This window comes from Pseudoalteromonas sp. CF6-2 (assembly GCF_021729425.1).
In the GTDB taxonomy this organism is placed as follows: Bacteria; Pseudomonadota; Gammaproteobacteria; order Enterobacterales; family Alteromonadaceae; genus Pseudoalteromonas; species Pseudoalteromonas arabiensis.
Window position 1 is genome coordinate 230,686 of sequence record NZ_CP091443.1, and the last position, 115,343, is coordinate 346,028.

111 protein-coding genes and 1 pseudogene (1 of these 112 running past the window's edge) are annotated in these 115,343 nt (G+C 40.2%); 35 read left to right on the forward strand and 77 right to left on the reverse strand.

The annotated features are described in order from the left end of the window. Positions 1–400, reverse strand: partial view of a phosphoenolpyruvate carboxylase gene (gene ppc / locus L3Q70_RS17735; RefSeq protein WP_237115600.1) — the 5' portion only. 2,246 nt of this gene lie to the left of the window's left edge; only the first 400 of its 2,646 coding nucleotides appear in the window; it begins with the start codon at positions 398–400; the stop codon falls past the left edge of the window. 423 nt (positions 401–823) lie between these two features. On the opposite strand from ppc, the gene L3Q70_RS17740 reads away from it, so the two are divergent. Both L3Q70_RS17740 and L3Q70_RS17745 read left to right on the forward strand, forming a co-directional pair. Next, positions 824–1,570 carry an SDR family NAD(P)-dependent oxidoreductase gene (locus tag L3Q70_RS17740; RefSeq protein WP_237115601.1) on the forward strand — a complete coding sequence of 249 codons (747 nt, stop codon included), beginning with the start codon at positions 824–826 and terminating at the stop codon, positions 1,568–1,570. Positions 1,571–1,581: 11 nt separating this feature from the next. Further along, a complete protein-coding gene (locus tag L3Q70_RS17745) occupies positions 1,582–2,190 on the forward strand; it encodes a flavin reductase (RefSeq protein WP_237115602.1) in 609 nt (202 codons plus the stop codon). Between the two features lie 3 nt (positions 2,191–2,193). Here the strand turns inward: L3Q70_RS17745 and L3Q70_RS17750 are convergent, their stop codons facing one another. Continuing rightward, positions 2,194–3,273, reverse strand: a complete 1,080-nt coding sequence (locus L3Q70_RS17750) for a Xaa-Pro peptidase family protein (RefSeq protein ID WP_237115603.1) — start codon at positions 3,271–3,273, stop codon at positions 2,194–2,196. Positions 3,274–3,402: 129 nt separating this feature from the next. Here L3Q70_RS17750 and L3Q70_RS17755 point away from each other — a divergent pair, with 129 nt between their 5' ends. Continuing rightward, positions 3,403–4,623 (forward strand): Xaa-Pro peptidase family protein, encoded by a 1,221-nt coding sequence (locus L3Q70_RS17755; protein WP_237115604.1) that lies wholly within the window; start codon positions 3,403–3,405, stop codon positions 4,621–4,623. A gap of 161 nt (positions 4,624–4,784) precedes the next feature. Further along, positions 4,785–6,191, forward strand: a complete 1,407-nt coding sequence (locus L3Q70_RS17760) for a TIGR00366 family protein (RefSeq protein WP_237115605.1) — start codon at positions 4,785–4,787, stop codon at positions 6,189–6,191. 210 nt (positions 6,192–6,401) lie between these two features. Here L3Q70_RS17760 and L3Q70_RS17765 read toward each other — a convergent pair whose 3' ends face one another. Both L3Q70_RS17765 and L3Q70_RS17770 read right to left on the reverse strand, forming a co-directional pair. Further along, positions 6,402–6,623: a hypothetical protein gene (locus L3Q70_RS17765; RefSeq protein WP_237115606.1), complete on the reverse strand. Its 222-nt coding sequence runs from the start codon at positions 6,621–6,623 to the stop codon at positions 6,402–6,404. Positions 6,624–6,651: 28 nt separating this feature from the next. Next, positions 6,652–7,119: a hypothetical protein gene (locus L3Q70_RS17770; RefSeq protein WP_237115607.1), complete on the reverse strand. Its 468-nt coding sequence runs from the start codon at positions 7,117–7,119 to the stop codon at positions 6,652–6,654. 485 nt (positions 7,120–7,604) lie between these two features. Here L3Q70_RS17770 and L3Q70_RS17775 point away from each other — a divergent pair, with 485 nt between their 5' ends. Further along, a complete protein-coding gene (locus L3Q70_RS17775) occupies positions 7,605–8,198 on the forward strand; it encodes a hypothetical protein (RefSeq protein WP_237115608.1) in 594 nt (197 codons plus the stop codon). Between the two features lie 64 nt (positions 8,199–8,262). Here the strand turns inward: L3Q70_RS17775 and ppiC are convergent, their stop codons facing one another. The 7 genes from ppiC to L3Q70_RS17810 all read right to left on the reverse strand — a co-directional run bounded on the left by ppiC (position 8,263) and on the right by L3Q70_RS17810 (position 16,451). Further along, a complete protein-coding gene (ppiC, locus tag L3Q70_RS17780) occupies positions 8,263–8,541 on the reverse strand; it encodes a peptidylprolyl isomerase PpiC (RefSeq protein WP_055021968.1) in 279 nt (92 codons plus the stop codon). Positions 8,542–8,604: 63 nt separating this feature from the next. Then, a complete protein-coding gene (locus L3Q70_RS17785; RefSeq protein ID WP_237115609.1) occupies positions 8,605–9,237 on the reverse strand; it encodes a lysoplasmalogenase in 633 nt (210 codons plus the stop codon). Between the two features lie 58 nt (positions 9,238–9,295). Continuing rightward, entirely contained in the window at positions 9,296–9,694 is a 399-nt protein-coding gene (locus L3Q70_RS17790) for a DCC1-like thiol-disulfide oxidoreductase family protein (protein ID WP_346657791.1), read from the reverse strand. Between the two features lie 2 nt (positions 9,695–9,696). After that, positions 9,697–10,719, reverse strand: a complete 1,023-nt coding sequence (locus L3Q70_RS17795) for a zinc-binding dehydrogenase (RefSeq protein ID WP_237115610.1) — start codon at positions 10,717–10,719, stop codon at positions 9,697–9,699. A 13-nt stretch (positions 10,720–10,732) separates the two neighbouring features. Beyond that, the gene (locus tag L3Q70_RS17800; RefSeq protein ID WP_237115701.1) at positions 10,733–12,139 is read right to left on the reverse strand and encodes a TolC family protein; all 1,407 of its coding nucleotides are present in this window, start codon (positions 12,137–12,139) and stop codon (positions 10,733–10,735) included. After that, positions 12,132–15,278, reverse strand: a complete 3,147-nt coding sequence (locus tag L3Q70_RS17805) for a multidrug efflux RND transporter permease subunit (RefSeq protein WP_237115611.1) — start codon at positions 15,276–15,278, stop codon at positions 12,132–12,134. Before L3Q70_RS17805 ends, L3Q70_RS17800 begins: the two co-directional genes overlap by 8 nt. Positions 15,279–15,284: 6 nt before the next feature. After that, positions 15,285–16,451, reverse strand: coding sequence for an efflux RND transporter periplasmic adaptor subunit (locus L3Q70_RS17810; RefSeq protein ID WP_237115612.1), 1,167 nt, complete (start codon positions 16,449–16,451; stop codon positions 15,285–15,287). 118 nt (positions 16,452–16,569) lie between these two features. Between L3Q70_RS17810 and L3Q70_RS17815 the strand changes: the two genes are divergently transcribed. Next, complete coding sequence (locus L3Q70_RS17815; RefSeq protein WP_237115613.1) at positions 16,570–17,520, forward strand: LysR family transcriptional regulator; 951 nt, start codon at positions 16,570–16,572, stop codon at positions 17,518–17,520. Between the two features lie 4 nt (positions 17,521–17,524). On the opposite strand, the gene L3Q70_RS17820 is transcribed toward L3Q70_RS17815, so the two are convergent. Continuing rightward, positions 17,525–18,580, reverse strand: coding sequence for a GGDEF domain-containing protein (locus L3Q70_RS17820; protein ID WP_237115614.1), 1,056 nt, complete (start codon positions 18,578–18,580; stop codon positions 17,525–17,527). 220 nt (positions 18,581–18,800) lie between these two features. Continuing rightward, positions 18,801–19,646: a DUF6279 family lipoprotein gene (locus L3Q70_RS17825; protein WP_062567960.1), complete on the reverse strand. Its 846-nt coding sequence runs from the start codon at positions 19,644–19,646 to the stop codon at positions 18,801–18,803. Positions 19,647–20,182: 536 nt separating this feature from the next. Here L3Q70_RS17825 and L3Q70_RS17830 point away from each other — a divergent pair. Beyond that, a complete protein-coding gene (locus tag L3Q70_RS17830; protein ID WP_062567961.1) occupies positions 20,183–20,908 on the forward strand; it encodes a tetratricopeptide repeat protein in 726 nt (241 codons plus the stop codon). A gap of 16 nt (positions 20,909–20,924) precedes the next feature. On the opposite strand, the gene L3Q70_RS17835 is transcribed toward L3Q70_RS17830, so the two are convergent. The 13 genes from L3Q70_RS17835 to L3Q70_RS17895 form a co-directional block, all read right to left on the reverse strand. Continuing rightward, positions 20,925–22,322 (reverse strand): coniferyl aldehyde dehydrogenase, encoded by a 1,398-nt coding sequence (locus L3Q70_RS17835; RefSeq protein WP_237115702.1) that lies wholly within the window; start codon positions 22,320–22,322, stop codon positions 20,925–20,927. A 146-nt stretch (positions 22,323–22,468) separates the two neighbouring features. Then, positions 22,469–23,899: an SLC13 family permease gene (locus L3Q70_RS17840; protein ID WP_267145292.1), complete on the reverse strand. Its 1,431-nt coding sequence runs from the start codon at positions 23,897–23,899 to the stop codon at positions 22,469–22,471. A gap of 56 nt (positions 23,900–23,955) precedes the next feature. Next, positions 23,956–24,915 carry a porin gene (locus L3Q70_RS17845; RefSeq protein WP_237115615.1) on the reverse strand — a complete coding sequence of 320 codons (960 nt, stop codon included), beginning with the start codon at positions 24,913–24,915 and terminating at the stop codon, positions 23,956–23,958. Between the two features lie 185 nt (positions 24,916–25,100). Continuing rightward, positions 25,101–26,471 (reverse strand): sigma-54 dependent transcriptional regulator, encoded by a 1,371-nt coding sequence (locus L3Q70_RS17850; RefSeq protein ID WP_062567964.1) that lies wholly within the window; start codon positions 26,469–26,471, stop codon positions 25,101–25,103. Then, the gene (locus L3Q70_RS17855) at positions 26,468–28,207 is read right to left on the reverse strand and encodes an ATP-binding protein (RefSeq protein ID WP_237115616.1); all 1,740 of its coding nucleotides are present in this window, start codon (positions 28,205–28,207) and stop codon (positions 26,468–26,470) included. Before L3Q70_RS17855 ends, L3Q70_RS17850 begins: the two co-directional genes overlap by 4 nt. A gap of 23 nt (positions 28,208–28,230) precedes the next feature. After that, complete coding sequence (locus L3Q70_RS17860; protein WP_237115617.1) at positions 28,231–30,249, reverse strand: TonB-dependent receptor; 2,019 nt, start codon at positions 30,247–30,249, stop codon at positions 28,231–28,233. Positions 30,250–30,397: 148 nt separating this feature from the next. Continuing rightward, entirely contained in the window at positions 30,398–30,670 is a 273-nt protein-coding gene (locus L3Q70_RS17865; RefSeq protein ID WP_062567966.1) for a hypothetical protein, read from the reverse strand. Between the two features lie 148 nt (positions 30,671–30,818). Continuing rightward, positions 30,819–31,070: a hypothetical protein gene (locus L3Q70_RS17870; RefSeq protein WP_062567967.1), complete on the reverse strand. Its 252-nt coding sequence runs from the start codon at positions 31,068–31,070 to the stop codon at positions 30,819–30,821. Between the two features lie 42 nt (positions 31,071–31,112). Next, positions 31,113–31,517 (reverse strand): DUF1761 domain-containing protein, encoded by a 405-nt coding sequence (locus L3Q70_RS17875; RefSeq protein ID WP_062567968.1) that lies wholly within the window; start codon positions 31,515–31,517, stop codon positions 31,113–31,115. Between the two features lie 99 nt (positions 31,518–31,616). Beyond that, the gene (locus L3Q70_RS17880; protein ID WP_237115618.1) at positions 31,617–32,150 is read right to left on the reverse strand and encodes a response regulator; all 534 of its coding nucleotides are present in this window, start codon (positions 32,148–32,150) and stop codon (positions 31,617–31,619) included. Beyond that, entirely contained in the window at positions 32,147–33,358 is a 1,212-nt protein-coding gene (locus L3Q70_RS17885) for an ATP-binding protein (protein WP_237115619.1), read from the reverse strand. Before L3Q70_RS17885 ends, L3Q70_RS17880 begins: the two co-directional genes overlap by 4 nt. A gap of 16 nt (positions 33,359–33,374) precedes the next feature. After that, complete coding sequence (locus L3Q70_RS17890; protein WP_062567970.1) at positions 33,375–33,779, reverse strand: DUF4440 domain-containing protein; 405 nt, start codon at positions 33,777–33,779, stop codon at positions 33,375–33,377. An 8-nt stretch (positions 33,780–33,787) separates the two neighbouring features. Continuing rightward, complete coding sequence (locus tag L3Q70_RS17895) at positions 33,788–35,086, reverse strand: amidohydrolase family protein (protein WP_237115704.1); 1,299 nt, start codon at positions 35,084–35,086, stop codon at positions 33,788–33,790. Positions 35,087–35,246: 160 nt separating this feature from the next. Here L3Q70_RS17895 and L3Q70_RS17900 point away from each other — a divergent pair, with 160 nt between their 5' ends. Both L3Q70_RS17900 and L3Q70_RS17905 read left to right on the forward strand, forming a co-directional pair. Next, complete coding sequence (locus tag L3Q70_RS17900) at positions 35,247–36,320, forward strand: ketoacyl-ACP synthase III (protein WP_237115620.1); 1,074 nt, start codon at positions 35,247–35,249, stop codon at positions 36,318–36,320. Between the two features lie 58 nt (positions 36,321–36,378). Next, on the forward strand, positions 36,379–36,765 hold the full coding sequence (locus L3Q70_RS17905) for a VOC family protein (RefSeq protein ID WP_062567973.1): 387 nt from the start codon (positions 36,379–36,381) through the stop codon (positions 36,763–36,765). A gap of 2 nt (positions 36,766–36,767) precedes the next feature. On the opposite strand, the gene L3Q70_RS17910 is transcribed toward L3Q70_RS17905, so the two are convergent. Both L3Q70_RS17910 and L3Q70_RS17915 read right to left on the reverse strand, forming a co-directional pair. Next, positions 36,768–38,129 carry a leucyl aminopeptidase family protein gene (locus L3Q70_RS17910; protein WP_062567974.1) on the reverse strand — a complete coding sequence of 454 codons (1,362 nt, stop codon included), beginning with the start codon at positions 38,127–38,129 and terminating at the stop codon, positions 36,768–36,770. Between the two features lie 99 nt (positions 38,130–38,228). Then, positions 38,229–38,639 carry a hypothetical protein gene (locus tag L3Q70_RS17915; protein ID WP_062567975.1) on the reverse strand — a complete coding sequence of 137 codons (411 nt, stop codon included), beginning with the start codon at positions 38,637–38,639 and terminating at the stop codon, positions 38,229–38,231. A gap of 102 nt (positions 38,640–38,741) precedes the next feature. Between L3Q70_RS17915 and L3Q70_RS17920 the strand changes: the two genes are divergently transcribed. The 3 genes from L3Q70_RS17920 (at position 38,742) to L3Q70_RS17930 (ending at position 43,357) form a co-directional block, all read left to right on the forward strand. Then, positions 38,742–38,897, forward strand: a complete 156-nt coding sequence (locus L3Q70_RS17920) for an oxidoreductase-like domain-containing protein (RefSeq protein ID WP_083515256.1) — start codon at positions 38,742–38,744, stop codon at positions 38,895–38,897. 292 nt (positions 38,898–39,189) lie between these two features. Further along, entirely contained in the window at positions 39,190–41,775 is a 2,586-nt protein-coding gene (locus L3Q70_RS17925; protein WP_062567976.1) for a TonB-dependent receptor, read from the forward strand. 97 nt (positions 41,776–41,872) lie between these two features. Beyond that, positions 41,873–43,357: a sulfotransferase gene (locus L3Q70_RS17930; protein WP_237115621.1), complete on the forward strand. Its 1,485-nt coding sequence runs from the start codon at positions 41,873–41,875 to the stop codon at positions 43,355–43,357. Here L3Q70_RS17930 and L3Q70_RS17935 read toward each other — a convergent pair. From L3Q70_RS17935 to L3Q70_RS17960, 6 genes are all read right to left on the reverse strand, one after another. After that, entirely contained in the window at positions 43,290–44,192 is a 903-nt protein-coding gene (locus tag L3Q70_RS17935; protein ID WP_237115622.1) for an alpha/beta fold hydrolase, read from the reverse strand. The two genes, L3Q70_RS17930 and L3Q70_RS17935, sit on opposite strands and share 68 nt — an antisense overlap. Positions 44,193–44,456: 264 nt before the next feature. Further along, positions 44,457–44,783, reverse strand: a complete 327-nt coding sequence (locus tag L3Q70_RS17940; RefSeq protein WP_237115705.1) for a GFA family protein — start codon at positions 44,781–44,783, stop codon at positions 44,457–44,459. 259 nt (positions 44,784–45,042) lie between these two features. Next, positions 45,043–45,594: a cytochrome b gene (locus L3Q70_RS17945; protein ID WP_062568176.1), complete on the reverse strand. Its 552-nt coding sequence runs from the start codon at positions 45,592–45,594 to the stop codon at positions 45,043–45,045. Between the two features lie 264 nt (positions 45,595–45,858). Then, the gene (locus L3Q70_RS17950; protein WP_237115623.1) at positions 45,859–46,296 is read right to left on the reverse strand and encodes a GNAT family N-acetyltransferase; all 438 of its coding nucleotides are present in this window, start codon (positions 46,294–46,296) and stop codon (positions 45,859–45,861) included. Between the two features lie 202 nt (positions 46,297–46,498). Next, complete coding sequence (locus tag L3Q70_RS17955; protein WP_062567981.1) at positions 46,499–46,717, reverse strand: DUF6500 family protein; 219 nt, start codon at positions 46,715–46,717, stop codon at positions 46,499–46,501. A 67-nt stretch (positions 46,718–46,784) separates the two neighbouring features. Continuing rightward, a complete protein-coding gene (locus L3Q70_RS17960) occupies positions 46,785–47,390 on the reverse strand; it encodes a DUF998 domain-containing protein (protein WP_237115624.1) in 606 nt (201 codons plus the stop codon). Between the two features lie 392 nt (positions 47,391–47,782). On the opposite strand from L3Q70_RS17960, the gene rlmF reads away from it, so the two are divergent. Continuing rightward, positions 47,783–48,688, forward strand: coding sequence for a 23S rRNA (adenine(1618)-N(6))-methyltransferase RlmF (gene rlmF, locus L3Q70_RS17965; RefSeq protein WP_062567983.1), 906 nt, complete (start codon positions 47,783–47,785; stop codon positions 48,686–48,688). 10 nt (positions 48,689–48,698) lie between these two features. Further along, positions 48,699–49,706 (forward strand): low-specificity L-threonine aldolase, encoded by a 1,008-nt coding sequence (gene ltaE, locus L3Q70_RS17970; protein ID WP_237115625.1) that lies wholly within the window; start codon positions 48,699–48,701, stop codon positions 49,704–49,706. Here ltaE and L3Q70_RS17975 read toward each other — a convergent pair. The 10 genes from L3Q70_RS17975 to L3Q70_RS18020 form a co-directional block, all read right to left on the reverse strand. Continuing rightward, on the reverse strand, positions 49,689–50,273 hold the full coding sequence (locus tag L3Q70_RS17975; protein ID WP_062568177.1) for a thymidine kinase: 585 nt from the start codon (positions 50,271–50,273) through the stop codon (positions 49,689–49,691). The genes ltaE and L3Q70_RS17975 overlap by 18 nt on opposite strands. 87 nt (positions 50,274–50,360) lie before the next feature. After that, positions 50,361–51,125, reverse strand: a complete 765-nt coding sequence (locus tag L3Q70_RS17980) for a hypothetical protein (RefSeq protein ID WP_237115626.1) — start codon at positions 51,123–51,125, stop codon at positions 50,361–50,363. Positions 51,126–51,223: 98 nt separating this feature from the next. After that, the gene (locus L3Q70_RS17985; protein WP_237115627.1) at positions 51,224–51,697 is read right to left on the reverse strand and encodes a methylated-DNA--[protein]-cysteine S-methyltransferase; all 474 of its coding nucleotides are present in this window, start codon (positions 51,695–51,697) and stop codon (positions 51,224–51,226) included. Continuing rightward, a complete protein-coding gene (locus L3Q70_RS17990; protein WP_062567987.1) occupies positions 51,694–53,043 on the reverse strand; it encodes an AlkA N-terminal domain-containing protein in 1,350 nt (449 codons plus the stop codon). Before L3Q70_RS17990 ends, L3Q70_RS17985 begins: the two co-directional genes overlap by 4 nt. A 91-nt stretch (positions 53,044–53,134) precedes the next feature. Beyond that, positions 53,135–53,746 (reverse strand): superoxide dismutase, encoded by a 612-nt coding sequence (locus L3Q70_RS17995; protein ID WP_062567988.1) that lies wholly within the window; start codon positions 53,744–53,746, stop codon positions 53,135–53,137. A 15-nt stretch (positions 53,747–53,761) separates the two neighbouring features. Further along, positions 53,762–54,268, reverse strand: coding sequence for a hypothetical protein (locus L3Q70_RS18000; RefSeq protein WP_062567989.1), 507 nt, complete (start codon positions 54,266–54,268; stop codon positions 53,762–53,764). Between the two features lie 112 nt (positions 54,269–54,380). Then, on the reverse strand, positions 54,381–54,866 hold the full coding sequence (locus L3Q70_RS18005) for a GNAT family N-acetyltransferase (protein WP_062567990.1): 486 nt from the start codon (positions 54,864–54,866) through the stop codon (positions 54,381–54,383). Between the two features lie 132 nt (positions 54,867–54,998). Continuing rightward, positions 54,999–58,109 (reverse strand): CusA/CzcA family heavy metal efflux RND transporter, encoded by a 3,111-nt coding sequence (locus tag L3Q70_RS18010; RefSeq protein ID WP_062567991.1) that lies wholly within the window; start codon positions 58,107–58,109, stop codon positions 54,999–55,001. 9 nt (positions 58,110–58,118) lie between these two features. Next, positions 58,119–59,246 carry an efflux RND transporter periplasmic adaptor subunit gene (locus L3Q70_RS18015; RefSeq protein WP_083515258.1) on the reverse strand — a complete coding sequence of 376 codons (1,128 nt, stop codon included), beginning with the start codon at positions 59,244–59,246 and terminating at the stop codon, positions 58,119–58,121. Between the two features lie 58 nt (positions 59,247–59,304). Continuing rightward, positions 59,305–59,682 (reverse strand): hypothetical protein, encoded by a 378-nt coding sequence (locus tag L3Q70_RS18020; protein ID WP_237115628.1) that lies wholly within the window; start codon positions 59,680–59,682, stop codon positions 59,305–59,307. A 169-nt stretch (positions 59,683–59,851) separates the two neighbouring features. Between L3Q70_RS18020 and L3Q70_RS18025 the strand changes: the two genes are divergently transcribed. The 7 genes and pseudogenes from L3Q70_RS18025 (at position 59,852) to L3Q70_RS18055 (ending at position 66,415) form a co-directional block, all read left to right on the forward strand. Next, entirely contained in the window at positions 59,852–60,712 is an 861-nt protein-coding gene (locus tag L3Q70_RS18025; protein ID WP_237115629.1) for a cation diffusion facilitator family transporter, read from the forward strand. Positions 60,713–60,776: 64 nt separating this feature from the next. Beyond that, positions 60,777–61,846, forward strand: a pseudogene (locus L3Q70_RS18030) (PepSY-associated TM helix domain-containing protein). Between the two features lie 42 nt (positions 61,847–61,888). Further along, positions 61,889–62,224: a DUF3703 domain-containing protein gene (locus L3Q70_RS18035; protein ID WP_237115630.1), complete on the forward strand. Its 336-nt coding sequence runs from the start codon at positions 61,889–61,891 to the stop codon at positions 62,222–62,224. A gap of 151 nt (positions 62,225–62,375) precedes the next feature. Then, positions 62,376–64,511, forward strand: coding sequence for a TonB-dependent receptor (locus L3Q70_RS18040; protein WP_237115631.1), 2,136 nt, complete (start codon positions 62,376–62,378; stop codon positions 64,509–64,511). 211 nt (positions 64,512–64,722) lie between these two features. Continuing rightward, the gene (bfr, locus tag L3Q70_RS18045) at positions 64,723–65,196 is read left to right on the forward strand and encodes a bacterioferritin (RefSeq protein ID WP_237115632.1); all 474 of its coding nucleotides are present in this window, start codon (positions 64,723–64,725) and stop codon (positions 65,194–65,196) included. Positions 65,197–65,207: 11 nt separating this feature from the next. Further along, on the forward strand, positions 65,208–65,672 hold the full coding sequence (gene bfr / locus L3Q70_RS18050; protein ID WP_054552095.1) for a bacterioferritin: 465 nt from the start codon (positions 65,208–65,210) through the stop codon (positions 65,670–65,672). Between the two features lie 311 nt (positions 65,673–65,983). Further along, positions 65,984–66,415, forward strand: coding sequence for a helix-turn-helix transcriptional regulator (locus L3Q70_RS18055; protein ID WP_237115633.1), 432 nt, complete (start codon positions 65,984–65,986; stop codon positions 66,413–66,415). 34 nt (positions 66,416–66,449) lie between these two features. Here the strand turns inward: L3Q70_RS18055 and L3Q70_RS18060 are convergent, their stop codons facing one another. From L3Q70_RS18060 to hutH, 5 genes are all read right to left on the reverse strand, one after another. Then, on the reverse strand, positions 66,450–66,905 hold the full coding sequence (locus L3Q70_RS18060) for a hypothetical protein (RefSeq protein ID WP_237115634.1): 456 nt from the start codon (positions 66,903–66,905) through the stop codon (positions 66,450–66,452). 109 nt (positions 66,906–67,014) lie between these two features. Further along, positions 67,015–67,482: an HIT family protein gene (locus L3Q70_RS18065; RefSeq protein ID WP_237115635.1), complete on the reverse strand. Its 468-nt coding sequence runs from the start codon at positions 67,480–67,482 to the stop codon at positions 67,015–67,017. A 188-nt stretch (positions 67,483–67,670) separates the two neighbouring features. Continuing rightward, positions 67,671–68,078: a GFA family protein gene (locus tag L3Q70_RS18070; RefSeq protein WP_237115636.1), complete on the reverse strand. Its 408-nt coding sequence runs from the start codon at positions 68,076–68,078 to the stop codon at positions 67,671–67,673. A gap of 120 nt (positions 68,079–68,198) precedes the next feature. Beyond that, positions 68,199–70,199, reverse strand: coding sequence for a urocanate hydratase (locus L3Q70_RS18075; RefSeq protein ID WP_237115637.1), 2,001 nt, complete (start codon positions 70,197–70,199; stop codon positions 68,199–68,201). Positions 70,200–70,210: 11 nt separating this feature from the next. After that, positions 70,211–71,704 carry a histidine ammonia-lyase gene (gene hutH, locus L3Q70_RS18080; protein ID WP_237115638.1) on the reverse strand — a complete coding sequence of 498 codons (1,494 nt, stop codon included), beginning with the start codon at positions 71,702–71,704 and terminating at the stop codon, positions 70,211–70,213. Positions 71,705–71,823: 119 nt separating this feature from the next. Here hutH and L3Q70_RS18085 point away from each other — a divergent pair, with 119 nt between their 5' ends. Beyond that, positions 71,824–72,720: a LysR family transcriptional regulator gene (locus L3Q70_RS18085; protein ID WP_237115639.1), complete on the forward strand. Its 897-nt coding sequence runs from the start codon at positions 71,824–71,826 to the stop codon at positions 72,718–72,720. Here L3Q70_RS18085 and L3Q70_RS18090 read toward each other — a convergent pair. The 7 genes from L3Q70_RS18090 to L3Q70_RS18120 form a co-directional block, all read right to left on the reverse strand. Further along, positions 72,698–73,198 carry a hypothetical protein gene (locus L3Q70_RS18090; protein ID WP_237115640.1) on the reverse strand — a complete coding sequence of 167 codons (501 nt, stop codon included), beginning with the start codon at positions 73,196–73,198 and terminating at the stop codon, positions 72,698–72,700. The genes L3Q70_RS18085 and L3Q70_RS18090 overlap by 23 nt on opposite strands. Beyond that, positions 73,191–73,580: a DoxX-like family protein gene (locus L3Q70_RS18095; RefSeq protein ID WP_237115641.1), complete on the reverse strand. Its 390-nt coding sequence runs from the start codon at positions 73,578–73,580 to the stop codon at positions 73,191–73,193. Before L3Q70_RS18095 ends, L3Q70_RS18090 begins: the two co-directional genes overlap by 8 nt. Positions 73,581–73,636: 56 nt before the next feature. Next, a complete protein-coding gene (locus tag L3Q70_RS18100; protein ID WP_209438167.1) occupies positions 73,637–74,053 on the reverse strand; it encodes a DUF805 domain-containing protein in 417 nt (138 codons plus the stop codon). Positions 74,054–74,319: 266 nt separating this feature from the next. Next, positions 74,320–74,838, reverse strand: a complete 519-nt coding sequence (locus tag L3Q70_RS18105; RefSeq protein ID WP_237115642.1) for a DUF4240 domain-containing protein — start codon at positions 74,836–74,838, stop codon at positions 74,320–74,322. Further along, positions 74,835–75,029, reverse strand: coding sequence for a YwbE family protein (locus L3Q70_RS18110; RefSeq protein ID WP_062568181.1), 195 nt, complete (start codon positions 75,027–75,029; stop codon positions 74,835–74,837). Before L3Q70_RS18110 ends, L3Q70_RS18105 begins: the two co-directional genes overlap by 4 nt. A gap of 148 nt (positions 75,030–75,177) precedes the next feature. Then, positions 75,178–75,456: a hypothetical protein gene (locus L3Q70_RS18115; protein WP_062568010.1), complete on the reverse strand. Its 279-nt coding sequence runs from the start codon at positions 75,454–75,456 to the stop codon at positions 75,178–75,180. After that, on the reverse strand, positions 75,453–75,656 hold the full coding sequence (locus L3Q70_RS18120) for a hypothetical protein (RefSeq protein ID WP_062568011.1): 204 nt from the start codon (positions 75,654–75,656) through the stop codon (positions 75,453–75,455). The genes L3Q70_RS18115 and L3Q70_RS18120 overlap by 4 nt, the downstream gene beginning before the upstream one ends. Before the next feature lie 88 nt (positions 75,657–75,744). On the opposite strand from L3Q70_RS18120, the gene L3Q70_RS18125 reads away from it, so the two are divergent. After that, positions 75,745–76,551: an ion transporter gene (locus L3Q70_RS18125; protein WP_237115706.1), complete on the forward strand. Its 807-nt coding sequence runs from the start codon at positions 75,745–75,747 to the stop codon at positions 76,549–76,551. Between the two features lie 59 nt (positions 76,552–76,610). Here the strand turns inward: L3Q70_RS18125 and L3Q70_RS18130 are convergent, their stop codons facing one another. From L3Q70_RS18130 to L3Q70_RS18140, 3 genes are all read right to left on the reverse strand, one after another. Next, positions 76,611–76,991 (reverse strand): VOC family protein, encoded by a 381-nt coding sequence (locus tag L3Q70_RS18130; RefSeq protein ID WP_062568013.1) that lies wholly within the window; start codon positions 76,989–76,991, stop codon positions 76,611–76,613. Positions 76,992–77,321: 330 nt separating this feature from the next. Further along, positions 77,322–77,756 (reverse strand): GNAT family N-acetyltransferase, encoded by a 435-nt coding sequence (locus L3Q70_RS18135; protein WP_062568014.1) that lies wholly within the window; start codon positions 77,754–77,756, stop codon positions 77,322–77,324. A 126-nt stretch (positions 77,757–77,882) separates the two neighbouring features. After that, the gene (locus L3Q70_RS18140) at positions 77,883–79,841 is read right to left on the reverse strand and encodes a methyl-accepting chemotaxis protein (protein ID WP_237115643.1); all 1,959 of its coding nucleotides are present in this window, start codon (positions 79,839–79,841) and stop codon (positions 77,883–77,885) included. Between the two features lie 401 nt (positions 79,842–80,242). Between L3Q70_RS18140 and L3Q70_RS18145 the strand changes: the two genes are divergently transcribed. Continuing rightward, on the forward strand, positions 80,243–80,710 hold the full coding sequence (locus tag L3Q70_RS18145) for a YHS domain-containing (seleno)protein (RefSeq protein WP_062568016.1): 468 nt from the start codon (positions 80,243–80,245) through the stop codon (positions 80,708–80,710). A gap of 7 nt (positions 80,711–80,717) precedes the next feature. On the opposite strand, the gene L3Q70_RS18150 is transcribed toward L3Q70_RS18145, so the two are convergent. Continuing rightward, positions 80,718–81,635, reverse strand: coding sequence for an AraC family transcriptional regulator (locus L3Q70_RS18150; RefSeq protein ID WP_237115644.1), 918 nt, complete (start codon positions 81,633–81,635; stop codon positions 80,718–80,720). An 81-nt stretch (positions 81,636–81,716) separates the two neighbouring features. Between L3Q70_RS18150 and grxC the strand changes: the two genes are divergently transcribed. Beyond that, entirely contained in the window at positions 81,717–81,956 is a 240-nt protein-coding gene (gene grxC / locus L3Q70_RS18155) for a glutaredoxin 3 (protein WP_062568018.1), read from the forward strand. 46 nt (positions 81,957–82,002) lie between these two features. Here grxC and L3Q70_RS18160 read toward each other — a convergent pair whose 3' ends face one another. Then, positions 82,003–82,626 (reverse strand): FMN-binding negative transcriptional regulator, encoded by a 624-nt coding sequence (locus tag L3Q70_RS18160; RefSeq protein ID WP_062568019.1) that lies wholly within the window; start codon positions 82,624–82,626, stop codon positions 82,003–82,005. A 313-nt stretch (positions 82,627–82,939) separates the two neighbouring features. Between L3Q70_RS18160 and L3Q70_RS18165 the strand changes: the two genes are divergently transcribed. From L3Q70_RS18165 to fhuF, 6 genes are all read left to right on the forward strand, one after another. After that, positions 82,940–84,499: an aspartate aminotransferase family protein gene (locus L3Q70_RS18165; protein ID WP_237115645.1), complete on the forward strand. Its 1,560-nt coding sequence runs from the start codon at positions 82,940–82,942 to the stop codon at positions 84,497–84,499. Between the two features lie 10 nt (positions 84,500–84,509). Next, positions 84,510–85,847: a SidA/IucD/PvdA family monooxygenase gene (locus L3Q70_RS18170; protein WP_062568021.1), complete on the forward strand. Its 1,338-nt coding sequence runs from the start codon at positions 84,510–84,512 to the stop codon at positions 85,845–85,847. Continuing rightward, complete coding sequence (locus L3Q70_RS18175) at positions 85,844–86,449, forward strand: GNAT family N-acetyltransferase (protein WP_237115646.1); 606 nt, start codon at positions 85,844–85,846, stop codon at positions 86,447–86,449. Before L3Q70_RS18170 ends, L3Q70_RS18175 begins: the two co-directional genes overlap by 4 nt. Positions 86,450–86,451: 2 nt before the next feature. After that, positions 86,452–88,314, forward strand: coding sequence for an IucA/IucC family siderophore biosynthesis protein (locus tag L3Q70_RS18180; protein ID WP_237115647.1), 1,863 nt, complete (start codon positions 86,452–86,454; stop codon positions 88,312–88,314). Positions 88,315–88,359: 45 nt separating this feature from the next. Continuing rightward, complete coding sequence (locus tag L3Q70_RS18185) at positions 88,360–90,507, forward strand: TonB-dependent siderophore receptor (RefSeq protein WP_237115648.1); 2,148 nt, start codon at positions 88,360–88,362, stop codon at positions 90,505–90,507. 281 nt (positions 90,508–90,788) lie between these two features. Next, positions 90,789–91,415, forward strand: a complete 627-nt coding sequence (gene fhuF / locus L3Q70_RS18190) for a siderophore-iron reductase FhuF (protein ID WP_237115649.1) — start codon at positions 90,789–90,791, stop codon at positions 91,413–91,415. Positions 91,416–91,485: 70 nt separating this feature from the next. Here fhuF and asd read toward each other — a convergent pair whose 3' ends face one another. Further along, on the reverse strand, positions 91,486–92,622 hold the full coding sequence (gene asd, locus L3Q70_RS18195) for an aspartate-semialdehyde dehydrogenase (RefSeq protein WP_062568026.1): 1,137 nt from the start codon (positions 92,620–92,622) through the stop codon (positions 91,486–91,488). Between the two features lie 328 nt (positions 92,623–92,950). On the opposite strand from asd, the gene L3Q70_RS18200 reads away from it, so the two are divergent. Beyond that, positions 92,951–93,358 carry a hypothetical protein gene (locus L3Q70_RS18200; protein WP_237115650.1) on the forward strand — a complete coding sequence of 136 codons (408 nt, stop codon included), beginning with the start codon at positions 92,951–92,953 and terminating at the stop codon, positions 93,356–93,358. A 282-nt stretch (positions 93,359–93,640) separates the two neighbouring features. Here L3Q70_RS18200 and L3Q70_RS18205 read toward each other — a convergent pair whose 3' ends face one another. The 10 genes from L3Q70_RS18205 to L3Q70_RS18250 form a co-directional block, all read right to left on the reverse strand. Then, a complete protein-coding gene (locus tag L3Q70_RS18205) occupies positions 93,641–96,274 on the reverse strand; it encodes a TonB-dependent receptor (RefSeq protein ID WP_237115651.1) in 2,634 nt (877 codons plus the stop codon). Positions 96,275–96,354: 80 nt separating this feature from the next. Further along, positions 96,355–99,156 carry a hypothetical protein gene (locus tag L3Q70_RS18210; protein WP_237115652.1) on the reverse strand — a complete coding sequence of 934 codons (2,802 nt, stop codon included), beginning with the start codon at positions 99,154–99,156 and terminating at the stop codon, positions 96,355–96,357. A gap of 289 nt (positions 99,157–99,445) precedes the next feature. Then, positions 99,446–100,753, reverse strand: coding sequence for a tetratricopeptide repeat protein (locus tag L3Q70_RS18215; protein WP_237115653.1), 1,308 nt, complete (start codon positions 100,751–100,753; stop codon positions 99,446–99,448). 18 nt (positions 100,754–100,771) lie between these two features. Then, positions 100,772–101,377, reverse strand: a complete 606-nt coding sequence (locus L3Q70_RS18220; RefSeq protein ID WP_237115654.1) for an energy transducer TonB — start codon at positions 101,375–101,377, stop codon at positions 100,772–100,774. A 12-nt stretch (positions 101,378–101,389) separates the two neighbouring features. Next, complete coding sequence (locus L3Q70_RS18225) at positions 101,390–101,803, reverse strand: biopolymer transporter ExbD (protein WP_036971869.1); 414 nt, start codon at positions 101,801–101,803, stop codon at positions 101,390–101,392. Positions 101,804–101,848: 45 nt separating this feature from the next. Then, positions 101,849–102,376, reverse strand: a complete 528-nt coding sequence (locus tag L3Q70_RS18230; protein WP_054552070.1) for a MotA/TolQ/ExbB proton channel family protein — start codon at positions 102,374–102,376, stop codon at positions 101,849–101,851. 3 nt (positions 102,377–102,379) lie between these two features. Next, positions 102,380–103,747, reverse strand: coding sequence for a MotA/TolQ/ExbB proton channel family protein (locus L3Q70_RS18235; protein ID WP_237115655.1), 1,368 nt, complete (start codon positions 103,745–103,747; stop codon positions 102,380–102,382). A 10-nt stretch (positions 103,748–103,757) separates the two neighbouring features. After that, complete coding sequence (locus tag L3Q70_RS18240) at positions 103,758–104,510, reverse strand: DUF3450 domain-containing protein (protein ID WP_062568033.1); 753 nt, start codon at positions 104,508–104,510, stop codon at positions 103,758–103,760. 367 nt (positions 104,511–104,877) lie between these two features. Then, complete coding sequence (locus tag L3Q70_RS18245; RefSeq protein WP_062568034.1) at positions 104,878–105,552, reverse strand: hypothetical protein; 675 nt, start codon at positions 105,550–105,552, stop codon at positions 104,878–104,880. Positions 105,553–105,685: 133 nt separating this feature from the next. After that, positions 105,686–106,228: a DUF6795 domain-containing protein gene (locus L3Q70_RS18250; protein ID WP_062568035.1), complete on the reverse strand. Its 543-nt coding sequence runs from the start codon at positions 106,226–106,228 to the stop codon at positions 105,686–105,688. A 370-nt stretch (positions 106,229–106,598) separates the two neighbouring features. Here L3Q70_RS18250 and L3Q70_RS18255 point away from each other — a divergent pair, with 370 nt between their 5' ends. Beyond that, positions 106,599–106,889 (forward strand): hypothetical protein, encoded by a 291-nt coding sequence (locus tag L3Q70_RS18255; RefSeq protein ID WP_062568036.1) that lies wholly within the window; start codon positions 106,599–106,601, stop codon positions 106,887–106,889. A gap of 68 nt (positions 106,890–106,957) precedes the next feature. Here L3Q70_RS18255 and L3Q70_RS18260 read toward each other — a convergent pair whose 3' ends face one another. From L3Q70_RS18260 to L3Q70_RS18275, 4 genes are all read right to left on the reverse strand, one after another. Beyond that, positions 106,958–107,578 carry a DsbA family protein gene (locus L3Q70_RS18260; RefSeq protein ID WP_237115656.1) on the reverse strand — a complete coding sequence of 207 codons (621 nt, stop codon included), beginning with the start codon at positions 107,576–107,578 and terminating at the stop codon, positions 106,958–106,960. Then, complete coding sequence (locus tag L3Q70_RS18265; RefSeq protein WP_237115657.1) at positions 107,579–108,658, reverse strand: GGDEF domain-containing protein; 1,080 nt, start codon at positions 108,656–108,658, stop codon at positions 107,579–107,581. A gap of 22 nt (positions 108,659–108,680) precedes the next feature. Continuing rightward, positions 108,681–110,570, reverse strand: a complete 1,890-nt coding sequence (locus L3Q70_RS18270) for a methyl-accepting chemotaxis protein (protein ID WP_062568039.1) — start codon at positions 110,568–110,570, stop codon at positions 108,681–108,683. 345 nt (positions 110,571–110,915) lie between these two features. Then, positions 110,916–112,187 (reverse strand): sugar MFS transporter, encoded by a 1,272-nt coding sequence (locus L3Q70_RS18275; RefSeq protein ID WP_237115658.1) that lies wholly within the window; start codon positions 112,185–112,187, stop codon positions 110,916–110,918. A 147-nt stretch (positions 112,188–112,334) separates the two neighbouring features. Here L3Q70_RS18275 and L3Q70_RS18280 point away from each other — a divergent pair, with 147 nt between their 5' ends. Then, entirely contained in the window at positions 112,335–113,546 is a 1,212-nt protein-coding gene (locus tag L3Q70_RS18280) for an AGE family epimerase/isomerase (protein WP_237115707.1), read from the forward strand. Then, the gene (locus L3Q70_RS18285; RefSeq protein ID WP_062568041.1) at positions 113,543–114,496 is read left to right on the forward strand and encodes a carbohydrate kinase; all 954 of its coding nucleotides are present in this window, start codon (positions 113,543–113,545) and stop codon (positions 114,494–114,496) included. The genes L3Q70_RS18280 and L3Q70_RS18285 overlap by 4 nt, the downstream gene beginning before the upstream one ends. A 61-nt stretch (positions 114,497–114,557) precedes the next feature. Here the strand turns inward: L3Q70_RS18285 and L3Q70_RS18290 are convergent, their stop codons facing one another. Continuing rightward, positions 114,558–115,157 (reverse strand): hypothetical protein, encoded by a 600-nt coding sequence (locus L3Q70_RS18290; protein ID WP_237115659.1) that lies wholly within the window; start codon positions 115,155–115,157, stop codon positions 114,558–114,560. Positions 115,158–115,343 lie beyond the last annotated feature (186 nt).

The following is a 115,343-nucleotide window of genomic DNA, read 5'->3' on the forward strand; positions in this document are numbered from 1 at the left end:
GGAGTTTTGAGAGAGTTTGCGCAAGGTTATTGGGGTCAACCTGCCCTTGTTTTGCCGCTGATGCTAACGCTTTTAATGTTTGAGTGAGAGGGTTTAATTGGCAAAAACCAACATCATTAAAGCGCGATACTGTATGAAATTGTTCAGCAACATTAGCAAGATTCAAAAAATGATTAAATGAGCGTGCAACCGGTAATAGTTGTTCATCTGTGAGAGCGTGTAGTACATCGATAAGTGCTTGCCTATCAGCTTCGTTACCACTACGTGACGATTTAGATAAAGCGCGAATCTCTTCTACCTTATCTAAAATGGCTTGACCCTGAGCATCTTTAATAGTTTGACCCAGCATTTGTCCAAGCATACTAACATTACCGCGAAGTGCAGCGTATTGTTCACTCATTCTCATACTCCTTTCTTTAACTAAGTTGAAAGTACTTACTGCACAGTATTTAAGCTTGCAAAAATGCCGCTAAATACTGATCCTTTTTATTAATATCATTGTCAGCGTTAATTTAATAGATCGAATTTTCTAACAAACTCGTAAAAAAGAATAACCAATATCTCAACATAAAAGTGTAATAAATACGCAGTTTGGTTAAGTGTTGTATTTTGCGATACAGCTAATTGGTAAAATGGACTTACCAATTAAAGTGGTAAAATCCCCATGTGTTAAGGCATCCTTGATGTGCGCGTGGTCAACTTTTTACCCTTCACTTATTCTGCGCTTTAGCTTTGCTTTATAAGAAAAGGAGCTGCTGTCACTTTATTAGTGGGTGATAGTTTGGACGAAATTTTTTTCAAAAATTTTTAAAACAGGTCAAAAATGCAACTATATATTCTTTGTGGAGCAAGTAGTGAGATTGCAAAAGCCTATTTCACAACACTCAATGAGCATTTATCGTCATGTCTAATAGTGACAATTAGTCGACAACCTCAGTTCGCTGCTGACAACCCACCTATAAAGCACAGCAATAAACACCTTCATTTTGAAACAGATTACAGCGAAGCAAGTTTATCGGCGATAGCAAAAACACTCACAGAACGACAGCTCCCTTTGAGTGAGTTAGTTATTTTTAATGGGATTTTGCATGATCTAAACAATCAACCAGAACGTAAACTTGAACAAATTTCTGACACGCATTTTATTAATAGTATGCAAACAAACGCGCTACTGCCAATTCGTTGCGTAACGGCCTTTTCTAGACTATTGAATACCAAAACTAAAAGCGTTATCTGTGCACTGAGTGCCCGTGTAGGCAGTATTAATGATAATAATTTAGGGGGTTGGTATAGTTACAGAGCATCAAAGGCCGCATTAAATATGTTATTTAAATCAGCAGCAATTGAGCTTAGCCGTCGTTACAAACAAAATCGTTGTGTGCTTTTCCATCCAGGCACAACGGATACACCATTATCAAAGCCTTTTCAGGGAAATGTGCCTGATGGAAAGCTCTTTACCCCTTCGTTTGTATCAGAACAGCTATTTAAATTTCTTTCAGACGCTCGCTTTTTAGCTAATTTTGACAACCCTGCTTATTTTGATTGGCAGGGACAACCCATAGATTGGTAATAAGGAACTTCATGCATTTAACAAAACAAGCAATTGCAAACCTTGATAACCGTTATCGCGCTCATTTAATTAATAGTTTATCAGGGTTCAAAAGCGCTAATTTAATAGGTACTCAAGATTGCCATAATCAAACAAACCTCGCTATCGTCAGCTCAGTATTTCATCTAGGCGCGCATCCTCCGCTAGTGGGTATGATAATTCGCCCTCACTCTGTACCGAGACACACCCTTGAAAATATTCTTTCAACAGGTTGTTACACCATTAATCAGGTTAATAAAGATATTTATCATCAAGCACACCAAACATCTGCACGTTATGATAAAGAAGAATCTGAGTTTGATGCTACAGGGCTAGAAACACAGTATTTGAATGATTTTTTAGCGCCTTTTGTTGCAAACAGTCGGTTAAAATATGCTGTTACCTTAAAAGAACATCACCACCTAGCTATTAACGGTACTGAATTGATTATAGGTGAAATAACGGATGTACACTTAGATGAAAATTGCCTAGCTGAAGACGGCTTTATTGATATTGAAGCTATCGATACTGTCGCTGTAAGCGGGCTCGATAGTTACCATGTAACTGAACGTTTAGCCCGCTTAGCTTATGCTAAAAAGTAAGCACTAGATTATAAATGGCTTAGGCGCATGCGTTAGCACATCAAAGCCCGTTTCAGTAACAACGATGTCATCTTCTAAGCGCACACCGCCGTAGCCTGGTATATAAATGCCAGGCTCAATGGTGATCACATTGCCAACCTCAAGCTTGTAGTCTGTCAGTGTGTTGATAAATGGCACTTCATGTAAAAATAGCCCTAAACCATGACCAAGGCCTTTACCCGCATATTCGCCAAAGCCCGCATCAGCAATCACCTTGTTTGATATAGCATTTAAATCTAAACAATTAATGCCTGGTTTAACCATTTCAAGTGCCGCATTTTGTGCATCAAGCACCGTGTTATAAATACGGGTTTGTTTTTCTGACGCTTCGCCAATAATGTAACTGCGTGTCATATCCGAGCGATAGCCATTCACAACCGCGCCAAAATCAAGCGTTACAAAGTCTCCTTGCTTTAAAACCTGATCTGATGGATTACCGTGGGGCAAGGCTGAGCGCTCAGCAAACAGCATAATGGTTGCAAACGACATTCCTTCTGAACCTAGCTTTTGCATTCTAAATTCAAGCTCTAAGGCCAAGTCTCGCTCAGTCACACCTGGTTTAAAATAAGGTAACGTTTGTGCTAACGCTTCATCAGCGATGGCTGCGGCCGCTTTGATTTGCGCAACTTCCCAGTTGTCTTTAACGCGCCTTAGTTTTTCTATTAAACCGTTTACAGCTGTTAGAGTGTGGCTGTTAAGCCCATCTGCGACACCTTGCCAAATCGCTACTGTGACATAACTTGCATCAAATGCGACATGACTGTTTGGTTTAAGGTGCCTATTAATACAATGACCAAGGGTTTCGTTGTCTCTGTCTCGACAAACAACTTCAAAACCCGTTGTTTCTGCGATTGCACGTTGATGGTAACGATAATCTGTGATCAGCACACAATCATTTTGAGTGATTAATGCATAAGCAGCATTACCACTAAAGCCACTTAAGTAACGAATATTTTCATGACCTAGAACTAACATGGCGCTGTAATCGTGTTGTGCTAGCAAGGCTTTAAATTCAGCTTGTCTTTTTAAGTAATTAACTTGCATTGTCGCTCCTTATTTTTTGCGCATGCTAACAGTAATAACCATAAATACGAATATTATGCGATTAGTCGCAGTGAGTTTGCATCAAGTGTTTACTCAAGCCACAATGCACAAAAAACCAAGGAGTACACGATGACAACATACGGTATTGGCACACAAACGCCAGAGCAGGCGCTTGACTCTTTGTCAGATATGACAACAGATTTAACCCCTATTCAAAATGACGAATTTCATGCGCGTATCGCAAAAGCACAAGCGTATATGCAAGCAAATAATATTGATGCAATTTATTTAAATGCAGGTACTAACCTAGCCTACTTTACGGGTATGCGTTGGTACGCAAGTGAGCGCTTAGTGGGTGCTATTTTACCGGCTAAAGGTGATGTGCAATACATAGCGCCGTTTTTTGAAATCGGCAGCTTAAACGATTTCATGGTGATTGATGGCCCAATTCGTGGCTGGCAAGAGCACGAAAACCCATACCAGTTGTGTGTTGATGTACTTTCAGAAATGGGTATTAGCAAAGACGGCACCCTTGGTATTGATGAAAGCGCACAGTTTTTCATCTACGATGGCATTAATAAAGCGAACAGCGATTACAACATTGTTAACGCACAGTGCGTAACAGCTCACTGCCGCATGCATAAATCGGCTAATGAACTTGCCTTAATGCAACGTGCTATGGATATGACTTTAGAAGTACACAAAGCAACGGCAAGTATGCTTTATGAAGGCATTACCACCACAGAAGTCGAAGCCTTTATTAAAAAAGCCCACCAAAAGGTCGGTGCACCAGGTAACTATTTTTGTATTGTGCTGTTTGGTGTTGCGTCATCTTTCCCGCATGGCGTTAAAAATCCGCAAACCCTCAAAAAAGGTGATGTGGTACTGATTGATACTGGCTGTAAAATACATGATTACCTCTCTGACATTACCCGTACGTATGTATTTGGTGAAGCCAACGAACGTCAACGTATGTTTTGGCAACACGAGAAAAATGCCCAACTTGCCGCTTTTGCTGCCGCAAAAATTGGTGAACCATGTAGCAAAGTAGATGATGCAGCAAGACAGTACCTAGCCGAAAATGGCATGGGGCCAGAGTATCAAACACCTGGCTGTCCACATAGAACCGGCCATGGCATTGGTTTAGACATTCATGAATGGCCATACCTGGTCGGTGGTAACCCTACCCCACTCGCTGCAGGCATGTGTTTTAGTAATGAGCCTATGCTTGTAATACCGGATGAGTTTGGTATTCGCCTAGAAGATCACTTTTATATGACAGACGAAGGCCCGCGTTGGTTTACCGAGCCCGCTCATAGTATTGACGATCCGTTTGGTTTGACTAAATAAAATTAAAATAACTTTTAAAAGGCCAGTGTTCTGGCCTTTTTTTGTATCTGAATTATTACATTCTTTAACAGTGTGAACATTTTAGAGACAACCTAACCGCTTTTATTATGTTATGATTTTAAGAATTTAACCTAAATACCACATATAATTACGGAGAATAAATGGGTTTACGTTTTAAAGTCCCGCATACGCTTATCTTACTGCTAAGTATGATGGTCATTGCACTTATTGCTACTTGGCTAGTACCACAAGGTTTTTTCACCACAACACTCAGTGAATCTGGTCGCGAAATGGTCGTTGCTGGCACTTATCAAACGGTTGCTGAGCGCCATTACTTAACCCCCTGGGATTTATTACAAGCCATCCCCCGCGCGTTTGCTGCTGCTCAAGATGTTATTTTCTTTGTGTTAATTGTTGGCGGCGTATTAGCTGTTGCACGTGCCACAGGTACAGTCGATGCACTTATTGGTAGGCTTTTAGAGCGCCACGGTAAAAAGCCGCAACGATTAATCTTTATGGTGGTATTTTGCTTTGCTTTAGCATCAAGCAGTATTGGTACCGCCGGTGAATACATTCCCTTTGTTATTATTCTCGTCGCGCTTTGTAAAGCAATGCGCTTAGATGCTATGACCGCTGTAGGTATGATAGTCGCAGGTTATGGTATTGGTTACGGTGTATCGGCATTTAACCCATTTACGGTATTAATCGCACAGCAAATTGCAGGTATTCCAGTTTATTCTGGGTTGTGGTTACGTTTAGCTATATTTATTCCATTTGTGCTAATAGGTTTTCATCATGTTTGGCAATACACCAAAAAGGTAGCGAATGATCCCTCTAAATCAATGATGATTGGCGTACCTTGCCCACTTGAAAATCAAACAGCCACCAGTTACCCAGCACTTGCCCTGCGCCATAAACTTATTTTAGGCAGCTTTATTATTACCCTTGCAATTGCAGTATGGGGCATCGCAACTAAGGGCTGGTACTTATACGAACTAGGCGGTGTTTTTATTGCTTGGGGTGTGGTTGTCGCCATTTTAGGCAAACTCTCTGCTGATGAAGCAGCAAACAAATTTATAGAGGGCGTGTCTGATCTTGTTACAACCGCAGTCTTAATCGGTGTAGCACGCGGTATCGCACTTATTTTAGAAGACGGTCAAATCCTCCATAGCTTGGTACATGGCATGTCGTTACCGCTATCTTATGTATCAGCAGAAATATCTGCAATTGGCATGTTGGTTATTCAAACCCTGCTTAATACCTTTATTCCTTCTGGTTCAGGGCAAGCTTATGTCACCATGCCACTCATGGCCCCGCTGGGTGATTTAGTGGGTGTACCAAGACAAGTTGCCGTGCTTGCTTATCAATTTGGTGATGGCTTTTCCAATATGATCATTCCGACCAACGCCGTACTTATGGGTATTTTAGGTATGGCAGGTGTGCCTTACGGACATTGGTTCAGATTCTGTTTACCACTGCTGATTAAACTGATGGTCGCAGCGTCAGTTGTATTAGTATTAGCTGTAATGTTTGGCTATGGCTTAGATGTGCAGCCCACACTAAATTAACTTAGTTGATTTTAAAAAAGCGCCCTAGGCGCTTTTTTGTTGTGTATTGACTAGAGGAAATGCTGCGAGCAGGTGTATAGATTCTTTGGAGAGCCCATAACTGTAAGCTAAATTTTTCAATATAAACAACCACCATCAAAAATTTTAACCCAATTTATATCCATACACTCCATTGAGTAACTATCACCTTGTCAACAGCAACCAACTATTTTAGTCCTTACTAACTTGCTGGTTAGGCACTTCTTCTGGGAGAATCTGCTCTAGTTTTAAACCGTATTGTTCTTCATTAAGTACATACTCTTCTTTTAAATATTCGAAGAACTGAGTTAGATGAACATAATGCTCTTCATAATCATCACGGTCACGTAGAGTTTCACTTTTTAATAATTGCTCGTTATATAAAACAGAATCTCGTATCGCAGATAAAAGCATTGGAACATATGCTTTAGGTATTTTCATCTTATGCAACCTCTTTAACAACTGATTTTGCCAACTGATTAAGTAAAAGTTTAAATACAGTTAAAGGCATATTATATGCTGGGGCGATTGTATAATGATAGGCGCCTAACCTTGAGTTGTAGTTATCTTTTATAATAGCTAACCCCTTTGGTAAGGGTGTCCCAGCAGATATTCTATAGTGTTCCCAATTAGGGCCTTGAGGAATACCAGGCTTATCAAATGTACTTATGCCTCTAGGACTTTCTTTAACATTAATCTTAGCGTTTGCACCTTCACCGATTACACTAATATCCGCAGGTCTCGGACGACCGTTTGATAAAATAACGTCGTCTTCAATTAATTCGAATAACTCCATATTTTTTTTGACATTTAACCCTCTCCATAAATTTACAGGAACCATTCCCTCGTAATATTTATGGATTTGTCCCTTATCTAACAAAATATCCTTTAACAATGTAGTACTTTCCATGTTATCTCCTTTTTACATTTATCATGAGCATGATACTTAGCGCTGCAGCTAAAATTTTAGTATTTATTAGACACTAAATAATACTTATACCGTCCCTAGTAGAGCTAAACACTCGTTAAGCGGATAAAAAATGGTTAGCTTTAATCGCGAAGCGATGGCCAACTGTTTTCACTCTGTTCAAACTGATTACCATACAAACTAGGGCGGGTCAATAATATATTTAATAGATTGACTAAAGCATTGAAAATATAATTGCTTATTAATGAAAATTTAATACATAATAAGCGTTAAGTAATGCAGGGAAAGCATACATAACACTAGCTAAGCTACAAACCCTTTTTTACATAGTGAAATAACCCACAGTAAATATAATATTTATAGCTGGCAATAAATAACACTATTTGCTAATAATAGAAGCTCATGAAATAAGGACGTTTCCCGTAAAAATAGAGAAAATGTCCCCTGATAAAGCTGTTAGGTTTCTTATGACATTGTCCCATCACTTTAAAAAGCAATACGAATTTATTGAAAACTCATCTGCACTGTTTGATCTCGGAAAAACAAATGAGGCTGTTAGGATAGCTACTTGTTTAAGGGTATTAGTACACGATACGAAAAACTCTACTTCTCTGCTTAAATTAATGGAAAAAAAAGAAATCTTAAAAATTAGATCTACTTCTGCATTTTTTGACGGAGTGAAAAGCTTTGGGTTTTCTTTAACTGGAATTATGTCCACCGGAAATATAAATCGTCTCGTTCCAAACTTACATAGGATACATTATGACAAAGAAATTAGTGTTGACGAATGGTGGAACGAAGTTGTGTTTGCAATGCCTGAACTAGGAGCTTTTACTAGGAAAGATTTTGTTTTAATTGCAGCAAATAAAGATGGGGGAGCTCATGTAGATAAACTTCCTCAAAAGTATCAAAAACTACAAGAAGGTGAAGCTGGTATTAGCATTCAACTCGGGAGTGAAATCCAAAGTAACTTTAGTGAAATGTGGCCATGCCTTCTGAGGCAATTAGCTTGGGAGTTTATTAATAGCCCCGACATCCTTGTGCTAGCCCACAAAACCTAACAAAGCCACTTTAAACGTAACAAGAACAGCCTGCTTAAATGCATAAAACCTAAAGCTTTAAACTTTACGTTCTATACAGCACTTTAATTACGTGCCAACCAAAGCGCGTTTTCACTAGATGTGGCTCTAAGATTTCGCCGCTGAATGCTACTTTGTCAAACTGTGGCACCATTTGACCACGTCTAAATTCACCTAGGTCGCCGCCTTTTTTACCCGACGGACAGGTTGAATGTTTCTTAGCTAAAGTCTGAAATTTAGCACCCTTTTTAAGTTGCTTGATAATGTCTTCAGCTTGTTCTTTGTGTTTAACCAAAATGTGCAGTGCGTGCGCTGTATTTGCCATGGGAGATCTCAAAAATTTAAACGCGCGTATTTTATCACGGCTAAGCTAGTACAGCCACAAGGCTTACTTGCTTTTGTCTGTAGCTTGTAAAAAACCTTTCACTAAACAAAATTGTGCTAAATAATAACTACACATAATTGCGATATCAGCGTAAGAAAAGGGCATATAAAAACGATTCAAAGCCAATATTGAGTCAGATATAACAAAAACCGCCCCACCTAAAACTAAGAAGCCGTTCGATTTATCTGTCATCCAAGTAAGGCTTGCCATTATCATCAAAACAATCGTATAGAAAATCACAGGGATAAGCATTTCATTTAAAGTGGGATACAATAAGCAAAATACCCCTATCGCTAAAAATAAATAAAGTAGCAACACATCAGTGCGGTACTTTTTAACGGGTAGCATTGTGATGATGTAAAATAAGTGACTAACAAAGAATGCAGCTAAACCGCCTATAAACAGTTGCCCTGTATCAAGGGCTAGCAGTACATCCCCTAGCACTGAAAAACTAAGAGCTAATAATAAAGTAATAACAGTACGACTTTGAAATTGCCCTCGATATTTAACTACCATCACAATTAAAAAGAGTATTGGCATTGCTTTTAATAGCGCAGTAACAGCTTGTGGAAGCGCAGGTTGTAACATCAATAGAGCGATGTAAAACGCTGCTAAGAGTATATAGAGAATGTTCATTTTTTTGTTATTGTTGTTCGTTCCCAATAACGACAATAGCAAGCTTTAAATAAAAAGTTTATAGAAAATGCTGTTTTTGTTTTTCAGTCAGCAATCTGCACTGTGTTTGCTTTCCAAAAAATCGGTACCGGTTACGACCTACCCAATCATAAAAACGATCACGCAAGCCTTTTGGGATTAAATAAAGCACTTTAGCCATAGAGAATGGAAAGCCTAATTTAGTGGCAATAAATAACACAGCATCACTTTGTTTATATAGCTGATTTTTATCAATCACTAACATTGAGGAAAGTGGATCGTCAACTTGATGCGCCTTTAATAAACGTTCACCTTTATCACTTTGCATGGGGCATAACTTAAAGGTTATTTGCTTATCAAAGCGAAGAATAAAGCGCACACAAAAATGGCACAGGTTGCACTGACCATCAAACAAGATAATTGGGTTACTCGTTCGCAAACCTAACCACTGACTTGTACAACTTGTTTGCCAGTTAAGCCACCAGCAAGTTGTTTATTTAATGCAGCTGAAACAGCTTCAGCGGTAAAATCTACAGCATGAATTTGCGGCAATTTGATCTCGCCTCTGGCTGCATTATCAAGTAATAAATTACCCATAAAACTCAGCCTTTGCTGAGCACATAAGCTATTTGCAAGCCACGCACCGCCTAAAGACACAATGCCAATGTTCGGAGCACGCCTGAACATAAGTTCTTGTTCAAATTTAGGTAGTTCATTTAAACACGCAATGTGGCCACAAAAACGCATTAACTCAACGTTACGAATAGTGGTATCGCCACCAATACAGTCAAGCACGGCATCAAAACCTTGGGGGCCAAGCTCACGACGAATTTTATCTTCAAGTTTTGGGTCTTTGTAATCAAAAACCACATCAGCACCTAATTGCTTAAGTAACTTATGATTGTGTTTGCTGGCAGTGGTAAACACTGTTGCCCCACGTTGCTTAGCAAATTGAATAGCAAACTGACCTACCCCCCCTGCGCCTGCATCAATAAACAGTGAATCCCCTTCGCTTAGCTGCAATTTATCAAGGGCAATTAATGCCGTCATACCTGAACACGGTAAAGTTGCAGCATCACACGGTGAGACGTTATCTGGCACAACCGACACTGCATAGTTTGGCACTGTTGTGTATTCAGATAATACACCTTGGTCGCCAAGGCTAGCGTGCCACACAACACGTGCGCCTACGCCAGGAAACACACCTTTATTGGCATGAATCACAACACCCACAGCATCATGACCAAGTATATGGGGATAACTCCACTTGCAAAACCCCTGCTTTGCAAAGTTAGCATCCCCATGGTTTAAGCCCACATATTCAACTTTGATCAAAAGCTCGTTGCCTTCAGGGCAAGGGACTGGCACAGATAACTCCGATAACGCGATAGCGTCATTAGGCTCAAGCAGTGCTAGTGCGCGCATTGTTGAAGGAAGATCAGTGTTTTTTTGAATATGTGACATTTAATACTCTGAGTTAAAGGTTGTTTAGTTCAAAGCTCCAGCGACCATTAAACGCTTGATAAGCGCTCACTTTGGCCTGCAATGAAGCAATGGTTGAATCAACTGCATTTTCTTGCGCTATTAAAACATCCTGTCGAGCATCTAACAACTCTAAGTAAGGAATTTGCCCTTCTTCGTACATTGCTTGTGCTTGACCAAATGCTTTATTCGCATAATTAAAACGCTCGTCAGCGAAGTTTAACTGCTCACTTTGTTTGACTAACCTTTGCAGCGTAAGTTCACTGTCGCTTATCGCTTTTAACACTTTACTTTGGTAATCACTATAAGCCGCTTCACTTAAAAATTGCTGCGCATCACGTTGAGCTAATAATGCAGGATAACTCAGCAATGACCATTCAACTTTTGGCGTCACTTGCCATTGCTGTACGGTATCTTCTAAGCCATTGCTAGTTAAGCTCACTACGCCTGCAAACCCTGCCAGACTAATATCGGGCAAAAGTGCTTTTGAAGCTGCAACACTCAGTGAATAAGCCTGACTAAACTGATACAAGGCACTGGTGATATCGGGTCTCAGTGCCATTGCTTCACTGGCTTTATTAAACGACACACTAAATTCGTGGCTTAATAACTCAGGCTCTTCTATCAATGATATGTCACTTGCGAGTCGCCCTGTCAGTACCGCAAGGGTTGCCAAGTCGCGATATTGCAAATAACTAAGCTCAGGAATAAGGGCTTGTTGCTGCTTTAACTGAGCAAGAGTACGGTTAAGATCAAGCTCATTCGCAACCCCCTCTTCTACTCGGGCTTTGAGCACATCAATACTTTGCTCGAGTGCCTCGATTTGCATCTCAATAATAGCTTGCTTTTGCACATTACCTTGATAGCTTACATAGCCTTGCACTACGGCTGAAACCACTTCAACCTGTAATGCTCTGAGCTGCTCTGCTTGGTTAAGTGCCCCCGCATTGGCAGCATCGACTAACGCGGTAATTCGGCCAAACAAATCAAGCTGCCAGTTTACGTTAACCCCTGCGTTTGATTGGCGCGTAATTACGCCATCTAAACTGCTCCGCTCTGCGCCTACGCTTAGGCTGCCCTGCGGATAATAATCCGCACGGGCTGCACCTAAACGAGCAATGGCTGCATCCAGTTGAAGTTGACTGGTTTTTAAATCGTGATTCATTGCTAATGCATCAGTCACTAAATTGTTTAACTGCGCTGAATCTAAACGACGCCACCAGTTATTTTCGCTCGCACCTTGGTTTTGTTCACCAATTTGTGTATCGCTTACAAATTGTGTCAGGCTCACTTGCTGCGCTTGCATATCGACGCTTTGAGCGCACCCAGCTAATACGCCAGCTAACAGTATTGCACTTAAAACTTTGCCTTGTTTAAAGATTGCATGAAGAGGCTTATGCATCATCTTGCTCCTTCTGCGATTTTTTCGTTACTAACATATAAAACACTGGGGTGAATAATAAGCCAAACACAGTGACACCAATCATGCCTGAGAACACTGCGTTACCCATAGCATGACGCATCTCAGCACCTGCACCTGTTGCTAAAACAAGGGGTACAACACCTGCTGTAAAGGCAATTGATGTCATTAAAATTGGGCGAAGTCGTAAGCGACACGCTTTAATTATGGCTTCAAGGTGAGACATTCCCGTTTTATGCTGATCTCGTGCAAACTCAACCATCAAGATGGCGTTTTTACTTGCTAGCGCAACCAGTACAATTAATGCAATTTGCGTAAAAATATTGTTGTCATCACCGACAAACCACACACCTAACAAGGCAGAGAAAATCGTCATAGGCACTATCAGAATAATCGCAAGTGGTAATCTTAAGCTCTCGTATTGAGCAGCGAGCACCATAAACACAAGCAATACTACCAGTGGGAAAACATACACCATGGTATTACCTGCTAATATTTGCTGATAGGTTACTTCTGTCCACTCAAACTCAATACCATTAGGTAATGTTTCTGCAAGAATTGCTTCAATCGCATGCTGTGCTTGGTCAGAGCTATAACCTGGCGCTGGGCTACCATTTAGTTCAGCTGTAGGGTAACCGTTATAGTGCATTACACGATCTGGTCCTGTTGTTGGCGTGACCGTTAATACAGAACCAAGAGGCACCATCTCACCCATGCGGTTACGCACTTTAAGATTCAAAATTTGCTCTGGATCTTGGCGATAATCAGCATCAGCTTGTGCATTAACCTGATAAGTACGACCAAACAAGTTAAAGTCATTCACATACATCGAACCTAAGTATACTTGTAAGGCATTGAATACTTCATCAAGTGAAATACCTTGAATAAGCGCTTGCTCACGGTCGATATCGATATCCATTTGTGGCACTTGAATTCTAAAGCTTGAGTAAAGTCCCATTAATGCTGGGTCTTGCTGCGCTTTATTAATGGTTGCTTGTAAGCTGTTAAAGAGTGCTTCAAAGCCTTTGTTAGCACGGTCTTCAATTTGCAGTTTAAAGCCACCAGTAGTCCCTAAACCTTGAATTGGCGGTGGCGGAAATACCGCAACAAACGCTTCATCAATAGTCGCAAACTTTTGATTTAACTGCGCCGCAATCGCCATTGCCGACATACTCGGATCTTGACGCTCTTCAAAAGGGGCAAGCGGAGTAAATACAATGCCGCTATTAGGACTATTAGTGAAACCATTCACCGATAAACCAGGAAACGATACTGTGTTTGCAACACCCGGTACTTGTAATGCAATTTTTTCCATTTCTTGCACAACTTCTTGGGTTCTATCTAAGCTTGCCGCATCAGGTAACTGTGCAACAGCCACTAAATATTGTTTATCCTGTTGTGGAATAAAGCCACCCGGTACAGCATCAAATAATTTAACTGTGCCACCCACAAGGGCAACATAAGCAACTAATACAATCACACTCATACGAATCAGTTTTTGCACCAGCTTTTCGTAGCCATTTGCGCCTTTATCAAACAAGCGGTTAAACGGTTTAAATAGCCAGTTGCCAAATACACGGTTTAATAACTTAGTTAAGCGATCTGGTTTTGCATCATGGCCTTTTAATAATAACGCTGATAATGCAGGCGATAGTGTTAACGAGTTAAACGCTGAGATAACCGTTGAAATAGTAATAGTTAACGCAAATTGCTTATAAAATTGACCAGATAACCCCGTAATGAAAGCCGTCGGAATAAATACCGCACACAGCACTAAGGCAATAGCGATAATTGGCCCAGTTACTTCTGTCATGGCGACACGGGTTGCTTCAAGTGGTGATAAACCCTGCTCGATATTACGTTCAACGTTTTCAACTACAACAATGGCATCATCAACAACAATACCAATGGCAAGCACCAAGCCGAATAACGATAAAGTATTGATTGAAACGCCAAGCCATTGCATAACAGCAAACGTACCAATCAAAGATACGGGTACTGCAATAAGCGGGATAACCGATGCACGCCATGTTTGTAAAAACACCACCACAACGATAACTACTAACGCGATTGCTTCAAGTAGTGTTTTGATAACAGCATCGATAGAGCCGCGTACGAAAATGGTTGGATCATAAACTATGTCGTATTCAACGCCTGCCGGAAAGTCTTTTGATAGCTCTTTCATGGTTTCACGCACTTGATCCGAAAGCTCAATCGCATTAGAACCTGGGCGTTGAAATACAGGCATAGCCAAGGCTGGTTGACCATCTAGCATTGCTCTTAGTGCATACGTATCTTGGCCTAACTCAAGGCGTGCAACATCACTTAGGCGTGTAAGCTGACCTTGCTCACCCACTTTGATGATCACATTTTCAAATTCTTCTTGTGAGCTTAAGCGCCCTTTAACATTCATCAGAATTTGAAATTGATTACTTTTCGACGTAGGTTGTGCACCTAAGCTACCCGCAGCAACCTGTTGGTTTTGCGCGCGCAATGCATTTACCACATCCATTGCTGTTAAATCACGTGCCGATAGCGCATCTGGATTTAGCCATACCCGCATTGAGTATTGACCACCACCAAACATGCGTACATCCCCCACCCCAGGAAGACGCGCAATTTGGTCTTTGATATACAGGTCAGCATAATTGGCTAAGTAGGTCGTATCATGGGTCTTTTCAGGTGAGTACAAATGCACCACCATGGTTAAATCTGGTGATGATTTTTCTGCTACAACACCTAAACGCTGCACTTCTTGTGGTAAGCGTGGTAGCGCACTGTTAACACGGTTTTGCACTTGTACTTGCGCACGGTCTAAATCAGTGCCTAACGCAAAGGTTACCGTTAACGTCATACGGCCATCACTGGTTGCTTGCGAAAACATATACAACATGTTTTCTGTACCATTGATTTCTTGCTCAAGCGGCGTTGCCACCGTTTCAGCTATCACCGTCGGGTTTGCACCTGGGTAACTTGCCGTTACAACAACTGTTGGCGGCACCACCTCTGGATACTCACTCACCGGCAATTGAAATAACGAGATTGCCCCTGCGATAAGAAAAATAAGCGACAGCATCGCTGCAAAGATGGGTCGCTGGATAAAAAAGTGTGAAAATTTCATTTTGCCCTACTGTTTAGCAACCAAATCTGAATGATTATTTGAAAGAGTGAACGCAATACCATCGCTATTAATGGTTACTGTGTTTGGTGAAATTGGCATACCAGGACCAACACGCGCAGGGCCATTCACAGCAATCACATCGTTTTCGTTTAGACCCGATGTAATTGCTCGTAAGCTGCCGTAACGCTCACCTACCGTCACTAATTTATATTCAAGAACATTGCCCTCACCCACAGTGAGTACAAAGCGATTTTTTAAATCTGTGCCAATTGATCGCTCTGGCACGATAACTTTTTCACTCACCTTATTGGCTGCAAGCTTAATGCGAGCGAATGACCCCGCGCGAAGTTGATGCTCATCGTTTGCAAACACAGCTCGCACGCGAAGGGTCCCGGTAGTTTGGTTGATTTGGTTATCAATGAAGTTGATTTTGCCGTTAAAGTTAAAGCGAGACTCACCCACCTTTTGCATCACAACCGCTTGTTCACTTTGCGCTGTCACATCAGCAAATGACTGGTTCCAGGTGCGCTCATCAATATCGAAATAAGCATACATTTGCTGGTTTGATACAATGCTTGTTAACACGCTTTGACCTGCAAGCACGTTGTTACCTTTAGTTATATTGGCACGTGATACCACACCATCAATTGGCGAACGTACTTGGGTAAACTCTAAATCAAGTTCAGCGGCTGTAAGCTCGGCCTGTAGTGCTAGTAGCTGCGCTTCGCGTTGTCTGAGTGTTGATTTACGAGACTCAGCTTGCTCAGTTGAAATAGCTTTACGCTCGGTTAAACGCTCTGCGCGTTTAGCTTCGCTTTTAGCTTGCTCCAATGCAGCCTTAGCACTTTCGATTTGTGCTTTTAGGCTATCAACCACTGCTGCAAAAGGACGTGCATCAAGGGTAAATAGTAAATCCCCTTCTTTTACGCTGTCGCCTTCTTTAAAATTAATTTTATCGATAACACCCGAAACACGCGGCATAAGTGCAACTTCTTGTGGCGCTTCTAAACGCGTAGTATAGGTGTGCCAATTTTGTACTGGTTTAACAAGCACTTTTGCTACGTCAATAGGTTGTAAATGGGGTTGCTGCGCTGCTTGGTTGGCTTCTGTACCGCACCCTGCAAGCGTTAAGCTCGCAATGGTCACCGCCACTGCAAGAATAGATTTGTTCATCACGACTCTCCTGTTAATAGATTGGAGGCAATGTTACGGAACTAATTAGCGGATAAAAATGATAGATTTTTAAATTCATTAATGCCAGAATGGCACCAATGAAATTTAAGGAACTGCTATGGACACCACCAGCCGCTTACTTATGTTGCTTGAAGTGATTGAACGAGGCTCATTTGCAAAAGCCGCAGAGTCTAGGAATATAGACCGTTCGGTCATATCAAAACAAATTAGCCGTCTTGAAGATGAATTAGGTGTGCGCTTACTCAATCGAACAACACGTTCTTTTTCGTTGACTGCCGCTGGTGCTGAAATGGTAAAAAAAGCAGCTGAACTTAGAGATTTGTTATCAGATACCGTCAGACTTGCTGAGAATTACCACCAAGAACCCCGTGGTACATTAAAAATTACTTCATCAAGTATTATCGGCAAACGGTATATTCAGCCCGTAATTAATGACTTTCAAAAACGCTTCCCGCAAGTTGAAGTTGAACTTCGTTTAGACGATAGACTGATTGATTTAGTATCTGAAGGCTATGATTTGGCTTTTCGTGTGGGAGAGCCAAAAGACTCATCATTTATAGCTCGGAAAATTGCCCGCAACCGGATGTTACTACTAGCCTCACCTGAGTTTATTGAAACTTACGGCATGCCAAAGCATGTTGAGGATTTAAAAGAGCTGCCAGCTGCCAGCTATTCAAGTCCAAGTAAACGCGTTAGCGGTATTCGCTATCGCGATGCCAATGGTGATATTGTTGAGCAAAACATTAAAAGTGTCTTTCGCGCTAACGATGCCGAAGTACTTTTAATGAAAGCCATCTCAGGTAATGCTTATGTGCTTGCACCTGCATTTATTCTTGATGATGAAGTAAAACGTGGTGATTTAGTGCCTATTTTGACCGATATGGAATTACTCGATTACAGCGCTGTATACGCGGTTTACCCGCACAGGGATTTGCCAGTAAGAACGCGGCTATTCTTTGATGCGATGCGTGAATTCATCGGTAAAGATATCCCTATCTGGGAAGCGAATATTCCAGAGTTTGATAGCATGTACAAAGGCAGTACGTAGAATCTTAACTCGCTTTATCACACTTAGGGGCTTGCTGATTTAACTCATAGGCCGTTACAACCCTGTTTCGCCCCTGCTTTTTTGCCTGATACAGTGCATCGTCTGCACGTTTTATAAAGTTTTTAAGTGTTTGGTTTGGCATATAACAAGCAACACCAATACTAATTGTTAGGTTTATCGCTTGCTCATCAATAGTGTGGATAGTTGTCGATAAATTCTCTCTAAGCATGTCCGCAAACTCATACGCGCTTTGTGGATCGGTGTGGGGAAGGAATATAGCAAACTCTTCTCCACCAATACGGAAGATAACGTTTTTATTGATTCGCTCAGCAAAAAAGGCCGTAACATTAATTAACACACGGTCACCGACTCCATGGCCAAACTGATCGTTTATTTTTTTAAAATAATCGATATCGATCATTAATACATATGTACCAGGCTTATTAGCCAAGTCCACTTCAAAGTAGTGAGTCATTGCTAAGCGGTTACCAGCCCCTGTGAGTGGGTCTAAAAGTGCTAGATTTTCCAGTCGTTTTCCGTACTCCGCCCGACTATTTTCAAACGTATGAGAAACAGCCCAAATACTAATGTAAGTAAACGAAAAATTAAGTAGAAAATTAACCGTATGTAAAGGCGCTAAGCTTTGCTTTGTACCGAGAATAAAGGCTTGAACCACTGCTACTATGAGCGAAAATACAACGCCATATTGTTTACCTAGCAACAAGTAAAATAAAATTGGCAATGAGCATGTCCAAATGAACAACAAGCTTTTAATATTACTAAGGTAAGTACCCAGTGTAACTAGGATTGTTAGGAACACACACAAGCTAAGTGATTGCCATAAATGGGCTGTGCGTTTACGCGTGTACAGGTAGGTGTGAAAACAAAATACCGCAAAACCAACTTCTAAAATACCAAGAAAGTAAAAGTGGTTCATAAATAGATTAAAAAAGGCGAAAATGCTTGCAAGGATCCCCAAACAAAATCCCATCCATTTAAGAACGTTATTTCGTAAAGCTTGAGTGCCACGCAATGCGCCAATATCCATTATTAATCTCATAAACTGTGTGATTGGCTAATTTTAACGCGAAACCAGTATTTTCGGAACATTTTTATTTATTGCAATAATCTATACCATCAACTAGTCAATAAAGAGTGATGATTATGAAAAAGAGCTACCGAATAGCTTAGCAAATATTTATGGCATTCCTTGTTGCATCAGCTCACTAAATAGGTTTGCCAGTAAACACTAAACTACTTTAACTGGATGCAATGAAGGTTTAATCATCAATTAAATCGCTCACTTCTTCAATTAACTCATCAAACTCTTCATCAATGTTACGTCGTTGCTTCGCTGTGAGAGTGGCCTTTAATGCAACAAGCAGCTTCACATAATTATCAAGATTTTCATCATCAGCCTTAATTAGCGCTTCACTCATATACAGGCTACGGTTATTAATTATCACCGCTAGGGCTTGGTCAAAATCTTCTGGTTTACTCTCTGCTGTAAAGAGTTTTTTTAGTGCATCCAAACGTGTTTGCTTATACTCAAGCCAGAGTAACGAGGTTTCAATTCGATCGTTGGTCGCTGTTTCAATTAGCTCTTTTTGTTCATTGGACAGTGTTCCGAGCCATTCTTTATAATTTTCAAGCTCCTCCTCTAAACGTTTCTTTTTATGTTCAGCAGGTGTTTTCTTTTGATATTCTTCGTACTCATCGTCAATGGATGCTTGGATAGCAGCAACAAATTCAGTGCGCTGTTCTATCGACAGCGAGTTTGCTAAATTGATCAGATCAGGTTCAAGCTTTTCGACTAACGTTTGCCAATGTTGTTTAGCTTGCAGGAAATGCTTTTTTAACTGTTGTTGATTAACATCAACATCAAGCATCGCCTTTAAACTCTCTAAATCTTTTTTGTATAAAGGCAACTGAGTTTCCCTGTGCCAATCTCGACTAGTTTTAACTATTTGCTTAAACTTGTCTGACTGCTCGGAGTTTAGGTCAACATAATCATCAATCCAAAAACCTGATAACCAGCCAAGATTGTTGTATGTGAAGCTTGGGGAGCAACCTAACGTGCCCATAACCAAACATAAGATAATGAGATTTTTTAATAAATTTTTCATAGGGCTTTTTCTAAACTTTGTTCTTAATTAGCACTTTAGCAAGTTAACGAGCTGTGTAAATATTATTCACTCAGTCTAAATGAAATTAATTGTCATTTAACTATTGACGAACACTTAAATCTAAGTAACAATCATTATCAACAACTTGGCTCACTTCGAAGTTCTCACAGCAAAATCAATGTCTATAAAGGATTGGTATTGACTCGCCAAGTTTGTTCAAGCTGTAACACTTGATTGTAAGTTGCTTCCTCGACCCAAGCATCGACATAAAACGTTACACTTTACTTGCTACATTGCTCATATCGGTGACGGTAGATATGACACGAAAAAGCCCGCAATGGGCTTTTTTTATTTCTTTAATTTTTCTGTAAAATCTGTATCTTAGGCCTACTTAGAATTTTTAAAGCTTGCCATTGCTGTTAAATTAGGCAATTGAGGTGGTTAGGTCTAAACTAAAAGTGATGTTTCGCCCTTTACTACGATGGCAATGCAATTATCAATAAAAGTTGATATTTAAACTCATTTGGAGGCCGACTATGTTCAAGCCTAATTTAAAATCACTCATACTTTGTAGTGCTCTCATTATTTCACCTTTAGCAACAAGTGCTAGTTTCGAAGACGCCCAATTAGCTGCGAACGAGGGGCGATTTGAAGAGGCTCTTCAAACGTATAATTACATGGCTGATAGAGGTTATGCCCCTGCTATGTATGAACTTGGTAAGTTATATGAAGGTGGTTTTGGTGTTAGACGTGACTACCATAAGGCCGCTGAGTTGTATCAAAAAGCGGTTAAGAAAATTCATGCTGATTCTATGTTTGCCCTTGGCGTACTCTACCAAGAAGGCAAAGGTGTAAAGCTCGATAAAGAAAAAGCAATTTCACTTTTTGAAATGGCGGCACAAAAGAATCACCCCGCAGCACAGTACAATTTAGGTGTGATGTACGCGAATGGCGAAGGTGTATTACAAGATTACCGTACTGCCATGAGTTGGTATCAAAAAGCAGCCGCAAATAACTTTTCGTTGGCGCAGTTTAATATGGCACTGATGTATTATGATGGCTTAGGCGTCCCTAAGAACCTAGAAAAATCATATATCTGGAATACAATTGCTGAATACAACGGCAATATGGATGCAAGTCATAGTCGTAAACTAGACGAGCGAAACATGATGCCGGCAGAGATTGAAGCAGCTAAAGAAAAGGCTGATGCTATTTACGCTAAAATTCAGGCAGGTCTTTATGCGCCTGATGGCCGCCTGTAGTGTCAGGTACTTGCGTCTACTGGCGCAAGTACATCCATTTTAATAGCTTAATTAATAATTTATTTTGTTTTAAAAGCATTGATGTACGCGGATTAAACTTCCCTGACACCAGTGTATTACGAGCGTGGCTAAAAGTCTTAAACCCCTCTATGCCATGATAATGCCCCATTCCAGACTCCCCAATACCGCCGAACGGAAGTTGATCCGCTGTTACCTGCATCAAAACATCATTAATCGCAAGTGTGCCACTTCGAATTGCCGCACTAAGATCAGAAATTACAGTCGAGTCATGACCAAAAATATACAAAGCAAGTGGATGCGGACGACTATTAATATAAGTGGTTACTTGACTAAGAGAGTCATAGCTCATAATTGGTAATATCGGTCCGAAAATTTCCTCTTGCATGACTTTCATATCATCACTTACTTGAGTGAGAATATGCAAACCCATTCGGTGCTTGAGTTCGTCAGCTGTATTCTCTTCATAAGCTGTAAACAATTGTGCGTCCTTTGACTGTGCGTCTTCTACATAGCCAGATAGTCGTTCATAATGTGCGCTAGAGATTATCGAGGTTAGGTTTTTTCCTTCAACACCTTGCTGATAATGTTGTTTATAAAGCTCACAAAGCTGCTGAATAAGTTGGTGCTCTAGGTTTTTTGGAACAAATACATAATCAGGTGCAACACATATTTGACCTGCATTATTAAGTTTGCCAAATAATAATGTGCGAGCAACGGCTTTAATATTCACATCATCAAGCACAACAACGGGAGATTTACCTCCTAGTTCAAGGGTCACAGGGGTTAAGTGCTGACTTGCCGATTGCATCACTTTACGACCAACCGAGGTTGACCCCGTGAACAGCAGATGTGCAAACGGTATGTCACTAAATGCGGCGGCAATGTCAGGGCCCCCTTCGATGACAACACAATGGTTTGCAAGCTCATCTTTGAATATTTCTGTTAACTGCGCATTGGTATGAGGGGTAAACTCGCTGAGTTTTAGCATAACCCGATTACCAGCCGCTAAAGCGCTAATAACAGGCACAAGGGATAACTGAATAGGGTAATTCCAAGGCGCTATAACACCCACAACCCCTTTAGGTTGATATTGGATGTGGGCATGTGAAGGCCATAAGCTGATCCCAACAGAGCGAGATTCGTTACGTGTCCACTTGGGTAAACGCTTTATGGTATCAGAAATAGCTTTAACTGTCGGGAGTAAATCTCCGAGTACAGTATCAAAACTTGTTCGATAGCCAAAGTCTTTACTCACAGCAGCAACAAGCTGTTGCTCATTCTCAATCAACCTCTTTTTAATCGTTTTTAAGAGGTTTATACGTGTCTGTATTGGCAGGAAAGGTTGAGATAAAAAAGCGTTATTCAGCTGCTCGAATTGATTAATCAACCCCATTTGAGTATTCGTCAAAATTGAACCCCTTAAAAGATTAAGTTCAGACTATAACCTTCTATAATTCTGTGGGCAATATTACACATTGAAAAACAGCACCCAGTTGGGTGCTGTTGATTGGTTGGATGGTTGGTTTAAACGCTGACTGATCAGAAGCCGAAAACAGCAGCTACAAGGGTCATTGTCACTATAGTGATCATCGCGATGGCGATAATATTCAGTGCAAAACCAGAGCGGATCATGTCACGCATTTGAATTTGCCCAGAGCCAAACACAATGGCATTTGGTGGCGTTGCTACAGGCATCATAAATGCACAACTACACGCAATTGCCGCAGGAATAACCCAAACAAGTGGCGTACCAAATACTGATTCAGCAACCGGGCCTAACAGTGGCAAGAAGCCTGCAGCTGTGGCCGTATTGCTGGTAATCTCTGTTAAGAAAGTAATTAACGCGGTTACAGCTAATACGCTCAGTACCAGAGGTATAGCACTAGCACCTTCAATCATATGCGCTATGTATTCAGCTAAGCCTGATGACTTTATTTGTGCCGCCAATGTTAAACCACCACCGAACAGTAATAAAACACCCCACGGTACTTTCGCTGCACTTTCCCAATCAAGGATACGCTCACCGTCGCCTTTATTAGCAGGTAGTACGAATAACAGCAGCGCAGCTGCAATAGCAATCCCAGTGTCTGATACATTTAATCCTGAGTAATCAGCGATCAAAGGTCTGAAGATCCAGCAAATAGCTGCTAAAGCAAATACCAGGGCAACGCCCTTCTCTGCACGCTGCATTGCTCCCAGCTCTTGAAGCTGAGACAAAAAGAGTGATTTAGTGTCCTTACTGGCCGCTTTTGCACATTGTGTATCTACTTTATAGGCAAATTTAGTCAACCACACCCAGCATAAAATAAGCATAAAGGTCGCAAGGGGTACACCGACTTTCATCCACTCGGCAAAGCCAATATCTATCTTGTAGCTGTCTGACAAATAGGCAGCCATTAATGCATTTGGCGGGGTACCAATAAGTGTTGCAATACCACCAATACTTGCACCATAAGCGATGGATAATAATAATGCTTTACCAAATTGGTCATTTTCTGGGTTTGACTGCTTAACCAACATAGTAATCGACATCGCAATCGGTAACATCATCACTGCTGTCGCTGTATTAGACATCCACATTGATAAGAAAGCCGTTACTAACATCATGGCTAAAATTTGTAGACTTGGCTTAGTCCCTGCACGAAGCATAGTGTTAAGTGCAATACGCTTATGTAGACCCCAACGCTCCATCGCGATTGAGATCAAAAAGCCGCCTAAGAATAAAAAGATCAAAGGGTGTGCATAAGGTGCTGCGACGCCTTTGATTGCAGCAATATCAGCAAGAGGAGATATAACAAGAGGCAATAAAGATGTTGCGGGAATTGGCACAACCTCACTCACCCACCAAGAAGCCATCCAAAAAGCAAGGCCTGCCGTTCTTAAAGCTGGTACACTCATACCAGCAGGTGGCTCAATAAAGCACGTTAACAGCATCACCAATGGGCCTAGTAATAACATTACTGTGCTCATTAATGGGCGTGGCTGTGTACCATCTTTTGTTTGATTAACTAATGACATACTAACTCCTAGAACTTGTATTTAAGACCAAGCGCAATACTGTTGTCTGATTCAAGTTCAAGATCTAAATCAGTGTAAAATAAGTAAGCCGTAGTTTGTTTATCAAATACGTAGTCAAGTCCCGCTGTCCATTGCTTGCCCTCTTCTGCATGACGGATTTTAGAGTCATCTTTCACGTATTGAAGCTTTGGTACCCACTTATCAATGGTGTAACTAGCACTGAGTGCATAACCATTCCCTTCTTTTATGCCATCGGTAGATTCACTGCGTTGAAATAAGCCGCCCAGTTGCAAATTGTCATACTTCCAAGTTGCAACAACTCGACTTGCCGTTAATTTATTTAACGCATCAACATGGCTTATAGCAACATAGTATGTTTTTGATTTTAATGCACGGTCACCATAAATAATAGTTGCAGCAAAACCAGCCTCATCATTACTGCTATCATCTTTAGGTGCATAAGTAAGTGCTAAAGATGCACCACCATAGGTCTTAGAACTGTAGGTAATTGTGTCGCCAATACGATCTTGACCTGGAATGAGCTGTGCGATATCTGCTTGGGTTTCGTTAAAACCGTCTATTTTACCTTCTGAGTATTTAAAACGAGTATCATTACGACCAACAACCACTTCACCAAAATTACCTGCAAGACCTAAGTAGGTATTACGCGCTGAAAATGGTTCGTCAGTATCATCATGCTCAAAACCCTTTACTTGTACTTCATATTTGAAAACTGCTTTCAGGGATTCTGTTAGTTTATGACTACCTTTAATACCAATTCGAGAAAATGGTGCTTCAATTTGAGTACCTTCATCGACGTATCGCATAACACCAGTATCAGTGTTTGCTATTTGGACTTCCGCTTTACCGTATATTGCATAATCAGCGGCAAATGCTGAGCTGGCAAAACAGGCTATTGCTACACCCGCCGCAAGGTGTGTTTTTGTTTGAGTTAATATTGTTGTCATTATGTGCCCCCTGTTATTAGGTTCAAATTGTTGTTCCTAACAACAGAGGCAAATTGGTTGCCAACTCAAATTATTAAATTAAATACCTTTTATAACAGTGCAGTGTCACTATTTAATCAATTTAAAAGACGAAAAATGTGCGGTTTCCCACACAATTAAAACGCTTATTTGTCACCAAACCCACACTAATCTTTAAACATATCGCGGTTGATTCCATATTTTGCCATCTTGTCATAAAGAGTTTTGCGCGCAATCTGCAAGGTTGCCATGGTATTTTTGATACTCGCGTTGTTTCGCTCTAGCGCATCTTCAATTAATGATTGTTCATAAAAACTGACTTTTTCCGCTAAGCTTAAATCTTGTGCGAGTTCATTATCATTATTATTTTGATTATAAGAGGCAAATGCTAAATCAGAGCCGAGTAACACTGCACGTTCAGCTTGGTTTCTAAGTTCTCGAACATTCCCTGGCCAATCATAAGCGAGCAGCCGCTGTTTAGCCTCGGTGCTAAGTGGTGCGGGCGGCTTATGAAACCGTGTCGCAGCAATCGAGCTAAAGTGCTTAAACAATAATGGAATATCGGCCTTTCTATCCCTAAGAGCTGGAATACTCACTTTAACTAAATTTAAGCGATAATATAAATCGGCTCTAAAATCGCCTGTTTCAACCAGTTTTAACAAATCAACTTTGGTTGCTGCGACAATACGCACATCAAGATCGATTGCATGATTATCACCAACCGGAGTCACTTTCCTTTCTTCAAGAACACGAAGTAATTTAACTTGTAAGCTTGCCGGTGTTGATTCGATTTCATCTAAAAAAACAGTGCCACCTTTAGCAAATTCAAACTTACCTTGGCGAGACTGAGTCGCGCCTGTGTACGCGCCACTGGCTGCACCAAATAACTCACTCTCGATTAATTGCTCTGGAATAGCACCACAGTTAATAGCAACAAAATTAGCACTAGAACGATTACTTTGATCATGTAAGTAACGGGCCACAAGCTCTTTCCCTGTTCCTGTTTCTCCCTCTATTAATACATCTGCGGGTGTATCAATCACGGCATTAAGTAAATGCATCATTTGCTGCATTTGTTCGGTTTCACCTAAAATACGCACACCTGGCGCGGATGTTTTTTCGACTGCAAGTTTTAATGCGCGATTTTCCATCACTAAAGCACGCTTTTCACAGGCTCTAGCAATACAGTCAAGCAGTTGCTCCGTGAGTGGCTTTTCAAATAAGTCATAGGCGCCAAGTTGCATTGCTTTTACAGCAACAGAGACATCAGCATAACCCGTTAAAAAGATAACGGGTAATTCGCTGTCAAATGCCCTTACTTGTTCAAGAAAAGCCAAACCGTCCATTTTCGGCATATTAATGTCACTTAAAACAACTCCCTCAAAGCGGCGACTTAACTTTGTTAAAGCACTCACAGGTTCATTAAAACATTGCACTTGATAGCCTTCAATTTCCAGTAGTTGCTTTAATGAATCTCGAATCATGGCCTCATCATCAATAACAATGACTTGCTTACAAGCCCCCGTAACTAAGCTCATTGTGTTTCCTTATTCGTTTGCAATGTAATAATAAATTGGGCACCACCAGCAGGCCGGTTATGAGCACTTAAGCGGCCATTAAATGAGTCGATAATTTGCCGTGAAATTGATAAACCCAGCCCTAAACCATTACTCGTCTTGGTGCTGTAAAATGGCTCAAAAATATTGCCTAAAGCATGCTGATCAATCCCTGGCCCCGTATCTAATATTGATAATTTCACACGATTATCAAATAACTCCAATTCGAAACTTAACTCTCGCTGTTCACACTCAGACATAGCTTGACTGGCATTGGTTATTACGTTCACCAAAACTTGCTCGAACTTAACGCTATCGACCAAAACGCTAATGTGCTCATCTATGTTTGCGTTTTTAATAGTAACGGCGTCTTGCTTAAGTTGCGCGCTGGCGATCATCAAGGCATTTTTTAACATCTGGGCGAGGCTATGTTGGCGTAACTGAGTCTGTGATGGCTTACTAAAGTGCTTAAGTTGTGCCACAATTTTATGTACGCGCTCAATTAATGACTGAACTAAAACGAGGTTTTCGCCAGCCCGCGCTATATCGCCTTTTCCAAGCAGCCGCTTGGCACTGACTAAATAAGTGCTCATTGCGCTAAGTGGCTGGTTTATCTCATGGTTTATGCCTGCACTTAACTGCCCTATCGTAGCAAGCTTAGCCGTTTGAATAAGCGCCTTTTGCGCTTTCTCTAATGCTTGGGTTCGTTCAATGACTTCTTGCTCCAAGCTATGACGAGAAAAAAGTAACTTCTTATAACCTGCAAACCTCACCATCGACATATGAATTAACGCTGCAAGTACAACATAAAATAAACAAAACCATAAAAGTCTGGGGATTTGTGCGGCTGATAAATGGCTTATATCAACCAATACAGTCGCTTTTGCTTGGATAATATCGATATTTTGGGATGCAGCAACAAAGCTTGCATGTTTGTCGTTAAGTACAATTCGCTGTAATGCAATATTTTCGCTAAGCGCTTGCCCTGAATAAGCTAATCTTTTGGGAATGTGTGATAAATACCGTCTTGAATCAATGAGATTCGCCATCGCCTGTTCATTTAACCTGTTCAACGAAGTCAAACGCCAACTTGCCACATCTGACATTACAATGACGCTATCGGGCAAGGAAATATAAAAATGTGTGCTTTGAGATGTATTTAATAGTTGGCGGTCTTGTTCAAACTTTTTTGCATTGACTTTTAAACTGACAACGGCAATGACTTTGCCATCTTCAATCACAGGTTCCGAAAAATAAAAGCCTCGTTCACTGGAACGCATTCCAAGGGCAAAGTAGGCTACTTTTTGTTTGTTTTTAGCTAAATAAAAGTACGGCCTAAACGCAAAGTTACTTCCTAAAAAGGTATAGTCAACTTGCCAATTACTACTTGCGATGACTGAGCCTGTTAAGTCCATTAAATAAACATCAGAGGCTCCGCTGGCTTTTTGAATATCTTCGAGGTAATAATTAACCGCTTGCTCGCCAATTTTTTTATTCGAAACAAACGATTTAACTAAGTTATTTGCGCTAACAAGAGAGGGAATCGTTGCAAAGCGAGCCAGTTCACTTGAAAAGTAATGGCTTAATTGTGAGGCTTGAACAGCACTTTGCTGCTTGGCTTTATCAAAATCGTGTTGTCTACCAAAGTAAAAAACAAGTACTAACAAGCACACCAACAGCGCAACAGCGCCCACTAATTTTTTACTTAACGATGACATTGTGACCTTAAGTCATAACACTACTAGAATTTAACTTGGTAGTGTAACGATAATTCTTCGGTTGTTCCAGCCACAGCACCACTGGCAACGCGAGGGTCAAAAACATCATAGCGTTTGCCAAATAAATTCTCAGCTTTTAAGGCTAAATGGCTTTTATCCGTTAACTGCCATTTGATACTTCCACCTAGCAAACTATATGCTGATTGTTTAAAGTAATCGCCATTTTCAGCACTTACCTCTACTGTATCACGCCAAATTACATTTAAATTGATTTGCCAGTTATCAAAAAGGTTGTAGCTTGTAATTAAACTAGCAAATCGCTTAAAGCTAGAGTTAATAGGATCATGGAAGTACTGCGTGTAAGTTCCAGACAAGCGCAGGCTCTCATCAATTTGCCATACACCATCTAGCTCAACACCACTATTTTGTGTATTAAATGAGTTAGCAAAGGTAAAGAAAGCCTCACTTCCTTCGTAAGGTTCTACGTTTACAAAGTCATTTAATTCGTTGTAGAACAAAACCGTATTCAGTTGTAATTTGTCAGTTTCGTAATGCCAAACAAGTTCTGTTGTTTTTACTTGCTCGGAGTCAAGAGACGGATTACCAATGGTCACGTTGTCATTTGAAAATAACTCATTAGTGACAGGCGTCCTAAACGACTCGCCATATTGAACTTTTAATGTATGTTGGGGATTAATAATAAGTATACTTGCTAAGCGCGGTGATAATTTACTATCAATGTTGTTAACGTTGTCGTAACGTGCCCCAACAAAAAACGTGAACATCTCAGAGTAAGGAATTTTTACCTGCCCATAGGCACTGTACGTCTCAAAAGTATATTTCAACGAATCAAATTCAGGAAAATCCAATACAGTAACGATGCCTTGTTGGTAATACTCAGGCGCAACTATAACTTGCTCAGACTGGCTATCATAATAAGTTGTTCTAACACCCGCCTCTATCTGCTCTGCTTGGGCATATTCTAAACCGGCTACTAGCTGCCATTGATTATCAAATTGGTAGTTTAGTTCTGTGTCAAACTTCGTGTCTGTTGTTTGCCATTCAGGGCCGAGTAAAAAATCGGGTATATCAGAGAAAGTGGCAATTAAACCGGCACTTGAAATAGCATGTTCCGTGTATGAAAGGTGACTATCTACAGTTAGGTTATCGCTTTCGAACCATGTGTAGTTAACACCTAAAAACTGATTATCGCTTGTGTGCTGGTTTTGAGATGAGTAACCTGCAAGATTTAAAAACTCATCCAATTTTGTTTTGTTGTATCGCGCACGCAGTTCAAGTTGGTCAACATCAAGCCCTGCTTCAAAATAAACTGCTTGTAAGGGGTCTCGTACTCCTTGAGCGTACTTTTCGCCATCTTTCTGGTCATAAGAAAGTGAAAAGAATGCAGATATTTGTTCGTTAAATTGCCTATGGAACTGCCCAGTAAGCCCAATACGCCCGTTACTACCTGCCAGTACGTTGAGTGAATTACGCTCTTGACTGGTGACAATATTCATCACTCCAAGGAACGCATTACTGCCGTACAAAGCCGAGCCAGGGCCTCTTATAAACTCAATTTTTTCAATGATATCAATAGGGATATATGGCATGTAAACAGATGCTTTACCAAATGATGATTCATTGACTCGCTCTCCATTGATCATCACTAAGACATTGCCATTATCTAAATAGACACCGCGGGCATGTTCTTTAGGAACCGCCCCAACCCAGTCTCCCCGTGTTGATTGCATACCAGGCACAAAATTCATCACCTCATAGGCATTATCAACTCCTAAAGCCTGTATTTGATTGCGGGTAAACACACTCATTGTAGAAGGGACAGAAGAAAGGGTTTCATTTGTTTTACTGGCAATATCAACCTGAACATTGAGTAAATCCTCAAAGCTTAGATTAAATAAATCTTGCTCAATATTCACCATTTCAGCAGTAGAAGCGGCCGAATACAAAAAGAGCGAGAGAATTGCTGAACATCTTAAAAACATTTGCTGCGTAAGACCTGTATCAAAGCAACGTGCTGACATGCAACACACCATTTACACTATTAATACAAAAGATAGACACGCTTGCAATATTTTTATAGCTTAAGTCACAAAAAAGCTCATTAACAACAGCTTAAATGCTTTATTAATGAGCTTAACCTCTTAACAGCTGAGAAATTATTAAATTTTTCTAGCTAAATTGTTTGGCGCTGTCTGTGCGTTTATTTTTGATATATTTATACAAACCTATTAAGGAGGCAGCAATCCAGAAAATTTCAATGACAAAACTGGCTAAGTTGAAATTGTAGCACAGACTAATCAGCAGCAAGATTGCGCCTGTTAAGTTCATCATATTGTAAACAAGCCCTGTCGGAGACGCCTTGTTTAGTTGCAGTAAGAAAAAAGCACCAACAACTAGAAATGTACCTGTCATGCCAATAATATCAAATAAAAGTGCTATCACGTTTATGTGTCCATTATATTCAATTTGTTTATACCCAAATAACTGGCCCAATCCATGGGGAGGGTTGATTTCATTCGTTGAAACAGCAAACCGAGAGATGGTATCAGAACAGAAAGAACAAACGAGGATAAATGTCCGTATTTAATTTCTATTTATGGTTAACCTTGCCACCGATGATTTTTAATGCGGGTGCCCCACGGATCATAGTTGCGCGTGCAAACGGGCGTTCACATTGCGGGCAAATTCCCTGCTTAGAAGTAAAGTCTTGGCTTATACGCTCTATAAAACATTTAACCAGCGCACCTTTGCCACCTTTTCGGTATTTGAATAACTGTGTTTTACATTGACTACAGAAAATATCGACCGTTTTTGTCGGCCCTTTTTTATTGGGTTTAGCCATGACCCTCTCATCAATCGAGTTAGATAAGCTATGCTAACATGGCTAAGGCCATACTCCCAAAACTAAGCCAATAAGTGAAAATTGTAAAATTGAATAGCCTGCATTAACTAAAAACAACTTTAATGGACGTTGCTCAAAAATGTAACATAAACCAAGCGAACTACTCACCCAACACACCCCTACCAAAAACCCTGTACCGACTGACAAACCAACACTTATTTGCTTACCAATGAATAAAGCGAGCGTAAAAGAAATCACACAACATAGAATAAAGCTGCCACCAAACACACGAAACGGATTGATCTGTTGTAAATCCAGCTCGGTTAAGCCACAGCTTTCCATCCATATGCGTTTAAATAACCATGGAGAATACCAAACAGCGCCCAGTAAAAAGGAAGCAAGTGCAGCAAATAAAATAGCCAAAAAATTAAGCTCTGAAAAATCCATACACCAAGACTCATACAGCTAGTGATTATTTCTGAATGTAGTTAAGGATCCACAAAGCAGCAAATAAAATGGGACAAATGGAAGGTAAGCTGTTTGGAGTTAATGCTGAACAGGCTTTTTTTGTAATTTCCGCTGTAATGTACGCCTATGCATATTTAATTGTCTGGCCGTTTGGGAGATATTTCCCTCATTTCTGTGTAGCACATGTTGGATATGCTCCCATTCAAGACGCTCAGGTGACATAACTTGGCTCGACTGAGTGTCACTCACAGAGGAGTTCGCTTCAACATCTCCTAAAATAATTTTTATTAATGAATTAAAATCAACAGGTTTTGGTAGATAGTCATCAGCCCCTAAACGAATGGCTTCAACAGCGCTGGCGATACTAGCAAAGCCCGTTAGCAACACAATTCGAGCGGTAGGAAATTGTGTTCTGATTGGTTTAATCAAGGTAAGACCATTATCATCGCCAATTTTTAAATCTACCAAAAAGTGGCTTGCTTCAAAAATAGCTAATTTTTCTAATGCTTGCTTACTACTGTGGGCAAGCTCACATTCAAAGCCTTGTTTAACAAAACGCCTTGCCAGTGTATTAGCAAGATTTATATCATCTTCAATAATTAAAAGTTTCATACTATTTTTAAACTAACCATCGCAATAGCACCTTGTTTAGGGTGATTGTATAGTGTTAATGAGCCATTTAAGCGTTCTAAAGTCGCATTAGATAGCATGACTGCCATACCCAAACCTGTACTACTTGGCATAAGCTGACCCCCTAATGATGCCATTTGCTGCTCACTAAAGCCTTGACCAAAATCACGTAAAGACAATAAGAGCTGTTGTTTATCTGTTTGCCAATCTGCCTCTATGGTGTTTTTTTGATTATTATTATTCGCCGAAACTGCATTTTGTAGCAAATTTAACATAGCAGGCAACAGCATAGCGTCACTCAATATGGAGCATTGTGGTGCATCATTTAGCCAATGTAAGATTTGCTCAGGAAAATGCAGTGTCATCGCATCTTGAATTGTCTTTTGCAGTGTTTGAGCGCTAATAACCTGCTGTGTTTCACCGGTTCTTAAAGCATTTGAAAGAGCTCTAAAATGAGCGAGTTGTTCTTTACACTGAGACAGTGGTTTAGCCATCTCATGAACAATAGGATCATCAGGCTGTTGCTCTTGCAGCTCTTCGAATAACAACTGTAAGTTGGCAATCGGTGTTGCTAATTGATGTGTCACTTGGGCTGCGGCACCATCGAGTGTCAATAGTTGTTCGTGCCTTAATTGCTGTTCGCGGGTTCGAGCAATAGTGGCTTCTCTTGCTCTTAACGTGCTATTTAGTGTGCCAATGACAAACGCGATAACAATGGCACTAATAACAAAGTTTATCCACATACCGATAAAATGATGTGTCATCTGCATTTGGTGCATGGTGTGTTCAGGCATTTTTATCAATAAAAAACTGTAAGCTGCTATTGCTAGCACTGCAATATAGGCTAGCCCCTTAGCATTCACAGAAACTGCGGCTATCATTATGGGCAGCAACAGTAACGAGACAAATGCATTCGTTGCACCGCCACTTAACGAGAGCAAAATAGTTAAAAAGAGTAAATCAGCGGTAAGTTGCATCAAGACAGCTGTGGGCTTGGCCTTGGTTACTTTGCGATAAGCGAAAATACTTAACAGCTGAAAAACGGCTTCAATACAAATAACAGTTAGCAGAGGTAGTAAAGCTATCTGATATTCAAATAAAAAATACACCGCAATCACAGCAAAAAACTGCACCGCGATGGCGGCACTACGAAGTACTAATAAACGACTTATCGCCGGATCGGTTTGCATAGTGGACTCTTTACGACTAATCATCGTCCATAGAAATTGTAAACACAGCACAAGGTGTACCTTGGTGAAAGACCATTTGCCATTGTTTGCCATTAAAGCGCCAAAGTGACATACGTACAGAATAATTAAATTCCGCACGCGCAGAGCGCCTAAAAGCAGCTTGATAGCTTAACTGCGCAATATCATCACTCAGCATACGGCCTTTAAAGTGTTGATTATAAAACTGAGGGACAACTTCAGTAGGTAAACGGGTTAAAACTTGGAATTTATTAAACGACGTACCGTCTGCAGCAATTTCGATAAAATCATCATCGAGCAATGCATCAAGCGCCTCAGTTGACTGTCTTACCTCTGGCTCCAGTAATTGTCTTTCCGCATCAATCAAATGATTAAATAACGTCGCTTTAATTTTACCGCTCATCTTTATCCTTACTGTTTGAGCACTTTACCGCCCTGCATCACAAAGTTGACGCTGTTCAGCTGACTTATATCATCAAGAACGTTCATGTTAACACTGATGATATCCGCTTGCTTACCAACACTCAAGTCACCGAGTTTATCACTCTGCCCTAACAGCTTTGCCGCCTCGACAGTCGCGGATTTGATAGCTTGAGTAGGTGTCATGCCATATTTTACAAGTAACTCAAATTCATTGGCATTCGCGCCGTGCCTTGAGACACCAGAATCAGTACCAAATGCAATTTTAACATTGTTTTTTAGCGCAAGTTTAAATGAAGCTTCCATTTTTGGTGCCACAAACTCAACTTTATCTGCTATGGCCTTCGGCATGTTTGGATTACTTAAAGCTTCTTTTTTAACAGTCGCACCTGCTAACAAGGTTGGCACCAAATACGCATCATGCTGTTTAAATAGCTTTATCGTTTCTTTATCTAAAAACGAGCCATGTTCAATTGAGTCAACCCCCGCTTTTAATGCGGCTTTTATTCCTTGTGTACCGTGTGCGTGAGCCGTTACTTTTCGTCCTAAATGATGCGCTGTATTAACAATTGCAGACAGCTCTTTATCGGTAAATTGTTGATTAACACCTGCAGCAGTATTACTCAAAACCCCGCCAGTTGCCGTGATTTTGATCACATCAGCGCCACTTTTTATGACATCACGAACTGCTCTAGTACAATCGTCAGCCCCATTGCAAACGCCTAGCCCAAGACCTACAGCTTCACTGATATCTCGACGATAGCCATGCATATCAGCATGGCCTCCCGTTGGTGTGATCATATCACCTGCTGCAAAAATGCGTGGACCAACGATATCACCTCGCTCTATAGCACGCTTTAACGGAAATATAACTTGATAGCTACTACCTAGGTCACGGACAGAGGTAAACCCAGCCTCGACAGTTCGCTGTAAATACTTTAAAGAGCGTAATGCATTATCAGCTTCGTATTCGGTAGTCCATTGGTGCGGGTTGCGTTTTGCATCACGCTCAAACGTCACATGCACGTGCATATCAATCAGACCAGGCAGTACCAACTGGTTTTTTAAATCAATAACATCAGCATCACTGAGATTTAACTGCTCTTTAGTTAAGTAACCTGCTTTTATTGCGGCAATTTTGTTGTCTTCAAGAATAAGAGTTTGCTGCTCTTTCACTTCTTGCTCAGTGCCTGCGAGCATTTTTCCAGCATAAATAATCGTAGTGTGCGCGTTAACAGCAAATGTGGATAATAAAGACAGTACCGATAATGTGCTTATTTTTAGATTTATTTTCTTCATAATCGCCTCTTTTTTATACTAGGTTTAACCTAAATGCTGGGTAAATGCCATTATTTGCGACGTGATGGAGCGTTACGCTAGTCTTAAGATGTGAATTTTGATATAACTTTGGGGATATTTAACAAGTCTGACCACATAAAGAGAACACATTATGTCTTATGCCCAAATTACTGGCTGGGGTAAATGTATACCACCAGCAAGCATCAGCAATGATGAAATTAGCAATATTGTTGATACCAATGACGAATGGATCACAACACGTACAGGCATTAAATCTCGTCGTGTCAGCCATGTTTCTACTGCCGATTTAGCCACCGTTGCCGCAAAGCAAGCTCTTGCCTGCGCTGGTGTTGACGCTAAAGACATTGATTTGGTGTTATTGGCTACCTGTACACCTTCTACAATGGTTGCTAACACTGCGTCTTTGGTTCAAAAAAATATTGGTGCGGTAGGCGCCGCAGCGATGGACACCAACGCTGCATGCTCAGGCTTTTTATATGCATTACAAGCTGCAACCGCACAAATTCGTGCAGGCATGATCAAAAAAGCTGTCGTTATTGCTGCTGAACGTATGACTTGGTATGTAAACTGGGCCCGCCGTGACAGTGCGGTATTATTTGGCGATGGCGCGGGTGCAGTTGTATTAGAAGCGTCAGATACACCATCTGGTTTGCTTGCAACCAAAACGGGCTGTGATAGCGAAGACAGAGACATTCTTCACATCGAAAACTTTGGTAGCGATCTTAACAAGTACCAACCAATTGGCCCGTCTAATTTATTATTTGAAGGCCGTGAAATTTTCAAACGTGCTGTAAAAGGCATGAGTGAAGCCTGTGATGATGTTTTAAACCAAGCACAGTTACAACTTGATGATATTGATGTATTAGTGCCTCATCAAGCTAACTTACGCATTATCCAAGCAATTCAACAGCGTCTAAAAGTAGCTGACGAAAAAGTAATGGTTAACATCGCGGATTACGGCAATACATCAGCAGCAACAATTGCCATCGCACTTTGTGAGGCCGTAGAACAAGGCTTAATTAAGCCGCATTCAAATATAATGTCTGCTGCCTTTGGTGCAGGTTTAACGTGGGCTGCAAGCTACATTAAGTGGGGTGAGCGCGTTACGCCAATAGCGAAGTCTGACGCAGCTTTACCACCTTGTGATAAAACAGGACTAGAGTTAGTAGCCCCTGCGGTAGCAGCGTGCAAAGGCACTGAATAATTCAAATTAAATTAAATATTAAGCGCGGCAATAGTCGCGCTTTTTCCTGAGGGTTTCAATGGAATTATTAGGCATTCATCATGCCGCTATCATTTGTAGTAACTACGCTCACTCAAAGCATTTTTATACAGAAATTTTAAAACTGCCTGTAATTGATGAGCAGTATCGCAGTGCACGTGATTCTTATAAGCTAGATCTAGCACTGCCAGATGGCAGTCAGATTGAATTATTTTCCTTTCCTGATGCGCCACAAAGACCAAGCTATCCAGAGGCTCAGGGATTACGGCATTTAGCGTTTAAAGTTGCTGATATTGCTAAAGCGAAAGCATATTTAGAACAGCATGGAATTGTAGTTGAAGAAATTAGGCTGGATGAAATCACCGGGAAGCAGTTTACGTTTTTTGCCGATCCCGATGATTTGCCATTAGAGCTATACCAAGTTTAATTTTATTGGAAGCGCTCTTGTAGGTAATTAAACACCGCTCGAATACCCAAAGCTTCACCACCAACAGGACGTCCAGGTAATGCACGTAAGTTCCATGCCATTACATCAAAGTGAACCCAAGACGTGCTCGGTTCAATAAACTCTTTCAAATAAAGCGCTGCGGTAATTGCACCGCCGAATGGAGTTGACGCACAGTTGGCAATATCTGCCACATCACTTTTTAATAATGCTTTGTATTGGTCAAACAGCGGAAGTTGCCAAACTGGGTCATGACAACTTTCACCGGCATCTAATAATTTATTGGCAACATCACGGTTGTTCGCAAAAAAACCTGGTAACTCAGTACCAAGGGCAATACGACATGCGCCAGTTAAGGTTGCGAAGTCGATAATAAGTTCTGGATTATCATTTTGCGCTTCAGCTAAAGCATCACACAACACTAAACGACCTTCAGCGTCTGTGTTGTCAATTTCAACCGTGATCCCTTTACGTGTTTTGATCACATCGCCTGGTCTAAATGCATTACGTGATACGGCATTTTCAACCGCAGGTACTAAAACACGTAAACGAATAGGCAGGTTGGCAGCCATGATTAACTGTGCAAGACCAATCACGTGTGCAGCGCCACCCATGTCTTTTTTCATGTTGCGCATGCCCGAACTTGGTTTTAAATCTAAACCACCTGAGTCAAAACAAACTCCCTTACCTACTAGCGTTATTTGAGGTGCATCTTGTGCTCCCCAACGTAAATCTAGCAAGCGAGGTTTATTTTCACTCGCACGACCCACCATATGAATTGTTGGGTAGTTCTGTTCTAAAAGCTCATCTCCAACCCACTCGCTGAAATCACCATCATAGGTGTCTGCTAGGTCTGTCATAACCTGAGATAAATGCTGAGGCATCATATCTGCAGCTGGTGTGTTTACTAGATCACGAACAAGGTTAATTGCATTTGCTTGTTGTGTTAAACGCTCAACAAGGCTTTTATTTTCAATTGCTAATTGCGCGCGTGGTGAAGGCTTTTCTTTGTATTCGCTAAATTCATAGCCGCCTAGCATAAAACCAAGCGCAACCTGTTCTATAAACTTTTCTTCACCTTGTATTTGGTAACAACCAGCAGGCAGTTTTGTCGATAGCTCACCGGCTAACCAAAAATCTTGAAGATCTGCCACTAAACAATAAACGTGAGTAAGCTCACCGGATTCACTGTCGGCAACCAAAGCCAAGCCTTTATTCTTAAAATCGCAATTAGCTAGCCAATTTTGTAGTGCCTTTGATTGTGATTTAAGCCAATCTGAAAGTTGCGCTTTTTCAACGAAAGACAAAGGAATACCCGATGAAGAATGACGAATTAATGAACTCATTAAACGACTCTAAATGAAGAAAAGATAATTAAGCATACCAATAACAAGCAACAAAAGGTATAGCATTCAAGCTATTTAGCTAAATCAAAGAAATAAAAATTATTTTTGATTTTTCTCTTCCGCCTCTTCTTTGGCCACTTGCTGATCGATCTCTTTAATTGACTTGTTGATATTAAAAGAGCTAGGTAAAACATCTACACCAACCCAATGGCCTAACTTCACAACTAATGGAATTGTTATTGGTGCAAAGGGTAAAACAGCAAAGACACCAAGACCTAAGCCCTTTAAAATATCTAAGAACTGTTCATTAGCGGTATGTAATTCTTCTTTGCTAGCATTACCTTGAGTGTAACGCTTGTAGATATGCAACATTTCTTTGGTTTCTTGCTTTTCTTGTGCAAGTGCAATCTTTAATGCCACCATAGCGCGCTTGAAACGTAATTGCTGACGTCTTTTTGTTATTTTAGCTACCCTAAATGGGGCTCTATGAATGACTTTATATAATCGCATGTTGCTATTCTCACACAGCAAGGGGACTTCACAAAGCATAATTTACTTATATTAATTTTTACATTACCCTGCACACTCTTTTATTACTATTTTAAATTTCACATGCACGAAACTAACCAGCACAGCAATCATAAACCACAAAAACCGGCGCCTGATGAGTGCTGTGGTGGAGGAAGTTGTTGTCCTTGTGTTTGGGATGAGTACCGCGAAAAATTAAAGCAATGGCAATTAAGTAATAAAACACAACAAAAGAAATAAACTGTTACCCCTCCCTTTTAGCTCAAAAATTATACAAACGCTCAATTATTAAATTTTTTTTCTAACTAACAGATAAATTTTGACTATTTTTAATCAATTTAAGAATAATTTATCTTCTTAAATTTCATGCACATAATAAAAATAATCACAACAAAACTTCCCTTCCCGTGCCAAAAACAACACACCATTAACAATTTGCAAAATAAATTTACAGTCGGTATAAGTTGTTTACACCAAGTTTAAATACCTATTTGGTGGCATAATCATAACTATTCTAACTGGGGAAGTCAGAATGAAATTAAAAAATAGTGCATTACATCACGCAATTAAGTTTGCGTTAGCTACCACAACGGCTGGCCTATTTGTATCAGGTTCAGTTGTTGCCGCAGAGCAAACTGCTGAAGAAACAAAAGTTAATAAAAATGTTGAAAAAATTGCTGTTGTAGGAACACGTTCAGCACCACGCTCAATTGGTGATTCACCGGTACCTATTGATATTATTGGTGGTGAAGAATTAACGAAAGCAGGCAACACAGACATGCTTGAGTTATTAAAGGGCTCAGTTCCATCTTTTAACGTGCATCAAAATCCAATCAGTGACGCAGCGTCACTTGTTCGCCCTGCCAATTTACGTGGTTTGCCATCTGACAGTACATTAGTATTAGTTAACGGCAAACGTCGCCACCGTGCTTCTGTTATTGCATTTTTAGGCGGTGGTATTAACGATGGTGCTCAAGGTGCTGATATTTCGGTAATTCCTAGTATTGCCCTAAAGCAAGTTGAAGTACTTCGTGATGGTGCTGCTGCACAGTATGGTTCTGATGCTATCGCGGGTGTAATGAACTTTGTATTAAAAGATGCCTCTGAAGGCGGCTCTTTTGAGATCCGTAAAGGTGAATACTATGAAGGCGACGGCGATACCACGCAAATCTCTGGTAACGTAGGTCTTCCTTTCACAGATGATGGCTTTGCAAATTTAAGCTTCCAATATAAAACGGCTGACGCAACAAGTCGCTCAGTTCAACGTCCAGATGCAGCTGCACTTGCTGATGCCGGTGTGCCTGACGTCTCTCCGCTTGCGCAAGTTTGGGGTGCACCGGAGGTCGATGACGATATTTCAATTTTCGGTAATATCGGTCTCGATTTAAGTAGTACGTCACAGTTTTACATGTTTGGTAACTACTCTGAGCGTGATGTGCGTGGCGGTTTCTACTATCGTAATCCACATACTCGCCCTGGTGTGTACTCAAATGACGGCGGTGAAACGCTACTTGTTGGTGATTTAACTGGCGACATGAGCGGCAACTGTCCTACTGACATCATGATTGATGATAACGTATTAGATAACCCAGATTACATTAACGGTGTTGCTAACAACCCTGACTGCTTTGCATTTAATGAAATTCTACCTGGCGGTTTTACACCTAACTTTGGTGGTAACATTACAGACACTGCATTAACAATTGGTACTAAAGGTGAAGTAACTAACGGCTTTTTAGAAGGCGCATACTACGACTTAAGTGGTTCTGTCGGTTTTAATGAATCTCGCTATTTCATTTACGATACCATCAATGCTTCGCTTGGTCCTGAAAGCCCGCGTGACTTTAGCCCAGGTAAATACACGCAGTTAGAAAAGAACTTTAACGCTGATTTATCAAAAGGTTTTGACTTTGGTTTAGCTTACGACGTAAACGTAGCCGGTGGTTTAGAATGGCATGAAGAAACATTTACTGTTGTTTCTGGTGATGTGGCATCTTTCACTGCGGGCCCTTTAACAGAGCAAGGTTTTGGTATTGGCTCAAATGGTTTCCCGGGTTTCAAACCTTCTGATGCTGGTGAATACACACGCCGTAACTACGCAGCTTACGTCGATATTGAAGCACCATTTACTGAAGAATTTTTAATGGGCTTAGCGCTTCGTTACGAAGATTATGATACTTTTGGTTCAACCACTAACTATAAGCTAACAGCGCAGTATCACTTAACTGAAGACTTAAATATTCGTGGTTCATTAAGTACAGGTTTCCGTGCTCCAACCGTTGGTCAGGCTAACGTTAGTAACGTACAAACAAACCTAAGCAGTGGTGTATTAGTGGACTCTGCCCTATTACCACCTACTAACCCGATTGCAGTGCAATTAGGTGGTACAGAGCTTGAGCCAGAAGAGTCGCAAAGCTACACATTTGGTGCAGTTTGGACTTTAGGGGACTTATTCTTAACAGTTGATTATTACAATATCCAAGTTGATGACCGTATCAGTCAATCAGACAAAATTGAGTTAAGCCAAGCGGATAAAGACACACTCGAAGCAGCAGGCGTACCTAACGTACAAAATCTTGCTCAAGTTAGTTTCTTTACCAATGACTTTGATACCACAACGCAGGGTGTTGACCTAGTGGCTAACTATGCCACTGAATTGTTAGGTGGTAGCTCTACATTCAGCTTAGCTTATAACTGGAATGATACTGAAGTAACTAAATCAAGCCCAATCACAGGCGAATTTAAAGTAAGCCGCCTTGAAAATGATTTACCAAATCACCGCGCAACACTTAGCTGGGCGCAACAGTGGGAAGATTTCTCTGCATTTACACGTGTGAACTATTTCGGTGAATACCAAGGTGTGCACGTAGATTACGACGCAACAGCTAAAACAGCTGACGCAGCTGTAACCATTGATGCAGAAGTAACGTACTTCTTAACTGAAGAAATCAGTTTCTCTGTGGGTGCACAAAACCTGTTTGACCAAGAAGCTGAAAAACTCGATTTCTTTGATAACACAGGCATTCCAAATAGCAACTGGGGTGGTAAGTACTACGAAACATCTCCATTTGGTATTAACGGCGGTTTCTACTACGTAAAAGCAACCTATACGTTCTAAGCGAGCTTAGGAACTAACCATGCTAAATAAAAAGGCGAAAGACATTTCGCCTTTTTCGTTTTATAGTGAATAAAAATAATAATTTCATCGTAATGTCATGTTGCTAAATAAAGCCAATCAACTCCTTGCTGAAAACAAATTAAAAGAAGCTGAATTTCACTTCAAAGCTTTGTTAGATGCCAATCCTGAAAGTGGTGAAGCTCTATTTGGTTTAGGTAGAATTGCACTACGCTTAGAGCGATATGACGCCGCTGTTTACTTATTACAACGCGCTTGTGAGCGGCTTCCTTATATGCTTGAGCCTTTGCATGCACTTGCAGATGCGTTTAATGGTGTTCACTCTCCAAACGATGCTTTAACTGTACTGGAGTATGCAAAGTCCATCGCCAGTCACAATCCTGAGCCTCATTACTACCTTGCTCAACACTACTTAACTTATGGCGAGCTAGATAAAGCGTACAGCACATTGCAACATGCTTTGACTATGGGTGACTACCCTGTAAAAGCCTATATTTTATTTGAACTTGTGCAGTTTGCTCGGTTTAATCACGAGCAAAACTACATACAAGAACTGCATCAGTTTCTCACACTCACAAATAACTTACGCTTAAAAATGGTTTGTTATTATGCGCTGGGTAAAAGCTACGATATTTTAGACGACACAGACCAAGCATTTAATTACTTTACACTTGCCAACAAACTACAGTTTAAGTTAACAACATTTAAAACAGCAGAGCTTACGCCGTTTTACCAAGATATTATTCAACATAATAGCCAGGCTTTAATCAATTCTCGCGATCGCTTTTTTAGTGGCACCATTACGCCAGTGTTTATTATTGGCATGCCCAGAAGTGGCTCAACATTGGTTGAGCAAATGCTAATAAGCCATGATAGTTTTTCAAGCTTAGGCGAAGATGCAAGCATTAGTAATGAAGTAGTCGCGTATATTGAACAACAAACGCAAACCCCTTACCCTGCTTGCTTGGCAAAGCTTGATCAAGGGCTGATCAATCATGCCCGTAACATCTACATTGAACGAATAAAACAAGCGCCCCAAGTGCGCCCATTTATGATCAACAAACTACCCGCAAATTATCAATCTCTTGGCTTAATATATTTGTTATTTCCAAATGCCAAGTTTATTAATATGCAGCGCGACTACAATGCGATTGCATGGTCAGTCTTTAGTAATTATTTTGCTGAAAACGAACCCTACTTTTGCTCTCTCACTGAGTTCAAACAGTACTTTGATTTATACACTGAGCTTATGGCACATTGGCAGCACACTATGCCAGAGGCAATTTTTGACCTTAACTATGAACAACTTGTCACAGAGCCAAAACAAACATTACAATCTTTAAGCGAATTTTTGGCTATTAAATACAGTGATCACTTTTTAGATTTCTATAAATCAAATAAACCTGTGGCTACACTCAGTAAAGCGGCTGTCAGGCAACCGCTTTCAACAAAAGCAACAGAAAAATACAAACGCTACGAAGTGGCAATGCAAAAGCTTATGAATGGGCCTCAAACCAATTCAGAAGATCAGCAAACTGGTCCTGACCAGCCTGTGGATGAGTAAGCATGTTAATATGGTCATAATCAACTTTATGACCGTATTTGCGCCCATAAATAATCATAGTTTGTTTACCTATGCCTGACTCAGCCATAAACTTTTCGATATCAATGGGCTGGCACAGTGCTTTGTCTTTAATCCCCGCAACATGCATGATCGGTGGTAACGCTTTATCGGCTAATGCTTTGGCGTAATCAAAACCATCGTCAGTATCGACCCAAGGTTTGCGCTTAGCCCATTGCATACTTTGGTAATGGGATTTACGGGTTTCATCATCACTACCCCACTTAAGTTTTTTAGCAGGAACAAAGCCATGCTTGCGGGCGACTAATGGCGCCAGCCCATACCAAATTAAATTACCTTGAATATACTTGCTCGGATGATGGTTATACAAAGACCGCTTAGAGCCAAAATAAGCACACGCTTTTACATCTTCAATCAGCTCAGGAAAACGCGCAAATACACTGTTCATTAACACCCCGCCCCAAGAGTGTGCCACCCAATAACGAGCAGGCTCACCTTCAAGCTGTTTAATCTTTTCTAAAAATGCGGGAATATCTTCTAAAATAGCCTCAGTTTGGCCATACTTTGCGTGCTTTGAAATCGCAGGCTTACTCTCTCCACGACCACGTAAATCAGCCACATAGCAAGTATAACCCTGTTCAGCTAAAAAAGGGGCCAAGCCTTTATTACTGTGGGTGTAAAAGATTTTGCCATTTTCAACAGCACCATGCATAAAAAACACTGCAGGTCCTTTGGCATCCGTTTTACAGATACGGCGTAAGTGTAATGTTTGGCTTTCGGCGAGCTTTATAAATACTGATTCTTGTTTAATCGTCACGTTTGACCTTTTTATTCTTATAGACTCATCGTACCAGTATTAAGTTACGCCAGTCTATTGGGCAAAGCAAGCATTATGAAATGATAGTCAAGGAACCGCTATGACGTATAAAAGGGCTAAAGTAAGCATTTTTGTTAACACTAACAGCGCTTATCTAAAGCACCAATATCAAGCCTAAGTTAATGTGCCGCCATCATTAAACGTGAAGTAATCCAAATGGCAAACCGAGAATAACGTTTATAAAATACTCGTTAAAATTTTAATTTATAAGATAATTTCATCCTTCGGATGATGGATTCCATCGTATATTTTAACTGGCTCTAAATCATAGGGGTTAACACCCTCAATACACGCAACATTGATTGCAAATTGATGAGGGTTAGAACGCCTTTGATGATGAGTATATATTCCACATGTTTTACAAAAATAGTGTTTTGCTGCCATGGTGTTAAATTGATAGAGGGTTAAGTTATCCTCGCCTTTAATAATTTTTAGGTTTTCAAGCAAAACAGAAGCAGCAATTGCTCCACGCTTACGACACATAGAACATGAACAACGACGCGGGTCTTCTAAGCCATGTGGCATAATCAGCTCTAACTCTACGGTGCCACAATGACATTTAGCATTATGTACTTTTTTATTTCCATATTGTTACCTCCCATCTGACACTAAAATTTAGAGTTGGGAATTTGATTTGATGTGCTTTATTTCCCCCTTATTCGCATATTTTAAGTATGGTAAAAATAATCTGTACGGCACTCGTCACCTATCCCGTTTACCAATAAAATTCTTTTCAATTCATATTATGCTTTCCTGAGTTTATTTTTGGTAAGAAGCTTTTGTTTTGTATCTATTTTTTAGGACGTAACATGCGTATAAAGGTGTTATCTGCCAAAATATAATGGTGAAACAATGCAGCCGCGGCATGAAAGCCGATTAAGTAATAACCTAACTCGCCGACTGTTTCATGTATTTCTTTTATAGACTTACCCAACTCCTTATTTTCACTTGCTAATGCAGGAAGCTCTATACCGAAAAATGGCACTGGTTTTCCTGCCATACTCAATATTAACCAGCCTGCTATTGGCATCGCCAACATAAACACATAAAGCGCAATGTGTACTAATTTAGCTAAAGCATCTTGCCATTTAGCAGGCGTAGGCTGTATTGCGGGTATCGGACCTGCCAATACACGCATAACTATCCTCACAACGACTAAAGCTAAAACTGATAAGCCCAACATAAAGTGCCACATTTTAAAAGCATTACGAGTTTCAGTACCTTTATCAAATAATTCACGTAGCTCAATACTAGCGAAAACAGTAACAATTAAAATAAACATAAGCCAGTGTAAGGCAATTGAAATAGTGCTGTAATGAGTTGTTGTATTTTTAAAATTCATAAAGCCTCGTTTGTACAGAAACGCATTCACAGTAGTGCCTAGTTTATATGCGTTTGAAATTCGTGGATTTAGTGTAGCGTTCAATCATTGTTACTTTAATGATCAGAAACATAAACAAGTTATAAATTATCTTGTTTATTTTTTAGCTACTGTCTCACTGTACTTTGCTAACCTTAAAATAAACTTATGTATTTTTTAAAAAATAAATAACAGAAATGAAAAACGGCAAGCTGAACTTACCGTTAAATTTATTGTAGTTAAAATTCAAAGTCTAATGATAGCTAACATATCATCATCTTCTTCGTCCAAGCCAACCTCTTGAAAACCAAAGCTTGAATAGAATTCTTTAGCTACAGGGTTTTTTGGGTCATAACATATTTCGATTTCTTTAACAGTGGGACTCTGCTTTATAGCATCTATTGCTTGCGTTAGTGCTTCCCTACCAATCCCTTTTTTCTGATACCTCTTATCAACCATGAAACGCCAAATTGAAATTTTTGAGGGGTTCTCTAAAACCCACATTAAAAAACCAACTGGCTGACCATTTTGGCAAATCGCTTTGCAGATATACCCTGAGTTATAATGAGCTTCTACAAGAGACCACATGTTACTAGCAACATACTCTTCTTGCTCATCGGTTACATCTAAATCACAAACAGCTTCGTAATTCGATTTACCTATTTCTTCCAGTGAAATACCCATGTTACTCCTTAACCTTCATAATATTTATTTTTGAACGATTAGTTCAATTCTTTGCCTCAAACCGTCTCGCGTTTCTACTTACGGATGTTTACTTTACGAGGTAATCATTCGATAAAATTAACAAAAAGCAAAGTTCTGTGATTCGCTCTTTATAACAGCTCAGCCCTAGAAACGACATGTTAGTAGCGTCTAAGAGAGCTTGTTATAAATTACTTTCTACCATCTCTTTGATCGTTTTTGCTTTAACAAAGTGATCTAACTTATGAGTTTGGATCCACCATGTAGCCGCTTCCATTAGCAATTCAGGGCAATCATTTTTATTTTTAAAAAAGGCGTAAAATGACAGACCCACATTCTCTCCCTTGCTCTTCATTTTCTTATCGCAAACTTCCAGTATTCTGGCTCTCAATTCTTCCCTCATAAATGTCCTGTCAATCTATTGTTTGTATTTTTAGTGCTACCAGCAGACTTTAACTATGTAACTAACTTTATATTAATAACAAAGATAAAACACTTATCCAGATCAACTTGACCCAGTACGATAGACGCTGATAAAGGCCAGTTAACTTTCTATTTTTCAAACCTTTAGCCATTTTTACTAAATAAAAAATAGCGAGCAAAACTACAATGATTGAAAACACTCTAAACTCAAAAGGAATGTAAGTAGAGACAGGGCTGAATGCGACTATTACTGGGGCAAGTAAAAGAGATAAAAGCATTATAAAACCAGCCCATGAGTGTATTTTACAACTCAATGTTGGTGACTGGGTATAAGGGTCTTTATCCATTGGAAAGTAGCCCGCAACCCATGTTCCTATTCCATGGAGCATAATAAGAAGACCAGTAACGACAAGAGCAATGTTCGCATTATTAAGCTGTATTAAATGCCAACCAAATAAGCAAAATATAAAACCGAGGGGATAATTATTGATAATAGGTGATAACTTTTCAGTGGGGCTACCCGCAGCGCCTAATTCACTGCAAAATTGGTTTTTATGGTCGTAATTAGGGTAAAACTTAGCCGTTACGAAAACACCTACAGAAATCCAAATCGTAGCAAATAAACCAGATAGCGCAGAGATGGTCTCAAACATAAAAATCCTTTTATAATTAAATACATCTTAATATAGATTGCCGATGAGAATATCCTATTGAGCTTAATTATACTAGCGCAAGCAATTTGCTTATCGCTGCCTGTGACATAAACAAATTCAGTGAGTTATTTATGTTAATGTCAAAACAAGAGTGTAGTAACGCTGTGTTAAGTAATAGGCAAGGCTAGCCCCCACCTAAACAATTGCGACGTAAACACTAAAGCTAATTTAATAAGATGCCATACATTACAGCTTGTTATGAGAACTCTTCTACACGTATCAAACATACTAACCTTTTGCTAGTTATAAAAATATCCACCGTAACTGCGCCAGAGCTAAGATTAATTTGTTACAATCTGCCTTTGATATGGCTAACAGATAGGTTTTCCTTAATGCATCCGCGAAATCGCCACTTAAATGGCTACGACTTTACTTTACTATGCAAAGATACCCCTGCTTTAGCAGCCTTTATAAAGCAAACACCAACGGGCACTGATACGATAGATTTCACCAATGCATTAGCGGTTAAAACCCTCAATCAAGCGTTATTAAAAAGCCATTACAAAATCGATTTTTGGGATTTGCCCGACACCTACCTTTGCCCGCCGGTACCAGGGCGTGTTGATTACATTCATCACTTAGCTGACTTACTAGCAAAAGATAACCAAGGGCATATTCCAACAGGTAAACAGGTAAAAGTGCTTGATGTAGGCACTGGTGCAAATGTGATTTATCCGCTTACTGGTAATCACGAATATGGCTGGCATTTTACAGGTTCAGATATCGATGCCTTATCCGTTAAAATTGCAAAGCAAATTGCACAATTTAATCGACTTAAAATTACTATAAAGCAGCAAAACAATACCAATAAAATATTTACTGGGGTTATTTCTCATAAAGATGTGTTTCACCTTACTTTATGTAACCCACCATTTCATGCCAGTGAACAACAGGCCAAAGAAGGTACTGACCGTAAGTGGAAAAACTTAAACCAAGCCCCACAAAAAGAGCTTAATTTTGGTGGCCGACAAAATGAGCTCTGGTGCGAAGGCGGCGAGCGTGAATTTATCAGTAAAATGATCATTGAAAGCCAAGAGTTTGCTGAGCAGTGTATTTGGTTTACGTCGCTGGTTTCTAAGTCTGATACTTTGCCAGCTTTAAAAAAATTGCTTAGTACACTTGATGTGAAAGATGTAAAAATTATTAAAATGGCACAAGGCCAAAAAATAAGTCGCTTCATTGCTTGGAGCTATTTTGACCAAGCCGACCGCCAAGCCATTCTAAACGAACTAGTATAAGGATAATAAGATGATCGACTTTCGTTCAGACACAGTAACTAAACCTACAGCACAGATGCGCGCAGTTATGAATGACGCTGCTGTCGGCGATGATGTTTATGGCGACGACCCAAGTGTTAATCAGCTTGAGCAATATGCTGCTGAGCGTCACGGTTTTGAAAGTGCGCTTTATTGTAGCTCAGGTACGCAAGCTAATTTACTGGCACTAATGGCACATTGTGAGCGTGGCGATGAATACATTTGTGGTCAACAAGCACATAATTACAAATTTGAAGGTGGCGGTGCTGCTGTTTTAGGTTCTATTCAACCGCAACCTATCGAAAATAACCCTGATGGCACCATAGATTTAGACAATGTAGTGGCTGCAATTAAAGCAGATGATTTTCACTTTGCAAAAACCAAATTACTGAGCTTAGAAAACACCATTGGCGGCAAAGTACTCCCGCTTAGCTACCTTAAACAAGCAAGAGAATGTGTAAATAAACATAACCTTGCTCTGCACTTAGACGGGGCCCGTGTGTATAACGCCGCGGTTAAGTTAGGGGTTGATATTAGGGAAATCACCCAATACTTTGATTCAGTGTCTATTTGTTTATCAAAAGGGCTTGGAGCCCCTGTGGGTTCACTTTTGTTGGGTAACAAAGCACTGATTGATAAAGCGCGCCGCTGGCGTAAAGTGCTCGGAGGTGGTATGCGCCAAGCGGGTATGCTTGCAGCAGCAGGGCAATATGCACTTAAGCATCACGTAGCACGACTTGCTGAGGATCACAATAATGCGGCTTATTTAGCACAGCAGTTAAATTCGTTAGCGGGTTTTGACACATCATCGTTTCAAATTGATACCAACATTGTTTACGCAAATGTTGATGAAAATATCGATTTAAACGCCATGGTAATAGCCCTGAAAAAACAGGACATACTATTTTCAGCAGGTAAACCACTGCGCTTAGTGACCCATTTAGATGTCACTAAGCAGGATATTGATAGCTTTATTTCGGCGTTATCGGCCGAGATTTAACGCTTCTTTATAGTGTTTGCGGCATACCGACACATAGCGGTCGTTGCCGCCAATTTCTACCTGATTACCGTCGGCAATTGCATTGCCCTGTTCATCTGTACGCAGTACATGATTCGCTTTACGGCCACAATGACACACCGTTTTTAGCTCAATGAGTTTATCTGCCCAAGCAAGTAGATATTGCGAGCCACTAAATAACTCACCTCTAAAATCGTTACGCAAGCCATAACAAAGTACCGGTATACCTAATTCATCAACCACATCAGTCAGTTGCATAACTTGCTCTTTTGATAAAAACTGACATTCGTCAACTAAAATACAGTGACGCTTTTGTTCGGCATGCAACGATTTAATCAATTCAAATACGTTTTTATCCGCATCAAAAATATGTGCATCAGCTTGTAAACCAATTCGCGATGACACTTTACCCACCCCTGCACGATCATCAATTGCCGCAGTTAAAATAACGGGTTCCATACCTCGTTCACGGTAGTTAAATGCAGATTGTAAAAGTGTTGTCGATTTTCCTGCATTCATCGCAGAATAATAAAAGTACAGCTGTGCCATGAGGTTGCCCATAAAATTAAGTCGCAATATGCTACCTTAATCACGCCGTAACATCACCCTTTCCTTAATGTTTTAAATCACAGTACTTTAATCGGTTACGTTTCGTTGAAGAAGTTGAGCGTAATGCGGGGAGATGGATTGTTTTGCTAGCTGCTGCCACACTAATTTAGCCGCACTTTCATGTTTTGAATAAAAGTTGTTTGAAAAAGCTAAATAAGCCGTTGTTGTATTAAGCGGCGGAAACACAGGCGCTAATTTATGTTTATGGTATACAGACAAATCAACTTTGTTATTACCGATTTCGCATATTGCTAGCGTTGCATCTGCGTTTCCTGCTATAACTTGATTCACCGCATCTTGTTGCGTAAATGAGTACTCTATAAAAAATGTTTCTTCACTTGCAGCATCACCTATAAATAATCCATTTGGCACAACAAGTGAGAACGCTTTTCGCTGAAACACTTCCCGGGCCCCCCACTTGGTATGAAAGCGCCTATTACCAAGTAAACATTGGCTAAACCGTGTTAGTGCAAATTCGCTAATAGGTTGCTTATTGTTATTAACAGGAAAAGCCGCATAGCTTAACTTTTCGTGATTAAATGCGCTTAGATGAGCATCCATTTCGCCTGTTTTTATTGCTTCGATACAAGATTGCCGTGTTTTTTTGTGCAAAATAAAATTTATCTTAGCAAGGCTATCGTCAATACGTTTTAAAATGTTGAATTGGGTCTGCGCTGCAAAAATGGGGATTTCATTCCGGGCGTTCAAAAACAGTGGCGCTTTCGCAGAATCGGCATAACAAATATTGATAGTCTGTATGCTTCTGGCTTGCGAATAAAATGTGGCAAACACGGCAATGGCTACTACACACCTAATATAAAATAACGTCACTGTGATAATAAACTACGAATTTAGTAAATTAATACCAGTGTAGAAGCCAAATTTAATTTTTACAAAATGCCTTCGTGCCTAAGCAACCACTCTTTTCTACTAAGTCCACCAGCATAGCCAGTTAGTTTACCATTTGCGCCAATAATTCGATGGCATGGCACAATTATACTGATGGGGTTTTTGCCATTTGCCGCCCCAACTGCACGCACTGCTTTTGGGTTATTAATTGCCAGCGCAATATCTTGGTAGCTCTTGCTTGCGCCAAATTCAACGTTCATTAGTGCACGCCATACTTGCTTTTGAAAGTCTGTGCCTTTGGTATCAAGCGGCACAGAAAACGCAGTACGATCACCGTTAAAATATTCATTCAGCTCGCTAATACAGATTAAAATCGGTGTCAGTGTATGTTCATTCACCTCTTCTGTTTGCATAATCTCAACTGGGTAAAAGCCTACATAGCTAATACCCTTTGAAGTACTTTGGATGGTGATGTTGCCAATGGGGCTTGGCATAATAACTTGTTGCATGCTCATAGTTGCTGCCATAGTTGAAAAGTTAAATATGAACGAAAAGGTGCGCATCGCTCACTATCAAATTCGCTTACGCCAGCGAGGGCTTTTTTAACCCCTAAATCGCCAGCCAGTAAAATATCAGGATGGCTTTGACCGCGCAGTTTGGCGTAATTTACTGTCCATGGGCCAATACCTTTTAGTTCTAGCCAATTATCAAGTTCTTGATTATCTGGGTTTTGATAACAGTAAGCACTTAAACGCCTAAGCGCATCTTTACGCGCCTGTGGCATTTTAAAAAAATCGAGCTCTGAGTTAGCCACCCACTCAGGGCTTGGAAAATAGTGAATGTTGCTGTGCAGATTAAACTCGTTCACAAGCTGCGTCACTAGGTTATGAGCTGCCGTTACACTTACCTGCTGACCAAGGACTGCACGAATACCCGCTTCATAGTCTGACCAAATCCCAGGTAGGCGCAGCCCTTCACTTAGCGGCATAGCACCTTTAAGCTCGGCATTTAAATGCAGCTCTATGGTGTGTGTATCGGCATCCAAATCTAGCACACGTCGAATATTGTTGATCACTTGCTGTAAATAACGGGTGTTATCAATATCAATGGCCACTTTAAAGTGGTTTTTATGCTCAACAAAATGTGCGGTAAATTGCCCTTGGCAATGTTTGTCTTTAAAGGTTCGACCATAGCTCGTTGCAGTTAGCCATTCGAGGCCACTAATCAAACGGCGCTGTAAAAAGCCATGGTGTGCCTGCCAATTATAAGGCGGCCTAAAAGCCAGTGTTAAATTTAATGTCGCAGTTGGCTTTTTATCTGACTTGCGCAGCTTGGACGGGGCCATATTTAATTGCTTCAAAAATGCATCATTAAAGCGTCGGATACTATTAAAACCTGATGCAAATGCAATATCTGCCATCGACAAATCGGTTTCTTGTAATAGCTGCTTGGCAAAATTGCATTGATTAAATAATCGATATTGGGTGATCGAGAGTCCAAAGTATTGATTAAACAAACGACGTAAGTAACGACTCGACACCCCTAGCCTATCGGCTAACAGCTCACAATCGTAGGCTTCACCTTTATCTATGAGTTGCTTAGCACGTAAAGCGGTGGTTTTGGTTCCTAACCATGCAGAACTATTGGGGGCACTGTCAGGGCGACAGCGTATGCAAGGTCTAAAACCAGCTTGCGCGGCTAAATGCGCGTATTGGTAATACTCAACATTTTTTTCTTGCGCAGTCGGTGCGGGGCAAATAGGTCTGCAATAAATGCCCGTGCTTTTAACAGCAACAAAAAATACGCCGTCAAAACGAGCGTCACGGCTTTGCCTCGCTGTTTGCCATTGTTGGCTAGTCATAGTTATTCTCGTTATTCGCTAATATGGTTAGCTTAACTGAATAATTTTTTTTGACTAGCCAGTTTCGGACCTTAACCTATTAGATTAATGTTTATTTAGTTGCTGCTAAATATCGGCGCTCAACTTCAGACCAATTAATAACCTCATAAAATGCTGCGATGTATTCAGGACGTCGATTTTGATATTTCAAATAATAGGCGTGTTCCCATACATCGAGGCCCAGTATAGGTGTGTGATTATGCATCAGAGGGCTATCTTGATTTAGGCTACTTTCAACAACAAGCTTGTTGTTCTTATCAACACATAACCAAGCCCAGCCACTACCAAAGCGACTAACCGCTGCATTTGTAAATTGCTCTTTAAACTTATCAAAGCTACCGAATGCTTCAACAATCGCTGTATTTAATTCACCACTTGGCTGGCCACCGCCGTTTGGTGTCATTACTTGCCAAAATAATGAATGATTATAGTGACCGCCCACATGCTCTTGCACCGCTTTTTGTAATGGCTCAGGAAGTGAGCCTATGGTACGAAGTAACTTTTCAGCATCCTGTTCACTATAGTGGCTGCCTTCTAATGCCGCGTTAGCTTTATTGATATAAGTTTGATGATGGAGTGTATGATGAATTTCCATCGTTTTCGCATCTATATGTGGTTCAAGAGCTTCATAGCTGTATTCTAATGTCGGTAATGTGTAAGCCATCATGTTTCCTTATCATTAATGAAGTAACTGTGTTTTGTGAGGATGATCACTCAATACATGATTTATGCGTGTGATCAATTCAGGAAAATCTGCGGACATTTGGGCAAATTTAACCAATTCAAAATAGGTTTTGTGATGATGATGCAGAACTAGATGCCGTATTTTTTCATTGGGATGGCATAACACCAAACTAAGCTTTTGATGAGCATGGCATAACCAATTACATGCTTTTTCTGGTTGACCCATCACTTTAAACGTATCTGCTAAGTTATGCGTTGCAACAACAAACGCTGGGAAGCAATGTGATAGTGAATCCGCCACTGTGTGGCTGTAGGGTATATTCGTAAACTGCGCCATTAATGTCTCTGCAATATTTGCAGCGACTGTATAGTGGTCACGGGCAACAACTAAGTCCCCACATTCAAAAGATAAATTACCTTCATAAATTGCCTTTTGCCATGGGGCAAGTGCATCGTCAATTGGTTGATATGTTGGCGCTGTGTGGGATGTTGTTTGAGTCATAAAATCACCTGCACTTAAAACCTGTGTGTTTAAACTACACACAGAAAAGATTAAATGCAAATGATTTTTATTTATACTTTAATTTGTTTTTTACAGCTAAAACGAATTGCTTTTATTGATGCGCAAAATCAATCAGCTCTTGACCTGTTAAGCGGTAGATAATCCACTCATTTTGTGGTTTAGCACCAATGCTGTCATAAAAATCAATAGCAGGCTTATTCCAATCAAGAACAACCCACTCAAAACGACCGCAGTCTTTTTCGAGTGCTTGTTTAGCAAGGTATTGCATAATTTGCTTACCCGCACCTTTACCACGGCTATCTGAACTGACGTAAAGATCTTCTAAATACAAACCATTTTTGCCAAGCCACGTCGAGTAATTATAAAAATACACTGCAAAACCAATTGGCGTATCACCCTCTAAACAAATAACACTGTGAGCCGTTGCGCCTTCACTGAATAACGTCTTTAAAATAGCTTGTTCGTCTGTTTTAACTGCGTCAGGCTCTTTTTCGTAGATAGCGAGCTCGGTAATAAAATGTAGAATTGTTGCGGCATCACTTGCTACTGCCGGACGGATTGTAATTGCGTTACTCACTCTGTATTCCTTTTTACATCATTATTGTAACGCCCAGTTTATAAGGGCTTTAGCATAGTGTAAACGCCCTTTACAGAAATACAGTGCATTAAAAATGGGGCAACTAAACGTTAGCCCCATTTTGCTTTATTTTTATTTACTCATCGACTTATAAAGTACCGGAAGTACAAATAAAGTTAAGAAGGTTGCACTGACTAAACCGCCAACAATAACAGTAGCGAGGGGCTTTTGAATTTCAGCCCCTATTCCTGTACTGAGCAGCATCGGAATAAGCCCCAGCATTGAAGTAAGCGCAGTCATGAGTACGGGTCTTAGCCGTGAAACAGCGCCTTCAAATACCGCTTTATCTTTGCTATCGCCAGCGCTAACTCGTTGGTTAATGCTTTCAACCATCACTACACCGTTCAATACCGCAACGCCAAATAAGGTGATGAAACCAACGGAACTAGGTACTGATAAATATTGTCCAGTGACATACAATGCAATCACCCCACCAATCACAGCCAAAGGAACATTGACAAGAATAAGCACCACTTGCGATAAGTTACTAAAGGCAAAATAAAGCAATAACGCAATGAGTAACAAGGCCACAGGTACTACAATCATCAGCCGCTGTTGTGCCCGTTGCTGGTTTTCGAACTGACCGCCAATAGCTACACTGTAACCACTTGGCAGCTGCATTTTATCAGCAATTGCAGCGCGTATATCGGCAACAACTGACCCCATATCTCGCCCCTGCACATTCGCTTGAATAACCACCCGCCTTTGCACATCATCGCGACGAACTTGTGGAGCGCCTGACTCAATCTGTACATCGGCTACATCCCCCACCCTAACAATGGCCCCCGCAGGGGTTCGCAGTCGAAGATCAGCAATCACATCCGGGTTTTGGCGATAGCTTTTTGCTATGCGCACATAAATATCATAGCGCTCATTAGCATTAATAATTTGCCCTGCTGATTGCCCACCAATACCATGCTGGACTACATCCATTAAATCAGCCACCGATAAACCAAAGCGCGATAATGCTAAACGGTTGGGTTTGACTATGAGCTGTGCTTCACCGCCTATTTGCTCCATCGCGACATCTTTAGCACCAGGTATTTGCTGTACCAGTTGTTCAATTTGTTGACCTTTTTCACTCAACACCGCCAAGTCACTACCGAACAACTTGATTGCTAACTGCGCTTTAACACCCGATAAAAGCTCATCAACTCGGGTAGCTATAGGCTGTGAAAAATTGAACAAAAGTCCAGGGAATTGCTCAAGCTTGGCTTCCATTAGCTGTTGCAATTCAACACGCGTTTTCGCATTTACCCATTGCTCATGCGGCTTTAAGCCTAAATAGATTTCTATGTTGTTAACCGGTTCAGGATCGCCCCCCACTTCAGCACGACCGATTCGGCTCAGCGCATATTCCACTTCGCTAAACTCAAGCAACATGGCTTCAAGCTTTGGTGCAACTGCAATTGCTGTATCAAGGCTTGCAGAGGGAGCAAGTGTCACACGTAGGTTAATAGTGCCTTCTTCAAGCTCTGGCACAAACTCAGTACCCAGCTTTGGTAGCATAACGGCCGCTACAATCAGCAATAACCCAGCAATAGCTAAAACGCTGCGTTTAGCGTGCAATGCTTTTTGTAAAGCCCGTTGATAAAGCATATCGATTGGTTTTAATAAGATGCTTTGCTTTACTGTCACGCCCTTAGCAAATAAGTACACACACAGAGCTGGCACAACAACCAAGGCAACAATCACAGCGCTAATAATCGCCAGCATAATACTCACAGCCATTGGCTGAAATAACTTAGCTTCAACACCTTCAAAGCTAAACAGCGGTAAAAATACCGTTAGAATAATCAAAGAGGCAAAAAAGATTGGTCGTGAAACTTCTTTTGCAGCAGTAGCAACAAGCTCGGCAGGTGATTTATGTTGATTGTTTTTCAATCCTAAATGTCTAAACACATTCTCAACCATCACCACTGAGCCATCTACCAGCATACCGATGGCAACAGCAATACCACCTAACGACATTAAGTTTGCCGATAATCCAAGCCATGCCATTACACTCAGTGCTAAGCCAATCGAAATAGGGATCGACAACAGCACCAAAAATGTTGCTCTTAAATCCAACAAAAATAGCGCTAATACTATGATAATAAATATAAAAGCTAAAAGCAGTGCATCAATAACCGTTTGTACCGCTTGGCTAATAAGCTCTGCTTGGTCGTAAATTGCTTTAAATTCAACTCCCTTTGGCAGTGCTTGATTTATCATCTCGACACGTGCGTTGATGCCATCAATCGTTTGCTTGGTATTAGCACCCATTCGTTTGAGCACGATGCCGGTGACCACCTCACCACGATTGACTATTTCGCCTTTTTCATCACGTTTAGACAAGGTGACAGCACCTTGACGAATTTCACTGCCAAGTTCAACATTCGCAACATCTGCCACTTTAACGACCGTACCATCAATTGTTTTGATAGGCGTTTGTGCAATCTCAGTAAGCCCCTTTTCGCCTGGGGTAAACCAACCTGTACCTCGGATAACAAGTTGTTCTTGACCACGGTTCATATACCAGCCACCGACATTGCTGTTGTTAGCATCTAGCGCATTGCTGACATCTTGTTGTGTTAAGTCATAAGCTAATAACTTATTGGGGTTTAAATTTACTTGATACTGCTTTACCTCGCCGCCAAATGACAAAATATCGGTCACACCATCAATGGGTAAAATAAGTAATTTAACAACCCAATCATTTAAACTACGCAGTGCCATGCTATCAATGTTTGCACTCGGCTTTGCTTCAAGTAAATACTGATAGACTTGTCCAAGCCCTGAAGTGTTAGGGCCCATGGTTGGCATACCTACACCAGTTGGGATCAGCTCTTTAGCAGATTGCAAACGTTCAAAAACAAGTTGCCTAGCAAAGTAAATATCAACGCCTTCTTTAAACACCACAGTGACGCCCGATAAACCCGTTTTAGAAATAGAACGAACCTGTTCTACATCGGGCAGTGCATACATCACGGCTTCTATCGGGTATGTGATCAGTTGCTCTACTTCTTCAGCCGCGAGCCCTGGCGCTTCAGTGTTAACTGCAACTTGCACATTGGTCACATCAGGAAACGCATCTAGATTTAGTTTTGGGATCATAAATGCACTCACTGCAATTGCAGCAAGCAAGGCCAACACCACCAGTAAACGGCTCTTTATCACCGCCTCTATTAATAAATTAAACATGCGTCACCTCTAGTGGTTATGCGGATCGAATCCGCCTTTAGCTAGCTGTGAGGCAATAAAAAAAGCACCTTGCGTGACAATTTCAAGCCCTGCTTCAATATCAAACACTTCGCGATAATCACCAAAACTTCGACCTAGGGTCACTTCTTTTGCGATAAAGCCACCATCATCATCAACAACGAACAATTGCCAGTCGCCATCGGCACTGCGTGTTAACGCATTTTCCGGTACGGCAAGTACCGCTTGCTCTGTTTCAAAATGGAAGTACACATCCGCAAACATGCCAGGATGCAAACTATGTTGCGTGTTTTTTACTTCGAGCCTAACTGTTCGCGAGCGTGTTTGTTCATCAATCGTATGCGCTTCTTGAATAACTGTTGCTTGATAGCGATGGCCGTTTACTTCTAACAGCGCCTTAGAACCATTACTGATAGTACGGTCTTGATTAGCTGAAAGCTGTGCGGCAACCCAAAGCGCTGATTCATCGGCAATCAGCATCAGCTCAATCCCCGAATCAACACGCTGACCTTGAGCAAAGTTATCAGTTAAAACAGCACCCGATGTTTGTGCAAACAAGGTATATTCACCGAGCTTTTCAGGCGCTATGGTGAGTGTTTGCGCAATGGCTTGTTTCGATAAACCAATGGCAACAAGTCGGCTATAGGCGACTTCATATTCGGCTTTAGCGGTCAGGATTTGCTTTTCGCTCAGTGTGCCGCGTGTCATTTTAGTGACTCGTTGCCACTCAGCTTCTGCTAATCTAAATTCAGTTTGTTGGCTGGCAACTTCACCGCTAAATAAGGTGACTAAAGAATCTCCTTTATTTACGTGTTGCCCCAGCAAGGCATGGCGCTTTACAACAATTGAATCAACACGCGGTGATACCACATAACTGGCATAGCCATTGGCTTTAATTTCACCTGGGGCATACAAGGTTTGATTGTGTGTTTTTAGTACAAGGCGTTCAACTTTTATATTAGCCAGTTGCTGTTGTTGCTCAGTTAAACTGACTTCATTAGTTTGCTCAGCTTGCTCATTTTCTTGGTGATCATGCTCCAGCTCTGAAGCATGATTATTTGTCACATACATAAAACATACGCACAGCAATGCGTAACGCATAAAATTTCTTAAATACATATATTGTCTCTTACTTAAAATGGGCTAAGCCCAAATAAAATCTAAAAAGGGTTTTGGATTAAGTAAGAGGAAAAATTGGTGGGCGATGTAGCGGTGCTAAGTCAGCCGATTTGAAATTTAAATCGAGTGATTCTATTTTAGTGAAATAGACATCAGTAGGCTCAGACAGGTGTAGCGTATCTACAAATGCAGGGCTATGACAAACGTGACAATGGCCTTTCTCAGCTGAGTCAGATAACTGTTTTGCAAGCTCAGCATGCTCAGCTTGGTGTAGCTGATGATCGCCATTGACAGCGCAATGGGCTTCAAGGTCGATTTCTTCTGATAGTAGTACCGAAGCCTGATTAAACGCAGCATTATGATCGGCCACATCAAAGCTATCCAGCAATGGCTGGAGCAATAATACGCTAATCAAAATAAACAATGCAGCTTTCACACAGAACCTAAAATTAAACCTAAAAATTGGTACAACGGCGCTAAATTAACAAATCCACCTGCATTTGAACAGTAAATTATTCGTGTACGCAAGTAAATGATTACAAACATTTCAAAACGCGTATTCGCATGATATAAAAATAAAGCAAATCAATAACTCGGTAATTTTTATGGGACACGGACACCACCATCATCACGATACAAATAACCAAAGCACCCGCCAACTCATGCTGGCTGTTGCGATTAATGTGTTATTGACTGTCGCTCAGGTGATTGGCGGACTTGTTTCTGGAAGCTTATCCTTAATTGCCGATGCATTACATAATTTAAGCGATGCGTCGTCACTCTTTATTGCTTTGATTGCGCGTAAAATTGGTGCAAAACCTGCTAATGACCGCTACCAATATGGTTATAAACGCGCCGAGATCCTTGCAACTTTATTTAACAGCCTAAGTTTAATTGTGATTGGTGGTTATCTGATTGTTGAAGCCATCTCCAACTATTTAAATCCTCAGCCCATTGACGGCTGGATCGTCATTTGGGTTGCGGGTCTTGCGCTTGTTATTGACCTAGTCACCGCCCTATTAACTTACAAAGCGGGTGCAAAAGACAGTATGAACATTCGTGCCGCGTTTATTCATAACATTTCGGATGCAATGGCTTCGGTGGTGGTGATAATCGCCGGTACCTTAATCATTTTGTATCAGTGGTATATTGTTGATTTAATTGCCACTATGTTGATTTCTATGTATGTCATTTATCACGGTATTTTACTGTTAATTGCGAGTAGCAAAATTTTGATGCAAGCAGCCCCTGATAATTTTAACAAAACAAAAACTATCACTGGGCTTAAAGCAGAATTTGCAATCACTGATGTTGATTACCTTAAAACATGGCAGATAGATGACCATCACATTCATTGCGAGCTTAAATTTAGTGCTAAGCAAAACATCAATAACGATGAAATTCGTCACTTTTTACATGCTAATTTTGCCATCGAAAGCTGTACCATTGAACAAGTTTTAGTGTAAATGTTACGCGTTATCATTTACTATTCAGTTTTGTTTTAACAGCAAACTGAAGGAACAAACCTTGTTGAAGTTGTGGTTACGTCGTACACATTTATTGCTTGCCTTAATAAGCGGTTTATTTTTAATTTGTTTAAGCATGACCGGTGCCTTGCTTATTTACGCAAAAGACATTCAACACCTCACTCAAAGCGATAAGTGGACAGTTACCCCAGCAACATCAACACTTGATTTTGATAGCCTTATCAAACACGTTTCAGCTTCAACTGAGCAACCCGTTACCCTGCTAATGCCAGAGCAGCGCAATGACCTTGCGTGGCAATTACAGCTTGCCAATAACCGTTACGTGAGTGTTAACCCTTACACTGGCCAAATTTTATATGAATACGATTACTACAGCACTATTTATGGCTTTACCATGGCTTTGCATCGTTGGCTGCTTTATGAAGATGGTGATAAAAACCGCCCTTTAAGAAACTGGGTATCTGTGTGCGCGCTCATTCTTATTATTGAAATTTTCTTGGCTTTTATATCTGGGTTAAACCAAAAAATCGTATGAAACGCTTGGCTATTAAGCGTAAAGCAAAGTTTAGAGTATTGATGTATCAGCTACATACCGTTCTAGGCGTATATTTTTTAATTCCACTCATTTTAATTGCCTATACAGGTATGGCGTTTAACTGGAAAGAACAAACAAAAGCCGTATTAGAGTTTGTGATGCAAGGCACTGTTGAAGACAGACCTAAACCTCCGGCGGTGATCCCTCCTTCAGAGAACGCGCCTCATCAAGTTCAAAAAGCATTTGATAATGCGCTAACCGTATTTCCGAAAGGTCAGTTATTTAGAATTTACTTACCTAAAAAACCAAGTGACAACATTGGTTTTAGGATAGAGAACCCAGGTGAAAGTCATGCTTATAGTTGGGTATGGGCAAACCCATATTCAGCGGATATTGTCACAAGTTATGATGCTAGTAAAAGCTCTTGGGCCACACAAACATGGAACTTTAAATATAAGTTTCATATAGGTGATTTTGCAGGACCGATTGTGCAGTTACTGTGGTTAATACTTGCTCTTTCACCTTTATTTTTTGTGGTTTCGGGCGTTTACTTTTGGTACAAGAGGCATAATAAGTAGCAAGCTTTTAATCTTGATTGCTCTTTTTCATATGGACTGATTATGAAAACTAAACTCAAAAACGCATTCAATTACGAAATGCTGCAGGCAAAATCAGCATACAGTAACGGCGAATACACGCAGGCTTTTACACATCTAGAAAGAGCACATATTCTAGGCCAGTCTTATATTATTCCTCACACATTATCGCACTGGTGGATGTGTAAAATTGGTTTTAAAACACATAATAACAAAGAAGTTATCGGCCAGTTTATGCGCATTTTTGCATCGGTTATATTTTCTCGTTTATGGGTTCCTAAGGGAAATACAGGGGGAACTGACGTTAATCCATTTAAAGTAATGCCAGTACCTGAGGACTTAAAACAGTACCTAGACTGATTCACTACCCAAGGTACTAGTAACTATATTTATATTTTATTTCTTACCTATTATTGCAAATCATTATCATTACTCTTGCCTTTACACTTCTTTACATTTACACTTCTGCCCCACTAAACAGTCTATTTATCTTTTTTTAACAAGGACAACCATGTTAAGAACGTCGTTAACACTTATTGCACTGGCAGTAAGTAGCTATTCTTTCGCTGATGACTCAATCAATAAAAAATTAACCGCTGAAGAAATGGAGCACGTTGTTGTTTCTGGTAGCCGCGTATTTGAAAGCATCGATGAAGTTCCTGCGTCAATAACCATTATTAACCAAAAGCAAATCGAAGAGCATTTAAAAGTTAATCCAGAACTACAAAGTTTACTATCACAGATGGTTCCAGGACTTGCACCAGACACAAATAGTTCAAGTAATACGGGTCAGAGCTTACGTGGTCGTGCTCCACTGGTTATGATTGACGGTGTGCCACAATCAACACCACTTAGAAATGGCTCATTAGGCGTTAAAACACTCGACCCTAGTGCCATTGCTCGCATTGAGGTAATTAAAGGTGCAACATCGGTATATGGTAATGGCGCATCAGGCGGCATTATTAACTACATCACTAAGCAAGCTAGCAGCGATGGTAAAACAGAAGGTGAAATCAGCCTATCGTCACGTTTTAGTGCAGTTAAATTAGAAGAGAGTGCAGGTGCACGAATCTCAGCAGCAATTAATGGTCGTGCAGATAAATTAAGCTACTTATTTACAGCTAGTTATGAAGAAAATGGTGTGCAACGTGATGCAGAAGGCGATATTTTAGGTCTTCAATACGGCTTATCTGATGCTGTAACTGAAAACTACTTCACAAAGCTAAGTTATGACTTTGATGACGAAAAGCAACTACAATTTAGCTATAACTACTTCAGCTCACAACAAAAAACTGATTTAGGTGATGTAGTTGGTGATGGTAACAAAGGCGAAAAAACATACGCTATTCACGTACCAAAAGAGCTACAAAAACGTGGTAAGCCGCAGGGTCCTGATGGTAATGAAAACATTACTTTAAAATACACAGACTACGTGTTATTTGAAAACACCCAAATGACCCTAGATCTGTATATGCAAGACATCGAAAATATATTTTTCTTTTCACCAAACCTTGCTAACCCTGACGAAGGTTACGATGGCGGACAATCAATCATCCGCTCTGAAAAAGAAGGTGCACGCGCTACATTTAACACACTGGTTGATTTTGACACTGTTGAGGCAACATTTATTTATGGTTTAGATGCTTTGAACGATACCACTTCACAACCGCTAGTAGATGGTCGCGTTTGGGTTCCTGAAATGGAAATGGAAAGTATTGCTGGCTTCCTACAAACTAAATGGGTTATCAACAACGACATCATTGTTAAAGCGGGTGTTCGTAAAGAAAGCATTGATTTAACAGTTGATGATTACGACACTTTAAAGCTTTGCCGTTCAGCAACACAATGCTCAGTACCATTGAGTGTTAAAGGCGATACCATTGATTACGACGCTACAACCTACAACATTGGCGTTAAATACAACTTATCGGATGCATTTAGCCCGTTTGCAAATTACTCGCAAGGCTCTGATATTTCGGATATTGGCCGTCTTTTACGTTCTGCAACTGTGAACGATATTGGTTTAATTCAAACTGAAGCTTCAATCATCGATAACTATGAGGTTGGTTTTACATCTCAATTTGATGATGTACGCTTTGAATTTGCTGCTTACCGTAGTACGTCAGAGTTTGGGACAACGAATAGCTTTAATGAAATAACGGGTGTTTATGAGCCTGTACGTGCACCACAAGAGATCTGGGGTTACGAAACAGTCGTTGACTACACTATCAACCCAACATTAAGTCTAGTTGCTACTTACAGCTATGTTGAAGGTAAAAACACAGAAGACGATATCTACCTTGGCTCTCGACAAATTAGCCCACCAAAAGGCACCGCTAACTTAAACTGGAAGCCAAGCGATGAGCTTTCATTAAGTGTGAGCTACCTCTATGTAGGTTCGCGTAAACGCTTTGAACCAAATGCAGATGGTGAGTACGTAGGTGATCAAGGGCCAATTGATAGCTATAACATTTTCAATTTGAGTGGTCGTTACAATTTTGCAGACAATTGGCAAGCATTTATGGGCGTAGAAAACCTCTTTAATAATGATTATTTCCCTGCCCGCGCTCAAGCATATACATATGGTGGCTATAACATTAAAGGTTTAGGCACGACAGTGACACTCGGTGCTAAATATAGTTTTTAGTCTTTGACTGACTATCACTTTATAAGCCCTTTTAGTAAGGGCTTTTTTATTTGTGAAAATACAAACAATAAATTGTTCACAAATCGATCACTAACGCAAACTTAAACGAGAATCACAATCAATAGTAACCACCTGATTTACAAGGAAAAATATTTGCATTCTTGTTTTAATGTACTACAATTATCGCAACTTGGAATTTGAGGACAGCACGATGAAAGGTAACCAAAAAGTCATAGACAGTTTTAACAAACTTCTCGCTAACGAATTAGCCGCTATAGATCAATACTTTATCCACTCTCGCATGTATGATGATTGGGGCCTAAATAAATTGTACGAGCGCCTTAACCATGAAATGGAAGAAGAGAAAGATCACGCAGATTGGCTAATAAAACGTATTTTATTTTTAGAGGGCGTGCCTAACATGACGAAACGTCGTGACCTGTTAATCGGTTCTGACGTGAAAAGCATGATGCAAAACGACCTAACTCTTGAACTTGAAGTCGTTGACTGTGTTAAAGAAGCCATTGCAGTTTGTGAGCAAGAGAAAGATTATCAATCTCGTGAAGTACTTGAAAAGCTATTATTTGATACCGAAGAAGATCATGTTTATTGGCTTGAACAGCAACTTGGCTTAATCGACAAAATTGGTAGCCAAAACTACCATCAATCTCAAATGGGCGAATAGAGGCTAAACGTATGAAAGGCGATAAAAGCGTAATTGCAGCATTAAATAAAGTGTTAGCCAACGAATTAGTCGGTATTAACCAATACTTCTTACATGCACGCATGTTTAAAGATTTTGGCTTTTCTAAACTAGACAAAGCTGATTACAAAGTATCTATTCAAAAAATGAAAAACGCTGACCGTCTAATTGAGCGTATTTTATTTTTAGAAGGCCTACCTAACCTACAAGATTTAGGGCGTCTTCGTATTGGCGAAAACTCTGAAGAAATGATCGAAGCAAACATGAGCTTTGAGCTTGACTCATTACCTGATCTTAAAGCAGCTATTAAACTTGCTGAAGAGAAAAAAGATTATATCAGCCGTGAAGCGTTAGATAACATTTTAAACGAGCAAGAAGAACAAATTGATTGGCTTGAGACACAACAACAGCTAATCAAAACCGCAGGACTTGAGAATTACCTGCAATCGCAAATGTAATACTAATTTGATCTAGAATAAAGCAGCGCCAGCTGCTTTTTTTTATTCTATTACCCTCACCACAATCCAAAACTTAAATACTAGTTAGGCTGAGCAGTTTTAAGCCAAACAGATCAGAAAAATCAGATATCGCTGTAATTGTCGCAATTAAAAATGACTACACGATGAACAAAGTAATGATTTTTATTATCATCTCATTGTTTTCTTTTTAGAAACGGATGCTGCCCTTTTTAAATTTAAAATCAGGTCAAAAATACACCACTAAATACTGACCAATCGCATCTATTACTAACATAAATTTAGGTTAAATAATGAATGATTTAGGTAAACGAGTAGCCCTTTCACCTTCTTCTAACAACTTTAAGGAGTGTGTAGATAAAACCCTAAACGAAGGCATTATTGCCGGCAAAAAAATAACGATGAACTGGCTAGTTGACGCACTCAACTACCCCAATAGAAAAAAGCTAGAACGGGATTTTCGGCGCAACTTAAATACAACTTATCGTGTCTATGTGATGGAAAAACGCTTAGCTGTTGCCATTAAGATGTTAGATGATGAAAAGCTTTCAGTGAAAGCGATTGCACTGTCGAGTGGCTTTAGTAACTCAGCCACATTTTGTAATGCATTTAAACGAGAGTTTGGCTCTGCCCCATCTGTTTACAGAACAGAGCAATTAAAGGAAATTGTTAAAAGCAGTTGCCATATGATAAACACAGATCAGTTAGCAGCTTTTCATTCATAAGTTATTTTTGCGCACTTTATTGGTGCGCATAACCTCATAACTTTTCATATACGCAGCTTAGTTCTGGTTGGCTAAGTGTGTAAGTTATAGTGTTCGAATCGTTAAAGCGTAAATCTTCCACTATGGTTGTAGCATCATTTTCATCATCGCAACGAAAATAACGTTTGGTTCTGACAATGCCGTTAACGAAATATTTCAGTTTTGAACTAACAATACAAAAATTCGGTATTTTTCTCGTACGCGTGCCGTTATGTAAATCACTAAAATCAATAAGAGTGCCTAAATTAAAGCCTTGCGTGGGTTGCTGGACAAGTTTGAAAGAGGCACTTTTGCATAGTTCATGACTTCCCTCATCCGCTTTATAATCACCCTGCTTAGTCTTTATAAGAGATAAGAACTGCGTTTTATTACTTGGTTTCATATCAAGCAAAGCACTTGCAAAAAGCGATGTTGAGAATAAAAAAAGTACTAAATAGGCGTAATATCTCATTAAAAATCCAAAAGCTTATACATGTTCAACAAGCATAGCATGCTGATGATGCTTGTTGAATCTCCTAATAATTTACTTTCATACGTAATAAGTCACAAATTCGTTTGAGTTAAGTAGCTTTTTCACCTCGAATTTTTTTAGCTAAGGTAGCCAGTTCCTCATCACACGCTCTCTCGCAATCGTGTGATGATAAATAACCTTCGTACTTTTCGATAAATGGGCCAAATGTAGGCTCAATATGAGTGAAATCAGACGAACTTCCAGTACCATGCAGCGGGGACAGCTTGCTATGTAAATGATCAATTTCATAGCCTTCCAAAAACATACCCGAACGCCCTACATCTTCAAATGCATCATCAAGAAGAATAGCGACTTTTTTAGTGGCTATTATTAATTTTGATAAATCTTCATCAGTTTGGGCAAAAGCATAGCTAGAGAGGTGTTTTTTCGGAATAACAACTGTCGCACCTCGCGTATTGGGGTAAATAGATAAAAAAGCCAAATGTTCATCATCTTCCCAGAGTTTATGGCATGGCTCTTCACCTTTAACTATTTTACAAAAAATACAATCATGCATCCCAAATATATCCTTATTTAGTTTTCTTATACGACAGACCATAAATTGCAGAGTCCAGCACAACTCCACTAATTAAGTCTTCTGTTAGCTCAAGCCTTGGCTGAAAGATTTAAAGACAGTGCTAACAATATACACTGTATTTGAACTCATTATATTTTCTTATTGTGATATAGCATTTATGTTAATTTTTACCGACCAAAACCAATGACCTTTTTGCCACTTAACCCTTTTTTATGCCATTCGGTTTGTTCTTCGCAAAATATTTGCGCATCTAATTCTTTACTTGGCTCTTCGTTTAAGCTGCCTGCAGGCACAAGTAAGTATTTGTTGTCTTGAGATGCAAATGGCAGCGCAGAGCCACAAGTCTTACAAAAGGCTCGTGATAGCGCACGACCAGGGTAATTAAAGCGCGTAATATGATGCTCACCTTTAATCCATTCGATAGCATCGGGTGAAGTAAATAAATTTGCAGCGTGCGCAGTGCCAGACAATTTTCGACATTGCTCGCAATGACAAAAGAAAAAGCGCTTAAAGCTATCAGTTACTTTAAAAGTCACTTCACCGCAGCAACATCCGCCGGTTAGTGTTTTAGTCATCTCTATCTCCTCATTAGCTAAGCCAAAAATTTATAACCTAAACAATGCGCTATTTAAAAATTTTAGGCAATAAAAAAGGCCATGTTGCGTACGCAGCATGGCCTTTTTAATTAGTTCAACTTAGAAATCTAAGTTTGATAAAACGTCATCATCAACGTTATTAGATAAGGTCACTTTAAGCTTAGGGGTACGCGCCATTTCACGCTTAATTGCAAAATTAGCTTCTTCGTTACGTGCCCAACTACGACGAGCAATACCGTTGTTTACATCAAATAATAGCATAGATTTCAAACGTCGCTCGGCAGCTTCACTACCATCTAGTAGCATACCAAAACCACCGTTGATCACTTCGCCCCAGCCTACACCACCACCATTGTGGATAGATACCCAAGTAGCACCACGGAAGCCATCACCAATTACGTTATGAATCGCCATGTCTGCTGTAAAGCGGCTACCGTCATAAATGTTTGATGTTTCACGGAAAGGTGAATCCGTACCACTTACGTCATGGTGGTCACGCCCAAGTACAACTGGACCAATTTCACCACGATTTATGGCATCATTAAAGGCTTTAGCGATTTCAGCGCGGCCTTGTGCATCTGCATATAGGATACGTGCTTGTGAACCAACAACGAGTTTGTTCTGTTTCGCATCTTTGATCCAAGTGATGTTGTCTTGCATTTGCTGTTGAATTTCTTCAGGCGAGTCCGCCATAATTTTTTCAAGGACTTGTGCAGCAATCGCATCTGTTTTATCAAGGTCGTCTGGTTTACCTGATGTACATACCCAGCGGAACGGGCCAAAACCATAGTCAAAACACATTGGACCAAGAATATCTTGTACGTACGATGGGTATTTAAAATCAATCCCATTATCAGCCATTACATCGCCACCAGCGCGTGATGCTTCTAGCAAGAACGCATTACCATAATCAAAGAAGTAAGTGCCTTTCGCCGTGTGCTTGTTAACAGCATCGGCGTGGCGTTTAAGCGTCGCTTGTACTTTTTCTTTAAATACCTCTGGCTCTTCACGAATTAAACGATTTGACTCTTCATAGCTGATATCAACTGGGTAATAACCGCCTGACCACGGGTTATGAAGTGAAGTTTGATCTGAACCTAAGTGAATGAAAATATCTTCTGCTAAGAAGCTTTCCCAAACATCAACCACGTTACCGATAAAGGCTATCGATACCACTTCCTCATTTTGCTGAGCAGTACGCACACGCTCAACAAGATCTGGCATGTTATCAATTAACTCATCAACCCAACCTTGCTGGTGACGCTTAATGGCCGCCTTAGGGTTAACCTCTGCACATACGGTAATACAGTTAGCAATGTTACCCGCTTTAGGCTGAGCACCACTCATACCGCCTAAACCAGCCGTTAAGAAGATTTTACCTTTCGGTGATTCACCTTTTTCAAGCACTTTACGAAATGCATTCATTACCGTAATGGTTGTACCGTGCACAATACCTTGCGGGCCAATGTACATAAATGAACCCGCAGTCATTTGACCATATTGAGTTACACCCAATGCATTGAATTTTTCCCAGTCATCCGGTTTTGAATAGTTCGGGATCATCATACCGTTAGTCACAACCACGCGCGGTGCTTCTACTGATGATGGGAATAACCCCATAGGGTGACCCGAATACATGTGAAGCGTTTGGTCTTCTTCCATTTCGCTTAAGTACTTCATGGTTAATAAGTACTGCGCCCAATTTTGGAATACTGCACCGTTACCACCATAAGTGATAAGCTCTTCTGGGTGCTGCGCTACAGCAGGGTCAAGGTTGTTGTCGATCATCAACATAATAGCGGCAGCTTGTTCGCATTTAGCCGGGTAATCGCTGATCGAGCGCGCTTTAAGCTCATAGTTAGGCTTAAAGCGATACATGTAAATACGGCCAAATTGTTTGAGCTCAGCAGCAAATTCAGCAGCTAGTTCTTGATGCCATTCTTTAGGGAAATAACGCAATGCGTTACGAATAGCTAATTGCTTTTCGTCAGCCGATAAAATGTCTTTACGTTTTGGAGCACGGTTTGCATCACTTGGATACGGTTTTGGCTCTGGCAATACGCTTGGGATACCTTGCTTAATTTGTTCTTGAAAAGTCATTATTTGCTCCCTTAGTTAACTTTAAACGCTTGCGATTTAACAAGTTCTACCATGGCATCAATATCAGGCTTAAGTAAGCGGTCTTCTTCTAGTTTGGCAACTTTGCTGCGAATTAGCGCAAAGTTTTCTTCAATGATGTCTGAACACGTGTTAGGACGTCTAAATTCAATTGCTTGCGCTGCATACATCAGCTCAATAGCAAAGATTTTATCAAGATTACCTAAAATCTGGTTTAACTTACGACCAGAAATACTCCCCATAGATACGTGATCTTCTTGGCCCATTGATGTTGGTACGCTGTCTGCTGATGGTGGGAAACACAAAGATTTGTTTTCTGTTACCAATGCCGCAGTCACGTATTGTGGGATCATCATGCCAGAGTTTAAGCCACCCGATGACGTTAATAAACGCGGTAAACCATGTAAGCCCTCAAGTAGCAAGTAACAACGACGATCAGCAATGTTGCCAAGCTCTGCTGCTGCGATTGAAGCATAATCTAATACCATAGCAAGTGGTTGACCGTGGAAACCACCACCCGAAATGGCTTCTTCTTCGCTGATCACAATAGGGTTATCTGTTACAGAATTCATTTCTGTTTCAGCAAGTTCTTTTAAGTGGTAATACGCATTACGTGATGCACCATGAACTTGAGGAATACAACGCAGTGAGTAAGGGTCTTGAACACGGTCACAATCAGTGTGTGAAGCCATGTTTTCAGAGCCTGCAAAAAAGCTGCGCATACGCGCTGCAACTTCAACGTTACCTTTAAAAGCACGAATGGCGTGTAACTCTTCACGAAACGGTGATTGGCTACCTTGCATACCTTCAATGCTCATAGCACCTGCGATATCAGCAAGGTCTAATAGGTAACGCATTTTAGTAAGCGCAGTAATGGCATGCGATAAGATAAACTGAGTACCATTAATTAACGCTAGGCCTTCTTTAGCATGTAAATCTAAAGGCGCTAAACCGTGCTCTTTTAATACGTCTGCAGCTGGCTTGATTGTGTCGTTTACCCAAAACTCACCTTCTCCTAAAAGAGGTAAGAATAGGTGTGATAACGGTGCTAAGTCACCCGATGCGCCAACTGAACCTTGCTCTGGTACAACAGGAATAATATCAAGTTCAATAAACTTAAGCATACGCTCAACTACGGTTAAACGAATACCTGAAAAACCTTGGCTTAATGCATGTACTTTGGTGATGAGCATTAGCTTTGAAATAGGTTTAGCGATTGGCTCACCCACACCGACAGCGTGTGTAATCAATAAATTCTTTTGTAATAGATTGGTTTCTTCTGGAGAAATTTGTGTATCACATAATGGACCAAAGCCCGTATTGATACCATAAATGGCTTTATCTGAGGCAGCCATTTTGTCTACGTTTTGGCGGCTTTTATTAATTTTATCAATCGCTTCTTGGCAAAGCTCTGCCTGTAACGTACCGGCTGCAATAGCATTAACGCTGTCTAACGTTAATTGGTCAACACCATACTTAAATGTCATTTATAACTCCTAAAGAACAGGATAAGTTTTATTTAGAGGGAGTCTAGCTTGCTCTAGTTGTTTTACAAATGCATAATTATCGTTATTCATTCCAGATTTATCGAACTAAAAGAAGTGCTATGCAAGTTCATGACGTAGATCTGCGCTTATTGCGCGTTTTTGTAGCAATTGTTGAGTGTGGCGGGCTTTCAGCCGCAGAGTCACGTTTAAATATTGGCCGCTCAACGATCAGTGCGCATTTATCTGATTTAGAAGTAAGGCTTGGCATTAAATTATGTAAACGTGGCCGCAGTGGTTTTGAAATTACAGACGCTGGCGCTATTACCTATCAAGCATCGATTGAACTGCTTCAGCAATGCGAAGCGTTTGCTAATACTGTAGCAAGCTCTAAAAACGAGTTATCGGGGCGTTTAAGTATTGCCATGATAGATACCATGGTCAGCGACCCACGCTGTGCCATCCCAAGTGCTATTGCAAGATTAAAAGGCAAGGGTAAAAACATTCAGTTTGATATTAATGTGTGTGAAGCACGAGAGGTAGAAACCGCAGTAGCCAATGGCCGTTCATTAGTGGGGATTGGTGTTAGCCGCCATCATATTCGCGGCTTAGACTATACCGCCCTGCATAACGAAACTAACTTTTTGTATTGCGCAGTCGGTCACCCCTTATTTGAGTGTGAAGACAAACAAATAAATGAGCTGCTCAAAGAAGCTGAGGTAATTACCAGTAACTACATGCGCGATAAAGAAAGCCGAAACGACGGTTTAAACTATCAAAATAGTGCTGTTGCTTATCACGATGAAGGTATTGCACATTTAATTTTATCGGGTGAGTTTATTGGTTATTTACCCGACCACTACGCACAGTTCTGGGTTGATAAAGGTATTTTCAAAGCTATTCAACCGAGTAAATATCACTACGATATTCCTGTGGTATTGATCACCTCAAAAACAAATGCCAATTCGCCGCTAGCAAGCGCCATGATTGACGAAATTAAGCGCTGTTACGCGGTTTAGTTTTAAACTTATTGATTAAACTAAAAACAATCAAAATCAGACCAAAAATACCAAGCAATATACGCGTAATATTGCTTTTAAATATTGCCTGTTCATAACTTTGGATCATCTTACCATTTAGTTGTAACTGATGAACTTTATACGCTTCGGCACTTTTATTATATGAAGCTAAAACATGAACGTGATCATTTAATTCAATTGGTAAATTCGTTGGTCTTAGGTATGTAGTCGTCTTTTCAGTTCCTACAACTGTCATAAGTTTACATTTATTGTGTTGCCCACAATTTCTATGTGATTCATAAAAGCGTTGTACTACACCCTGCTCATCTAGTAGTTGTTCTTTTATAGGCAAATCCAAAAAATAGAATGCGGCAATTATTTGCAATAGGCCTATTAAAAATAAATAAGAAGATAAAAACTTTTTTTCTTCTTTTTTCGTGTATTGAGTGATTGGCGACTGATGCGGTGTATTAAGCATTGAGCTGCGGCTCTTTAGTTTCTTTAATTAGCACAAGGCTAAACGCGATCATGGCAAGGTTTGTAGTCACAGGATTAAACGCTTCGATTAAAAGTGTGGGCTGTAAAACAGCAACAAACAGCATTAGCCCAACTAAAGCAGCTATATTGAGAATATTGAGTAAGATTGAACGATAGAAAATAAAAAACAGCACGGCAAAAATCATTTCACCTATGCCAGCTGCTCGGGTAATAAGTGTTGAAATTTCAGCATTAAAACCAAAACTGGCTGTCATTTTTAGTTCAAGGGGAGCAATGTGAATAAGTTTTGGTATCAGCCCATGATAAAGCCAACTAAAGCTGATAATAAATCGAGCGATTTGAATGTTAGTGAAGTATTTCATGAAAGATTATGTGCAGAGTCATTGTGTGCTCAGACAGAGCACACAATGAATACGGCTTAAACCGTTGGCTTACCAAAACGGTTTTCTGCTTCATCACCCGCTAAAAAGCCATTTTCAATCAGTACCCAAATACCACCAATCACTGGTACTAAACCAATTAGTACCCACCAACCTGACTTGTTGCGGTCGTGCCAACGTTTAACTTGAATAGCAAGCGATGACCAAATTAGTGGAATGTAAATTAAAAGTGGAAGGAAAATGGCCGCATTTTGTGAGATCATTGCGCCAATACCACTTAACACAAGCATAGCTAAAACACTAATTAGCATTAATCCTAATACTGATAACCAATAAGTTTTACGTGGAATTCTACCTTGGAAAGAGAATAAGATATCCTTACGACTCATGGTTGTTGTCTCTGTTGAAATATTAGCAACATCTGATTCAGGAGCTTGATAAACGTTTTCTGACACTGTCATTTCCTTTTGAGTTTACTTCGGTTTTAGCAAGGCTACCACTCCGTGCAGCTTACTGATTAATCAAAAATAATTTTTGCACTTTATTAGATCCAACTGAAATTATTGCTGAATCCAACATGAACAAAAGTACCATAAATAATACTATTTAAGGAACTAAAAATTAATAATACAATTAAATTTAATACTTTTTAACTAGCTGAAATAAATAAACTTTAGCTCTCGATATCTCTTTAAACTACAAAAAGCCATTCGAGTGGTTGCTACTGCCAATATTTAGCAAACAGGCGAGGATATGCCTGTTTTAAAAATTTCGGCTTGTCTTTAAAACGCTTGCCCTTTGGCTGTTCAAGCCCAGATGGAATAAATGGTAGCTCATCGCCATTACGCTCTTCAAACAGCATACCGGCGATTAAATCATACTCATCTAAATAAGGATAAGGTTGTTCATTCAAATGATAAACGGGTGTGCAGTCAGCAACGGAGTCTGGGTTCTCTAAGGCTTTTAAAAATGCGCCTTCACCGCGAGATATGAGCCAACATAAAAACTCTGAAAATCCATAATCATCGTTACAACCAGCCATTACAAACGCAGCACCAAATAAGTCCCAAGTGTAAGCTTTACGCATACGCAAACTAAACTGCTTGTCAAACTCCATAAGTTGCTCATCGGATAGATGTGTTAGCTTTTCTCTTAGAGTATTACACACCGATTCTGGCTCTGCCGTTTTATCTTCTGCGGTCACTAATTCCCAAAATTCACTTTCGGTTAGAACACTCATGATAAGATCTCTTTAACACGACCGACTTGACCGTCATCAAGTTGTACTTTAATGCCATGAGGATGGTTTGGTGACTTAGTTAAAATACGCGAAACAACACCTTGCGTTAAATGGCCTGTGCGCTGGTCTTGTTTTAAAACAATATTAACTTCACAGCCTACGGTTATTTGTGAGCGTGTTGGTACAGCCATAATAAACTCTCTTACAGTATTTTTGCCGATTATAGCTATTTGCGACTGTGTTACCAATGCTAAACTCATTTGATGTGTATGTTTTCATCCGCTTGACGTGGTGTTAGTCAAAGCTGTGCCTATTGCAAGGTAAAAGTAAACGGCATATTTAATCCTTAAAAAACAGAATAGCTTTTGCTGATATCACTACTCCTATCTCTTTCAGCTCTTTTGTAATCACTTGATTAATTTGCTCTGCCAGCGGTGAATTTGATAGAGGAATTTGCTCGGCAAAATAACAACTTACTTTCATTGATGCTGGCAGTCTCTTTAAATCAGCGGTGTGAGTTAACCATAAAAAGTTGTCGCTTATGTCTTTTAGGTTTTCACATGCCGTCGTTAGCGCTGCCCGAATAGCTTTATCGAGGCGTTTTTCAGTTTTGGTCATTGTTCTGACTTTTGCTTTTTAAAGTTTTCGTAGCTATCTTGCTGGCGCTTTACACACGCATGGTATTCTTTATCAGCTAAATAATTGCATTCAGTCAAGCGTGCAGATTGGAGTTCATGAAAACGCGCATTTGAACTACACCCTGTTAACAAAAGAAACATTGATGCAATCCCAGTAAACTTTAAAGCGTTTAAAAACATTTAATTTCCTTTCTTCAGTTATACATTGGTACTGCGATTTATTGTATATTGCGTGGGTTTAAATACTATCACCAAAGGGTCATATATGATGTTGTCGCAGTTACAAGAGCTGTTTCAGCGTATCGATAAAAGCAAAGTTTTTCAATCATTCGTTATTGCCGTTATTGTTATTTCAGCATTAACCGTCGGGGCTCATACTTATTCGCTTCACCCAACCGTAGAGTTAGCTCTCCATTGGATGGATATGGGTATTACCGTGTTTTTCCTTGTTGAGCTTGTGATCCGCTTTATTGCAAGCCGAGGCTTTAAAGACTTCTTCAGTAAAGGCTGGAATATCTTTGATTTTATCATAGTGGTAGGTAGCCTTTACCCTGCCGCAGGCTCAACGATTTTTATTGCTCGCTTGTTGCGTATCTTCCGCGTTTTACGACTTGTATCCATGATCCCCGAACTTAGGCTACTGGTTAACTCGCTTTTAAAAGCGATTCCACAAATGGGCTATATTGCCTTACTGATGTTCGTAATCTTCTATATTTATGCCGCCATGGGAAGCATGCTGTTTGCTGATATTAACCCTGTGCTATGGGGTGATGTATCAATATCAATGCTCACCTTGTTCCGTATAGCAACATTCGAAGATTGGACAGATGTCATGTACGAAACCATGGCCGTGTATGAACTTAGCTGGATTTTCTACCTAACATTTATTTTCTTAACTGCATTCGTATTCTTAAACATGATGGTAGGAGCTATTTTAGAGGTTATGTCTGAAGAGCATCGTAACGCGCGAGAAGAGCAGATAAACGACGATGATTTGCCAGCAACCAAAGGCCAAATAACTCAATTACAGGCTGAAGTAGCTGAATTAAAAAAGTTACTGAAAGAAAAGCAGTAACGTTTAAAGGATTAGCTTTTAAGATATTAGGCGCTAGGACATAGACCCTAGCGCCTTTTTTACCCTCGTTTTTCTACTTTCCATGGTGGGTTTAAGCGGTTTTCTCCGGCCCAATATAGTTTAATTTTATTCCCTGATGGGTCTTTTAAAATTGCTTCCGTCCACAAATAGCGCTGAGCGGTTGGTGGCTGTTCAAAATTAATGCCCTTTTCAACAAGTCTCTCGTACAGCTTATCGAGCTGCTCATGTTCAAAATAAATTACCGCATAATTACTATAATCTTCAGTTTCTAATGACAGCGAAAATGTGGCATCACCATCTGGACATTGAAAGCGTGCGTAATGCGGGGTATCTACAATCTGAATCATTCCCAATGTTAAGTAAAAAGCCACCGCTTCATTCATATCCGTTACTGGTAAGGTTACCTGATTGAGGTTCATTCGCTATTCCAATGTAATGCAATATTCTTTTCATCAGCATATCGCGTAAACCAATTAAGCAAAAGATAAGCTGTAACAAATTATTGAGTTAAGGGTTAAAGTTAGCGAGTTACTGGGGGAAAGTTTGTAGAATGCACTTTAACACCGAACATGTGAACTTCTCGGCTAAAGCCGTTCCTACTGGTTCCCATCGTAGGCGTGAAACTTGTTTCGCGCGCTTGAAGGTCGTGCTTTTTAGCACATTAAAAGTAAAGTTAGCGAGCAACAAGGGAAAACTTTGCAAGAGGTGTTTTTTCGCCGAATAACCGCGGTACACAACTAAAGCAATTCCTACCGGAGTACCATGTGCAATATTGGAAATGGTTTGCCCATATCATCTAAAGGCGAGCGTGAGGCGACTTTAAACCCCATATGCTGGTAAAAACCAACTGCAAGTGGGTTTTGCTCATTAACATCAACTTTGTTGGCAGCTAATTGATCAACCGCATAGTTAAGAAGCGCTTTACCAACCCCTTTACCTCTTGCTGCATCTAAAATGAACAACATTTCTATTTTGCATTCATGTACGCCAATGAAGCCCAAAATTGCCTTATGCTCATCCTTAATACACTTTAAAGTAACATGAGGAAAAGCTTGCTCAATGATGATCGGCTTAAAAAAGGCTATGTCGTCTTCTGTTATAAAATCATGTGTTGCTCGGACTGAATTTTCCCATACATCAAGTAGCTCTGGGTAATCTTCAGCGTTAGCACTATCTATTTTCATTGTTTGCCATTTTATAGGAGCTATCCAGCCTTATGCTTCTCAGATGAAATAACAAAAGGATTCGTTAGTCGTTTTAGTTAATTACTCCATTAAAGCATGTGAAGGTCTTTGAAACAAATGAGTATTTTACACCTTAAACTTACCCACTAAATCAGTAAGTAAATGTGATAACTGATTCAGCCGCTCACCATTATCACGCGCATTTTGAGCAATCTCACTCACATCATCGGCCGCATTTTTAATTTCGATAACATTACGATTAATATCTTCAGCTACATGTTGCTGCTCTTCTGCTGCCGTCGCAATTTGGGTATTTAAATCACTGATATTGACGATTGATGCGGTTATTTCGCTAAATTGATGTTGTGCGGAATGGGCTAACTCAACTGTTTTATTTGTGCGGTTTAAACTGGTTGTCATTTCTTTTGACACTTGATCAGACATTTTCCGTAAGGTGTCTAACTGGCTTGCTATTTCTTCTGTCGACTCTGAGGTTCTTTGTGACAAAGCACGTACTTCATCAGCGACTACCGCAAAACCGCGACCATGTTCCCCCGCTCTGGCAGCTTCAATAGCAGCATTTAATGCAAGCAAATTAGTTTGCTCTGCAATGCCTCTTATTACACTCAATATTGACATGATATTTTCACTTTCAGCGTCAAGCTGATTAATATCTTGAGTGGCTTTGGTTATGACCTCAGACAACGATACTACACTCTCTACCGTCTCTGAAATCACACTTTGACCAAGCTCTGAGGCATGCTGTGTTTGTGTTGCAAGCTCCGCAGCATTTGCACAACTTGCTGAGACTTCATTAGCGGTAGCCGCCATTTCATTAATAGCCGTTGCGGCCATTTCTAAAGCTTGTTGCTGCTGTGAAGTAGAACCCGATAATTGTACTGCTTGTGTTGATGTTTGTGCTGACGTATCGCTTACATTATGCGCACATTCATTTATTTGTGTAACTAACTCTGAAATCAAACTCAAAAATAAATTGAAGCTATTGGCCAGCTTCCCAGTTTCATCACGCGTTTTAATAATTAACCGCTTGGTTAAATCTCCGCCGCCTTGTGATATTTCTGTCAACCCATCACTCACTTCGACAATAGGTGCAGAAATGAGTTTTGAAATATAGCTGGCTAACAAAATAAACACGGCAATTAAAATTGCACTAATGATCACAATGGTAATTGTCATCGTGTTAGCAGCGCTCATCACTTCAGACTTTTCAACTAAGCCAATGAATTTCCAGCCAAGCTTTTGAGACGTATAAATATTCGCCACATAATCAGTGCCTTCAAGATTAATTTCAAATTGGCCAGTGTTATTATTCGCTAATTGTTTATATTTACCTTCGTTAACCTCTGCCAATTGCTTAAAGCGATAATCAGCATGTTTAACATCAACCAAGACGTTACCACTGTCTTCAATAAGCATTAGATAACCGGTTTCACCTAATTTAATATTAGCTATGATATCTGTAAGGCCTTGTAAAGATACATCCATGCCCTGAACACCAATAAGCTGACTATTTTGTTTAATCGCTTTCACTGTTGATACAATCACCATATCATCAGCGGCCCAATAATAAGCATTCGTTCTTACTGTGCTTCCATCAGCGGCTTTTGCAGCTTCGTACCATGGCCGTTTTCTAGGATCATAATTAGCGGTTACTTCGCCTTCTGGCCATTGAATATATCCACCTTGCTCATTCCCCATGTAAATATAGGCAAGGCCTGGATGCGTATCACCAAAGTGATCAAATAACGTATAAGCAGCTTGCTCTGTGTCACTGCCAGACATATGCGCAAGTTTAACTGCATTGGGCGATTGCATATGTGTTTTAACGTCTTGTTTAGCTTCTAAAATCGCGGGGTGCGAAGCTAAATAATCTACATTTTTTTCAATCTCTGAAAAAAACATATTAATACCATTATCTACTTGCTTTGCTTCTCGTTCACTTAATTGGGCAAAACCATCTAATGCCTGTTGCCTTGTTTGTGTGATAACTAAAACAGCGATAATTATTAATGGTAAAACTATTGCGGATGCAAATGACAGCTTTAACTTCTTAGAGATATTCATGATTCAAACCCAATGTATGACTCACAAGAATATAGTGAGTATCTTTATATTCAGCAAGTTATTAGATTTAGATTTCAATAAAATGAAGGGTACTGAATGAGTAGAGTAAAGACTGAAGAACTTGAGTATGACAGTTAGTTGACACAGAAATGAACTGTACTAAGTTTACCTATAGCATTTAACATACTTTTAACAATCATGTTGAGTGCCATCCAACCAATATTGGCAGCATTTGCAGGATGCTAATGTGCTGCCTATTCTATTTTGGCTGTAAAACGAATTCATTTCTCCTCAAATTGTAATCAGGACTTTTGGACATATATTCAGTAATGCCAGATATATTTAGTTCGTTGATTGTCCACTACTATGTTTCCTAAGTTAAACATAATTGGAGAATAACTATGAAACTTTACCACGCATTTAAAGGGATCGCTGCTGTCGCTCTTTTGAGTTTATCGTCTTTATCTTACGCTGGAAATGACACCGAAACAGATGAAAATGGGGTCATTTTAGCGGGTCATGATGTCATCGCATATTTTAAGCAAAATAAACCTGTGTTAGGGAATGCTAAATATACAGCGGTATACAATGATGCGATTTACCGTTTTCAGTCTGCTAAAAATAGAGATATGTTTAATTCAAACCCAGAGAAATACGCACCTCAATACGGTGGTTTTTGTGCTTATGGCGTAACCTTCGGTAAAAAGTTTGATATTGATGGCAAAGCATTTGAAATCAAAGATGGAAAACTCTATGTAAATAAAAATATGGATGTGTATAAAGCATGGGCTGAAAACATTCCTAAACACATTAAAGAAGCAAATGACCATTGGCCAGATGTTGAAAATGTAAGTGCTGATGACCTGTAATTTATAGTTAGTGACCAACCATCGCACTTCTAACAGCACCAGGGGCTTCACCTTGGTGCTGTTTAAACGCTTTTCTAAAAGCGGCTTCTGTCTCGTAACCACTTAATTGTGCAATTTCTGCAATACTAATATCACTACAAATCAGCAATTTACGGGCTTCTATTAAACGCCATTTAAGCAAATATTTCATCGGACTTAAGCCAACTAGCTTTGTGAACTTATCTGCAAAATTAGAACGACTCATTGAAGCTTTACTGGCAAGTGACGCTAAATTCCAAGCATATTCTGGTTGTTGATGAATTGCATTAAGTGCTTTACCTATACGATTATCAAACAACGCCACCAACATACCATTATTTAACTTGCCAGCTTCAACTTGTTCTCTGAGTATTTCTATAAACACCAAATTAGCGAGTTGATCGACTATGGTATAGCAGCCTGTGCGCCTTTGCTGTAACTCCACAATCATCATATCAATTAATTGCATTATTCTTGAATTACATGATGAACTTGTAGCGGGAATGTGTAAAAACTCAGGTAAAGCATCTAAAAGTGGATTAACTAGGGTGTGATTAAACTGAAAAAAACCACAAACCATATTCGTTGTTTCACCCGCCCCCTTCGCAGGCTGATTGACTAATTTTTTTGCTGGTTTAATCGGTGAGCTCGATATTATGTGTTGATGATCTCTTGGAAAAACAACAAGATCTTTTTCATTCAATACAATAGTTTCATTCTCAAAATGTAGCCATGCTTGCCCTTTACCAATTAAATGAAATGGAATCCGGCGAGAGCCCGATGTATCAACAGCCCACGAGCCACAAAAATCACCATTAACGTATACTTCCGCCCTCAAGGACATTCGCTTAAGTAACACACTAAGCGGATCAGGATCATTTAAATAAATATTTGGACTTTCAGACATAATTTTAGCTACATGCAACATAGAGAAAAAATTAACACAGCTTAAACTAGCCACATCGGTTAAATCACTTAGGACTAACTCATGGCTAAGATCAAAATGTACCACAAAGACTATTGCCCATACTGTCGAGCGGCAAAGCAACTGTTTAAAAAGTTAGGCTGGCAATACACAGCAATAGAAATCTCAGATAACGACCGACTTTTTCAAGAAATGGTTTCACTGAGTGGTCGTAGAACTGTCCCACAAATATTTATTAATGATGAACATATTGGTGGCTTTGATGATTTTCAGCACTATGTTAAACAACTAAGCCATAGCTAGATTAGCTTTAGCTATAGGAAAAGATACGCGCTATAACAAGTAAAAGTTAGCTATTGATATCTTTTCCTATACCAACTTCAGTTTTCAACATATATGATAATAGGCTTTGCGCATCAGGATGCTTATCTTTTTTTAACCCTGCTACAACACCTAGTTGATCAGCTATTGATTTATGCTGGCCTAACTTTTCTTTTGCCTGAATTGAGTCAAGTTTGATTTTAATACCAATAATCCCGCGTAGTAGCTTCGCTTGATAGTCACCTGGCAGCAAACTTGTGTCGTTTAAAATACTCGGCTCGTATTGGCTAATTAACTCATCTAAGCAAACCAAAGTATTGTCGTCATCAAGGTATTCAACCTTGCCTTTTGCATGAACCGCAGTGTAATTCCAAGTCGATACAGCTGGCTTTTCAGCATACCAAGTGGGTGATATATAGCTATGCGGACCATTAAAAACTACTAACACATGCGTATCTTGTAAGCTTTTACCATGCTTGTTTGCCCGTGACACATGACCATATAAAGTACCAAACTCACCTTCATCGGGTTTATACACCAATGGCAAATGTGTGGCTTCAAATTCACTATCTATCATCAGCGCAAAGCTATAGGTTTTTATAAATTGTGAAACTCGCTCTGGCGTCATTTTCCACTTGTTGGGTGTGTGCATGCTTTTCTCATATTATTAAAATTGCTCAGATTGTTTGAATCTATCATTGTAATTGATAAAGAATTTTCTACTAGCCTTTACCCGCTACTTCAATCACAAATGATGCCGTGTCCTTTAACCAGTTCGAAAAATTAACAAATCAAAACACCTTTAAGTTAGAGCAAAGCAACTAAATGATAATTGTTTGCATTATCGTTTAATGCATGATACCTTCCTACTTATCGGTACAGGGTGTTGCGGATTTTAATTAATTAGAGACGGAAAAAGCTCTTCTGGTCTCTTGGTTACTTAATCAATGTTAAAGGATATACATATGGAAAATTTTAAACCACCGCAATATCAATGGATTAATGATTCTAACTATCAAACTAAACCCAAACAAACTGCTGCCCCACTTTTTGGTGTTTCACCAATGCAGGATTACGCACAATTAATACAATTGGGTATAAGCACCCTCAGCGAGCGTATTAAAGAAGTTAATTCTCCTACCAGTGGAGTACAACCTGCACAGTTACAAGAAGAATTTGCAGCCATTGATCTAAACACACCTTTAAGTGACATAAATCAAGTCCTCGAAGAGCTAGATCACCTTTATTTAAAACACGCGATATACTTCCATCATCAAGATTACCTTGCTCACTTAAATTGCCCAGTTATGCTTACATCGCTGCTGGCGGAGTTGTTTAGCTCTTCGATAAACACCGCTGTTGAAACATGGGATCAAAGTGCAGGCGCAACATTTATAGAACAAAAAGTGATTGATTGGACATGCCAAAGAATCGGTTACGATGAGGGCGCAGACGGCGTGTTTACTACTGGCGGAACCCAGTCAAATTTAATGGCATTATTACTTGCACGTGAGTTGGCAGGCAAATTAGAACCACACAGCCATACAAATATTACTTCTGGCTTAAGCAGTAATGCACATCGTTATCGAATTCTTTGTTCTGAATATAGCCATTTTAGTATTCAAAAAGCAGCCGCATTATTGGGTCTTGGTCATGATGCTGTTATCAGTGTTGCGTGTGATGAAAATCGCTGTATTGATACCCATAGCCTCGAAAACACATTAAATGAACTTCAAAGAGCAAATTTATTACCAATTGCGGTAATCGCCACGGCTGGTACAACAGATTTTGGCGCAATTGACCCGATAGCGAGCATTGCTCATTTATGTAAAAAGCATAACTGTTATTTACACGTCGATGCGGCTTATGGTGGCGCTTTGTTAGTGTCACAACGCCATAACGAACGTTTGTTAGGCATTGATTTAGCTGACTCTGTAAGTATTGATTTTCACAAAACATTTTTCCAGCCAGTATGCTGCTCTGCCCTATTGGTTAAAGACAAGCGGTTATTGAGCTTTCTAACTTATCACGCCGATTACCTCAATCCAAAGGCTCAAGCACAAGCCGGCGTTCCTGATTTAATAAATAAAAGCTTACAAACAACGCGCCGATTCGATGCGTTAAAGCTCTGGTTAAGCTTAAGAACAGAAGGGCCTGATGCGATTGGTGCCATGTTCGATACCTTGCTTGAAAAAACACAACAGGTATACCAACGCTTAACACGTCATAGCCAGTTACAAGCTGCACAAGTTCCATCACTCACTACACTCGTATTTCGATTTAACGATAGCACCTTGAGCCAAACTCAGCTTGATGAATGCAACCGCACTATTCGCAGGGCCTTAGCTCAGAGTAGCCGTGCCATGATTGCAGCAACAAAAGTGAACAATGTTCAGTATTTAAAATTCACTTTATTGAACCCTCACGCATCGATAGACAGCATAGACGAGGTATTGAATGAAATTTGCAAAATTGGCGAACAATATGTGATCGACTGCAAAAGCAAACAATTGTGCACAGCTTAAGGAAAAGACAATGAAACCAGAAATTTATGATTTAATCGGAATAGGTGTAGGCCCGTTTAATTTAAGCTTAGCAGCGCTTTCTTCGCCACTTTCAGACTTGAAGACGCTATTTGTTGACAGTCGCCCTAAATTTGATTGGCATCCAGGTATGTTATTAGACTCTGCGAGTCTGCAAACCCCTTTTATGTCAGATTTAGTGACGATGGCAGACCCAACAAGTCAGTTCAGTTACTTAAATTTTGCCAAGCAGACTGGTAAATTGTATTCGTTTTATATTCGCGAAAACTTTTTTTTACCGCGACAAGAATATAATCAGTATTGCCAGTGGGTGTGCCGCCAGTTAAATAATCTCAAGTTTAATTTTCACGTAGAAAACCTCGAATACGAGCAACAGCTCGACTGTTACCGAGTCTCTGGCAAAGATAAAGTAACTGGCAAGGTACAAGATTTATATTGTAAACATTTAGTGCTCGGTACCGGTACTCAACCTTGGCTACCTGAATTTTGCCCGACAGATAAGCACATAACTCACTCTTCACAGTACCTTAATAACAAAGCAATGTTACAAAGCAAGTCTGACATTACTATTGTTGGCAGTGGTCAGAGTGCAGCAGAGATTTTCCATGATTTACTGCTAGATATTGATAAATTTGGTTATCAATTACGCTGGTTGACGCGTTCACCGCGGTTCTTTCCTTTAGAGTACACCAAGCTTACTCTGGAAATGACATCGCCTGAGTATATTGATTATTTTCATAATTTACCAAGTGCGAAGCGACAACAACTTATCCACTCGCAAAAGTCGCTTTATAAAGGAATTAATTCAGAGCTCATTAACGATATTTACGATTTGCTCTATCAAAAGAAACTGAATTGCGATTTCTCAGCCGAGCTTTTGACGAATACCTCATTAACGAACATTAAACAAGAAGGCCAAAAACTTGCCCTCTCATGCCTACATAACGAGCTAGAGCAAGATTTTAGCTTTAACACTAATGCACTTGTAATGGCGACAGGCTATCAATATCAGTTACCCACCTTCATTGAACCATTACGGCATAAATTAAACTTCGATGAGAACGGCGAGTTACAAGTAAAACGTAACTATAACATTGATGAGCAGGGTCGCATTTTTGCACAAAACCTAGGCCTTAACAGCCATGGATTAACAGTGCCAGATCTCGGAATGGTGTGTTATCGCAATGCCATCATATTAAAGCAAGTATTAGGTAAAGCGCCTTATAGCATTGAAGAACGCATCGCCTTCCAACAGTTTGGCATTCCTAAAACAGAGAGCTTTGCGCCCTCACATAGTAAAACAGCTTCAATGTCACAGGAGGCTATGTGAGCAATTGTAACCACGCAGAGGTCAGTAAAAGCTTCGCTAGCCAGTGCCAAGCAATAATAAACACGGACGCCTTTGTTATTGATGACTTTCGTTTTTACATTTACCAAGCACAGAAGCACTTTCCCTTATTAAATAGCTGGCTGGCTCAAGATTATGCCCACTTTTGGGGAATGCAAAATATGAATGCAGAGCAACGCCAAAGTGAACTTGCTCCCGCACCTCATAAACTAGCACTTATAGCTTACCAAGATGCGATTCCTGCTTTTTTTATTGAATTGTATGACCCGCAGTTTGACGAAATCGGTAAACATTTTGAAAAGCAATCTGGTGATTGTGGAATGCACCTTTTACTTGCCCCCGTAATCACCCCGCAAAGTGGTTTTAGTCGGCGTGCTATTACAGCAACAGCAAAACTCATCTTATCTCAATTAGGTTTTACTCGATTAGTTGTTGAGCCTGACATTAACAATCAAAAAATACATAAGCTAAATAAAAAAATAGGCATTCAGAGCAGTCATATCGTTCGCCTTACAAACAAAGATGCATGGCTAGGTTTTGCTGATCTAGCAAGCTTTGAAGCAGCTACAACACAAGGAGACTAATTATGGAAATCATTAAAAATTCATTCCCTCAACATTTATCTGAATCTTTATGGCAAGGTGCTAATCAACATTTAGTCGCCAAAATACTGTGTGAGTTTAGTCATGAAAAACTAATAAAACCTATTGCAGCAAAAGAAGATAGAAAACAAACATTGCAGCAATTTCAGTTATTATTAGAAAGCAACCAAGGGCTTTTAAGTTATGACTTTAGTGCTCGCCACTATCAACTAGATCACCTACATATTCAGCCAGAATCAATTGTCTGCAAACTAGATGGCATTAACCAAGATTTAGATGCAGTAACGCTCATTATTGCCCTAAAAGATCGTTTAGGTATTACTGATAGCCTCTTACCAACTTATTTAGAGGAAATCACCAGCACGTTATACAGTAAAGCATTTAAATTGCTTCACCAAAATAAACCCGTTTCAGAGCTGGTACATTGCGATTATCAACAAATTGAAGCGGCCATGACCGAAGGTCACCCAGTATTTGTCGCTAACAATGGTCGTATTGGCTTTGATATGGATGACTGCCACACTTTTACACCTGAAAGTGGTCAAGCAATGAAATTAGTCTGGTTAGCTGTTGCGCGGGTAAACACAAGCCTAGCAATGATTGAAGAGCTTAATTACGAGCGTTTTATTGAAAGTGAATTAGGCAGCCAGCAAGTTGCAGCATTTAACAACATAATTGCTGAGCATGGTAAAAAAGCTGAAGACTATTACTTTATGCCTGTGCATCCTTGGCAATGGCGCGAAAAAATTAGCCGAATTTTTGCTGCTGATCTTGCTCGTAAGCAACTTGTTTATCTTGGTCACAGTGAAGATGACTATCAGGTACAACAGTCGATTCGCACATTCTTCAACTTAAATAACAACAAGCGTTGCTACGTCAAAACCGCATTGTCTATATTGAACATGGGCTTTATGCGCGGGTTATCTCCTTATTACATGAGCCGAACGCCCGAAATAAACACCTTTGTTGCTGAGCTTGTGAACAGCGACCCATACTTTGCTAAAAAACGCTTTGTCGTTTTAAGAGAAACCGTCGCAATTGGTTATCACCATAAATATTACGAGCAAGCATTAGAAAAAGACACGCCTTATAAAAAAATGCTCAGTGCACTTTGGCGAGAAAGCCCTTTCAGTTTAACGTATCAGGGAGAACCGTTAGTTAAAGAAAACCAACAACTTTTGACATTGGCCGCCTTGCTACATCAAGACAGCCAACAAAATAGCTTGCTTGTTGAACTCATTAATACCTCTCAACTCACAGCAAGTGAGTGGGTAAGCAAATTGCTGGATCTTTATTTACAGCCTCTATTACATGCATTCTTTGCGTATGATTTAGTGTTTATGCCCCATGGTGAAAACCTAATCCTTGTTTTAGAAGAACACCAACCAGTTACTATTTTAATGAAAGATATTGGCGAAGAAGTCGCAATTCTAAACGGCAATTCACCTTTACCAGGTCATGTCGCTGACTTAGCGGTGAGCCTAGAAGAGGACATGAAATTAAATTATATACTGCTAGATATTTTCGACTGTATCTTCCGCTTTATCGTACCGCAGCTTGATGCGCAAAATTGTTTAACTGAACATGATTTTTGGCAATTAGTCGCTGATAAAGTTTATCAGTATCAGCATGAAAACCCGCAATTTTCCGAAAAATACACACGTTACAACTTATTTAAGGCTCGCTTTACGCGCACCTGCTTAAACCGCATTCAATTGAATAATAATCAGCAGATGATTGACCTTGAAGATAGAGAGAAAAATCTCCGTTTTGCTGGGGATATCAAAAATCCACTGCATGATTTTGCCACTCGTCATGACTTTCAACATGACACAACAATGGCCTAAGCATAGGCCTCACTATTTATAGACGTAATAGGACTACGGATAAAAATGAAAAAGACGAACTACTTTACACTCACGCCTGTCGCACTTTCTTGTTTAGCGATATTTAGCCACTCTTTACAGGCTGAGCAAAAAAAGCATCACGATATGGAAGTACTCACAGTCGTTGGTGAACAAAACCATGCTCAAGGCTATAAAGTTGAGCAAATGAGTACCGCAACGGGTTTAGATTTATCATTTCTAGAAACACCGCAATCAACCACAGTCGTGACTGAGCAAGCGATAAAAGATCAACAACTAAACTCAGTTATTGAAGTGATGAACAGCGTAACAGGGATTAATACCCGCCCTTCTGACAACGACCGCTACTCAATCAGTGCCCGCGGTATTGGCGTAAGCAGTATTTTGTATGACGGCGTGGCAACAACCTACGATACACGTTTTAACTATGGTGACAACTTAATGGATAGCGCAATTTATCAGCGCATAGAAGTTGTTCGTGGTGCAACAGGTTTGATGCTCGGGGCGGGTAGCCCGTCTGCTGCGATTAATTTAGTTCGTAAGCGTCCGACAGAAGAATTTCAAGCAAGCGTAAGCCTAAGTACAGGTTCTTGGCAACAGTTACGCGGTATTGTTGATTTATCGGGCGGCTTAAATCAAGACGCAAGTGTTCGAGGTCGAGTGGTCGTAGCGTATCAAGATCGTGAAAGCTATCAGCATCGTTACGAGCAGCAACGACAAACACTATACGGTATTATCGAAGCAGATATAGGTCGTAATACATTGCTGACGTTAGGTGCTGACTATCAAGACACCAAACCTGAAGGCTCTATGTCTGGCGGATTACCGTTATTCGACAACCAAGGCAATAGAACTAACTACAGCCACCATACGTCAACAGCCCCACGCTGGGCGTCATCCAAAACCAAAGCATTGAATAGCTTTGCCACGATTGAACATAACTTTAGTGATGACTGGCAACTCAAAGCAAGCTACATTTATGGCGATAACGATTTAGAATATGATGTGTTATGGGCTACAGGTCACCCAGACCCAATAACCAACGAAGGGATGATACCTGGCTCATTAGCATTTATTGATGGTAATCGAACCCAACATACATTCGACTTAAAATTAACGGGCCGCTTTACCCTCTTTGACCGCTCACAACAAATTCTAATTGGTGCAAATCAACAGAAGCAAGAGTTTGCCAATCCATATTATGGCTCTTTAGATGAGGCTCCACCTTTAGGTGACTTTAGAGATAAAGATTTTACATATCCGACCCCTACATGGAGCGATGAAGTTCTGTATGGTTCATGGGGGGAAACAAAGCAACAAGCAATATACCTCGCCTCTGATATTGCGTTAACCGACGCACTTTCAATGGTAATAGGTGGGCGTATTGATAATTGGGAAACTGACCAAGACAATTTTGGCACCGTTCATGATTACGAAGTTGATAATGAATTTACCAGCTATGTCGGCGCCACCTATGCGATTGGGCAAAATGTATCACTGTATGCCAACTACACAGATATTTTTACACCACAAAGTAGAGTGCAAGCTGATGGCAGTTACCTCGATCCTGTTAAAGGAAAAAACTATGAAGCAGGTATAAAAGCCAGCCTATTTGAAGAAGCATTAGACACCTCACTTTCGGTGTTTGAGATCCGTCAAGATAATGTTGGTGAAGCAACGGGGGAAACCTTACCAGGAACAACGGTTCCTATATACCGCGGTATTGATGGCACTAAAACGCAGGGATTCGAACTTGAAGCCAATGGTTCAATCAATGAACAATGGAACGTCTATTTTGGTTATAGTCAATTTGAAACAGAAGACCCTGATGGTGAAAAAATAACGACCACCAGCCCAAAACATCAAGTAAAACTCTTCACTACTTATGAATTAGATAACTGGGTAAATGGCTTACAACTGGGTGCTGGCGTTAATTGGCAAAGTGAGATCCGCAGAGATGTTACTAAGCCAGATAGAAGCTCAGTGGAGGTTAGCCAGCAAAGTTATGGGCTTGTTCGATTAATGGCAAGATACAATGTAAACGATCAACTAACATTGCGCGCTAACTTAGACAACGCATTCGATAAACGTTATTACAGCCAATTAGGCTTTTATAACCAGTTTCAATATGGCGCACCACGGAACTTTAGCATCACTGCTCAATATAGTTTCTAAGTAACTCGACATTATTGCGAATTGCTATTATGCCGCCTCTGTATGAGGCGGCATAAAATACACTTAAAGACGCAATTTTATGAAGAAGTTTCCACCCCAGCACAATGAAAGTACAAACATACATGGCGTTACACGATACCACTGAGCTAAACTCTTTACTGGAGCGACAAGCTCCATTTTATAGCCAGCATTTTAAACTTATTGAGCCACATCAACCTCTCCCCAAAAACTGCCAACCATTATCACAACGATTAAAAAAACCACATTATACAGAATCGCTCATGACTTTTTCTAAGAGCTATCAGCAACAGCAACAAGAATCAATCGACCTTAGCGCATTACATTCTATGTGGAGCCAATGGTTTTTCGGCTTTTTACTTCCGCCACTATTAGAGTACGCATTAAAAAGCCAAACAAGTGTATTGCATGCTGCAATGAACCTTAAAAACTGGCATTGGACTTATCATCAAACGGGGCGAGTGGAATGTTTCTATTTAGTGCTTAGAGAAGATCAAGTTCAAAGACCGACTGAGTTACCCATCACATTACTAGAGCGGTTACTTGTTAAGCTGATAAACCCTATTATAAAACAACTAAGTACCCTGTCGCCGGTGTCAGAAAAGTTATTTTATAATCATGTTGCGTACTGTTTTTATTGGTATTTATCAGAAATGTCGTTGGCTCAGGAATGTAAACTTAATTTACTAAACCAGTTATTTAGTAAGGACACATTATTACTCGCTAAAGGCGCTACTTTGCCACACCCTTTATGGCGCAAAATTAGACTTAAAAATAGTGAGTACCCGCGTATTATGTGTTGTTTACGGCACAAATTACCTAACACACCAATGTGTACTATTTGCCCATTGAACAAAAATAAACACAAGATCTGTAAAACTGCGATATGAAGGCTCTGTAAAAGAGCCTTTATAGAATAGAATGTTTGAGCAAGGCTTTATTGCTCAAACATAGCCTTATTTAACCATCAACAATTATGCGTAGCATACGACGAAGAGGTTCGGCCGCGCCCCATAAAAGTTGGTCCCCCACTGTAAATGCACTGATGTATTCTGGACCCATGGCTAACTTACGAATACGGCCTACCGGAATAGACAAGGTGCCCGTTACTTTAACAGGGGTTAAGTCTGTAGCCGTCATGTCGCGGTCGTTTGGAATAACTTTGACCCATTCATTGTGAGAAGCCAGAATCTCTTCCACTTTTTCTACGCTGATATCTTTGCGTAGCTTAATCGTCATTGCTTGTGAGTGACAACGCATAGCACCAATGCGAACACATAAGCCATCAACAGGGATAGGTTGCTGGCTACTACCTAAAATCTTGTTTGCTTCAACTTGTGCTTTCCACTCTTCTTTACTCTGACCGCTTGGCATTGGTACATCAATCCAAGGGATAAGACTACCTGCTAAAGGCACACCAAACTGGTCTTGCGGTAAATCACTTGAGGCGATTTTTTCAGTGACTAGTTTATCAATTTCAAGAATTGCCGCGTTAGGATCAGCCAGCTTGTCTGCCACTGTTTCGTGAATTGCACCCATTTGTGCGATTAACTCTTTCATGTTGCGGGCACCAGCACCAGAAGCAGCTTGATACGTCATTGGGCTAACCCATTCAATCAAGTCTTGCTCAAATAAACCACCCAGCGCTAACAACATTAACGATACAGTACAGTTGCCGCCAACATAGGTTTTAACCCCCTGCTCTAAGCCTTGATCTATAACGTCTTTATTCACTGGATCAAGAACAATAATGCTATCGTCACTCATACGCAGTGCAGATGCAGCGTCAATCCAGTAACCTTGCCAACCTGATTCGCGTAATTGTGGGTAAACGGCTTTGGTATAGTCACCGCCTTGGCAAGTCACAATAATATCCATCTTCGCAAGCTCAGCAATATCATTCGCATCTAAAAGCGGCTTAGCAGGGCCCGCAATATCGGGGCCTAATTGACCGGTTTGTGAGGTGGTGAAAAAAGTCGTGTCGATCTTAGAAAAATCATTTTCTTGCTGCATACGCTCTAATAACACAGAGCCAACCATGCCCCGCCAACCGACTAATCCTACTTTTTTCATTGTTTGTTCCACTGTTTGATTCATTCAAATTACCTAAACTGTTAAAAATTAAAGTCCATTGCGTGAGAATTTAATTTTTACAGAAGTAATCTAGCATTGCGGCCCCAGCAAAACTAGTGCTAGTCATAGAATATAAAATTTTTTCATCTTGGCTTAGTAATCTCACCTCAAATACTCAATTTGTTGCTCATACTTTTTCTAGTTCTAGCGAACTCTAGTCACTTACGACGTAAAAACTGAGCTGATTTCTTTATGCAATTAATACAAATGCCATAAACAAGATTCATAATCATTTCGCACTTTGTAGTAGGAAGTACTGTGTATTTTTTATTTTTAAAAAGGAATCAAACAAATGAAAAACCTATACTTTTCTGGCCTAATTGCGGCTTTGCTATCTTGTGGAGTTTCTGCAAATGCTAACGAAATTGATGTGGAGGCGAATACTTCTTTCACACGCTCTACAACCAGTGTCGAGCAAGTGGCGGGTTCTGCAACAAGCCTATCTACTGCAACTTACCTAAACCCAGTGGTTAGAGTAAATGATAGTTATAGAAACTTTTTCGTAGGCTCATTATCTGGCAACCAGTTTTGCAAAGAGCAAGGCCATAAAGAGGAAGTAACAGGAAGTAGCGTAAAATGTGGCGAAGATGAATCTTCTTATGCAGAATACGACTGGTATGATAGCGCATGGGTTTCAAAAAGCACGGGGAGCAAAAACCAGTGTTACCCACTCTATGCAAGCATAAAATGCGGTAATTAGAATTTAGAAAAGAACCCAGTGCTTTCTGGGTTCTTATCCTGTAATTGTATTTGCAATCTAGCCACTAATTTTTATCTGCCTTTTAAATTCTAAGCTTATTAAAAACGTCTCAATAATAGAATCACTGTCCTGAAAATGATTTTACAAAAGTGATGTCGCTAACTTTGCTAGTTAGCTTAAATAGTTGCTACATAAATCCCTCGACAAAAATAAAAAAGCCCTGCTATTGCAGGGCTAAATCAATGTTAGGATTTATTATTATATCCTTCCTTGGTCAGAGTTTTAAAACTGGTACTTGTACTCAATTGAGAACTCAGTGCCTTTCTCTTTAGAGCGGGTTAATGTACCGGCTGACTCTATTTCAGACTTTGCACCCAAGATATTCGTTACTTTGAATTTCAGACTTGAGTTAAAATCAGGAAAATAGCTGTAGTTAAAGTCTAAAGAATGAAATGGTTGTTCCATCCAATCATCTTGTCCTTCAATACCAGGAATGATAATTCGCTCACCAAATACGTTATAGATTAGCGTAGAGGCATGCTGACCACTTGGTGCATCATAGCCCAACTGCATATTTACAACATATTTGGAGTGACCCGTTAAGCGACGTTTAGTGTTAGTGATCGCCGCAGATACACCAGTTTGATCAACTATCGCTTGGCGGTCTAGGTTTATCTCAGAATCACTGAGTGTAACATTACCACTCATAAATACGTCTTGCCAAAAGCCACCTAAGAAAGCGAAATCTTTAAGATAATCAAACTCAACGCCAGCAACATAGCCATCTTCAGCGTTAGCAATACGAACAAGTGGTGGTCCATCTTGCGCTGGTGATTGCACTGACTCAATTGGATCGATCATGTCTTTATAAAACAAGCCAACTGAGAAGTTTTCACCGGTATCAAAGTAGTTTTCCCAGCGGAAATCGTAGTTTTTGATTTGCGTCGTACGCAATCCAGGTGTACCACCAACAGGATATTCAGTAAGTGGATCGATGTAAGTTGCTTCAGATATCTCACGTAAATCAGGGCGGACTACTGTTTCACCGTAACTCAAACGCCATTGGGTTTCGTCGTCTTGAACATAAGTGAATGCAAGTGCACCATAAATATCATCTTCTTGAAACGCTAAGTTACCTAAATCATCATAATCGATTGAAGGATCTAAGCCACCAGTAAACGGATCAAGTGGTACTGATACTTGCCTGAAATCTTCCCAACGTAAGCCACCTGTCACACGCCATTTATTATTGAAGAAAAAATCAGCTTCAAAGTAATAAGCATCTGTTTTTTGTGCAGAGCGGTAATCATCACCTGCAAACGTTGTATCATTAAGTATTGGTAGAGTTAGTTCTGCATTCGCTATTGCATCATCAGAAAGAATCGTATTCAGCTCATTGCCATTTAAATCAAGGTCTGTAAATGCACGTGTATTAATGTCAAAGCGACGATTGGAAGCCGAGCGCTCTTTAGAAACATAATCAGCACCTGATTTTAATTCTATCTCTACACCATCTAACATAATTGGTAAGGTAAAATTAAACCCGTAGTTTTCTACTTCATCATTAAGATCTTGGAATGTATAACGAGCAGCCGTTGTGGCATTGGTTAGTGCGATTTCATTAACTAAGTCATAATTACCATCTTCGTTAGCATCTGTAACAATGAATCGTGTCTGCATATTTCCTGGCGCATAACGGTTTGAGCGGCCATTTGAGTATTTCCAATCAAAACCTGCATAGTTAAGAAAATCGAATGTATGCATACCTTTGATTTGATTTACTATTAACTCTCTTTCTTCATAACTTACGTCATAAGAACGAACACGCTTATTGTCTGACTGGTTATTATTTTCATCAATACCCAAACGATCACGAATTTTATCTTCTGTGTCGCGTAAAATCAGCGTGCTTAAATCAATACGATGAGCATTGTTATATTCAATACCAAAGTTAATCATTCCAGACACTTTAACATTGTGCTCTGTAGCGCTAACTTTATCGTAACCACGTGTCATAGCAGCGCTTGTTTCGCCTAAACGAAAATCTTCACCTTGGTACTCTTCGCCAACAAAGTATTTGTTATCATAGCTAACCGCTGATAGAAAGCCGTAACGCCAATCGCCTGACTCAAAACTATTACCTAATGTTGCTGTAAACTTAGTATTCGGGTTTACAGTGGTTTCTTGCGGATCATAATCACGGTTTAGGTCAAGGACTAAAGAACGGCTTTGCTCTGGCGTTAGATCATCTAATGATTGCCCAGAGTTATAAATTGCCATGATTGAATCAGGTATTTCACGCGTGCCATCATCAACACCATACCAATCGTTCGAGCCGCCATTGTACTCAATGCCATCATCGAAATTGTTGGTGTTATAACCAAGCTGGCCTGATACATCAAAAACAAATTGGTCTGGAATGCTTTTTAAGCGTATATCCACATTACCACCACCAAAAGAAGCTGGCATAGAAGGGGAATACGACTTTTGCACTGACAAACTTTCAATAATGCCTGATGGAAATAAATCAAGCGGGATCACTGAACGGGTTGGATCAGGACTCGGTACTGCTGCGCCATTTAACTGAGTACTTGAATAGCGCTCACCTAAACCACGTACATATATAAATTTACCATCGACTAAAGTTAAGCCCGTTACACGGCGTAATGCAGATGCCGCATCACTATCACCACTGCGAGATATTTGCTCAGCACCCATAATATCGGCAACAAATGCCTGCTGCTTTCGCTCTTCAAGTACGGCGGTTGCAGTGCCTTTTAAGCGACTTGCACTAACCACAACTTCCTCAAGAACAGCCTCATCTTCGGCTTCAGCAGCATGTGCTGAAACGCTTAAACTACATAAAATTGCTGCGGAAAGTGTGGATAAGCAAAACTTTTTAGAAAATTGTTTCATGTTTACCTCTATCTGAAATAAGTTACAGAAAGTGTTAAAAAAGGTGCTAGTACTAAGTGCTAGCACCCATTCTTACTGTGTTATTCCAGACCTACTGTCCAGCCAGCTGTCCAATCGTTATCACTCGATACAGCACCAATATGTGATGTAGTATCGAAGAAGCTATCTACAGCGTTTACATCTGTAGGCGTTGTTGTATCGATAGTATAAATACCATTAACTACGTCAGTTTGCCCTGATGCGACTAAGTTGCCTAATGTCGCTGTCCACCAGTTTTCTACACTGAAATCAACACCGCTTGGGTCTTTGAAGTTCTCAGAGCATGCGATAACTGATGACTTAATCATTAAAGTGCCATCTTGTGCATTTTTAACTGTTTCACTTTCATTGAATATCGGTGCACCATTTCCATCTAATGGAATACCTTCAACCTCTAGACACTCTCCCATGCCTGCAGGGCCTGTCACAATCGTGTTATAGATTTGCGCGCCAGTTCCTTCACGGAAGTACATACCTTCAGCGTCATCTTCACCCTTAAAGGTATTACCAATAATGGTTAAGTTAGCAATCATTGGGTTTGATTTAGGCATTTTAGAAGGTGTTTTACCGTCATTGTCAGCTTCGATACCACGGTTAGCATCTGAGTTATCTGCTGCTTGCTTAACAAGAATATGCTGAAGCTTACCTTGGAAACCATTGTCCCAGTCGATGCTGTCATCTTGAATGCTTGTAAGTACTAAGTATTTCGCTTGCACGTTACCACCGAAGAACTCAACACCGTCATCCGCATTTTGGTGAACTTGTAAGTACTCAACCGTTGTACCAGAACCCACACCACCAAAAGTAATACCGTTAATTTCATTACCAGGAGACAGTAAGTAGCCGCCATTCATAACGCGAACATAACGTAATGTTCCAGAGTTATCTGTTGTATCAGTACCACCAAAAACAGCACCGGCTTCGACACCTTCAACTTGAAGCGCACATTCACCAGTATCTGGACATTTATTAGATGGTGCATTACCTAATAGTACTAAACCACCCCATTGACCTGCTGCCGTTGCCTCACCAGTGACATCTTGGCGTGAAGTAAATGAAATTGGCTTATCTTTAGTACCATTGGCTTCAATTTTAGATCCACGGCTAATGACAATATAATCTTTACCGTTACGGCCATAAACCGTTACACCAGGTTCAACGGTTAAAGTGGCAGAGTCTGCGTTATCATTACCCACAAAAACGGCACCATCTACAGCATATAGATTACCTGCTGTTAATGTTAAATCTGACGTAATACGGCCTGATATTTCGCATGTTGTCGTTACGTTATCCGCTGGAGTGATTGACGTGGTGCCCGCAGGACAACCAGCCACAACGGGTGGTGCCGTTACTTCACCGCCACCATAACCAAATGCCCAACCTTCACGCCAATCGTCAGAGTCATTTAAAGCACCAACAAAATCAACGGTATCAAAAAATGCATCAACAGTATTTGCAACATCTTGACCAGCGCCTAGTAAAGGAGAACCCGCAATTGGTTGGCCATTCACACCTAGCATTGGCTTATCGTTAATAACGTTGCCGACTTGACTAGTGAACCAAGTCTCAAGATCCAATAACGCAGAACCATCTGCACCTTTAGGGTTTTTGAAGTTTTCACCATTCGTACAAGACATAAACGTATTTTGCATCAAAATAGTGCCATCATTAGCATTATTCACAGTTTCACTATCTGAAAATAGTGCATCGCCATTATCATCCAACGCGATACCTTCTATCTCTAGACACTCGCCCATTTCATCAGAGCCTGTGATCACTGAGTTATAAAGGTGCAGGCCAGTGCCTTCACGTAAGTAGATACCTTCAGCATCATCTTCACCTTTAAAGTTATTACCGATGATCGTCAAGTTAGAGATAATAGGTAATGACTTAGGTTCTTTTGATGGGATCTTGCCATCATTATCAGCTTCAATACCACGGTTAGCGTCAGTCGAGTTTTTATCTTGTTCAACATAAACAAACTGCATCTTACCTTGATAACCGTTGTCCCAATCGATACTGTCATCGTCGATACTTGTTAAAACAACATGTTTTAAATTAACTGCGCCACCAAAGAACTCAACACCATCATCTGAGTTATTATGTACTTGTAAGTAATCAACTGTAGTGCCAGAACCTACCGCACCAAAAGTAATACCGTTTAGCTCATTGCCCGTTGATAGTTCATAACCAGCATTCTTAACAACAACGTATTTTAATGTACCTGAGCTATCAGTGTTGTCTGTACCACCAAATACAGCACCCGATTCAACACCTTCAACTTGAAGCGCACAATCGCCTTCAGCAGGACACTTATTAGAAATACCATTACCAAGAAGCACCATACCGCCCCATTGGCCAGCTGATGTTTCTTCACCGATTACGTCTTGCTTAGAAGTAAAGATAATTGGGTCATTTTTCGTCCCTGTCGCTTCAATTTTTGAATCACGACTTACTACTAAATAATCAGAGCCATTATTACCAAATACAACTGCACCTGGTTCGATAGTTAATGTTGCACTGTCTGCTTTATCGTTACCAACGAAAACGGCACCATCAAGGGCCCAGAATGCATCTGTCGATAATGTTGTATCTTCAGTGATTACGCCAGAAAGAACTTGTACTGTTACATCACGTCCTAATGCTGCAGACACTTCATTAGATAGGCTTTGGCTGAAAACACCTGGTAACTCGTCAGTCGTTGGTGGTGTAGTTGGGTTAGTAGGTGTTGTTGGTTGTTCAACAGTTTCATCTACATTGATGTTGATGTCACCACCACCACAACCTGCTAGTGAGATAGCTGTCGCTACAAGACTAACTTTGAATAAGCCAGATAATTTCATTGTTTACTCCGTAAGATAAATATTTAATTATTGTGTTAGCGCATAAACTCAAGTCAGCCAAAAACACCTTTTGATTATGCTTTTGGGTCACTTGAGTTTTAAACTGCGACTACCTTACGGGAGCTGTATGACAAAGTGGTTACATTTTAATAAACATAAAATGACAATGTAATTGTCTTTAAAATTAGAGGGTTAAGTAAAATTGAAGAACCGAAAAAAGCCGCCCGAAGGCAGCTTTGGTGTTGCGATTATAAATGAGTTCTTTTGTACGCTTACCTGTTGAAGCTGGTTATAGCAATGCAGTACGTAATGTTTCGGCGTGTACTTTTTCACGCTTCACATACTTGATCCATTGCTCAGCTAAACGCTGTGATTTTTTGTGTTTTTCCGCTTGCTCGAACGCTAAAATCGAGGCATCAAAGTTTTGTAAATTGTATTGCGCCATACCTAGAGCCACATACACATTTGATTCAAACTCTAAGCCGCCTTTATCGAGGGCTTTACGTGCTGCATCCGCTGCTTCTTCGTATTTTTCAAGGTTAATGCTTACCTCTGCGATACGTTGCTCGTACTGACCATGCGTTACTAAATCAGCAGCCTTGGCAAAATAAGTAAGCGACTTTTCAGCCTCTTTTGCTTGTACCATAGCCTCGGCTACGAATGCGTAGTTTTTAGCTGACTGCTCGGCAATACCATCTTGCATCGCTTTGCTCATTACGCTCGCCGCTTTATAAGCAAGGCCATTGTATAAATACACTTGCGATAATTGGCGTAAATCAGATTTAGATGTTAAAAAGCCTTGCTGATATGCTGCTTCTAAAACCGCTAACTGCTCTTTTTCTGCGCCTGTTTCACCGTACATACCACCTAATTGAACCCAGTACTCAGGTTTATTGTATAGCTTCACTAAGCGCTCAAGTACCTCGACCACTTTGTCAGACTGATTAAGTGAGTAGTACATAGCACGTTGTAAAATTAGCCAGTTTTCTTTTGGCATTTCACCTTTACTGTCGGCTTCTGCGATAGCAAGATTAATGTTTTCAATGCCTTTTTGGTAATCTTTAAGCTGATAATAGGCTTGTGATTTTAATACGTAATAAGCATCTGTTTTAGGCTTGTCGTTAATCACATCCCACTGCGCTAAATATTTGATTACCTTTTCGTAGTCACTGTTAGCCATTGCAAGTTGCGCTAAGCTAAACGTGGTGCTTAGACGTAATGTTTCTGGAATTGCATCTTCGTTTACTACTTTTTCAAACGACGCAATGGCTTTATCTAAGTCGTTTTCGTTGTAATAAATAAAACCATAGAAATTATGCATCATGGCAATTTCATACGAGTTCATGCTTGAAGAGCGCTCTTGAATACTATCAAGTGCTGCTAATCCTGCTTTTGCATCACCATCATCAGCTAGCTTTTGTGCACGCGCTAATTGGCTATACACTTTTTCGCGCAGTGCAGGTACGCGTTTGGTTTTTTGGTCCTCAGCGTAAGCTGTTGCCAGTGTAACACCGGGTAATAGGCTAACAACGCTTGGCACTACCAAGCTGCTTGTGAAAGCAGCCGCGCAAATCACGGCAACTTTTAAAGGTTTCATAATCGCATTCCTCTTTTTCTAACCGTTAATTTGGAAAGAAATTTTGTTCTGTACGCCCGCTACTTCAACAGCTTCACCGTTAACAACGCGCGGTTTATATTTAAATTTAAGTGCTGCATCCATCGCAGCGCGGTCAAACAGTGTCTCAGGTTCAGCTTTCACTACTTTCGGGTCACGCACTGTGCCTTGTTTAGTTACTGTAAACTCAACAATCACATAGCCTTCGATACCACGCGATAAAGCTCGGCGCGGATAAACAGGCGCTACTTTTACAATCGGTAGGTATTCACCGTCACTTGATTCAAGGGCTAAGCCACCGGCTAAGTTTACGTCGGCTTCAACACTGGCACCAAAGTCAAAGTTGGCATTGCTCGCGTTAGGATCACTGTTTTGCATTTGCGGTGATTCCATTGGCGGAGGTGGCTCTTTTGGCGTTGGTGGCTTTTGCGGTTTACGTTCTTTCTTTTGCACCGTCTCTTCTTTTTTCAGACGAACAAAATCAAGTACGTTTCCTTTTACAGGCTCAGACATGGCCCCTTCACCACCGGTGATCAGTGCCTGCATGCCTAAAAACAGCATGACAGTCACGATACCAGCGATGATTAATGCAACTATATAACGCATCGCTCACATTCCTTATGATGCTTCTTGCGCAGCAATCGACACATCAAATGCGCCTGCAGCTCGCGATGCATCCATAACTTTGATAAGTACATCGGTTGTGGCTTTCTTATCTGCTTGAATAACCACGCTACCTTGTGGGTTTTCAGCTTTTAAGCGCTCGATATTTGCTTGAACTGCACGAACATCGACTTGGCGCTTGTTAATCCAAATTTCACCCTTGTCAGAAATAGCAACTAAGATGTTGGCACGCTCTTTTTTAACTGCTGTTGCCGCTTCAGGACGGTTTACATCAATACCGGCTTCTTTGACGAATGATGCTGTTACGATAAAGAAGATAAGCATGATGAAAACAACGTCTAGCATTGGCGTCATGTTGATTTCTTCTGCGTCGTCTTCTTGAAATAAGTTACCTAGTGGCGCTCTCATTGTTAGTCTCCTAGTGGGTGATGCTCACATCACCCTAAAATTCGTTTAGTGGTCTAAGACCATGTTGTCTTCAAGTAATTGCACTTCGCGTTTTGCACGACGTTGTAAGAACGTTGATGCGAAAACCCCTGAAAGTGCACCCACCATACCGGCCATTGTTGGGATAGTGGCTTTAGACACCCCTGATGCCATCGAACGTGCACTGCCTGTGCCTGTGATTGCCATTACATCAAATACTTCGATCATGCCGGTTACGGTACCTAACAGACCTAAAAGTGGACATAACGCAACCATTACGTTGATAAGCGCAAGGTTATTATTTAATTGCATGCCAGCGCGTGAAATCATCGCTTGGCGAATTTGCTCTGCGTTCCAGCTGTTACGCTCTGCTCTATTGCTCCAAGTGCTTTTTACGTCTTTCTTGTAGCGTTTAAAGCCACCAAAAAAGTACATAAAACGCTCAAGTATCAATAACCACATCGCGAAGATGAGCACCCCGATGACCAAGAGAACTTGGCCACCTGTGTCAAGGAAATCACGTAGAGCATTGATTGCATCAATCAATAGCACCATGATTTATGCTCCTTTCTCGCTTCGCTCTGCGATGATACCTGCGCTTTGCTCTTGTAAAATCAACAGCATGTTTTTAGAGCGCGTGTTAAGAAGTGTGTATAAGAATACGGTTGGGATAGCCACAACCAGACCAAGTACCGTTGTTACAAGTGCCTGAGAAATACCACCCGCCATTAGTTTAGGGTCACCTGTACCGAACAAGGTAATTGCTTGGAAGGTGTTAATCATACCGGTTACCGTACCTAGTAGACCAAGTAATGGTGCTACCACAGAGATAATCTTAATTAGCGTTAGGTTACGAGTAATTTTTGGCATTTCACGAATGATTGCTTCGCTTAATTTAAGCTCAAGCGTGTCGTACGCGACATCTGGGTACTGATCTTTCACTTTCATCACACGACCAAGTGGGTTGTCATCGCGTGCCACTGTGTCTTTAAGCTGACGACGGATTTTGCTACCCATAATCATCAGTGATACAAAACGCTCAAGTGCGATTAGTAAAGCGATTAAGCCAACACCTAAGATGATATAACCTACAGTACCACCTTGGTGAACTTGCTCTTCAGTGTCAGGAGCTTGTACTAAAAGACCTAAAATTGAACCACCCGTAGGGTCAAGTGCAAACGGCACAACACCTGAATTTGCTTGCTGTAAATCAGCTGCAGTTGCTGTGTAACGGCTGCTTGGCTGACGTGTAAGCTGGCTGATTGTATTTGTAGCAGGTGTGTACTCTAGGTATTTACCATCAGCGATTAAGTTAAATGCACCAACACGCACCACTTCTTTTTGTGCTTTGCTGCCACCTTCAACGATAACATCAGTTGTAAAGCGAGATACTTTACCTTGCTCAGTCATTTCGCGTTGTAATTCAAACCATACTTTTTCGATATCATCAATTGAAGCAAGTTTTGACGTTGAGCCCATTTTTTGTGCCAGCTCATCCATGAAGTTACTGCGACCAGGAAGCTCAGCAGAAACAACAGAGGTCATGAATTTGTTGCTAGAATCGCCCGCTACTTGTTGTAACACACCGAATAGCTCTTTAAGTGAACCCATGCGGTTTGAAAGTGTTTCGGTTAAGTTAGCTAGTTTTACTTCGTTTTCTTCAAACTGCGTTTCTAAACGCTCCGACTCGTTAAGCATTGCAGTACGTTTTGCTTGTGTATCTTTAAGCATTTGTACTTGCTCGTTTTGACGCGCCATGAACGCTTGTTCACGTTGCTTATTCTCAACGCTTTGCTGTGCTTTACCTTGCTCTAATGTTTTTAGTAATGAATCTAAATCCATTGGCTCAGCCGCTAGGCTGCTACCAGCAAAACCAAGGCCAGCTGCAAACACGGCCATTTTTGTCATTTTCGTTAATAATTTCATCTCAAACCTCTTATTCAGCAGCGTGGACTGGCAGTGTTAACATATCTGGGGCAAGTTGCTTACGTGCAATGCGTAAACCTTTATTGATTTGGCTGATTGCAGAATCTGGTAATTCAACAAATGATTTAGTTTGTGTATCCCAGCTGCCTGCTTTTTTGCCGTCGCGTGTTAAATAAATAAGTTCTAAACGACCGATGCGTAAGAAATCTACTTCGCGCTCTTGGCCATCTACATTAAGTAATGATGTGTACGCTTCGATAGTGCGGCCGTAATCGACTTCTACTTGGTAAGCTTCAAGTAAGCGGCGGAATTTTTCACTTGAAGTGATGTCTGCGCGGTCCATCATTTCTTTTAATGATGCAATACGCTTGCTACGCTCTTCAGTTAAGAAAGGCACGTCGAGAGCAACAAATTGCTCAAGACCTGTGATCATGCGCATCATTAACGGCGTAATTTGACGCTCAATAACCGACACCTGATCCATTGACTCGTTTAACGCGTCCATTTCAGCAATTTGGTTATTTAATTGCTTAGTTAGCTGCGCGTTATAAACAGTTAAGCCATCAATTTCTTTATTAAGGGCTTTAAATTGTTGTAAACGACCTTGCATTGAATCTGCAATCTTGTCGATTTTAGTTTGTGATTGCGCTGCAGAGTTGTTTATTTCGCTGCTTTTATCAATTACTTTATCTAGATCGTTTGCATATACTGTTGCAGATGCCGCTACAATACCTGCTAAAATCAGTGGTTTAACGCCTTTCATCGCATACACCTTTACTCGTTAAGTTAGCTTAATTTGCTAGTGGGTTTGTTTTAATGTGCGAAAGGATAACGATGAAAAATGACAAGCATGTTGCGCAAAAAATACAAAAATATGACAGCTGTAACAATTAGTTTATATTAGGCTGAAAAGGAAGCGATATTGGTATGAAGTTTAAGAGTTATTCTGTTTAAACTATGAAGTTATTATTTTAGGATTGAGAAAAAGGTAACAAATTTCTGCTTGACCTGAAGTTAGGTTAATCGACTATAGATCGCGACCAACGAATATTTTTCATAAAGTTATTTCTTTTGTTAATAGAACTTGTTTTAAATATGCCAGCATTAGTAACTGCTGGCATATGATAAGTTTATACAAGTAGAGGAGCTGTATGACTAGCCATTTCTATTGAAAATTTAGCTAATTGAGAAAGTTTCATAAGCATCTTCTTAAAAATCAAGCGAATACCACGATAACTAAAATCTATAAACTTTCCTGCGGGCAGGCCACAGAATACATACATATGACCCACTATCCCTTTTACTTCGGCTGCATAGGCCTGAGTTGTTTCTATCTCATTTGCTAAATAGGTCGCAATAGCATCATAAATAGTGAGTAAGCCCGTTACACTTGCTTGTATCGAATGTAATACACCTTTTTTATTTAAAAAGTCGAGCAGCGCGGCGCCTATCTTTTTAGCCCAGCGAACAGAAAAGTGAGCTTGGTGACGTTTTTCAAAATCAAGGCGAATAGCTTCTTGGTGACGTAACTCAAACCCTTTTTGAATATCAGCATAGCTTTTGTATTTTGATGCCGTATTTAAATATCCAGGGGTCGGGTTAGTCATGCTATGTGCACCAGGAGAGATATTCTGTGCCGAATTTAAAATATATTCGTCCGTGGTGTGCACAAAAGGCCAAACAGGTACCATAGGTACGGGATCACCTGCGTGAACACAGCGATATACACCTTGTAACGCTTGCTCAGTATGACTTGCAAAACTTAATAGCCTAACTCGAGGTGCACCAAAAGTATACAGTTTCACAGGTACTTTAGGTAGCTAGCAGAAGTTTTTATCCACCCTGCTCAAGAGTTGCATAGGCAATGTTGGCAAAATGCGCTGCTTGTGTTGGTTGCAATGAAATCATATTTATCTTCCGTAATAAAATGTTGAATTTTTAGTTTAAATTATTAGCTTCATCAATAATTTGCTGTGGGTCAATTATAGTGAAGTCTTGTTCCCACCTACAAATTGATGAACCTGCAAGCAATAAGTTTGGTTGCTCTGGATTATCAAACTTAAAAAAGACTTCTTTATTGTTAATATCTCCGTTTAATTCCTTTAATTTTTGCGAGTATTCGTGCATAGGGTGTAAGCTGTATAGGGTTGCAGCCCATAATAAATATTCCTGCTTCTTATAAAAAAATTTAATCTGTTGAGCAGTTCTCATATCGACGAAAGGAATACCTGGTTGATCAGAGCGTATTATCCATTCATGAAAATTAAAGTTTCCATGAGCGTCTGTGTAAGTCGCATCTTTTCTTGTTTTTCCGTCACAAAAATATAAACCACGCTCAATTTTTACGTTGGCCAAAGGTTCACCATTATTTGTTAAGCGGCCTGTAACCTCTGGGCACAAATGCACTTTATATGTGCCAAACTTATCTAAAAGAGGCTGAATTATTGTACTAAGGGATTGGAGTTTATCGATGAGTGACATTTGAACCTCTTAATTTATAAATGGAATTACGAGGTATTGCGTAAAAAAGTGTTGTACGCAGAATATCAACATTCCATGTCAATATTGCCAGCATTCTATAGTCTAGGTGAAAATATGCAATCAATTTTAGAGTGATGTAATAGATTATGTTGCACTAAAATTACACAGAATGAAATTAGTAAGCCTGTACTAAGGCTAAATATGTTGAGACAGGCAAAGCTAGAGGTGCTGTTTTAGGAGGTACTGGGCTAGGCTATCTTGGAGGTTATACAATAATGTAGTGTAATTTTTGGTTTACCTTTTGAAGGAGCATTCTTTTGTGGTGTGGTATAGTTACAGGCGAGTTAATATATTAGGTTGTTGAAAAATAATGGAACCTATTAAAGCATGGTTTTTGACTCTATTTCTTACGTCTGCTGGCCTTTTCTTTCTTATAATATTACCAATGCTAATAGCTATAAAAGATAAGAAAACACAGCTAATAGATGATGGTAATCTTTTTTACTCATTAAATATCATAACTGCAGGTAGCGGCGCATTGCACTACGGTTCTATCTTTCTATTCGACTGGTATGCAAGACGCTATAAAGTAATGGAGAAAAGAGAAAATGCCCCCCAAACTTGCAGATTTGGTTTAAGCTTTATTATGTTTTATTTATAACATTTAGCTCAATTTTTTATTGGCATGCCTTATGGCATATTTTTATTCAGATTGACCGTTATTCTTCTTTAATTTGATGGCACTGACACTAATTGCATAACCTGCTGGTAAGTGCTTTGCCAGTCTTGATAATTAACAGGCACTGCATGGTAAGTTCCTTTATCTTCAATAACTAAAGAAGGAAAACCTTGGATAGGCAAACTCCTAACCTCGTTTATTTCATTCATTAGTAAAGAATTTATTTTTTCACTTTGAATTTCTGTAATAAAGGTCTTTTTTGCTAAACCAATTTGCTCGGCAAGATTGGCAAGCGTGCTTATATCAGATGGGTTTTGTGCATTTAGGTAGTAGACTTTTTGAATTGCGTAGAGCATCTCAAGCTCTTTGTTGTATTGCCTTGCAACAAGCACAGCACGGCATGCAGAGTAAGTTGAGCGGCGTGGTTGAGTATTCAACCAAAAGTCATGATTAAACTTAGTGCCAAGCTGCTGCTCTATACGTTGCCATGTTTGCCGTAAAAATTGCTGCATGTCTTTAGGCATTGGTTCATCAGAATCAGGCGCAAGGCCACCCACTTTATATTCAATAGCGAGTTTATCGCCAAGGGCTTCTCTAAGTTTTAACCAGCTTTCTCTATAACCCCAGCACCAACTACACATAGGGTCATATACATAAATCAGCTTTGCCATTTAGCTCACCTCATGAAAATCAGACACGACCACATTACGCCCTTTTGCTTTGGCTCTATACAAATTATCATCAGCTTGCTTTATGGCTTTACTAAATTGATTACCATGTTCAAGGCTTGCAATACCAATACTGCAAGTAATAGAAATAGACTGGCCAACATCATAAGCTATTTGCTTATTCGATACGTATGCACGTAGCTTTTCAGCAACACCATGGGCTGTTTTCAAACTTGCTTTTGGTAATAGAATCATAAATTCTTCACCGCCATAGCGTGCTTTTATATCTGTGCCACGTAATTTATCGTGAAGCATGGAAGTAAAGGCAATTAAAACCTGGTCGCCAAAGTCATGACCATAGGTGTCATTGAGCACTTTAAAGTTGTCTAAGTCGATTAATAACACAGACATAGGTAAATAACTGTTAGCTTCTGTATCAAGCCTTGGCTGAATGTGTTCATAAATATAACGTCGATTGGCAAGGCCTGTAAGTGGGTCTGTTAATGCATCTCGCTTCTCTATCAATGTAATGTCTGCAATTTTTTGATGGCTCTTTTTTCTAAAGTATTCACTTATCGCAGAAAATAAAATAACCAGTGTAAATGAGGCCAAAAAACGAGAAACTTCAACATCGCCATACTGCACTTGCCCAAAGTTGGGGCCAAATAACATCAGTAAAGTACTGATATACATCACCGCCAATAATGCACTGCCAAACATCAGCCCCAATGTGACATAAGAAACCACAGGGTAAAACATAACCCAATAAAGGGCTGTATTCTCTTTACCTCCAGTGTAGATAAGAGAAATACACAAAAGTAAAACGATCGACATAATAATACTGGCAATTGTCATTAAGTTGCCTGTTTTAAAATAATACAGCAAACAAAGTACGATTGTTATATCACTAACAATTAACATCACAGTTAGTGGCATTTCATAAATATGGAAATTAGAAATGACTAATGATGTAATCAATACAAGTGCAAAAAATGCCATTGTAAACAAGGTAAAGGCACGGCGTTGCTTATCCGCCGTGTCAACGGTTTTTGTGGTTACAGCTGCAAGCCAATTTTGATCCAATACAGTATAATTCCGTTGTTAATTAAACTTTAAAGGTTAAAACGAGCTTTTCTAGCTCATAAAACTGTGCTTTAAGTTTCGTGCACTCATTCAAGGTGTTATTTAAGTTATTTTCACCTTGGTTAGACAACTCACTAATTGAGTGAATATCGCTATCGAGGGTTTGTATAACATGATTTTGTTCAGTCGTAGCGTTAGCAACACTGTGATTTACTTCATCTATTGACTCTATAGCATGGGTGACTTCAGACATTTTTTCGCCCGCAACATTGGCTTGTGCCACACTTTTTTCACTGTCTTTTATACTCGCAGTCATTACTTCTACTGCCGAGGCTGAACCCTGCTGAAGCTGCGAAATCATCTCTTCAATTTCTTGCGTCGATTGTTGCGTACGATGTGCTAACTGACGCACTTCATCTGCTACAACGGCAAAGCCTCGCCCTGCTTCACCGGCTCTGGCAGCTTCAATCGCAGCATTAAGTGCCAGTAAATTAGTTTGCTCACTCACCCCTTTAATCACTTCAAGGATCTGACCAATACTTACGGTATGCGCATCTAGGCTGTTGATTGTTTTTTGTGCTTGTTCCATATTGCGTGAAAGTGCATTTATCGCAGCAAGGTTATCTGCCAGTGCAGCCTGACTTTGAAGCGATTGGTTATTAGCACGTGTAGCAAGTGTTGATGCATGACTTGCACTGTTGGATATTTCCACCGCACTTGAAGTAAGCTCGTTAATTGCGGTTGCCACGTTATCAGTACGTTTAGTTTGGTCTGCGTACATAGCTAATGTGCCTTGAGTTTGGTTAACCAAGCTTTCTACTAGGCGCTCTAACTCTACCGTGGTGTTTTTAACTTGCTCGATAGAGCCATGAATTTTTTCAATAAAAGCATTAAAGTAGTGACTTAGTTCACCAAACTCATCGTTGTTTTCAACTTCGAGGCGGCGGGTCAAGTCCCCTTCACCTTGAGCAATGTCTTTAATGGCATCGTTTAAACGCTGCATTGGGCGCATTAAATAACGAAGTAAGAACTGCATCATTAGCACAATGGCGGCGATACCGATTAACATATAAATGGCCGCCATGTTTCTAAATGAGGCCACCGATGAGTAAGCAATTTCTTCGTTGATCACCACGCCTAAATACCAGTCAACGTTTTGAATTCCTTTAATTTTAGTGAACGACACGAGTTTTTCTAAACCACCAACTTGCACTTCAACAAACTCAGATTGTAAAGACAGACTTTTACCAAATAAATCGCGCATGTTCTTATCGTTAAATTTTGTGTCTGGGTGGCTTAATATGCGCCCTTCACTGTCGAGTAAAAAGCCATAACCAAACCCTAAAAAGTCAATTTCGTTAACGATCTTTGTAATAGTTTTCATATCGATATCGGCACCTGCAACCCCACTAAAAACACCATTGGCTTGCATAGGGGCAACAGCAGAAATAGTTAGCTCGTTAGTGGTTACATCAATATAAGGGGCAGTAAACGCGGTGTTTGTTTTGTTTTCAACAAGCTTGTACCACGGACGAGTCGTGGCATCGTAATCAGGTGGTAATACAACTGATTGGTCATTCAAAACAAAGGTACCATCGGTAATACCAATGTAGGTGTTTTTAAAATCGCCTGCTTTATCCGCTGTGTTTAGCTGTGTCAGTGTTAGGCTTTTACTATCTCCTAACTGATAAGTTTCGGCAACAGATGAAACAATAGCCAGCTTCGCGTTTAGCCAATTTGCTATATTTTGCGATACCGATTGAGAAATCTCTTGAAGAACGAGCGAAAGCTGCTCCTGCGTTTGGCTACGCATAGAGATGAAATTGTTAATGGTAAATAAACCGAGCACTATCACTAAAACCAGTGATGCAGCCACAGTTACCTTGGTGGTAAATTTAAGAGTGCTTTGCATGACAAACCTGTTTGTTATTTTTTTCGTTGTTAGCTATTTATTTTTAACAAATTAAAACCACTTTGTCTTATAAATTTAGGCTAAAACAGTAAAAACGTCCCAATTTAAAGTAAACGCTTTCTATATAAATCAATTACTTTGTTAACGGCAGGCAGCTTTGCTACTAAAGTTAATAAATGAAATATGCTCAAATTAACAGTTGGAACGTTCCTACTGGCAACGCAACATTTGCATCTTGAATACGTATTCATTAAGCAGTTATATAATGTAAATTTACTTATTAAGTATTCATTAGGCACAAAAAACCCCGCAACATTGCGCGGGGTATTCCATCATTAAAAGTGATTATGCAATACGCTTTTTCCAGCTATCAGCTAAGCGAACCACGTTTAGTCCATACCAAGCAATAAATGCGTAGCAGACTACAGGAACGAAGAAGCTCTGTTGAATACTCACAGTGTCGGCAACAACACCCTGTACTAATGGTACAAGTGCACCACCAACGATGGCTAAACATAACCAGCCCGAGCCTTTACTCGTCAGTGAACCCAAGCTTTCGATTGCAACTGAGAAGATTGTTGGGAACATAATTGAGTTAAATAAACCAATTGCCAGTACAGAATAAAGCGCCACATTACCTTCAGTGAAAATAGTCACGAGCAATAATACAATTACCATCATTGCATTAAAAAATAATGCTTTTGAAGGGGCCACTTTTTGTAGTGCCGCAGAGCCAATAAAGCGACCTACCATTGCACCGCCCCAGTAGTAAGCAATCAAGCTTGCCGCTGCATGCTCTTCAAGGCCTGCAATGTGTGCTTCACCAAAATAGTTAACTAAGAAGCTACCAATTGATACCTCAGCACCCACATAACAAAAAATCCCCACAACACCCATTATTAAATGTGGCGCTTCTTTAAGGCTGTGATTTTTTGCTTTGCAGTCTTGCTCTTCTGAATGCTCAGAAATCACTGGTAATTTAAAAAATGCAAATACTACTGCAATTGTTAAAAGCGCTGCAGCTAACATCAGATATGGGACTTTTACAGACTCAGCTGTTGCAGCATTCGCAGCTAATGTGCCCGCTGTACCGAAGAATAAAATCCCCCCTACATAAGGGCCAACAGTGGTACCTAATGAGTTAAGCGCTTGTGCTAAATTTAGACGTGATGACGCGGTTTTTTCTGGACCTAGCGCAACAACATAAGGGTTAGCTGATACTTGTAATACCGTAATACCCGAGGCTAACACAAATAATGCACCTAAAAATAACCAGTACTCATGCACAACGACTGCTGGGTAAAATAACATACAGCCAATTGAGGCCACCACAAGGCCTGTTAGTACGCCATTTTTATAACCAAGCTTTTTCACCAACATACCCGCAGGTAATGACACAATAAAATAAGCACCAAAAAAGCAAAACTGAACCAGCATCGCTTCTGTATAAGTTAAGTCGAACACCCCTTTTAAGCGTGGGATCAACACATCATTTAGAACTGTGATAAAGCCCCATAAAAAGAACAGGGTTGTCATTGCCGTCAGTGGTAGCAGATAGTTTTTATTTTGCTGCGAGCCATCGGCGACAAACGATTGGTTTGTATTAATTTCACTCACGTGGTTTTCACTCCGTTAACAAGTTGCGTTCGATTCTACACATTGATGTAAAAATAGCACAAGGATTTAATAGGAACGTTCCAATTATTAAATTTCCTGCTATGATTGTATTATCTTAAATATTTAGCTGGAGAAGATGTGCAAACCGTGAACTTCAAATCGCTGCCTTTTTTACAACAGCACATAAAAGATACGCTTGCTTTTTATCATCCTCATTGTGTTGATCACGCTTCAAACGGTGCGGGTGGCTTTTACCAGTATTTTAAAAATGATGGTGAGGTTTATAACAAACACACTCGCCATTTAGTATCTAGTACTCGCTTTGTGTTCAACTATGCAATGGCTTATATCGAGTTTAAAAACCCAGACTACCTAACACTGACAAAACATGGTCTAGATCATCTTGAAAATGTTCATAAACAACTCTCGGGTGGCTACGCATGGCTGTTAGAACAAGACGATGCCGGTTGCATCACTATTTTAGATGATACTAACCACTGTTATGGACTTGCATTTGTGTTACTTGCTAATGCAGTTGCTCTAAAGGCAGGAATATCTGAATGTGAGCAAACAATATCGCGAGTTTGGGATTTACTCGAAAAACATTACTTTGAACAACATCACAACGCGTATTTAGACGAGCGAACAGGTGACTTGAGTCAAGCAGATAGCTACCGTGGTCAAAACGCCAATATGCATTTATGCGAAGCTTTTTTGATGTGTTTTGAAGCAACGAATAACACCCGCTATTTAGCACGAGCCAAGCTACTTGCAGAAACCTTTACAGTTAAACTGGCTGGACATAGCCGACAATTTATTTGGGAGCATTATTCTCACGACTGGCAACTCGATCTTGATTATAACAAGAATGATCCTAAACACTTATTTAGGCCGTGGGGATTTCAGCCAGGTCATCAAACTGAATGGGCTAAACTGTTACTGATTTTAAATCGCCACATTGATGAGCCTTGGCTCGTTGAACGTGCTAAAAGTTTGTTTGATAAAACACTTACTGTTGCATGGGATAATCAGTATGGTGGTATATTTTATGGTTTTTCTCCAGATAAACAAATTTGTGATAGCGATAAATATTTTTGGGTGCAAGCCGAGTCGTTAGCCGCAGCAGCCCTACTCGCTGATGCCACAAATGATGAAACCTATTGGCAATGGTACGAAAAGATTTGGCAGTACAGCTGGCAACATATGGTCGACCATAAGTACGGTGCTTGGTATCGAATTTTATCTGTCGATAACCGACCTTATAGCGATGAAAAATCCCCCGCAGGTAAAACCGACTATCATACAATGGGTGCCTGTTACGAAGTTTTAAGAACGATTAGATTGAGGAATGCAAAATGAGTTTAGTGTGTTTTGGCGAAGCATTAATTGACTTTCTATCAGATGGCAAACAGCCTGAGTCATTTACCAAATACGCCGGTGGTGCCCCTGCAAACGTGTCGGTGGCTGCTGCTAAACTCGGTTTAAAAACAAGCTTTTGTGGTATGTTAGGCGATGACATGTTCGGCCATTTTATAAAAGATGAACTGACCCAACATGGCGTAAATACCCAGTATTGCCAATTTACCGATGCAGCAAAAACAGCCCTTGCATTTGTTTCATTAGATGAAAGCGGTGAACGCTCGTTTAGTTTCTACAGGCCCCCTGCCGCAGACTTGCTCTATCGGGTTGATGATTTTGAACATAGCATGTTTTCTGAACACGCCATCATGCATGTATGCAGCAATAGCTTAACGGAACATAACATCTATCAAACAACTATTTATGGCCTAACACAAGCCAAAAAAGCGGGTGCTATTTGTAGCTTTGATATGAACCTACGTGAGAATTTATGGCCAAGCATGCGTCATACACTTGATCGTATTTGGCATGTCATATCGCTCTCAGATATTGTGAAACTTTCACATGAAGAACTGGAATTTTTAAATAACCGCAGTCACAAAGACCAACCATTCGAGCACACTATTAAAACCATTTTAAAAGCTGGGGTTAGCTGTTTGTTGGTGACCAATGGTGGCGAAGCTATTCGATATTACCATGCTGATTTTACAGGTGAAGTCACTCCACCAGCCACCAAGGTTGTTGATACCACAGCCGCAGGCGATGCATTTATTGGTGGTATGCTGGCTAAAATTGGCCAGTATTGCCCCAATAAACAGAGTTTTAAAGAATACTGTCAAACCCAAAGCAATATCGAAGAGACGATTGCTTACGCAGCTAAAGCAGGTGCTTTTGCAGTCAGTCGCTATGGCGCATTTGCGTCATTGCCAAGTGCTCAAGATTTAATCTAACCTAGTATAATGCACGGTATTAATTACTTAATACCGTGTTCAAAACATAACCTTTAGCTAATTATTTAACACCTATTTCTACTGTCATTGTACTTTCTTCAGATTGGCCAACATAATAAAAAACATAATCCTGCCATGCAGCATCAGAACGCAATTGCTCTGCAATCAGAATCGCTTGCTCAATTGATTCTGAGTCTTGCTCTGCCGTCAAATCTAAGTGGCAAAGTGTTTCTCTACACTCTACATTTATAAGGTCTAATTTGGCTAGTTGCTCATTTGAAGAGAAAAGGTCGTTCAATTTAAATGTCATTTCATCAGCCCATTCATAGTTCACCTCTTGCTCGTCAAAAGGGACTTTCTCAATGTTCTTAGGGCTTTTATCTATAACAATATCACTGCTGGTAATGACTGGTTGCTCTCTTTTTTCAGTGGTCTTGCTATCCAACAGCGTTGTCGTTTTCATATTAGTTGATTCTAGCTTGACATCATTATTTATGTTTGTGAGTTTTTTACTTTTAGCAGCTACATCTTTATGTTCAACTAAAACTGAGTTTTCATCTTTTTTATTTTCCTTTAACTTAGTGACTTCATTTGTTTGCCCCATAAAATAGATACATGAGAGTACTATCCCCAGAAATACAATGACTAATTTAATTTTCATATCCCCCAGCTAACTCAAAATAAAGTTTTCACAATATATGATGTATTGATGTAAATTTTAAGTCTGTTATTACTTTTATAATGAGTAATCTAAAAAATCTTATTTAATACACTAACACCAATTAAAAAAGATAGTTATAAAATTATACGATAAAAGCTCTTAGTGTAACCTTTTCAGTAGGATAGG

Excerpts from the sequence above, each read along its gene's own strand:
- L3Q70_RS17740 (WP_237115601.1), top strand. The coding sequence starts at position 824 with ATGCAACTATATATTCTTTGTGGAGCAAGTAGTGAGATTGCAAAAGCC.
- L3Q70_RS17745 (WP_237115602.1), top strand. The coding sequence starts at position 1,582 with ATGCATTTAACAAAACAAGCAATTGCAAACCTTGATAACCGTTATCGC.
- L3Q70_RS17750 (WP_237115603.1), bottom strand. The coding sequence starts at position 3,273 with ATGCAAGTTAATTACTTAAAAAGACAAGCTGAATTTAAAGCCTTGCTA.
- L3Q70_RS17755 (WP_237115604.1), top strand. The coding sequence starts at position 3,403 with ATGACAACATACGGTATTGGCACACAAACGCCAGAGCAGGCGCTTGAC.
- L3Q70_RS17760 (WP_237115605.1), top strand. The coding sequence starts at position 4,785 with ATGGGTTTACGTTTTAAAGTCCCGCATACGCTTATCTTACTGCTAAGT.
- L3Q70_RS17765 (WP_237115606.1), bottom strand. The coding sequence starts at position 6,623 with ATGCTTTTATCTGCGATACGAGATTCTGTTTTATATAACGAGCAATTA.
- L3Q70_RS17770 (WP_237115607.1), bottom strand. The coding sequence starts at position 7,119 with ATGGAAAGTACTACATTGTTAAAGGATATTTTGTTAGATAAGGGACAA.
- L3Q70_RS17775 (WP_237115608.1), top strand. The coding sequence starts at position 7,605 with ATGACATTGTCCCATCACTTTAAAAAGCAATACGAATTTATTGAAAAC.
- ppiC (WP_055021968.1), bottom strand. The coding sequence starts at position 8,541 with ATGGCAAATACAGCGCACGCACTGCACATTTTGGTTAAACACAAAGAA.
- L3Q70_RS17785 (WP_237115609.1), bottom strand. The coding sequence starts at position 9,237 with ATGAACATTCTCTATATACTCTTAGCAGCGTTTTACATCGCTCTATTG.
- L3Q70_RS17795 (WP_237115610.1), bottom strand. The coding sequence starts at position 10,719 with ATGTCACATATTCAAAAAAACACTGATCTTCCTTCAACAATGCGCGCA.
- L3Q70_RS17800 (WP_237115701.1), bottom strand. The coding sequence starts at position 12,139 with ATGCATAAGCCTCTTCATGCAATCTTTAAACAAGGCAAAGTTTTAAGT.
- L3Q70_RS17805 (WP_237115611.1), bottom strand. The coding sequence starts at position 15,278 with ATGAAATTTTCACACTTTTTTATCCAGCGACCCATCTTTGCAGCGATG.
- L3Q70_RS17810 (WP_237115612.1), bottom strand. The coding sequence starts at position 16,451 with ATGAACAAATCTATTCTTGCAGTGGCGGTGACCATTGCGAGCTTAACG.
- L3Q70_RS17815 (WP_237115613.1), top strand. The coding sequence starts at position 16,570 with ATGGACACCACCAGCCGCTTACTTATGTTGCTTGAAGTGATTGAACGA.
- L3Q70_RS17820 (WP_237115614.1), bottom strand. The coding sequence starts at position 18,580 with ATGAGATTAATAATGGATATTGGCGCATTGCGTGGCACTCAAGCTTTA.
- L3Q70_RS17825 (WP_062567960.1), bottom strand. The coding sequence starts at position 19,646 with ATGAAAAATTTATTAAAAAATCTCATTATCTTATGTTTGGTTATGGGC.
- L3Q70_RS17830 (WP_062567961.1), top strand. The coding sequence starts at position 20,183 with ATGTTCAAGCCTAATTTAAAATCACTCATACTTTGTAGTGCTCTCATT.
- L3Q70_RS17835 (WP_237115702.1), bottom strand. The coding sequence starts at position 22,322 with ATGGGGTTGATTAATCAATTCGAGCAGCTGAATAACGCTTTTTTATCT.
- L3Q70_RS17840 (WP_267145292.1), bottom strand. The coding sequence starts at position 23,899 with ATGAGCACAGTAATGTTATTACTAGGCCCATTGGTGATGCTGTTAACG.
- L3Q70_RS17845 (WP_237115615.1), bottom strand. The coding sequence starts at position 24,915 with ATGACAACAATATTAACTCAAACAAAAACACACCTTGCGGCGGGTGTA.
- L3Q70_RS17850 (WP_062567964.1), bottom strand. The coding sequence starts at position 26,471 with ATGAGCTTAGTTACGGGGGCTTGTAAGCAAGTCATTGTTATTGATGAT.
- L3Q70_RS17855 (WP_237115616.1), bottom strand. The coding sequence starts at position 28,207 with ATGTCATCGTTAAGTAAAAAATTAGTGGGCGCTGTTGCGCTGTTGGTG.
- L3Q70_RS17860 (WP_237115617.1), bottom strand. The coding sequence starts at position 30,249 with ATGTCAGCACGTTGCTTTGATACAGGTCTTACGCAGCAAATGTTTTTA.
- L3Q70_RS17870 (WP_062567967.1), bottom strand. The coding sequence starts at position 31,070 with ATGGCTAAACCCAATAAAAAAGGGCCGACAAAAACGGTCGATATTTTC.
- L3Q70_RS17875 (WP_062567968.1), bottom strand. The coding sequence starts at position 31,517 with ATGGATTTTTCAGAGCTTAATTTTTTGGCTATTTTATTTGCTGCACTT.
- L3Q70_RS17880 (WP_237115618.1), bottom strand. The coding sequence starts at position 32,150 with ATGAAACTTTTAATTATTGAAGATGATATAAATCTTGCTAATACACTG.
- L3Q70_RS17885 (WP_237115619.1), bottom strand. The coding sequence starts at position 33,358 with ATGCAAACCGATCCGGCGATAAGTCGTTTATTAGTACTTCGTAGTGCC.
- L3Q70_RS17890 (WP_062567970.1), bottom strand. The coding sequence starts at position 33,779 with ATGAGCGGTAAAATTAAAGCGACGTTATTTAATCATTTGATTGATGCG.
- L3Q70_RS17900 (WP_237115620.1), top strand. The coding sequence starts at position 35,247 with ATGTCTTATGCCCAAATTACTGGCTGGGGTAAATGTATACCACCAGCA.
- L3Q70_RS17905 (WP_062567973.1), top strand. The coding sequence starts at position 36,379 with ATGGAATTATTAGGCATTCATCATGCCGCTATCATTTGTAGTAACTAC.
- L3Q70_RS17910 (WP_062567974.1), bottom strand. The coding sequence starts at position 38,129 with ATGAGTTCATTAATTCGTCATTCTTCATCGGGTATTCCTTTGTCTTTC.
- L3Q70_RS17915 (WP_062567975.1), bottom strand. The coding sequence starts at position 38,639 with ATGCGATTATATAAAGTCATTCATAGAGCCCCATTTAGGGTAGCTAAA.
- L3Q70_RS17920 (WP_083515256.1), top strand. The coding sequence starts at position 38,742 with ATGCACGAAACTAACCAGCACAGCAATCATAAACCACAAAAACCGGCG.
- L3Q70_RS17925 (WP_062567976.1), top strand. The coding sequence starts at position 39,190 with ATGAAATTAAAAAATAGTGCATTACATCACGCAATTAAGTTTGCGTTA.
- L3Q70_RS17930 (WP_237115621.1), top strand. The coding sequence starts at position 41,873 with ATGTTGCTAAATAAAGCCAATCAACTCCTTGCTGAAAACAAATTAAAA.
- L3Q70_RS17945 (WP_062568176.1), bottom strand. The coding sequence starts at position 45,594 with ATGAATTTTAAAAATACAACAACTCATTACAGCACTATTTCAATTGCC.
- L3Q70_RS17950 (WP_237115623.1), bottom strand. The coding sequence starts at position 46,296 with ATGGGTATTTCACTGGAAGAAATAGGTAAATCGAATTACGAAGCTGTT.
- L3Q70_RS17955 (WP_062567981.1), bottom strand. The coding sequence starts at position 46,717 with ATGAGGGAAGAATTGAGAGCCAGAATACTGGAAGTTTGCGATAAGAAA.
- L3Q70_RS17960 (WP_237115624.1), bottom strand. The coding sequence starts at position 47,390 with ATGTTTGAGACCATCTCTGCGCTATCTGGTTTATTTGCTACGATTTGG.
- rlmF (WP_062567983.1), top strand. The coding sequence starts at position 47,783 with ATGCATCCGCGAAATCGCCACTTAAATGGCTACGACTTTACTTTACTA.
- ltaE (WP_237115625.1), top strand. The coding sequence starts at position 48,699 with ATGATCGACTTTCGTTCAGACACAGTAACTAAACCTACAGCACAGATG.
- L3Q70_RS17975 (WP_062568177.1), bottom strand. The coding sequence starts at position 50,273 with ATGGCACAGCTGTACTTTTATTATTCTGCGATGAATGCAGGAAAATCG.
- L3Q70_RS17985 (WP_237115627.1), bottom strand. The coding sequence starts at position 51,697 with ATGAGCATGCAACAAGTTATTATGCCAAGCCCCATTGGCAACATCACC.
- L3Q70_RS17990 (WP_062567987.1), bottom strand. The coding sequence starts at position 53,043 with ATGACTAGCCAACAATGGCAAACAGCGAGGCAAAGCCGTGACGCTCGT.
- L3Q70_RS17995 (WP_062567988.1), bottom strand. The coding sequence starts at position 53,746 with ATGGCTTACACATTACCGACATTAGAATACAGCTATGAAGCTCTTGAA.
- L3Q70_RS18000 (WP_062567989.1), bottom strand. The coding sequence starts at position 54,268 with ATGACTCAAACAACATCCCACACAGCGCCAACATATCAACCAATTGAC.
- L3Q70_RS18010 (WP_062567991.1), bottom strand. The coding sequence starts at position 58,109 with ATGTTTAATTTATTAATAGAGGCGGTGATAAAGAGCCGTTTACTGGTG.
- L3Q70_RS18015 (WP_083515258.1), bottom strand. The coding sequence starts at position 59,246 with ATGTATTTAAGAAATTTTATGCGTTACGCATTGCTGTGCGTATGTTTT.
- L3Q70_RS18025 (WP_237115629.1), top strand. The coding sequence starts at position 59,852 with ATGGGACACGGACACCACCATCATCACGATACAAATAACCAAAGCACC.
- L3Q70_RS18035 (WP_237115630.1), top strand. The coding sequence starts at position 61,889 with ATGAAAACTAAACTCAAAAACGCATTCAATTACGAAATGCTGCAGGCA.
- L3Q70_RS18040 (WP_237115631.1), top strand. The coding sequence starts at position 62,376 with ATGTTAAGAACGTCGTTAACACTTATTGCACTGGCAGTAAGTAGCTAT.
- bfr (WP_237115632.1), top strand. The coding sequence starts at position 64,723 with ATGAAAGGTAACCAAAAAGTCATAGACAGTTTTAACAAACTTCTCGCT.
- bfr (WP_054552095.1), top strand. The coding sequence starts at position 65,208 with ATGAAAGGCGATAAAAGCGTAATTGCAGCATTAAATAAAGTGTTAGCC.
- L3Q70_RS18055 (WP_237115633.1), top strand. The coding sequence starts at position 65,984 with ATGAATGATTTAGGTAAACGAGTAGCCCTTTCACCTTCTTCTAACAAC.
- L3Q70_RS18060 (WP_237115634.1), bottom strand. The coding sequence starts at position 66,905 with ATGAGATATTACGCCTATTTAGTACTTTTTTTATTCTCAACATCGCTT.
- L3Q70_RS18065 (WP_237115635.1), bottom strand. The coding sequence starts at position 67,482 with ATGCATGATTGTATTTTTTGTAAAATAGTTAAAGGTGAAGAGCCATGC.
- L3Q70_RS18070 (WP_237115636.1), bottom strand. The coding sequence starts at position 68,078 with ATGACTAAAACACTAACCGGCGGATGTTGCTGCGGTGAAGTGACTTTT.
- L3Q70_RS18075 (WP_237115637.1), bottom strand. The coding sequence starts at position 70,199 with ATGACTTTTCAAGAACAAATTAAGCAAGGTATCCCAAGCGTATTGCCA.
- hutH (WP_237115638.1), bottom strand. The coding sequence starts at position 71,704 with ATGACATTTAAGTATGGTGTTGACCAATTAACGTTAGACAGCGTTAAT.
- L3Q70_RS18085 (WP_237115639.1), top strand. The coding sequence starts at position 71,824 with ATGCAAGTTCATGACGTAGATCTGCGCTTATTGCGCGTTTTTGTAGCA.
- L3Q70_RS18090 (WP_237115640.1), bottom strand. The coding sequence starts at position 73,198 with ATGCTTAATACACCGCATCAGTCGCCAATCACTCAATACACGAAAAAA.
- L3Q70_RS18095 (WP_237115641.1), bottom strand. The coding sequence starts at position 73,580 with ATGAAATACTTCACTAACATTCAAATCGCTCGATTTATTATCAGCTTT.
- L3Q70_RS18105 (WP_237115642.1), bottom strand. The coding sequence starts at position 74,838 with ATGAGTGTTCTAACCGAAAGTGAATTTTGGGAATTAGTGACCGCAGAA.
- L3Q70_RS18110 (WP_062568181.1), bottom strand. The coding sequence starts at position 75,029 with ATGGCTGTACCAACACGCTCACAAATAACCGTAGGCTGTGAAGTTAAT.
- L3Q70_RS18115 (WP_062568010.1), bottom strand. The coding sequence starts at position 75,456 with ATGACCAAAACTGAAAAACGCCTCGATAAAGCTATTCGGGCAGCGCTA.
- L3Q70_RS18120 (WP_062568011.1), bottom strand. The coding sequence starts at position 75,656 with ATGTTTTTAAACGCTTTAAAGTTTACTGGGATTGCATCAATGTTTCTT.
- L3Q70_RS18125 (WP_237115706.1), top strand. The coding sequence starts at position 75,745 with ATGTTGTCGCAGTTACAAGAGCTGTTTCAGCGTATCGATAAAAGCAAA.
- L3Q70_RS18130 (WP_062568013.1), bottom strand. The coding sequence starts at position 76,991 with ATGAACCTCAATCAGGTAACCTTACCAGTAACGGATATGAATGAAGCG.
- L3Q70_RS18135 (WP_062568014.1), bottom strand. The coding sequence starts at position 77,756 with ATGAAAATAGATAGTGCTAACGCTGAAGATTACCCAGAGCTACTTGAT.
- L3Q70_RS18140 (WP_237115643.1), bottom strand. The coding sequence starts at position 79,841 with ATGAATATCTCTAAGAAGTTAAAGCTGTCATTTGCATCCGCAATAGTT.
- L3Q70_RS18145 (WP_062568016.1), top strand. The coding sequence starts at position 80,243 with ATGAAACTTTACCACGCATTTAAAGGGATCGCTGCTGTCGCTCTTTTG.
- L3Q70_RS18150 (WP_237115644.1), bottom strand. The coding sequence starts at position 81,635 with ATGTCTGAAAGTCCAAATATTTATTTAAATGATCCTGATCCGCTTAGT.
- grxC (WP_062568018.1), top strand. The coding sequence starts at position 81,717 with ATGGCTAAGATCAAAATGTACCACAAAGACTATTGCCCATACTGTCGA.
- L3Q70_RS18160 (WP_062568019.1), bottom strand. The coding sequence starts at position 82,626 with ATGCACACACCCAACAAGTGGAAAATGACGCCAGAGCGAGTTTCACAA.
- L3Q70_RS18165 (WP_237115645.1), top strand. The coding sequence starts at position 82,940 with ATGGAAAATTTTAAACCACCGCAATATCAATGGATTAATGATTCTAAC.
- L3Q70_RS18170 (WP_062568021.1), top strand. The coding sequence starts at position 84,510 with ATGAAACCAGAAATTTATGATTTAATCGGAATAGGTGTAGGCCCGTTT.
- L3Q70_RS18180 (WP_237115647.1), top strand. The coding sequence starts at position 86,452 with ATGGAAATCATTAAAAATTCATTCCCTCAACATTTATCTGAATCTTTA.
- L3Q70_RS18185 (WP_237115648.1), top strand. The coding sequence starts at position 88,360 with ATGAAAAAGACGAACTACTTTACACTCACGCCTGTCGCACTTTCTTGT.
- fhuF (WP_237115649.1), top strand. The coding sequence starts at position 90,789 with ATGACTTTTTCTAAGAGCTATCAGCAACAGCAACAAGAATCAATCGAC.
- asd (WP_062568026.1), bottom strand. The coding sequence starts at position 92,622 with ATGAATCAAACAGTGGAACAAACAATGAAAAAAGTAGGATTAGTCGGT.
- L3Q70_RS18200 (WP_237115650.1), top strand. The coding sequence starts at position 92,951 with ATGAAAAACCTATACTTTTCTGGCCTAATTGCGGCTTTGCTATCTTGT.
- L3Q70_RS18205 (WP_237115651.1), bottom strand. The coding sequence starts at position 96,274 with ATGAAACAATTTTCTAAAAAGTTTTGCTTATCCACACTTTCCGCAGCA.
- L3Q70_RS18210 (WP_237115652.1), bottom strand. The coding sequence starts at position 99,156 with ATGAAATTATCTGGCTTATTCAAAGTTAGTCTTGTAGCGACAGCTATC.
- L3Q70_RS18215 (WP_237115653.1), bottom strand. The coding sequence starts at position 100,753 with ATGAAACCTTTAAAAGTTGCCGTGATTTGCGCGGCTGCTTTCACAAGC.
- L3Q70_RS18220 (WP_237115654.1), bottom strand. The coding sequence starts at position 101,377 with ATGCGTTATATAGTTGCATTAATCATCGCTGGTATCGTGACTGTCATG.
- L3Q70_RS18225 (WP_036971869.1), bottom strand. The coding sequence starts at position 101,803 with ATGAGAGCGCCACTAGGTAACTTATTTCAAGAAGACGACGCAGAAGAA.
- L3Q70_RS18230 (WP_054552070.1), bottom strand. The coding sequence starts at position 102,376 with ATGGTGCTATTGATTGATGCAATCAATGCTCTACGTGATTTCCTTGAC.
- L3Q70_RS18235 (WP_237115655.1), bottom strand. The coding sequence starts at position 103,747 with ATGAAATTATTAACGAAAATGACAAAAATGGCCGTGTTTGCAGCTGGC.
- L3Q70_RS18240 (WP_062568033.1), bottom strand. The coding sequence starts at position 104,510 with ATGAAAGGCGTTAAACCACTGATTTTAGCAGGTATTGTAGCGGCATCT.
- L3Q70_RS18250 (WP_062568035.1), bottom strand. The coding sequence starts at position 106,228 with ATGTCACTCATCGATAAACTCCAATCCCTTAGTACAATAATTCAGCCT.
- L3Q70_RS18255 (WP_062568036.1), top strand. The coding sequence starts at position 106,599 with ATGGAACCTATTAAAGCATGGTTTTTGACTCTATTTCTTACGTCTGCT.
- L3Q70_RS18260 (WP_237115656.1), bottom strand. The coding sequence starts at position 107,578 with ATGGCAAAGCTGATTTATGTATATGACCCTATGTGTAGTTGGTGCTGG.
- L3Q70_RS18270 (WP_062568039.1), bottom strand. The coding sequence starts at position 110,570 with ATGCAAAGCACTCTTAAATTTACCACCAAGGTAACTGTGGCTGCATCA.
- L3Q70_RS18285 (WP_062568041.1), top strand. The coding sequence starts at position 113,543 with ATGAGTTTAGTGTGTTTTGGCGAAGCATTAATTGACTTTCTATCAGAT.
- L3Q70_RS18290 (WP_237115659.1), bottom strand. The coding sequence starts at position 115,157 with ATGAAAATTAAATTAGTCATTGTATTTCTGGGGATAGTACTCTCATGT.